At 71.2% G+C, this 115,343-nt stretch carries 96 protein-coding genes, 2 tRNA genes, 2 pseudogenes and 1 riboswitch (2 of these 101 only partly in view); of the genes and pseudogenes, 56 read left to right on the top strand and 44 right to left on the bottom strand.

Features of this window, described 5'->3' with window-relative positions:
* The 4 genes from F9278_RS19270 to F9278_RS19255 all read right to left on the bottom strand — a co-directional run.
* Positions 1-1,080, bottom strand: partial view of a serine hydrolase domain-containing protein gene (locus F9278_RS19270; protein WP_152169471.1) — the 5' portion only. 120 nt of this gene lie to the left of the window's left edge; 1,080 of the gene's 1,200 nt are visible here — the first part of the coding sequence; it begins with the start codon at positions 1,078-1,080; its stop codon lies off the left edge, out of view.
* A 71-nt stretch (positions 1,081-1,151) separates the two neighbouring features.
* Positions 1,152-1,352: a DUF397 domain-containing protein gene (locus F9278_RS19265; protein ID WP_152169470.1), complete on the bottom strand. Its 201-nt coding sequence runs from the start codon at positions 1,350-1,352 to the stop codon at positions 1,152-1,154.
* Positions 1,353-1,392: 40 nt separating this feature from the next.
* Positions 1,393-1,599: a DUF397 domain-containing protein gene (locus F9278_RS19260; protein ID WP_152169469.1), complete on the bottom strand. Its 207-nt coding sequence runs from the start codon at positions 1,597-1,599 to the stop codon at positions 1,393-1,395.
* Between the two features lie 8 nt (positions 1,600-1,607).
* The gene (locus F9278_RS19255) at positions 1,608-2,459 is read right to left on the bottom strand and encodes a helix-turn-helix domain-containing protein (RefSeq protein WP_152169468.1); all 852 of its coding nucleotides are present in this window, start codon (positions 2,457-2,459) and stop codon (positions 1,608-1,610) included.
* 166 nt (positions 2,460-2,625) lie between these two features.
* Between F9278_RS19255 and F9278_RS19250 the strand changes: the two genes are divergently transcribed.
* From F9278_RS19250 to F9278_RS19240, 3 genes are read left to right on the top strand one after another with little or no spacing between them, the layout of a single operon-like run.
* The gene (locus tag F9278_RS19250) at positions 2,626-3,087 is read left to right on the top strand and encodes an ATP-binding protein (protein WP_404818920.1); all 462 of its coding nucleotides are present in this window, start codon (positions 2,626-2,628) and stop codon (positions 3,085-3,087) included.
* Between the two features lie 32 nt (positions 3,088-3,119).
* A complete protein-coding gene (locus F9278_RS19245; RefSeq protein WP_152169466.1) occupies positions 3,120-4,022 on the top strand; it encodes a hypothetical protein in 903 nt (300 codons plus the stop codon).
* Positions 4,006-4,305, top strand: a complete 300-nt coding sequence (locus F9278_RS19240; protein ID WP_152169465.1) for a hypothetical protein — start codon at positions 4,006-4,008, stop codon at positions 4,303-4,305. Before F9278_RS19245 ends, F9278_RS19240 begins: the two co-directional genes overlap by 17 nt.
* Before the next feature lie 89 nt (positions 4,306-4,394).
* On the opposite strand, the gene F9278_RS19235 is transcribed toward F9278_RS19240, so the two are convergent.
* Both F9278_RS19235 and F9278_RS19230 read right to left on the bottom strand, forming a co-directional pair.
* Entirely contained in the window at positions 4,395-4,733 is a 339-nt protein-coding gene (locus tag F9278_RS19235; protein ID WP_152169464.1) for a hypothetical protein, read from the bottom strand.
* Positions 4,734-4,748: 15 nt separating this feature from the next.
* The gene (locus F9278_RS19230; protein ID WP_152169463.1) at positions 4,749-6,446 is read right to left on the bottom strand and encodes a sodium:solute symporter family protein; all 1,698 of its coding nucleotides are present in this window, start codon (positions 6,444-6,446) and stop codon (positions 4,749-4,751) included.
* A 135-nt stretch (positions 6,447-6,581) separates the two neighbouring features.
* Here F9278_RS19230 and galT point away from each other — a divergent pair, with 135 nt between their 5' ends.
* The 5 genes from galT to F9278_RS19205 all read left to right on the top strand — a co-directional run bounded on the left by galT (position 6,582) and on the right by F9278_RS19205 (position 10,430).
* On the top strand, positions 6,582-7,643 hold the full coding sequence (gene galT / locus F9278_RS19225; protein ID WP_152169462.1) for a galactose-1-phosphate uridylyltransferase: 1,062 nt from the start codon (positions 6,582-6,584) through the stop codon (positions 7,641-7,643).
* Positions 7,640-8,638 (top strand): UDP-glucose 4-epimerase GalE, encoded by a 999-nt coding sequence (gene galE, locus F9278_RS19220; RefSeq protein WP_152169461.1) that lies wholly within the window; start codon positions 7,640-7,642, stop codon positions 8,636-8,638. The genes galT and galE overlap by 4 nt, the downstream gene beginning before the upstream one ends.
* Positions 8,639-8,700: 62 nt before the next feature.
* Complete coding sequence (gene galK, locus F9278_RS19215; protein ID WP_152169460.1) at positions 8,701-9,861, top strand: galactokinase; 1,161 nt, start codon at positions 8,701-8,703, stop codon at positions 9,859-9,861.
* A 66-nt stretch (positions 9,862-9,927) separates the two neighbouring features.
* Positions 9,928-10,182 (top strand): type II toxin-antitoxin system Phd/YefM family antitoxin, encoded by a 255-nt coding sequence (locus tag F9278_RS19210; RefSeq protein WP_152169459.1) that lies wholly within the window; start codon positions 9,928-9,930, stop codon positions 10,180-10,182.
* On the top strand, positions 10,179-10,430 hold the full coding sequence (locus F9278_RS19205) for a type II toxin-antitoxin system RelE family toxin (RefSeq protein ID WP_152169458.1): 252 nt from the start codon (positions 10,179-10,181) through the stop codon (positions 10,428-10,430). Before F9278_RS19210 ends, F9278_RS19205 begins: the two co-directional genes overlap by 4 nt.
* A 35-nt stretch (positions 10,431-10,465) precedes the next feature.
* Here the strand turns inward: F9278_RS19205 and F9278_RS19200 are convergent, their stop codons facing one another.
* A complete protein-coding gene (locus F9278_RS19200) occupies positions 10,466-10,909 on the bottom strand; it encodes a GNAT family N-acetyltransferase (RefSeq protein ID WP_193241547.1) in 444 nt (147 codons plus the stop codon).
* 261 nt (positions 10,910-11,170) lie between these two features.
* Between F9278_RS19200 and F9278_RS19195 the strand changes: the two genes are divergently transcribed.
* Complete coding sequence (locus F9278_RS19195) at positions 11,171-11,947, top strand: LuxR C-terminal-related transcriptional regulator (protein WP_152169457.1); 777 nt, start codon at positions 11,171-11,173, stop codon at positions 11,945-11,947.
* On the opposite strand, the gene F9278_RS19190 is transcribed toward F9278_RS19195, so the two are convergent.
* The gene (locus F9278_RS19190) at positions 11,906-12,403 is read right to left on the bottom strand and encodes a MarR family winged helix-turn-helix transcriptional regulator (RefSeq protein WP_037705601.1); all 498 of its coding nucleotides are present in this window, start codon (positions 12,401-12,403) and stop codon (positions 11,906-11,908) included. The genes F9278_RS19195 and F9278_RS19190 overlap by 42 nt on opposite strands.
* Positions 12,404-12,585: 182 nt before the next feature.
* On the opposite strand from F9278_RS19190, the gene F9278_RS19185 reads away from it, so the two are divergent.
* The 4 genes from F9278_RS19185 (at position 12,586) to F9278_RS19170 (ending at position 18,562) form a co-directional block, all read left to right on the top strand.
* Complete coding sequence (locus F9278_RS19185) at positions 12,586-13,404, top strand: trans-aconitate 2-methyltransferase (protein ID WP_152169456.1); 819 nt, start codon at positions 12,586-12,588, stop codon at positions 13,402-13,404.
* Positions 13,405-13,582: 178 nt separating this feature from the next.
* Complete coding sequence (locus tag F9278_RS19180; RefSeq protein ID WP_152169455.1) at positions 13,583-14,947, top strand: MFS transporter; 1,365 nt, start codon at positions 13,583-13,585, stop codon at positions 14,945-14,947.
* Between the two features lie 174 nt (positions 14,948-15,121).
* Positions 15,122-16,000: a PaaX family transcriptional regulator gene (locus tag F9278_RS19175; RefSeq protein ID WP_152169454.1), complete on the top strand. Its 879-nt coding sequence runs from the start codon at positions 15,122-15,124 to the stop codon at positions 15,998-16,000.
* Positions 16,001-16,480: 480 nt separating this feature from the next.
* Positions 16,481-18,562: a glycosyltransferase family 4 protein gene (locus F9278_RS19170; RefSeq protein WP_152169453.1), complete on the top strand. Its 2,082-nt coding sequence runs from the start codon at positions 16,481-16,483 to the stop codon at positions 18,560-18,562.
* A gap of 459 nt (positions 18,563-19,021) precedes the next feature.
* Here the strand turns inward: F9278_RS19170 and F9278_RS19165 are convergent, their stop codons facing one another.
* Positions 19,022-19,699, bottom strand: coding sequence for a TetR/AcrR family transcriptional regulator (locus F9278_RS19165; RefSeq protein WP_020115615.1), 678 nt, complete (start codon positions 19,697-19,699; stop codon positions 19,022-19,024).
* Positions 19,696-20,727, bottom strand: a complete 1,032-nt coding sequence (locus F9278_RS19160) for an acyl-CoA desaturase (protein ID WP_152169452.1) — start codon at positions 20,725-20,727, stop codon at positions 19,696-19,698. The genes F9278_RS19165 and F9278_RS19160 overlap by 4 nt, the downstream gene beginning before the upstream one ends.
* A gap of 386 nt (positions 20,728-21,113) precedes the next feature.
* On the opposite strand from F9278_RS19160, the gene ppc reads away from it, so the two are divergent.
* Entirely contained in the window at positions 21,114-23,846 is a 2,733-nt protein-coding gene (ppc, locus tag F9278_RS19155) for a phosphoenolpyruvate carboxylase (protein WP_152169451.1), read from the top strand.
* 57 nt (positions 23,847-23,903) lie between these two features.
* Here the strand turns inward: ppc and F9278_RS19150 are convergent, their stop codons facing one another.
* From F9278_RS19150 to F9278_RS19125, 6 genes are all read right to left on the bottom strand, one after another.
* A complete protein-coding gene (locus F9278_RS19150; RefSeq protein ID WP_226966811.1) occupies positions 23,904-24,425 on the bottom strand; it encodes a hypothetical protein in 522 nt (173 codons plus the stop codon).
* An 89-nt stretch (positions 24,426-24,514) separates the two neighbouring features.
* Entirely contained in the window at positions 24,515-25,117 is a 603-nt protein-coding gene (pth, locus tag F9278_RS19145; RefSeq protein ID WP_152169449.1) for an aminoacyl-tRNA hydrolase, read from the bottom strand.
* Positions 25,118-25,354: 237 nt separating this feature from the next.
* The gene (locus tag F9278_RS19140; protein ID WP_152169448.1) at positions 25,355-25,945 is read right to left on the bottom strand and encodes a 50S ribosomal protein L25/general stress protein Ctc; all 591 of its coding nucleotides are present in this window, start codon (positions 25,943-25,945) and stop codon (positions 25,355-25,357) included.
* A 189-nt stretch (positions 25,946-26,134) separates the two neighbouring features.
* Positions 26,135-27,109 (bottom strand): ribose-phosphate diphosphokinase, encoded by a 975-nt coding sequence (locus F9278_RS19135; protein WP_086759025.1) that lies wholly within the window; start codon positions 27,107-27,109, stop codon positions 26,135-26,137.
* A gap of 110 nt (positions 27,110-27,219) precedes the next feature.
* Positions 27,220-28,683, bottom strand: a complete 1,464-nt coding sequence (gene glmU, locus F9278_RS19130) for a bifunctional UDP-N-acetylglucosamine diphosphorylase/glucosamine-1-phosphate N-acetyltransferase GlmU (RefSeq protein WP_152169447.1) — start codon at positions 28,681-28,683, stop codon at positions 27,220-27,222.
* Between the two features lie 124 nt (positions 28,684-28,807).
* Positions 28,808-28,879: transfer RNA gene (locus tag F9278_RS19125), tRNA-Gln, on the bottom strand.
* A 206-nt stretch (positions 28,880-29,085) separates the two neighbouring features.
* On the opposite strand from F9278_RS19125, the gene F9278_RS19120 reads away from it, so the two are divergent.
* Positions 29,086-30,435 (top strand): sensor histidine kinase, encoded by a 1,350-nt coding sequence (locus F9278_RS19120; RefSeq protein WP_152169446.1) that lies wholly within the window; start codon positions 29,086-29,088, stop codon positions 30,433-30,435.
* A 180-nt stretch (positions 30,436-30,615) separates the two neighbouring features.
* On the opposite strand, the gene F9278_RS19115 is transcribed toward F9278_RS19120, so the two are convergent.
* Positions 30,616-31,110: an SUKH-3 domain-containing protein gene (locus tag F9278_RS19115; protein WP_152169445.1), complete on the bottom strand. Its 495-nt coding sequence runs from the start codon at positions 31,108-31,110 to the stop codon at positions 30,616-30,618.
* A 101-nt stretch (positions 31,111-31,211) separates the two neighbouring features.
* Positions 31,212-31,712: a YwqJ-related putative deaminase gene (locus tag F9278_RS19110; protein ID WP_152169444.1), complete on the bottom strand. Its 501-nt coding sequence runs from the start codon at positions 31,710-31,712 to the stop codon at positions 31,212-31,214.
* 344 nt (positions 31,713-32,056) lie between these two features.
* On the opposite strand from F9278_RS19110, the gene F9278_RS19105 reads away from it, so the two are divergent.
* From F9278_RS19105 to F9278_RS19095, 3 genes are all read left to right on the top strand, one after another.
* Positions 32,057-33,067: an SMI1/KNR4 family protein gene (locus tag F9278_RS19105; protein WP_152169443.1), complete on the top strand. Its 1,011-nt coding sequence runs from the start codon at positions 32,057-32,059 to the stop codon at positions 33,065-33,067.
* Between the two features lie 7 nt (positions 33,068-33,074).
* Entirely contained in the window at positions 33,075-36,035 is a 2,961-nt protein-coding gene (locus tag F9278_RS19100; protein ID WP_152169442.1) for an SUKH-4 family immunity protein, read from the top strand.
* Between the two features lie 221 nt (positions 36,036-36,256).
* On the top strand, positions 36,257-37,132 hold the full coding sequence (locus F9278_RS19095) for a cellulose-binding protein (RefSeq protein WP_152169441.1): 876 nt from the start codon (positions 36,257-36,259) through the stop codon (positions 37,130-37,132).
* A 199-nt stretch (positions 37,133-37,331) separates the two neighbouring features.
* On the opposite strand, the gene F9278_RS19090 is transcribed toward F9278_RS19095, so the two are convergent.
* The 3 genes from F9278_RS19090 to F9278_RS19080 all read right to left on the bottom strand — a co-directional run bounded on the left by F9278_RS19090 (position 37,332) and on the right by F9278_RS19080 (position 41,166).
* Positions 37,332-38,957 (bottom strand): sodium/solute symporter, encoded by a 1,626-nt coding sequence (locus F9278_RS19090; protein ID WP_152169440.1) that lies wholly within the window; start codon positions 38,955-38,957, stop codon positions 37,332-37,334.
* On the bottom strand, positions 38,954-39,469 hold the full coding sequence (locus F9278_RS19085; protein WP_152169439.1) for a DUF485 domain-containing protein: 516 nt from the start codon (positions 39,467-39,469) through the stop codon (positions 38,954-38,956). Before F9278_RS19085 ends, F9278_RS19090 begins: the two co-directional genes overlap by 4 nt.
* Before the next feature lie 170 nt (positions 39,470-39,639).
* Positions 39,640-41,166: an MFS transporter gene (locus F9278_RS19080; RefSeq protein ID WP_193242008.1), complete on the bottom strand. Its 1,527-nt coding sequence runs from the start codon at positions 41,164-41,166 to the stop codon at positions 39,640-39,642.
* Between the two features lie 443 nt (positions 41,167-41,609).
* Between F9278_RS19080 and F9278_RS19075 the strand changes: the two genes are divergently transcribed.
* On the top strand, positions 41,610-42,398 hold the full coding sequence (locus tag F9278_RS19075; RefSeq protein ID WP_152169438.1) for an ABC transporter ATP-binding protein: 789 nt from the start codon (positions 41,610-41,612) through the stop codon (positions 42,396-42,398).
* Positions 42,395-44,974, top strand: coding sequence for an ABC transporter permease (locus tag F9278_RS19070; RefSeq protein ID WP_152169437.1), 2,580 nt, complete (start codon positions 42,395-42,397; stop codon positions 44,972-44,974). The genes F9278_RS19075 and F9278_RS19070 overlap by 4 nt, the downstream gene beginning before the upstream one ends.
* A gap of 134 nt (positions 44,975-45,108) precedes the next feature.
* On the opposite strand, the gene F9278_RS19065 is transcribed toward F9278_RS19070, so the two are convergent.
* Positions 45,109-46,581 carry a DUF2079 domain-containing protein gene (locus tag F9278_RS19065; protein WP_152169436.1) on the bottom strand — a complete coding sequence of 491 codons (1,473 nt, stop codon included), beginning with the start codon at positions 46,579-46,581 and terminating at the stop codon, positions 45,109-45,111.
* A gap of 338 nt (positions 46,582-46,919) precedes the next feature.
* Here F9278_RS19065 and mfd point away from each other — a divergent pair, with 338 nt between their 5' ends.
* Complete coding sequence (mfd, locus tag F9278_RS19060) at positions 46,920-50,489, top strand: transcription-repair coupling factor (protein WP_152169435.1); 3,570 nt, start codon at positions 46,920-46,922, stop codon at positions 50,487-50,489.
* A gap of 66 nt (positions 50,490-50,555) precedes the next feature.
* On the opposite strand, the gene F9278_RS19055 is transcribed toward mfd, so the two are convergent.
* Positions 50,556-51,221 carry a TetR/AcrR family transcriptional regulator gene (locus F9278_RS19055; protein ID WP_152169434.1) on the bottom strand — a complete coding sequence of 222 codons (666 nt, stop codon included), beginning with the start codon at positions 51,219-51,221 and terminating at the stop codon, positions 50,556-50,558.
* 134 nt (positions 51,222-51,355) lie between these two features.
* On the opposite strand from F9278_RS19055, the gene F9278_RS19050 reads away from it, so the two are divergent.
* The 4 genes and pseudogenes from F9278_RS19050 to F9278_RS19035 all read left to right on the top strand — a co-directional run bounded on the left by F9278_RS19050 (position 51,356) and on the right by F9278_RS19035 (position 54,426).
* Positions 51,356-52,270, top strand: a complete 915-nt coding sequence (locus tag F9278_RS19050; RefSeq protein WP_152169433.1) for an SCO6745 family protein — start codon at positions 51,356-51,358, stop codon at positions 52,268-52,270.
* Between the two features lie 226 nt (positions 52,271-52,496).
* Positions 52,497-52,964: pseudogene (locus F9278_RS19045) on the top strand (HNH endonuclease family protein); the annotation flags it as partial.
* 120 nt (positions 52,965-53,084) lie between these two features.
* Positions 53,085-53,855 carry an HNH endonuclease family protein gene (locus F9278_RS19040; RefSeq protein ID WP_389352883.1) on the top strand — a complete coding sequence of 257 codons (771 nt, stop codon included), beginning with the start codon at positions 53,085-53,087 and terminating at the stop codon, positions 53,853-53,855.
* Between the two features lie 52 nt (positions 53,856-53,907).
* Positions 53,908-54,426 (top strand): NUDIX domain-containing protein, encoded by a 519-nt coding sequence (locus F9278_RS19035; protein ID WP_152169432.1) that lies wholly within the window; start codon positions 53,908-53,910, stop codon positions 54,424-54,426.
* On the opposite strand, the gene F9278_RS19030 is transcribed toward F9278_RS19035, so the two are convergent.
* Genes F9278_RS19030 through F9278_RS19015 form a run of 4 tightly spaced genes read right to left on the bottom strand, consistent with a single transcriptional unit; the run spans position 54,421 to position 60,408 of the window.
* Positions 54,421-54,951, bottom strand: coding sequence for a hypothetical protein (locus F9278_RS19030; protein ID WP_152169431.1), 531 nt, complete (start codon positions 54,949-54,951; stop codon positions 54,421-54,423). The two genes, F9278_RS19035 and F9278_RS19030, sit on opposite strands and share 6 nt — an antisense overlap.
* 2 nt (positions 54,952-54,953) lie before the next feature.
* On the bottom strand, positions 54,954-57,113 hold the full coding sequence (locus tag F9278_RS19025; RefSeq protein WP_226966809.1) for a hypothetical protein: 2,160 nt from the start codon (positions 57,111-57,113) through the stop codon (positions 54,954-54,956).
* The gene (locus tag F9278_RS19020; protein ID WP_152169430.1) at positions 57,110-58,918 is read right to left on the bottom strand and encodes a hypothetical protein; all 1,809 of its coding nucleotides are present in this window, start codon (positions 58,916-58,918) and stop codon (positions 57,110-57,112) included. Before F9278_RS19020 ends, F9278_RS19025 begins: the two co-directional genes overlap by 4 nt.
* Complete coding sequence (locus F9278_RS19015) at positions 58,915-60,408, bottom strand: tyrosine-type recombinase/integrase (RefSeq protein ID WP_226966808.1); 1,494 nt, start codon at positions 60,406-60,408, stop codon at positions 58,915-58,917. Before F9278_RS19015 ends, F9278_RS19020 begins: the two co-directional genes overlap by 4 nt.
* Positions 60,409-60,485: 77 nt before the next feature.
* Between F9278_RS19015 and F9278_RS19010 the strand changes: the two are divergent.
* A pseudogene (locus tag F9278_RS19010) lies at positions 60,486-60,749 on the top strand (HNH endonuclease family protein); the annotation flags it as partial.
* 33 nt (positions 60,750-60,782) lie between these two features.
* Here the strand turns inward: F9278_RS19010 and F9278_RS19005 are convergent.
* A complete protein-coding gene (locus F9278_RS19005) occupies positions 60,783-61,538 on the bottom strand; it encodes a hypothetical protein (protein WP_152169429.1) in 756 nt (251 codons plus the stop codon).
* A 210-nt stretch (positions 61,539-61,748) separates the two neighbouring features.
* On the opposite strand from F9278_RS19005, the gene F9278_RS19000 reads away from it, so the two are divergent.
* The 15 genes from F9278_RS19000 (at position 61,749) to F9278_RS18930 (ending at position 79,885) form a co-directional block, all read left to right on the top strand.
* Positions 61,749-63,776: an N-6 DNA methylase gene (locus F9278_RS19000; RefSeq protein WP_152169428.1), complete on the top strand. Its 2,028-nt coding sequence runs from the start codon at positions 61,749-61,751 to the stop codon at positions 63,774-63,776.
* 208 nt (positions 63,777-63,984) lie between these two features.
* The gene (locus tag F9278_RS18995; protein ID WP_152169427.1) at positions 63,985-64,605 is read left to right on the top strand and encodes a hypothetical protein; all 621 of its coding nucleotides are present in this window, start codon (positions 63,985-63,987) and stop codon (positions 64,603-64,605) included.
* A 44-nt stretch (positions 64,606-64,649) separates the two neighbouring features.
* Positions 64,650-66,143 (top strand): serine/threonine-protein kinase, encoded by a 1,494-nt coding sequence (locus tag F9278_RS18990; RefSeq protein ID WP_264300216.1) that lies wholly within the window; start codon positions 64,650-64,652, stop codon positions 66,141-66,143.
* Positions 66,144-66,466: 323 nt separating this feature from the next.
* A complete protein-coding gene (locus F9278_RS18985; RefSeq protein WP_152169426.1) occupies positions 66,467-67,135 on the top strand; it encodes a SurA N-terminal domain-containing protein in 669 nt (222 codons plus the stop codon).
* Positions 67,136-67,222: 87 nt separating this feature from the next.
* Positions 67,223-68,239 (top strand): nucleoside triphosphate pyrophosphohydrolase, encoded by a 1,017-nt coding sequence (locus tag F9278_RS18980; RefSeq protein WP_152169425.1) that lies wholly within the window; start codon positions 67,223-67,225, stop codon positions 68,237-68,239.
* A 1-nt stretch (position 68,240) separates the two neighbouring features.
* The gene (locus F9278_RS18975; protein ID WP_152169424.1) at positions 68,241-68,786 is read left to right on the top strand and encodes a hypothetical protein; all 546 of its coding nucleotides are present in this window, start codon (positions 68,241-68,243) and stop codon (positions 68,784-68,786) included.
* Complete coding sequence (locus tag F9278_RS18970) at positions 68,783-70,198, top strand: cytochrome P450 family protein (RefSeq protein WP_226966807.1); 1,416 nt, start codon at positions 68,783-68,785, stop codon at positions 70,196-70,198. The genes F9278_RS18975 and F9278_RS18970 overlap by 4 nt, the downstream gene beginning before the upstream one ends.
* Before the next feature lie 126 nt (positions 70,199-70,324).
* The gene (locus F9278_RS18965; protein ID WP_152173954.1) at positions 70,325-71,404 is read left to right on the top strand and encodes a LysM peptidoglycan-binding domain-containing protein; all 1,080 of its coding nucleotides are present in this window, start codon (positions 70,325-70,327) and stop codon (positions 71,402-71,404) included.
* A gap of 182 nt (positions 71,405-71,586) precedes the next feature.
* A riboswitch (cyclic di-AMP (ydaO/yuaA leader) is annotated at positions 71,587-71,767 on the top strand.
* 4 nt (positions 71,768-71,771) lie between these two features.
* Positions 71,772-72,491 (top strand): transglycosylase family protein, encoded by a 720-nt coding sequence (locus F9278_RS18960; protein WP_152169423.1) that lies wholly within the window; start codon positions 71,772-71,774, stop codon positions 72,489-72,491.
* Positions 72,492-72,904: 413 nt separating this feature from the next.
* On the top strand, positions 72,905-74,191 hold the full coding sequence (gene eno, locus F9278_RS18955) for a phosphopyruvate hydratase (protein ID WP_062645226.1): 1,287 nt from the start codon (positions 72,905-72,907) through the stop codon (positions 74,189-74,191).
* A gap of 130 nt (positions 74,192-74,321) precedes the next feature.
* A complete protein-coding gene (locus F9278_RS18950) occupies positions 74,322-74,819 on the top strand; it encodes an FtsB family cell division protein (protein WP_152169422.1) in 498 nt (165 codons plus the stop codon).
* A gap of 56 nt (positions 74,820-74,875) precedes the next feature.
* Entirely contained in the window at positions 74,876-75,427 is a 552-nt protein-coding gene (locus F9278_RS18945; RefSeq protein WP_152169421.1) for a DUF501 domain-containing protein, read from the top strand.
* Positions 75,424-76,365, top strand: coding sequence for a Ppx/GppA phosphatase family protein (locus F9278_RS18940; RefSeq protein ID WP_152169420.1), 942 nt, complete (start codon positions 75,424-75,426; stop codon positions 76,363-76,365). Before F9278_RS18945 ends, F9278_RS18940 begins: the two co-directional genes overlap by 4 nt.
* A gap of 481 nt (positions 76,366-76,846) precedes the next feature.
* Positions 76,847-78,229 (top strand): NAD(P)/FAD-dependent oxidoreductase, encoded by a 1,383-nt coding sequence (locus F9278_RS18935; RefSeq protein WP_152169419.1) that lies wholly within the window; start codon positions 76,847-76,849, stop codon positions 78,227-78,229.
* Positions 78,230-78,583: 354 nt separating this feature from the next.
* On the top strand, positions 78,584-79,885 hold the full coding sequence (locus F9278_RS18930) for an SAM-dependent methyltransferase (RefSeq protein ID WP_152169418.1): 1,302 nt from the start codon (positions 78,584-78,586) through the stop codon (positions 79,883-79,885).
* A 59-nt stretch (positions 79,886-79,944) separates the two neighbouring features.
* Here the strand turns inward: F9278_RS18930 and F9278_RS18925 are convergent, their stop codons facing one another.
* Together F9278_RS18925 and F9278_RS18920 are read right to left on the bottom strand one after the other, a co-directional pair.
* On the bottom strand, positions 79,945-82,485 hold the full coding sequence (locus F9278_RS18925; protein WP_152169417.1) for an ABC transporter permease: 2,541 nt from the start codon (positions 82,483-82,485) through the stop codon (positions 79,945-79,947).
* 56 nt (positions 82,486-82,541) lie between these two features.
* A complete protein-coding gene (locus F9278_RS18920) occupies positions 82,542-83,312 on the bottom strand; it encodes an ABC transporter ATP-binding protein (RefSeq protein WP_152169416.1) in 771 nt (256 codons plus the stop codon).
* Positions 83,313-83,733: 421 nt separating this feature from the next.
* On the opposite strand from F9278_RS18920, the gene F9278_RS18910 reads away from it, so the two are divergent.
* Together F9278_RS18910 and F9278_RS18905 are read left to right on the top strand one after the other, a co-directional pair.
* A tRNA-Leu gene (locus F9278_RS18910) sits at positions 83,734-83,816 on the top strand.
* 233 nt (positions 83,817-84,049) lie between these two features.
* Positions 84,050-84,931, top strand: a complete 882-nt coding sequence (locus F9278_RS18905) for a Bax inhibitor-1/YccA family protein (RefSeq protein WP_152169415.1) — start codon at positions 84,050-84,052, stop codon at positions 84,929-84,931.
* Positions 84,932-85,018: 87 nt separating this feature from the next.
* Here F9278_RS18905 and F9278_RS18900 read toward each other — a convergent pair whose 3' ends face one another.
* Entirely contained in the window at positions 85,019-85,249 is a 231-nt protein-coding gene (locus F9278_RS18900; protein ID WP_152169414.1) for a DUF4287 domain-containing protein, read from the bottom strand.
* A gap of 104 nt (positions 85,250-85,353) precedes the next feature.
* Between F9278_RS18900 and F9278_RS18895 the strand changes: the two genes are divergently transcribed.
* Entirely contained in the window at positions 85,354-85,665 is a 312-nt protein-coding gene (locus F9278_RS18895; RefSeq protein WP_193241545.1) for a hypothetical protein, read from the top strand.
* A gap of 104 nt (positions 85,666-85,769) precedes the next feature.
* Here F9278_RS18895 and F9278_RS18890 read toward each other — a convergent pair whose 3' ends face one another.
* The 3 genes from F9278_RS18890 to F9278_RS18880 form a co-directional block, all read right to left on the bottom strand.
* Positions 85,770-86,555 carry a hypothetical protein gene (locus F9278_RS18890; protein WP_152173952.1) on the bottom strand — a complete coding sequence of 262 codons (786 nt, stop codon included), beginning with the start codon at positions 86,553-86,555 and terminating at the stop codon, positions 85,770-85,772.
* Between the two features lie 250 nt (positions 86,556-86,805).
* Complete coding sequence (locus tag F9278_RS18885; protein WP_152169413.1) at positions 86,806-88,023, bottom strand: acetyl-CoA C-acetyltransferase; 1,218 nt, start codon at positions 88,021-88,023, stop codon at positions 86,806-86,808.
* 333 nt (positions 88,024-88,356) lie between these two features.
* The gene (locus F9278_RS18880) at positions 88,357-89,481 is read right to left on the bottom strand and encodes an SGNH/GDSL hydrolase family protein (RefSeq protein ID WP_193241544.1); all 1,125 of its coding nucleotides are present in this window, start codon (positions 89,479-89,481) and stop codon (positions 88,357-88,359) included.
* A 158-nt stretch (positions 89,482-89,639) separates the two neighbouring features.
* Here F9278_RS18880 and F9278_RS18875 point away from each other — a divergent pair, with 158 nt between their 5' ends.
* On the top strand, positions 89,640-91,034 hold the full coding sequence (locus tag F9278_RS18875) for a cystathionine beta-synthase (protein ID WP_152169412.1): 1,395 nt from the start codon (positions 89,640-89,642) through the stop codon (positions 91,032-91,034).
* Positions 91,035-91,411: 377 nt separating this feature from the next.
* Here the strand turns inward: F9278_RS18875 and F9278_RS18870 are convergent, their stop codons facing one another.
* Complete coding sequence (locus tag F9278_RS18870; protein ID WP_152173950.1) at positions 91,412-91,852, bottom strand: hypothetical protein; 441 nt, start codon at positions 91,850-91,852, stop codon at positions 91,412-91,414.
* Positions 91,853-92,054: 202 nt separating this feature from the next.
* On the opposite strand from F9278_RS18870, the gene F9278_RS18865 reads away from it, so the two are divergent.
* The 3 genes from F9278_RS18865 (at position 92,055) to F9278_RS18855 (ending at position 95,275) form a co-directional block, all read left to right on the top strand.
* Entirely contained in the window at positions 92,055-93,635 is a 1,581-nt protein-coding gene (locus F9278_RS18865; protein ID WP_152169411.1) for an aromatic amino acid ammonia-lyase, read from the top strand.
* On the top strand, positions 93,635-94,495 hold the full coding sequence (locus tag F9278_RS18860; protein WP_152169410.1) for a MurR/RpiR family transcriptional regulator: 861 nt from the start codon (positions 93,635-93,637) through the stop codon (positions 94,493-94,495). The genes F9278_RS18865 and F9278_RS18860 overlap by 1 nt, the downstream gene beginning before the upstream one ends.
* Before the next feature lie 207 nt (positions 94,496-94,702).
* Positions 94,703-95,275, top strand: coding sequence for a hypothetical protein (locus F9278_RS18855; RefSeq protein ID WP_193241543.1), 573 nt, complete (start codon positions 94,703-94,705; stop codon positions 95,273-95,275).
* A 17-nt stretch (positions 95,276-95,292) separates the two neighbouring features.
* Here the strand turns inward: F9278_RS18855 and F9278_RS18850 are convergent, their stop codons facing one another.
* The 7 genes from F9278_RS18850 to F9278_RS18820 form a co-directional block, all read right to left on the bottom strand.
* Positions 95,293-96,654 (bottom strand): APC family permease, encoded by a 1,362-nt coding sequence (locus tag F9278_RS18850; protein WP_152169409.1) that lies wholly within the window; start codon positions 96,652-96,654, stop codon positions 95,293-95,295.
* Positions 96,655-96,885: 231 nt separating this feature from the next.
* Positions 96,886-97,623 carry a lipoprotein gene (locus F9278_RS18845; RefSeq protein ID WP_152169408.1) on the bottom strand — a complete coding sequence of 246 codons (738 nt, stop codon included), beginning with the start codon at positions 97,621-97,623 and terminating at the stop codon, positions 96,886-96,888.
* A 99-nt stretch (positions 97,624-97,722) separates the two neighbouring features.
* On the bottom strand, positions 97,723-98,097 hold the full coding sequence (locus F9278_RS18840) for a roadblock/LC7 domain-containing protein (protein ID WP_152169407.1): 375 nt from the start codon (positions 98,095-98,097) through the stop codon (positions 97,723-97,725).
* Between the two features lie 17 nt (positions 98,098-98,114).
* The gene (locus F9278_RS18835) at positions 98,115-98,717 is read right to left on the bottom strand and encodes a roadblock/LC7 domain-containing protein (protein ID WP_152169406.1); all 603 of its coding nucleotides are present in this window, start codon (positions 98,715-98,717) and stop codon (positions 98,115-98,117) included.
* Positions 98,718-98,754: 37 nt separating this feature from the next.
* Positions 98,755-99,900: a hypothetical protein gene (locus tag F9278_RS18830; RefSeq protein ID WP_152169405.1), complete on the bottom strand. Its 1,146-nt coding sequence runs from the start codon at positions 99,898-99,900 to the stop codon at positions 98,755-98,757.
* Positions 99,897-100,295 carry a hypothetical protein gene (locus tag F9278_RS18825; RefSeq protein ID WP_009327980.1) on the bottom strand — a complete coding sequence of 133 codons (399 nt, stop codon included), beginning with the start codon at positions 100,293-100,295 and terminating at the stop codon, positions 99,897-99,899. Before F9278_RS18825 ends, F9278_RS18830 begins: the two co-directional genes overlap by 4 nt.
* A 406-nt stretch (positions 100,296-100,701) precedes the next feature.
* The gene (locus tag F9278_RS18820; RefSeq protein ID WP_226966806.1) at positions 100,702-102,135 is read right to left on the bottom strand and encodes a type III PLP-dependent enzyme domain-containing protein; all 1,434 of its coding nucleotides are present in this window, start codon (positions 102,133-102,135) and stop codon (positions 100,702-100,704) included.
* Between the two features lie 228 nt (positions 102,136-102,363).
* On the opposite strand from F9278_RS18820, the gene hutU reads away from it, so the two are divergent.
* From hutU to hutI, 4 genes are all read left to right on the top strand, one after another.
* On the top strand, positions 102,364-104,028 hold the full coding sequence (gene hutU / locus F9278_RS18815) for a urocanate hydratase (protein WP_152169404.1): 1,665 nt from the start codon (positions 102,364-102,366) through the stop codon (positions 104,026-104,028).
* 239 nt (positions 104,029-104,267) lie between these two features.
* Entirely contained in the window at positions 104,268-105,473 is a 1,206-nt protein-coding gene (locus F9278_RS18810; RefSeq protein ID WP_152173947.1) for an allantoate amidohydrolase, read from the top strand.
* Positions 105,470-106,846, top strand: coding sequence for a formimidoylglutamate deiminase (locus tag F9278_RS18805; protein WP_152169403.1), 1,377 nt, complete (start codon positions 105,470-105,472; stop codon positions 106,844-106,846). The genes F9278_RS18810 and F9278_RS18805 overlap by 4 nt, the downstream gene beginning before the upstream one ends.
* On the top strand, positions 106,843-108,180 hold the full coding sequence (gene hutI / locus F9278_RS18800; protein WP_152169402.1) for an imidazolonepropionase: 1,338 nt from the start codon (positions 106,843-106,845) through the stop codon (positions 108,178-108,180). Before F9278_RS18805 ends, hutI begins: the two co-directional genes overlap by 4 nt.
* 41 nt (positions 108,181-108,221) lie before the next feature.
* Here the strand turns inward: hutI and F9278_RS48480 are convergent, their stop codons facing one another.
* Positions 108,222-111,092: an RICIN domain-containing protein gene (locus F9278_RS48480; protein ID WP_319023110.1), complete on the bottom strand. Its 2,871-nt coding sequence runs from the start codon at positions 111,090-111,092 to the stop codon at positions 108,222-108,224.
* Positions 111,093-111,364: 272 nt separating this feature from the next.
* Positions 111,365-112,279 carry an RNA polymerase sigma factor SigF gene (locus tag F9278_RS18785; RefSeq protein ID WP_152169401.1) on the bottom strand — a complete coding sequence of 305 codons (915 nt, stop codon included), beginning with the start codon at positions 112,277-112,279 and terminating at the stop codon, positions 111,365-111,367.
* A 235-nt stretch (positions 112,280-112,514) separates the two neighbouring features.
* On the opposite strand from F9278_RS18785, the gene F9278_RS18780 reads away from it, so the two are divergent.
* The 4 genes from F9278_RS18780 to F9278_RS18760 form a co-directional block, all read left to right on the top strand.
* Positions 112,515-112,883: an STAS domain-containing protein gene (locus tag F9278_RS18780; RefSeq protein ID WP_152169400.1), complete on the top strand. Its 369-nt coding sequence runs from the start codon at positions 112,515-112,517 to the stop codon at positions 112,881-112,883.
* Positions 112,884-113,240: 357 nt separating this feature from the next.
* Positions 113,241-113,756: an ATP-binding protein gene (locus tag F9278_RS18775; protein WP_152169399.1), complete on the top strand. Its 516-nt coding sequence runs from the start codon at positions 113,241-113,243 to the stop codon at positions 113,754-113,756.
* Positions 113,757-113,937: 181 nt separating this feature from the next.
* On the top strand, positions 113,938-114,669 hold the full coding sequence (locus F9278_RS18770) for an LPXTG cell wall anchor domain-containing protein (RefSeq protein WP_152169398.1): 732 nt from the start codon (positions 113,938-113,940) through the stop codon (positions 114,667-114,669).
* A 202-nt stretch (positions 114,670-114,871) separates the two neighbouring features.
* Positions 114,872-115,343, top strand: partial view of a hypothetical protein gene (locus F9278_RS18760; RefSeq protein ID WP_226967304.1) — the 5' portion only. It continues 650 nt past the right edge of the window; 472 of the gene's 1,122 nt are visible here — the first part of the coding sequence; its start codon is at positions 114,872-114,874; its stop codon lies off the right edge, out of view.

Here is a 115,343-nt window from a genome sequence, read left to right as displayed (position 1 = left end):
GGCGACGGTGACGGAGGTACGGCCGTCGGGCGTCGTCCCCGGCCACGTCAGAGCCCCGAAGCTGCTGCCGCTGTGGCCCCAGTAGCCGCCGCCGCACGTCAACGGCGTCCACTCCAGCCCGAGTCCGTAGCGCGACCCGGGTACGCCGTCGGGGGCGTCGGGCACGGCGACGGTGCGTCGCATCTCGGCGAGCTGGGCGGGGGCGAGGAGCCGGCCGCCGAGGAGTGCGGCGAAGAAGCGGTTCGTGTCGGCGGCCGTACTGACGATCGACCCGTCGGCGTCCCCGTCGAAGGGGAGGTAGGCGAGGGTGGTGTCGGTCATCGGGGCGTCGTCGCCCGGCTCGAACTGCTGGTAGTTACGGGCGTGGGGGCGGGGGAGCGTCGGATCGTCACCCGGCGCGTACGTCCGCGTGAGCCGCAACGGCCGCAGGATCCGCTTGCGCACCTCCTCCTCCCACCCGCTGCCGGTGACCGCCTCGATCACCATCCCGGCCAGGATGTAGTTGGTGTTGGAGTACTCCCAGCGGGCGCCGGGCTCGAAGACGGGAGGGTGCTTCATGGCGAAGGCGACGCGCTGCCGCGAGGTGTAGGTGGTCGACCGGTGCGCCAGGTACCCGGCGGCACTCAACTCGGGTACGACATCGGCGATGTAGTCGGGCACCCCACTGGTGTGCTGCAGCAACTGCCGCACGGTGATCCGCCGCCCGTCGTTCCCGCTCCCCTCCACCACCCCCGGAAGCCACCGCTCCACACTGTCCTCCAGCGCCAGCCGCCCCTCACCGACGAGCTGCAGGACGACGGTGGCGACGTAGGCCTTCGTCGTGCTCCCGATCCGGATGTACCCGGCGGGTGGTACGGGCGCACCGGTACGGAGATCCCCCACACCACTGCGGGCGGTCTTCGTCCGACGCGGCGTGTCCAGCCGCACGGACACCCCGGTCACCCCGCTGTCCCGCAGGGCGTCGGCGTCGCGTTGCAGGGGGTCCGCTCCGGCTCGGGCGTGGGCCGGTGCGAGACCGGCAAGAAGCGTGAGGGCAAGGGCGACGAGGGCGGTCGGGGCGGTGCGGGGGGTGGTGGTCATGGGACCACCGTAGAAACGCGCGTTCCTGACCTGCCATCCAGCGAACCCCCGTGTGTCGCCGGGGGATTACCTCAGCTTGTCGTACGAAACCCGCGGGTCTTTATGTGGTGGAGGAGAGCGGCGAGGGGGGTGGGGGCGGTGCGGAGGCGGGTGGTCGGGGTGTCGGATTCGCGGAGATGGATCTCGTCCGGGGCCGCGACGAGTTCAAGGCAGGTGTTGCCTTCGCCGCCGCCTGAGAACGATGACTTCTGCCAGGGGCCTGGGACGGTCATGGTTGCCTTGTGCTCCCGTCGTCCGAAGCCGGGGTGGTGATCACGGGCGGCGCTGGGTCAATCTGCCGGTGGCTATCGCGCGCAGGAGATGCGTCATGGGCCCGGTGGTCGTCGTGAGGACGGCAGTCGGGGTGTCGGATTCACGCAGGCTGATCAAGTGGGCAGATGCGACGGTCAGTTCGACGCACGTGTCCCCCTCCCCGCCGTCGGAGAACGTCGACTTCTGCCAGCGCGGGGTGTGGTCCATGGGTCGCCTCACAGCTCCTTCGCCAAGCGGTGGATGAAGTCCCGCGACGCCACCGGTTCCAGCGCCGCCGACTCCACTCTACGAAGGAGTGTTCGGAGCCGGTGCAGCTGCGGTTCCGCATCGATGAACACGACGCCGGTGGGGGCGTCCCTGAAGACGGTGTCCAGCTTCGGCACCGGACCACCCGCGTACACCATTGAGGCTCCGGCACCGGCGAAGCCGTCCTGGTCGACGGGGATGACGCGCACACTGACGTGGCCTTGTTCGATCCGGTCCAGAATCCACCGGAGCTGAGAGGCGGAGGTCTGACGGTCGGCCACTCGGACGCGCAAGGCGAACTCGTGCACGGTCGTCTCGTACGGGGTGGGGGCCTGGCCCTCGATGACCGAACGCCTCTTCAGTCGATACTCGACGCGGGGTGCAAGCTCGCTCTCGGACAGCTCCGGGCGCATGTAGCCGAAGACCGCTCGGGCGTAGTCCGGGGTCTGGAGGAGTCCGGGGACGCGGTTGATGACGACCTCGCGCAGGTACGTCGCATGGTGCTCCGCCTCCGCCACGTCCAGGTTCACCTGGGGCAGGACGTCCCGGTACTTGTTCCACCAGCCGCGTGTGCGATCACCCGCCATCGCCGCGAGCGCGTCGATCAACTCTTCGTCCTCGCAGGCGTAGTGGGCTGCGAGGCGGCGGATGCGCTCCGCGCTGACGGCCGCGATGCCCGACTCGACCTGACTCATCTGGGTCGAGGTGGAGTTCAGGAACGCTGCGACCTCGCGAGCCTTCAGGCCGGCGGCCTCCCGCAGCTTGCGTAGTTCCACTCCCAGGCGTACTTGCCTCGCGGAGGGGTTACTCCTCGCCGCCATGTACTCCCCAACGTCCTTGTCTCCGTGCCACGTTCGGGTGCCAGATTACGACAGTGGGTTGCATGGGCCTAAATTCATGCCTTACTTTCAGTGACGCGCCGCACACTCTGCGAGACGTCGGGACCCCGGAAGCGCACCTCTCCGCCATGCCACGACGGCTGAGGCAATGCCACCGCCCGCCCCCACCGACTCCCCACCCCCCGAACGGAGTTCACACGTGTCCGAAGCGGCAGTCGAACCCTGGGAGTACGTCCTCCACATCCCCCACGACCCCCGAGCCGTCACCGTCTCCCGCCGCACGCTCCGCCTCATCCTCACCGCGCACGGCCTGACCGCCCTCCTCGACCCCGCCGAGCTCCTCGCCACGGAGCTGATCGCCAACGCCGTACTCCACACCAAGGGCCCCGCCGCCCTGCGTGTCCGCTGGTCGGCCCACACCCTGTGGATCGGGGCCTGGGACGCCGACCCAGAACCCCCGGCACCCCCACACCACTTGACGAGGCCCGACACCGAGACCGGCCGCGGCCTCGCCCTCGTCCGCGCCTGCACGGACGTCTGGGGCTGGCAGCCGTCCGCGAGGTTCGGGCACCGGGGCAAATACGTGTGGTGCGAACTGATGGCCGCTTAGCTCGTTGAACACGCCGACAGAAAGGAGATCCGATGGTCAGCTCGCCGCATGAGGCGTTGCATCGCATCTTCCAGAAAGATCCCACGCTGCTCACTCACGCCCTGCAACAGGTGCTGGATGTGCCGTTCCCTGAGCCGCGCGAGATCGCCGCCATGAACATCGACCTCACGGAGATCGAACCGGTCGAGCGGCGCGTGGACACGCTGCTACGGGCGGAGACCGACGAGGGGACGTACCTCCTGGTCGTCGAGTCGCAGGGGAAGAAGGACGAGGGAAAGCGCCGTAGCTGGCCCTACTACCTCAGTTATCTCTACACGAAGTACCACTGCGACCCGGTGCTCATCGTGATCACCCAGAGCGCAGCAACGGCGCGCTGGGCGGCGGAGCCCATCCACCTCGGGGTGCGGGGGCGCCCATCGCTCACGGTACGGCCACTGGTGCTGGGCCCGGACAACGTGCCGGTCATCGCGGACGAACGGTCGGCCAAGCGGGACGTACCCCTCGCGGTGCTCTCGGCGATGACACATGGCAAGGGTCGCAAGGCTGCCGCCATACTGGAATCGCTCGTGGCCGCCCTGCGGACCATCGACGCGGAGAGTGCCGCGGTCTTCGTGCAGTTCGTCGACTCGTGCCTGAAGGACCCCGTGGCACAGCAGATCTGGAGGGACCTCATGACGGATACGCAGTACTTCTGGCGACACCCGCTCGCCGAGCAGACGCGCGAGGAGGGCAGGGAGAAGGGCCGGGAGGAAGGCCGGATCGAGGCTCAGGTCGAGATGATCTTCAAGACTCTTGAGTGGCGCGGCATCCCGCTGCCGGAAACGGTCCGTGAGCGGGTCGCGGCGTGCGCGGACCGAGCGCAGCTCCTGGCCTGGACGGAGCGGGCGTTCCACGCGACCCATGCGGAGGACCTGTTCCGTGACCCAGGAGTCTGAGGTCGAACGGGTTGCCGTATCCGACCAGAGCTTGCGCAAGGTTCCCTTCTCTGAGTGGAGCGAGGAGCAGAAGGAAGCCTGGGTCCACGAGACCGCTCGGCGGCAGCGCGACCTGATGGCGCGTCGACGCGCTGTGGTGCGCATGATGGAGGCGCGTGGAATTCCCGTGACGCTCATGGTTCGTGCGCGGCTCAAGGCGTGCTGCTCGGAGGAACTGCTTCTTACCTGGTTGACACGGGCGTCCACAGCGCATAACTCCGCCGACGTCTTTGTCCCCGAGTAGCGTGCAGGGCTTGAAGCTCATACGGGTTGCGGTCCACGTGTGATCCCCGACCCGTTTGAGTGAGAATGACCACTATGCGGAACCCCGCGCTATGCGGAGCCTCGCTCCCCCTCCTCCCCCGACCGCCCCCCATCCACCGGCGGCACCACCGGCCGCAGCCACAGCCACCCCAGGAAGAACACCCCCAGCCCCAGCATCCCCAACCCCGTCCACAGGTTGATGTTGACCCCCTCCGCCTTGTCGATCTCCGCGTCGGAGGCAGTGATTCCGGCCAGCGTGACGATGACGCCGTAGACGACGAAGAGGCCGCCGATGATCCGGCGGATGTCGAAGAGTTGGGCGGCGGTCGCGGACCTGCCCTGGAGTTCGGTGACCTCGCGCTGGACGTCACGGTCGGAGTAGCCGGAAGAACCGGAGTGGTCGGACATCGTGCTCCTCGGTGCCTAGAACGAGAACGGGATGTAGCAGGCGGCCGCCAGCACGATCGCGCCCCAGCCGAGCAGCGCCGGCCGCCGGTACCACGCGTCGTCGCCCTCCCCGGGCGGCTCGTCCATGCCGGGGGAGCGCGTGCCGTAGACCAGGCCCTGGAGATCCGCGTCCGGCTTCGGGGCCGTGAAGAGGGAGACGGCGACCATGACGACGCCGCCCGCCACGAACCCCGCGATCGCCGAGACGAAGTTCGCGCCCTGGTCGGACGGGATGTCGACGATGTCCTGCTTGTAGAGGACGAAGTAGTTGACCATCGCGGTCGTCGTGCCCGCCAGCAGCCCCCAGAAGCCGGACTTCATCGACGCGCGCCGCCAGAACATGCCGACGATGAAGACGACGAACATCGGCACGTTGAAGAAGGAGAAGAGTGTTTGGAGATAGCTCATGATGTTGGAGAAGGAGGAGGCGAGGAAGGCGGTCCCGATGGACGCCAGGACGCCGACCGCCGTGATGAGGCGGCCGAAGCGCACGTAGTACGCGTCCTCCTCGTGCCGCTTCACGTACTTCGCCCAGATGTCCGTCGTGAACACCGTGTTGAAGGACGACACGTTCGCCGCCATGCCGGCCATGAACGCCGCCAGCAGGCCGGTGACCGCGATGCCGAGGACACCGTTCGGGAGCAGGTCCTCCATCAGGTACGGGATCGCGTCGTTGTATTGCAGATCCGACTCCGCCGTACCGATCTTCGGGACCAGGACCGCCGCCACCAGCCCCGGAATCATCACCAGGAACACGATGAAGATCTTCGGGAACGCGGCGATCAGGGGAGTTCGCTGGGCCGCCGACAGGTTCTTCGCGCTCAGCGCGCGCTGCACCTCCGCGAAGTTCGTCGTCCAGTAACCGAAGGACAACACGAAGCCCAGTCCCAGGACGATCGTCAGCCAGTTCGCGCCCAGCGGGTTGTCGCTGCCGATGCCGGTGCCGCCCCAGGCGGTCACGAAGTCGGCGCCCCGGGTCTCGGTCAGGGAGTCCGACAGACCGTCCCAGCCGCCCACCTTCTTCAGGCCCAGCACGGTGATCGGGATGAGGGCCGCCAGGATCACGAAGAACTGGAGCACCTCGTTGTAGATCGCCGAGGAGAGACCGCCGAGCGTGATGTACGCCAGCACGAAGACACCGGCGACGACGATCGACACCCACTGCGGCCAGCCGAGCAGCGCCTCGACGACGATGGCGAGGGCGTACAGGTTCACCCCGGCGATCAGGATCGCGGCGCACGCGAACAGGATCGAGCTGAGCAGATGCGCGCCCTGGTCGAAGCGCAGCAGCAGGAACTCGGGCACGGACCGGACCTTGCTGCCGTAGTAGAACGGCATCATCACCAGGCCGAGGAAGACCATCGCCGGGATGGCGCCGATCCAGTACCAGTGCGTGGTGTAGACGCCGTACTGCGCGCTGTTCGCCGCCATCCCGAGGATCTCGGTGGCGCCCAGGTTGGCCGCGATGAACGCGAGGCCCGTCACCCAGGCCGGCAGCGAGCGCCCGGAGAGGAAGAAGTCGAGGCTCGTCCTCACCGACCGCCGGGCGGCGAATCCGATGCCGAGGACGACGACGAAGTAGAGGGCCAGGATCGTGTAGTCGAGCCAGTCGACGGGGAGTCGTAGCTCGGCCGCGAGATCGGCGAAGCCGACGGGACCCGCGAGGTTCTCCATGCGCAGCTCACTTCAGTTGGCATTGGCGATCTTTGTTTCTGGTGATCTTTGTTTGTTTGTGATGGTGACGTGCGTGGGAACTTGTGCTTTGATGTGTTTGGTTCTGTTTGATGGGTGGGATGGTGGGAGTCCGGCGTGAAGAAGACCTCGACCCGGCTGGCCGACGGTCGTGAGCTGATCTACTACGACCTGCGCGACGACACCGTGCGCGACGCGGTGGACAAGCGACCCCTGGAGCGCACGGTCACCACTTCGGAGGTACGCAGGGACCCGCTGCTCGGTGACTCGGTCGCGATCGCCTCGCATCGGCAGGGCCGCACCTACCACCCCCCGGCGAACGAATGTCCGCTCTGCCCCTCCGAGGGCGACCGGCTCAGCGAGATCCCCGACTCCTCGTACGACGCCGTCGTGTTCGAGAACCGCTTCCCGTCACTGGCCGGCGACTCCGGCCGCTGCGAGGTCGTCTGCTTCACCTCGGACCACAACGCGTCCTTCGCCGATCTGACCGAGGAGCAGGCCCGGCTCGTCCTGGAGGCGTGGACCGACCGCACGGGGGAGCTGTCGCACCTCCCCTCCGTCGAGCAGGTGTTCTGCTTCGAGAACCGCGGCGCCGAGATCGGGGTGACCCTGGGGCACCCGCACGGGCAGATCTACGCGTACCCCTTCACCACCCCCCGTACGGCGCTGATGCTGCGCTCCCTCGCGGCCCACAAGGACGCCACCGGCGGCGAGAACCTCTTCGACGCCGTCCTGGAGCGGGAGCTGGCGGACGAGCGGATCGTGCTCGAAACCGAACACTGGGCGGCCTTCGTGCCGTACGCGGCGCACTGGCCGTACGAGGTGCACCTGTACCCGAAGCGCCGGGTGCCCGACCTGCTCGCGCTCGACGAGGACGCCCGCTCAGAATTCCCCAAGGTTTATCTGGAACTCTTGAGGCGCTTCGACCGGATCTTCGGCGAGGGTGAGCCTCCGACGCCGTACATCGCCGCCTGGCACCAGGCGCCGTTCGGCACACTGGAGGAGTTCGAGGGCGTCCAGCGCGAGGACTTCGCGCTCCACCTTGAGCTCTTCACCATCCGCCGCACCTCCGGCAAGCTGAAGTTTCTCGCGGGTTCCGAATCCGGCATGAACGTGTTCATCAACGACGTGCCGCCGGAGCGCGCGGCCGAGCGACTGCGAGAGGTAGCGAGTTCATGAGCGGGCAGCAGGACGGGCAGCAGGACGGGAAGCGCCGCGGCAAGTACCTGGTCACCGGTGGCGCGGGGTACGTCGGCAGCGTGGTCGCCCAGCATCTGCTGGAGGCGGGCCACGAGGTCGTCGTCCTCGACAACCTCTCGACCGGCTTCCGCGAGGGCGTGCCCTCGGGCGCGTCCTTCATCGAGGGCGACATCCGCGACGCCGCCAAGTGGCTGGACGACTCCTTCGACGCCGTCCTCCACTTCGCCGCGTTCTCCCAGGTCGGCGAGTCCGTCGTGAAGCCCGAGAAGTACTGGGACAACAACGTCGGCGGCACCATGGCGCTCCTCGCCGCGATGCGCGAGGCGGGCGTCCGCAAGCTGGTCTTCTCCTCCACGGCCGCCACGTACGGCGAGCCCGAGACGACCCCGATCGTCGAGTCCGCGCCGACGAAGCCGACGAACCCGTACGGCGCGTCGAAGCTCGCCGTCGACCACATGATCACGGGTGAGGCCGCCGCGCACGGCCTGGGCGCCGTCTCGCTGCGCTACTTCAACGTGGCCGGCGCGTACGGCACCTGCGGTGAGCGCCACGACCCCGAGTCGCACCTCATCCCGCTGGTCCTCCAGGTCGCGCAGGGCGGCCGGGACGCGATCTCCGTCTTCGGCGACGACTACCCGACCCCGGACGGCACCTGCGTCCGGGACTACATCCACGTCGCCGACCTCGCCGACGCCCACCTCCTGGCGCTGGACGCGGCGGTCGCGGGCGAGCACCTCATCTGCAACCTCGGCAACGGCAACGGCTTCTCGGTGCGCGAGGTGATCGAGACCGTCCGGCAGGTCACCGGCCACCCGATCCCCGAGGTCGTCGCCCCGCGCCGGGCCGGCGACCCGGCCACCCTGGTCGCCTCCGCCGCCACGGCCCGCGAACGCCTCGGCTGGAACCCGTCCCGCGCGGACCTCGCGGAGATCGTCGCCGACGCGTGGGAGTTCGCGCAGGCGCGCGCCAAGTAGCAAGCAGTGTTCCCGGTTCCGGCCGGTTCATCAGGAAAGTACGGAAAGGTCAGGATCACGGCATGAGCGAGGCTGTCGTCGTCGCCGAGCGGTTCGAAGCGCTGTACGGGGCGGAGCCGGAGGGAGTGTGGGCCGCGCCGGGCCGGGTGAACCTCATCGGCGAGCACACCGACTACAACGACGGCTTCGTCATGCCCTTCGCCCTCCCGCACACCACGGTCGCGGCGGTGTCCCGGCGCACGGACGGCGTGCTGCGGCTGCACTCCGACGACGTCGAGGGCGGTGTCGTCGAGCTGACCCTGGACGGGCTCGTCCCCGGCGCCGACCGGTCCTGGACGGCGTACCCGTCCGGCGTGGTCTGGGCCCTGCGCGAGGCCGGCCACACGGCCGTGACCGGCGCCGACATCCACCTGACGTCGACGGTCCCGACCGGCGCGGGCCTGTCCTCCTCGGCGGCCCTGGAAGTGGTCGTGGCCCTGGCCCTCAACGACCTCTTCGGCCTCGGCCTCAAGGGCTGGCGGCTGGCCCGGCTGTGCCAGCGCGCGGAGAACGTCTACGTCGGCGCCCCGACCGGGATCATGGACCAGACGGCCTCCGCGTGCTGCGAGAGCGGCCACGCCCTGTTCCTCGACACCCGCGACCTCTCACAGCGGCAGATCCCCTTCGACCTGGCGGCCGAGGGCATGCAGCTCCTCGTCGTCGACACCCAGGTCAAGCACTCCCACAGCGAGGGCGAGTACGGCAAGCGCCGCGCCGGCTGCGAGAAGGGCGCCGCCCTGCTCGGCGTCGACGCGCTGCGGGACGTCGCGTACGACGAACTGGACGCGGCGCTCGACCGCATCGGCGACGACGAGGAGGTCCGCCGTCTGGTCCGCCACGTGGTGACGGAGGACCAGCGCGTCGAGCGCGTGGTCTCCCTCCTCCGGTCCGGCGAGACCCGCGCGATCGGCCCCGTCCTCGTCGAGGGCCACGCCTCGCTCCGCGACGACTTCCGTATCTCCTGCCCCGAACTGGACCTCGTCGTCGACACCGCCCTCGCCTCCGGCGCCCTCGGCGCCCGCATGACCGGCGGCGGCTTCGGCGGCTCCGCGATCGTCCTCGTCGACGCCACCGACGCGGACGCGGTCACCAAGGCGATCGAGGAGGCCTTCGCGGCAGCCGACTTCACGGCCCCGCGCGTCTTCGTGGCGGTGCCTTCGGCGGGGGCGCGGCGGGTCGTCTGAGCTGAACGACCGCATTGAAGGGTGCATGATGATGTCACAAGGTGCACCTTGTGACATCATCGGCGCATGACCGAGATTGCGATCAGCGCGGCCCGTTCCCAGCTCGGCGACCTCGTCCGCCGTGCCGCTCACGGCCGCGAGACCATCGCCCTCACCGACCACGGGCACGTGGCCGCGCTGCTTGTCTCACCGCAGGTGATAGAGGATCTGGAAGACGCCCTGGCGGTCGCGGACTACCAGCGGCGCAAGGCCGAGGGCACGCTGGAACCTGGCATCCCCATGGCGGAGGTACGCAGGCGGCTGGGGCTCGAACAGCAGTGACCTACGAGATCACCTTCGAGCCACACGCCCTCAACTCCGCAGCCCGATTCCTGGAGGAGGACCCGAGCGGCCTCGCTCTGCTCCTGGACACCATCGACAAGCTGGCCGATGATCCGCGGCCGGCAGGGTCGGTTCCGTACGGGACACCCGACCTTCGCCGTCTGCGTGTCGGCGACTACCGGGTCCTGTACGTCATCGACGACGACATCATCCGCATCCTCGTGACCCACCTGGGGCGCACCCCGTAGCGAGCGGCCTCGGCCGGGGCTTCGTCGCCCTCGGCTCACCCGATCCTCTTCGTCAGCGTGTACTCCGTGATCCCGGGTGGATAGTCCGGGATCACGCACACCACCTCGTAGCCGAGGCGGCGGTAGAAATCCGGGGCCTGGAAGTCCCAGGTCTCCAGGCGGGCCGAGCGGCAGGCGCGGTCGTGGGTGGCCAGGTGTTCGGCCGTCGACAGCAGATGGGAGCCGAGGCCCGCTCCCCGGTGGCGTTCGTCGACCCAGAGAGAGGCGATGTGCAGCCAGCCGGCCCAGGTGTGGCCCACCAGTCCGCCGGCCAGGTCGCCCCCCTCGTCCAGGGCCCACACATGGAGCGGGACCTCGCGTTCGCCGGGAGTTCCCCGTAGCTCGCGAAGAATCGGTGAGGCGGCGGTGTTGCTGGCCCGCAATCGGGAATGAAGCAACTGCCTTCGTTCTTTGTCGACTTCTGTCTCGATACGAAACATGCGGCACACGATAAACGTGCCGGACAACCAGTTCTGCAAATTAGCTTCCGCTCCTGCCCCCCGGCCTTACCCTGATGAACAGCACCGGTGGGGGCCGGTGCTGATCAGGGGGCGAGACAGTCGGGTACGACACCCGGAGTGGGGGTAGCGGTTCAGCACGGCGGCGGCCGTGCGGCTGCGACGCCCCGTCCCAGGTGTAAACCGGGGCACGCTCCGGGCGTCGTACTCGCGCCGGTCGTCCCCCGACCAGTGGGGGTTTCAGTGGTTCGCATCCGAGTCCTGGTCGTCGACGACCACCGCATCTTCGCCGAGTCGCTGGCCGCGGCGCTGGCCGCCGAGCCGGACGTCGACGTGTCCGCGGCCGGCAGCGGCCCGGCCGCGCTGCGCTGCCTGGACCGCGCGGCGGCGGAGGGCCGCAAGTTCGACGTGCTCCTGGTCGACGCCGACCTGGGGGGCCACGCCCATGTCCCCGGCGCGCGTCCGGCCGCCGTACCCGTCTCCGCCAGCGGTGAGGACGGGCTCGTGGACGGCATATCGCTGGTCGCGGGCGTGCGTTCGGGACAGCCGAGCGTACGGACCGTCGTGCTCGCCGAGAAGGACGATCCGCGCCGGGCCGCGCTGGCCCTCCAGGCGGGCGCGTCCGGGTGGGTCGCCAAGGACTGTTCGCTGTCCCGGCTGCTCACCGTCATCCGGGGCGTGCTGCGCGACGAGACGCATCTGCCGCCCGCGCTTCTCACGGGCGTCCTGCGGGAGTTGACCGCCGCGCGCAAGCACCGCACGGAGAGTGAGCGACTCGTCGAGTCCCTCACCCCGCGTGAGCGGGAAGTGCTTCGATGCATGGTGGCGGGGCTGGGGCGCAAGGCCGTCGCCGAGCGCCTGTTCCTCTCCCCGCACACCGTCCGCACGCACATGCAGAACGTCCTCGGAAAGCTGGGTGTGCACAGCACCCTCGCCGCGGTCGCCCTCGCGCGCCGGGCCGGTGTCGGACCCGTGGACCTAGCCGGGGATGTTGTCGAACGGGGCGGTCAACTGGCGTAGCAGGCCCGCCAGATCGCCCCGCTGGGCGCGGGACAGCTCGGCCAGGATCGCGCGTTCCTGGTCGAGGAGCCCGGCGAGCGCCTGGTCCGCCCGGTCCCGGCCCTCGTCCGTCAGCCGGACGAGCACACCCCGGCGGTCACTGGGATCGGGCAGCCGCTCGACCAGGCCCTTCTTCGTCAGCCGGTCGATCCGGTTCGTCATCGTGCCCGAGGTCACCAGCGTCTGCGTCAGCAGTTGACCGGGCGAGAGCTGATACGGGTTCCCCGCGCGCCGCAGGGCGGTCAGCACGTCGAACTCCCATGGCTCCAACTGGTGCTCGGCGAACGCCAGCCGGCGCGCGCGATCCAGGTGCCGGGCGAGCCTGCTCACCCGGCTGAGTACTTCCAGCGGCTCCACGTCGAGGTCGGGGCGCTCCCGGCGCCACGCTGCGACCAGCCGATCGACCTCGTCCTCCATGGCGATCAGTGTAGTGGTTGTGTCGATGTGAAGTCTCTTGAGATCGAGATGATTAGGTCAGAGTATCTTGACTTCGAGATACTTGCGATCGAGGGTGGGGATGTCGGACCGGCGCCGACGAGAGCGCCGACGAGAGCGCCGACGAGAGCGATGACTAGATCGACGACGAGGAGGCCGTCCCCATGTCCGCCACCAGCCCCACCTGGGACCCCCGGCAGTACCTGCGGCACGCGGGCCACCGCGCCCGCGCCTTCGTCGACCTGCTCGCCCATGTCCCCGACCCGCCCGCCGCGCGGCCCCGCGTCGCCGACCTCGGCTGTGGCCCCGGCAATGTCACCCGCCTCCTCGCCGACCGCTGGCCCACCGCGCACATCACCGGGTGGGACAACTCGCCCGAGATGCTCGACCGGGCCCACGTCGACCACGAGGGGCCCACCCCGGGCGGCGGCCGGATCGACTTCGCCGCGGCGGACGTCCGCACCTGGGCGCCCTCCGAGCCGTACGACCTGATCGTCAGCAACGCCACCCTCCAGTGGGTGCCCGGCCACCTCGACCGCTTCCCCGTCTGGATCGACGCGCTCGCCCCCGGCGGCACCTTCGCCTTCCAGGTCCCCGGGAACTTCGGCTCACCCAGCCACCGCCTCATGCGCGAACTGGCCCAGTCCGCCCGCTGGCGGGACCGCCTCGGCGACACCCTCCGCCACGACGACGCGGTCCACGACCCCGCCGACTACCACCGCGCGCTCGCCGACCTCGGCTGCGAGGCCGACGCCTGGGAGACGACGTACGTCCATCTCCTCCAGGGCGAGGACCCGGTGCTCGACTGGGTCAAGGGGACGGGCCTGCGGCCGATCCTCACCGAACTGGGCCCGGACGCCGCTCCGTTCGTCACCGCGTACCGCACCGCCCTGCGCGAGGCCTATCCCCCCACCCCCCACGGCACCCCGTTCCCGTTCCGCCGCGTCTTCGCCACCGCCCGCAAGCCGGCCACACCGCGATGATCACGGTCGCCGTGTCGGCGGTTCTGCCCCGAGGGGCCCGGTGGGGAACCGATGGAGTTCCTGGAGTGGGGCCGAGTCGCCGGCATCGATGTTGTGCAGAATATTGACGGCAGGCAGATGCGCGCCTACCTTCGCGGGTGTTCCTCCCTCGTTCCCCCTTAGCTCCAGGGAGACCCGCATGGCCCCGTCCCCACTTCCCCCCTCCGCCGGGCAGGCCGAAGAGGCGCTGCGTACGAAGCAGTTGCGTCGTGTCGCGTTCTCCGGGCTGCTCGGTACGGCCGTCGAGTTCTACGACTTCCTCGTCTACGGAACGGTCGCCGCCCTCGTCTTCGGCGAACTCTTCTTCCCCGGCGCCGACCCGGCGGTCGGCACCATCGCCGCGTTCGGCACCTTCGCCGCCGGCTACGTCGCCCGTCCCCTCGGCGGGGTCCTCTTCGGCCACTTCGGCGACCGCCTCGGCCGCAAGTCCATGCTCCTGCTCACCATGGGCCTGATGGGCGGCGCGAGCTTCCTCATCGGGCTGCTCCCCACCTACGACACCATCGGCGTCTGGGCGCCCGTCCTCCTCATCACCCTGCGCGTACTGCAGGGCATCGCCATCGGCGGTGAATGGGGCGGCGCCACCCTGATGGTCGTCGAACACGCCGGCGAGAAGCGGCGCGGACTGTGGTCCAGCTTCACGCAGATGGGAGCACCGCTCGGCTCCCTGCTCTCCTCCCTCGTCGTCACCCTCGTCGTCGCCATGCCCAGGGACCAGTTCGCGGCCTGGGGCTGGCGCGTGCCGTTCCTGCTCAGCGTCGTACTGCTGGGAGTCGGGCTGTTCGTCCGGCTGAAGGTCGTCGAGAGCCCGCTCTTCGCCGAGGTCAAGAAGGACCGCGCGGAGTCACGGCTGCCCATCCTCGACGTGCTGCGCCGCCCGCGCCCCCTGCTGCTGGCCTGCGGCGTCGGCATCGGCGCCTTCACCGCCCAGTCCCTGCTGACCAGTTACCTCATCGCCTACGCCACCGGCATCGGATACGCCCGCCCGCAGGTGCTCACCGCGCTCACCGTCTCCGCGGCCGTCGCGCTCGTCGTCCTGCCGTGCGCCTCGGCGCTCTCCGACCGCGTCGGCCGCCGCCCTGTCGTCCTCACCGGGGCCATCGCCTCCGCCGCGCTCGCCTTCCCCGTCCTCGCGCTGGTCGACTCCAGGTCGCCGGGGCTGCTGATCCTCGCGGTCGTCCTGGGGCACGGCTTCGCCCAGTCGATGATGTACGGGCCGCTGGGCGCGCTGCTCACCGAGATGTTCGGGACGAAGGTCCGCTACACCGGGGCCTCCCTCGGCTACCAGGGCGCCACACTCATCGGTGCCGGGTTCTCGCCGATGATCGCGGGCAGCCTGGTGGCGGCCGACGGCGGGTCCAGTACGCCGGTCTCGCTGCTGATCTGCGGGGGCGCGGCGATCACCGCCGTGACCGTGTGGTTCGTCCGGGAGACGCATCGGGAGTCGCTGGGCGGCGTGTCCCTCCGGGAGGGGGCCGCGAAGGAGGAGGTGACCACCTCGTAGCCCGGTCGGCCCGGCTCCGCCCCCGGTGGCCCCGGCTCCGCCCGGGGCGGGGTGCGGCGGGGGCCGCGCGGGGCGTCGTCGTTCGGCCGCGGGCCGGTGGGGCTTCTCGCGTGGTTCCCCGCGCCCCTGCCGGGGCGCGGCCCCGCCCCGGCAGGGGCCCGTACCCTTACCGCTGTGGAGGAGCAGATCCTGGACCCCGCCGATGTCGTCGATGCCGCCGACGCGCCGCAGCCGCGACCGCAGTCGTTGGTGATGTCCTTCTTCGGGAACCATGTGCTGGACCGCGCCGAGGGCGGCCTCGGGGTGTACTCGGGGAGCATCATCGATGTGCTCGGACGGGTCGGCACGGGGGAACAGGCCGTGCGGTCGACGCTGACCCGGATGGTGAACCGGGGCCTGCTGCGGCGCCAGCGCGAGGGCCGGCGGATGTTCTTCGGGCTCACCCCGCACGCGGAGGACATTTTGCGCGACGGCGGACAGCGCATCTGGCGCGACGGCGCGGTGAACGAGGACTGGGACGGCACCTGGACCCTCCTCGGCTTCTCCTTCCCCGAGTCCTGGCAGCGCCAGCGGCACGATCTGCGCTCCCGCCTCACCTGGTCCGGATTCGGCGCCCTCTACAGCGGACTGTGGATCGCGCCGGGACGGGTCGACATACGGGAGATCGTCTCCGAGCTGGGGCTCGACGCCCATGTGAAGGTGTTCCACGCGCGGGCCGACGAGTTCACCGACGTCGGGCTGATGATCCGCGAGAGCTGGGACCTGGAGACCCTCGCCGCGCGCTATGTCGCCTTCGACAAGCGCTGGACCACCGCCGACCTCGCCGCCGCCGACCCGATCGCCACCCGGCTGCGGCTCGTCGCCGAATGGCTGCGCATCATCCGTACCGACCCCCGACTGCCCCTGCGGCATCTGCCCGCCGACTGGCCCGCGCGGCAGGCCCAGGACACGTTCCGGCGCATCGCCGAACAGACGGCGGGCCCGGCCGGACGGATGGCAGCGGAGGTTCTGGAAACGACCCCGCTGCGGCCCGCCGCACCCGAAGGACCGTAGTCGAAACGGAGTTTTATATTCCGTAGACAGCACTCCTGTTGCGGGAGTGGCTGATATTGTTCTTTGGCTTTCCTTTGTGCAGGATATATTCTCGGTTCACTTTTTGTTGCCTCTCGCGCGATGTCCGGGGAAGCGAGAGTTTGGGCTGTGACCAGGGGGGATCTGGGGCCAGTGAGTATCTGTTGAGCTGCCCGGCGCGTATGACGGGGATGATGACGCGCGCCACATAGGCTTTTTGCCGTCCGCTCGGTCCGTTTGGGATTCGCCGCGCCCCCTCTCTTCGTGGCTTTCCCGGCCGGCCGATTTCCGCTGCGCCCATTAATTCGCCACCCATCAGTCGTCACTCGCCGTTCGCCATTCGTTTATCGATTGCCGACCACGTAATAGCCGTGCCCGTACGCGCCTCCCGGCCTGACCACCAGGGGGTGCGCGGGTGCGATGCCGCCCGCGCTCGGGCGGGTCTCACAGGGGGAAACACCTATGAAAATCGCATTCCTGATCAACAACGCCTTCGGTATCGGCGGGACCATCCGCTCGACCACCAACCTGTCGGCCGCGTTCGCCGACCGCCATGACGTCGAGGTCGTCAGCGTGCACCGCTCCCGCGACGAACCGGCCCTCCCGTTCGACCGGCGCGTCCGTCTGACCTCGCTGATCGACCTGCGGGAAGGCGGCCCCGGCTTCGAGGGCGACCACCCGCTCACCGAGCTGCCGGGCACGATGTTCCCGTACAGCGGGGCCACCGGGAACCAGCCCTACACCGCGCTGCAGGACGAACGCATCGGTGGTTTCCTCGACCGCACCGAGGCCGATGTCGTCATCGCCACCCGCCCCGACCTCAACGGCTACCTCGCCCGCGACGGCAGCCGCCGCTATCTCCGCGTCGGCCAGGAGCACCTGAGCCTCGACCAGTACCGCGAGCCACTGCGCACCCACCAGAACGAGGCCATCGCCGGACTCGACGCCTATGTCACCGTCTCCGAGGCCGACGCCGCCCAGTACCGCGCAGCCCTGCCCGACGTCCGCACCACCATCGTCCGCGTCCCCAACGGGGTGCGGGCCCCCGCCGTCGAACGGTCCACCCTGGACTCCCGGACGATCGTCGCCGCCGGCCGGCTCATCCCCATCAAGCGGTACGACCGGCTCGTCGACGCCTTCGCCAAGGTGGCCGCCGAACACCCCGGCTGGACCCTGCGGATCTACGGGCGAGGCCCGCAGAAGGAGAACCTGCGGGAGCAGATCGACCGGCTCGGGCTGCACGACCGGGTGTTCCTGATGGGCGCGGTCTCACCGATCGAGACCGAGTGGGCCAAGGGAGCCGTCGCCGCCGTCTCCTCCGACATGGAGTCCTTCGGCATGACCATCGTCGAGGCCATGCACTGCGGGGTCCCCGTCGTCGCCACCGACTGCCCCCACGGGCCCGGCGAGATCATCACCGACGGCGAGGACGGTATCCTCGTCCCGCTCGACGGGGACGTCGACGCCTACGCCGACGCCCTGAACCGTGTCGTCACCGACGCGGACCTGCGGGAACGGCTCGGCGAGCGGGCACTCGTGACGGCCGGGGCGTACGCGCCCTCCGCCGTCGCCCACCGCTACGAGGCCCTCTTCGAGGAGCTGACCCGGTCCCGGCGCCGGGGTCTGTCCGGTGTCGCCCGGCTGAGACGGTTCGCCGCCCGTGTCGTCGGGCCCCGTCCCGCGAAGGCCGCGCCCGCCGCCGAGGCCGAAGGGAGCGCTCCCACGCCCACCGCGCACGCCCGCGCGACCGCCGACGGCGGTGTCACCGTCCTCCTCGACCCGGCCGAGCTGCCCGCCGGCCCCCTCGACTTCGTCGCCCGGCTCCGCCGCGACCCCGGAAAACGGCAGATCAGAGTGGAGGTCCTGCCGAGCGCCGAGGCCCCGGACACCGTGCTCCGGGCGACCCTCCGCCCGGCCGAACACACCCTCGCCGAGGGCCGCTGGGACTGCTATGTCGCACCGCGCGGCTCGAACGAGCGGGTGCGGCTGGCCGTACGGATGGTCGAACAGGCCGCGCTGGTCGGCCGGGCGCCGGCGGTCGATCAGCGGGGGGTGGGGGCGTGGATCCCGTACGCCACCGCCGACGGGTTCCTCGCGGTACGGACGTGGCTGCGGCCCGCGCACGCGGAGATCGACTCCGTCGAGGTGGGCGAGGGATCGGTGACCGTCACCGTGACGCGTCACGGTGACGGGGCGGGGGTTCCCCTGGAGGACGGGGCCATGGTGCGGGCCGTCTCCCGGGTCGATTCCGCGTACGACTTCTCCGTGGCCGTGCGGGGAGTGGGGGAGCGGGGGGTGCGGTTCACCGTGCCGTACGCGGCGGTCATGGCTCGGCGGAGCGTCGAGCACGACCTGTGGGATCTGCGGCTGGAAGGGGTGCCTGTGGGGCGGATCGGGGGCGACGTGGTGGAACGCCGGAAGACCGATCTCGTGCCTGGGCGGGTGGTGGAGCACGGTGAGCGGGGACTTACTCGAGTGCGGCCGTATTTCACCGTGAACAACGAGCTGGCACTCAGCGCGAAGGATGTGGACGGGGGCGCCTGATGGCTCGGGGGGTTCGGTTCGTTGGCGGGTGCGGGTGCGGGTGCGGGTGCGGGTGCGTGGGGCTGGTCGCGCAGTTCCCCGCGCCCCTGAAAGCCCTGGGCGCGCCCCATGCCGTCAAGGGGCGCGGGGAACTGCGCGAGAAGCCCCCACCGGACCCGCGCTCGGCGACGAGACCGCACCCCCCACTAGGTCCTGTCGTTTGGATCACGCCTGGGCCGCGGGGCGTGGCACGGACTCCCCCACTGTCTTAAAGCAACGGCACTGGTCTTGAGGGCGTGGGGGACCCCCAGCCGCGTTGTCGTCGGTTGCCGACTCCCCCACTCTCGACTTCGCGCGAGCGGGAGGTACCGCCATCGCGTCGACGCCCTCCTCCGCCTCGCGGCCGCACGCACCACGCCCCGCTCACCGGCGGTCACCAGGCACCGTGGCCCGAAGCCGGCGCGATCCGAACGACAGGCCCTAGCTCTTGCGGTGCCCGATCAGCCGCGGCTTCTGGTTGATGCCGTCCAAGCCGTGCCACGCCAGATTCACCAGATGCGCCGCCACCTCCGCCTTCTTCGGCCGGCGCACGTCCAGCCACCACTGCCCGGTGAGCGCGACCATGCCGACCAGCGCCTGCGCGTACAGCGGTGCGAGCTTGGGATCGAAGCCGCGGCTCTTGAACTCGCGGCCGAGGATGTCCTCGACCTGCGTGGCGATGTCGGAGATGAGGGAGGCGAAGGAACCCGTGGACTGCGGGATGGGCGAGTCACGGACCAGGATGCGGAAGCCGTCCGTGTACTCCTCGATGAAGTCGAGCAGCGCGAACGCGGCCTGTTCGAGCAGTTCCCGGGGGTGCCCCGCCGTCAGCGAGCTGGTGACCATGTCCAGCAGCCGGCTCATCTCGCGGTCCACCACCACCGCGTACAGGCCCTCCTTGCCGCCGAAGTGCTCGTACACCACCGGCTTGGACACCCCGGCCTTCGCCGCGATCTCCTCCACCGACGTCGCCTCGAAGCCCTTCGCGGCGAAGAGGGCCCGCCCGACCTCCAGCAGCTGTGCTCGGCGCTCGGCGCCCGTCATCCGGGTGCGGCGCACACGCCGCGGCTTCTCGTTGCTCGGGGTGCTGCTGGAGTCGGTCGCCACGGCGTCAATCATGCCGCCTCGGCGGGCGCCTTCCGGTGCCCGGAGCCGTCCTCACCCGTGTTACGCCTGGAATCGATACGTGAGCGTGACGGCCAGCGGACGTCGTACGCCCAGCCGAACACTTCGAACCAGCGGATGAGCCGCGCGGAGGAGTCCAGCTGGCCGCGCTCCACACCGTGCCGGGCGGAGGTGGGGTCGGCGTGGTGCAGGTTGTGCCAGGACTCGCCGCAGGAGAGGACCGCCAGCCACCACACGTTGCCCGAGCGGTCCCGGGACTTGAAGGGGCGCTTGCCGACCGCGTGGCAGATCGAGTTGATCGACCAGGTGACGTGGTGCAGCAGCGCCACCCGGACCAGCGAGCCCCAGAAGAACGCGGTGAACGCGCCCCACCACGACATCGTCACCAGACCGCCGATCAGGGGCGGGAGGGCGAGGGAGAGCATCGTCCAGAAGATGAACTGGCGGGAGATCGCCCGGAGCGCCGGGTCCTTGACCAGGTCCGGCGCGTACTTCTCCTGCGAGGTCTGCTCCTCGTCGAACATCCAGCCGATGTGGGCCCACCACAGGCCCTTCATCAGCGCGGGGAGCGTCTCGCCGAACCGCCACGGCGAGTGGGGGTCGCCCTCGGCGTCGGAGAACTTGTGGTGCTTGCGGTGGTCGGCCACCCAGCGCACCAGCGGGCCCTCGACGGCCATCGAACCGGCGATCGCCAGCGCGATCTTCAGCGGGCGCCTGGCCTTGAAGGAACCATGGGTGAAGTGCCGGTGGAAGCCGATCGTGATGCCGTGGCAGCCCAGGTAGTAGAAGAACACCAGCAGGCCGAGATCCAGCCAGCTGACGCCCCAGCCCCAGGCCAGCGGTACGGCCGCGAGGAGCGCGAGGAACGGGACGATGATGAAGAGGAGCAGACTGATCTGCTCGATCGAACGCTTCCGCTCGCCGCCCAGCGTGGCCGACGGCGCCGCGGAGTCGGTCGCTGCGGAGCCTGGGGAACCGTTCGCATTCGGTGCGTCTTCGATCACATCGGACCTTGTGCTCATGGGGCGTCCCCTGTGGGGTCGAGGGTGGAGAGAGGGGGGAAGTGCCTGCGGAAACAGCGTGCGGGGGCTACCTGTCGGCTGTCCCTACGGTTCCGTAACCTACGGCATCGTAAGTATGGCAGCGCGGTGCCGGGCGGCAAGAGCCCACCGGTCTGCCCGTCATGGGTGTAGCGGGCGGGCCCGATGGACAGGTGGCACTCAGTGCCGCAAAAGTGGCACCCGTCGCCGGAGGGGTCCGGGCGGCCACCTATCCTGGACTCGGTCGGACAGCGCGGTCCGCTCCGAATCCTGCCCGGATGCCAGGGTCCGCGACAGCGACCCGGACCGCCGGGCCCCCACCCGGGTTCCCCTCCAGACGAGCTTCAACACTGCAAGGAGCCGCACCTGTGAGCAGTGCCGACGACCAGACCACCACGGTCAGCAGCGAGCTGCGCGCCGACATCCGGCGCCTGGGTGACCTGCTGGGCGAGACCCTCGTACGCCAGGAGGGCCCCGAGCTACTGGAGCTGGTCGAGCGCGTCCGCCGCCTGACCCGCGAGGACGGCGAAGCCGCCGCCGACCTGCTGCGCGGCACCGAGCTGGAGACCGCCGCCAAGCTGGTCCGCGCCTTCTCCACCTACTTCCACCTGGCCAACGTCACCGAGCAGGTGCACCGCGGCCGGGAGCTGAGGGCACGCCGTGCCGCCGAGGGCGGACTTCTCGCCCGTACGGCCGATCGCCTGAAGGACGCCGACCCCGAGCACCTGCGCGAGACGGTCGGGAACCTCAATGTCCGCCCCGTCTTCACCGCGCACCCCACCGAGGCCGCGCGCCGGTCGGTGCTCAACAAGCTCCGGCGTATCGCCGCGCTCCTGGAAACCCCCGTCATCGAGTCCGACCGCCGCCGCTACGACACCCGGCTGGCCGAGAACATCGACCTCGTCTGGCAGACCGACGAACTGCGCGTCGTCCGCCCCGAGCCCGCCGACGAGGCCCGCAACGCCATCTACTACCTCGACGAACTGCACGCCGGCGCGGTCGGCGACGTCCTGGAGGATCTGACGGCGGAGCTGGAGCGCGTGGGCGTGAAGCTCCCCGACGCCACACGCCCCCTCACCTTCGGCACCTGGATCGGCGGCGACCGCGACGGCAACCCCAATGTCACCCCTCAGGTGACCTGGGACGTCCTCATCCTGCAGCACGAGCACGGCATCAACGACGCCCTCGAACTCATCGACGAGCTGCGCGGCTTCCTCTCCAACTCCATCCGCTACACGGGCGCCACCGAGGAACTGCTCACCTCGCTGCGGGCCGACCTCGCGGCCCTGCCCGAGATCAGCCCCCGCTACAAGCGCCTCAACGCGGAGGAGCCCTACCGACTCAAGGCCACCTGCGTCCGGCAGAAGCTGGAGAACACCAAGCAGCGCCTGGCCAAGGGCATCCCGCACGAGGACGGCCGCGACTACCTCGGCACCTCCGAGCTGATCGGCGATCTGACGCTGATCCAGACCTCGCTGCGCGAGCACCGCGGCGGCCTCTTCGCCGACGGCCGGATGAACCGCACCATCCGCACGCTCTCCGCCTTCGGCCTCCAGCTCGCCACGATGGACGTCCGCGAGCACGCCGACGCCCACCACCACGCCCTCGGCCAGCTCTTCGACCGCCTCGGCGAGGAGTCCTGGCGGTACGAGGACATGCCCCGCGAGTACCGCCACAAGCTCCTCGCCCGCGAACTGCGGTCCCGGCGTCCGCTGGCTCCCACGCCCGCGCCGCTGGACGCCGCCGGCGCCAGGACCCTCGGCGTGTTCGAGACCGTGAAGAAGGCGCTCGCCGTCTTCGGGCCCGAGGTCATCGAGTCGTACATCATCTCGATGTGCCAGGGCGCCGACGACGTCTTCGCCGCGACCGTCCTCGCCCGTGAGGCCGGGCTCATCGATCTGCACGCCGGCTGGGCCAAGATCGGCATCGTCCCGCTGCTGGAGACGACCGACGAGCTGAAGGCCGCGGACACGATCCTTGAGGAGATGCTCGCCGACCCGTCCTACCGGCGGCTCGTCGCCCTGCGCGGCGACGTCCAGGAGGTCATGCTCGGCTACTCGGACTCGTCGAAGTTCGGCGGCATCACGACATCGCAGTGGGAGATCCACCGGGCACAGCGCCGACTGCGTGACGTGGCGCATCGGTACGGAGTACGACTGCGGCTGTTCCACGGCCGAGGCGGCACGGTCGGCCGTGGTGGCGGCCCGTCCCACGACGCGATCCTCGCGCAGCCGTGGGGCACGCTGGAGGGCGAGATCAAGGTGACCGAGCAGGGCGAGGTCATCTCCGACAAGTACCTCGTGCCGTCCCTGGCCAGGGAGAACCTGGAACTGACGGTCGCCGCCACGCTCCAGGCCTCCGCCCTGCACACCGCGCCCCGCCAGTCGGTGGAGGCGCTGGCCCGCTGGGACGCGGCGATGGACGTCGTCTCGGACGCCGCGCACGACGCCTACCGCAGGCTCGTCGAGGACCCGGACCTGCCGACGTACTTCCTCGCGTCGACGCCGGTGGACCAGCTTGCCGACCTGCACCTCGGCTCACGGCCCTCCCGCCGCCCCGGCTCGGGCGTCTCCCTCGACGGGCTGCGGGCCATCCCGTGGGTCTTCGGCTGGACCCAGTCACGGCAGATCGTGCCCGGCTGGTTCGGCGTCGGCTCCGGCCTGAAGGCGCTGCGCGAAGCGGGACTGGACACCGTGCTCGACGAGATGCACGAGCAGTGGCACTTCTTCCGCAACTTCCTCTCCAACGTCGAGATGACCCTCGCCAAGACGGACCTGCGGATCGCCCAGCACTACGTCGACACGCTCGTCCCCGACGAGCTCAAGCACGTCTTCGCCACGATTCGGGCCGAGCATGAGCTGACGGTGCGTGAGGTGCTGCGCGTGACCGGGGAGGGGCGGCTGCTGGACGCGAACCCTGTCCTTCAGCAGACCTTCTCCATCCGGGACGCCTATCTCGACCCGATCTCGTATCTCCAGGTCGCCCTGCTCAAGCGTCAGCGTGACGCTGCGGCGGCGGGGGAGGCGGCCGATCCGTTGCTGGCGCGGGCGTTGCTGCTCACGGTCAACGGGGTCGCGGCGGGGTTGCGCAACACGGGGTGACTTCGGGGGTTCGTTGTCGGGTGCGGGTCCGGTGGGCCGTCAGTCGAGAACGAACCCTCAGAGCGCCACCCACGCCGCCGTGATCAGCACGACCCCCAGCCCGCCCAGTACCCACGCCGAGCGGACCATCCGCAGGCCGCCGGCCACGACCACCGCCGCCAACAACAGGGCCCCACCGAGCGGCACCCACGCGTGCAGCAGCCCCGCCGGCCCCGTCCGGACGACATCGCTGCTGCCCGGCTTCACGACCACGCTGTACGTCTGTCCCGTCTCCACCGCCACCGACCGCTCGATGTCGACGCGCTCCCGGGCCCGCGACCCCGTGGACACCGGCTCGTACGGCCCCCAGCAGGTCTCGTCCTCGCACCGGGACACCGTGATCGTGCCCTGCTCGCGCCCCTTGCTGAGCATCACGTGCTGCGCGCAGCCCCAGGAACCCCACACCCCGGCGATCAGGATCAGCAGCGCGATCGCGCCCATGGCCCCCAGCCGCCCGTACCGCAGCGCGGTCGACGCACCGCCGCCGCTCGGGCGCGCACGGCGCCGCGAACGGGGAGCGGGGGCTTTGCTGGCAGGCATGGCGGGGATCATTGGCCATGGCACAGCGGTCGGTCAACTCCCGCAGGCCAGCGCGGGGAACGAGCAAATCAGGACTTATGTGTATCGGGTCAGGAGTTGTACGTGCCCTGCGCCCGCTCCAGCCCCTCGATCACCAGACACTCCACCGCGTCCGCCGCACGGTCCACGAAGTAGTCCAACTCCTTGCGCTCGGTGGCGGAGAAGTCCTTCAGCACGAAGTCCGCGACCTGCATCCGGCCCGGCGGACGACCGATCCCGAACCGCACCCGGTGGTAGTCCGCGCCCATCGCCTTCGTCATCGACTTCAGCCCGTTGTGACCGTTGTCACCACCGCCGAACTTCAGCCGCAGTGTGCCGTAGTCGATGTCCAGCTCGTCATGGATCGCGACGATGTTCGCCACCGGCACCTTGTAGAAGTCCCGCAGCGCCGTCACCGGCCCGCCCGAGAGATTCATGTACGACATCGGCTTGGCCAGGATCACCCGGCGGTTGGCCGGCCCCGGCGGCCCGATCCGCCCCTCGATGATCTGCGCCTGCGCCTTTCCGGCCCGCTTGAACCTCCCCCCGATCCGCTCGGCCAGCAGATCGGCCACCATGAACCCCACGTTGTGCCGGTTCGCCGCGTACTCGGGCCCGGGGTTGCCGAGCCCGGCGATCAGCCAGGGGGCGTTGGCGGGGGTGGTCACGTCCATCTCGCTTCCTGTGTACGGCGCGTAGCGCCGCGGTACCTTCCTGTAATCACCAAAGGGATCGGTTCGGGCTGGACCGCGGCCTTCGGGTTGGAAGCCCGCCGCTTCAGCGGTGGGCGGAGTCACGTCTCCTTGATACGCGCAGCGAGCGAGGAGAGCGAGCGCGCGTACAGCGCGCTCCCGCTGTACGTCAGCCGCTGCCCCTCGCGGGAACAGCGGCTGACGAAGCGACGGCGAGGCTCAGGCCTCCGCGGCCGCGTCGCCCTCGGCGGACTCCTCCGACGGCTCCTCCGCCTGGGCGGCCAGCACCTGGAGGACGACGGCGTCCTCGTCCGTCGCCAGCGTCGTGCCCTTCGGCAGCGGGATGTCCTTCGCCAGGATGGAGGCACCGGCCTCCAGGCCCTCGATGGAGACGGTGACCGACTCGGGGATGTGCGTGGCCTCGGCCTCGACGTTCAGCGTGCTGAGCACGTGCTCGAGCAGGTACGCACCCGGAGCCAGGTCGCCCTCGGTGTGGACGTAGACCTCGACGTTGACCTTCTCGCCACGCTTCACCAGGAGCAGGTCGACGTGGTCGAGGAAGCCCTTGATCGCGTCGCGCTGCACGGCCTTCGGGATCGCCAGCTGGGTCTTGCCCTCGATGTCCAGGCTGATCAGGACGTTCGGGGTACGCAGCGCGAGCGACAGCTCGTGGCCCGGCAGCGTGATGTGCACCGGGTCGGCACCGTGACCGTAGACCACGGCGGGAACCTTGCTGGCCCGACGGATACGGCGGGCGGCGCCCTTGCCGAACTCGGTGCGGGTCTCGGCTGCGAGCTTGACCTCGGCCATGTTCACTCCTCGTAGAACTGGGGAAAGGTGGTCACCCGGCCAAACCATCGGCCTGCTACGAAGAGCGCGTCGATAACGGACCGCCGTACCCGCGGGTACGGCCTCCCTCGCCGAGCAACTGTGACAGCTTACGCAGCGGGAAGGCCGTACAAGAAATCGATCTAGAGGAACCGTCCGGACACGGACCCGTCAGTGCTCGTCGAACAGGCTCGTCACCGAGCCGTCCTCGAACACCTCACGGACCGCGCTCGCGATGGTCGGCGCGATCGACAGCACCGTGATCTTGTCCAGCTCCAGCTCGCCCGGAGTGGGGAGGGAGTCCGTGAAGACGAACTCGCTCACCTTCGAGTTCTTCAGGCGGTCGGCGGCCGGGCCGGACAGCACACCGTGCGTCGCCGTCACGATGACGTCCTCCGCGCCGTGCGCGAACAGCGCGTCCGCCGCGGCGCAGATGGTGCCACCGGTGTCGATCATGTCGTCGACCAGGACACACACCCGGCCCTCGACCTCGCCGACGACCTCATGGACGGTGACCTGGTTCGCCACGTCCTTGTCACGCCGCTTGTGCACGATGGCGAGGGGCGCGCCGAGACGGTCGCACCAGCGGTCCGCCACCCGGACACGGCCCGCGTCCGGCGAGACCACCGTCAGCTTGTTCCGGTCCACCTTCGCGCCCACGTAGTCCGCCAGCAGCGGCAGCGCGAACAGATGATCGACGGGGCCGTCGAAGAAGCCCTGGATCTGGTCCGTGTGCAGGTCGACCGCGAGAATCCGGTCCGCGCCCGCCGTCTTCATCAGGTCCGCCACCAGACGCGCCGAGATCGGTTCACGCCCGCGGTGCTTCTTGTCCTGTCGCGCGTAACCGTAGAACGGCACGATGACGGTGATCGAGCGGGCCGACGCGCGCTTCAGCGCGTCGATCATGATCAGTTGCTCCATGACCCACTTGTTGATCGGAGCCGTGTGGCTCTGGATCAGGAAGCAGTCCGCACCGCGCGCCGACTCCTCGTAGCGGACATAGATCTCGCCGTTCGCGAAGTCGAAGGCCTTCGTCGGGACGACCCCGACACCCAACTGCTGGGCGATCTCCTCGGCAAGCTCGGGGTGGGCGCGGCCGGAGAAGAACATCATCTTCTTCTCGCCGGTCGTCTTGATCCCGGTCACAGCACTGTCTCCTCAGAGGTTCTCAGCCAGGCAGGCGGAAGCCGCTCGCTCAGCTGGGGTGCGGGTGTGCACTTATCACGGTACGACGTCCTTGGCGCACCTGTTTCCGGTCAGCTTTCGCTTTCGTCCTCCCGGGCAGCGGTCTCGGCGGCCTTGGCCGCCGCGCTCCCCGGGCGCTTACGAGCCACCCAACCCTCGATATTCCGCTGCTGGCCACGGGCCACGGCCAGCGAACCGGGCGGTACATCCTTCGTGATCACGGACCCGGCGGCGGTGTACGCGCCGTCCCCGACCGTGACAGGCGCCACAAACATGTTGTCCGAACCCGTCTTGCAGTGCGACCCGACGGTGGTGTGGTGCTTGCTCTCCCCGTCGTAGTTCACGAACACGCTCGCCGCGCCGATGTTGGTGTACTCACCGATGGTGGCATCACCGACGTACGACAGATGCGGGACCTTCGTCCCCTCGCCGATGTGCGCGTTCTTGGTCTCGACATACGTACCGATCTTGGACTTCAGACCGAGACGGGTGCCGGGGCGCAGATACGCGTACGGTCCGACGGTCGCCTGCGGGCCCACCTCGGCGCCGTCCGCGACGGTGTTGTCCAGGCGTGCGCCGGCGCCGACCCTGGTGTCCTTCAGCCGGGAGTTGGGCCCGACCTCCGCGCCCTCGGCGAGGTGCGTGGCGCCGAGCAGCTGGGTGCCCGGGTGGACGACGGCGTCCTGCTCGAAGGTCACGGTGACGTCGACCCAGGTGGTGGCGGGGTCGATCACGGTCACCCCGGCGAGCATGGCCTCGGTGAGCAGCCGGTCGTTGAGGACGCGGCGGGCCTCGGAGAGCTGCACCCGGTTGTTGATCCCGGCGATCTCCCGGTGGTCACCGGCGACGGAGGCACCGACCCGGTGCCCGGCCTCGCGGAGGATCCCGAGCACGTCGGTGAGGTACTCCTCGCCCTGGCTGTTGTCGGTCCTGACCTTGCCGAGGGCGTCGGAGAGCAACTGGCCGTCGAACGCGAAGACACCCGAGTTGATCTCACGGATCGCGCGCTGCGACTCCGTCGCGTCCTTGTGCTCCACGATGGCGGTGACGGCCCCCGAGGCGCCGTCCCGCACGATCCGGCCGTAACCGGTGGCGTCCGGGACCTCGGCGGTCAGCACGGTCACGGCGTTGCCGTCGGCGGAGTGGGTGGCGGCGAGGGCCCGGAGGGTCGCCCCGGTGAGCAGCGGGGTGTCGCCGCAGACGACGACCACGGTCCCGTCGACCACGGTCCCGTCGACCACGCCGCCCAGCTCCTCCAGCCCCATGCGCACGGCGTGCCCGGTGCCGTTCTGCTCCGCCTGGACGGCCGTACGTACGCCGGGGTCGGCCTCGGCCAGGTGCGCGGTGACCTTCTCGCGGGCGTGCCCCACGACGACGACCAGGTTCTCGGGGTCCAACTCGCGCGCCGCGGCGAGTACATGGCCGACCAGCGAACGGCCGCAGATGCTGTGCAGGACCTTCGGTGTGGCCGACTTCATACGGGTGCCCTCACCCGCTGCGAGTACGACGACGGCTGCCGGGCGGGTTGCGCTCACGGGGATGCCCTTCGGCTGTGGATGGGGAGGGGGTTGTCATCCGCAGGATACCGGGGCGTTGCGAGGGGGAAATGTGAGTTGGGCCCTGACCTGGTTCATGGGGTAAGGGCCCAACTGGACACAGCTCCCCCGCCAGGACTCGAACCCGGACAAATGGCACCAAAAGCCACGGTGCTGCCAATTACACCACGGGGGACTGATTCGACAGATCGGACAATTGGCCGGATCGTCGAGCGGCGCCTCCTACTATGCCGTACCAGGTGCCTTCCGTGCGACGGTACAAGGTCGCGCTCCCGGCGGCGCGGACGGGGATTCGCTTCCGTTTCGGCGGGGCGGGGTGGTGTGGACCGGTACGGGAAACTCGCCGGAAAAGCGGGGGCGCTCGAACGTAGGCTTGGGTGTATGACCACGACGGGGGAAGACCGCACCGGGGCCGGGACGGGGGACAGGGTCGGGCCGTGGTGGTGGGAGCGGTGGCGGGGGGCCCTGCTCGACGGTGGGCTGGCGTTGGTGTCGGCAGTCGAGTGCGCGGTGGAGGGCGTGGACTTCGCCCGGAACGCGGCGCTGCCGGAGGGCGTGGGGGTCGTCTTCGGGGCGCTCGCGGGGTCCGTGCTGCTGGTGCGACGGATGTGGCCCGTGGCCGTGGTGCTCGTCTTCATCGCTGTCGCGCCCGCTCAGATGGGGTATCTGATGGGTCTCGTCGGGCTGTACACGCTGGCGGCGTCCGAGGCGCCGCGGCGGATCATCGCGGCGCTGTCGGGGATGGCGTTCGCCGGTGTGTTCATCGTGTGGTTCGTGCAGGCGACGCAGAGCGACATGCGGGGGGACGGGGCGGTCGGCGGCGGCGACGCGTTCGCGACGTTCCTGGCGTTGACGATGGCGATCGGGCTGACCGCGCCGCCCGTGCTGCTGGGGCTCTACGTCGGGGCGCGGCGGCGGCTGATGGAGAGTCTGCGGGAGCGGGCCGATTCCCTGGAGCGGGAGCTGCAGTTGCTCGCGGAGCGGGCGGAGGAGCGGGCGGAGTGGGCCCGGGGGGAGGAGCGGACCCGGATCGCCCGCGAGATGCATGACGTCGTCGCGCACCGGGTGAGCCTGATGGTCGTGCACGCGGCGGCCCTTCAGGCCGTGGCGCGGAAGGACCCGGAGAAGGCCGTGAAGAACGCGGCGCTCGTGGGGGACATGGGGCGGCAGGCGCTGACCGAACTGCGGGAGATGCTCGGGGTGCTGCGGTCGGGGGAGGGGTTCTCCTCGATGGCGCGGGTGGACTCGGTGTCGGGGCCGGCGCCGGTGCCGCTGGCGGCGGTGGGGGCCGCTGCCGCGGCGGCGGCCTCGCGGGCCGAGGACGAGGCCGGGGAGGGGCCTCGGCTGGCCGAGCTGGAGGTGCTGGTGGGGCAGTCGGCGGCGGCGGGGATGGTCGTCGAGCTGTCGGTGGAGGGGGAGGTGCGGGTGTACGCGGCCGAGGTGGAGCAGACGGCGTACCGGGTGGTGCAGGAGGCGTTGACGAACGTCCACAAGCACGCGGCGGGGGCCAAGACGCAGGTGCGGCTCGCGCATCGGGCGGCGGAGATCGCGATGCAGGTGGAGAACGGGGCGCCGCCGGAGCCGGGGGCGGCGGGGGCCGCGCGGTTGCCCAGCGGGGGGAACGGGTTGCTCGGGATGAAGGAGCGGGTGGCCGAGCTGGGGGGCGTTTTCGTGTCCGGGCCCACGGATGCCGGGGGGTTCCGGGTGTCTGCGGTGATTCCGGCGGCGTAGGGCGGTGTGCGCGGCCGGGGTGCGGGGGTGGGCCCAGCCGCTCGGCGGTTACGAGGCGCCGCCTGCGCCACCCTCCCCCACGCTCGGCTTCGCTCGCGCGGGAGGTGCCCCCATCGCCCCTAGCGGCACGATTGCCCGCAGTCGGGGGGCGGGGTGACGGCCCGGCTGGTGCCCGGCGGATCAGTTCGCCGTCAGGCGGGTTGGGGTCGTGCCGGCGAGGAGGGTGGTGAGGGCCGTGTCGATGTTGGGGCCCAGGTACCAGTCGCCGGTGTGGTCGAGGGCGTAGGCGCGGCCCTCGGAGTCGATGGCGACGAGGGAGCCGGTGGCGGTCTCGTGGCCGAGGGGGCAGACCTCGGTGTCGAGGGCGCGGCCGAGGTCGCCGAGCGTACGGGCCATGTGGAGGCCGTGCAGCGGGTCCAGGTGGAGGTCGGCGGGGGCGAGCCGGCGGCCGGGGCCCTGGGCGGTGAGGCGGAGGCCGCCGAACTCGGCCCAGGCCTCGACCGCGGCCGGGAAGACCGCGTGGCGGTGGCCGGCCGGGGAGATGTGCCCGCGCAGGGTGTCGGCCCAGATCTCGGCCTGCTTTATGTCCCAGCGGCCCGGCAGCCACCCGGCGGCGCGCAGGGCGGCGTCGACCGGGACGGAGAAGCGCGTGGTGGAGGTGCGGTCGGTGTGCATCTGCCCCTTGTTCGTCGGTGGTTCGTGGGTCGTTCGAACGCGGGTCGGGTTCGAGTCCGGTTCGGGGTGTGTCCTGTGGTGGGACGCGTTCCGTGCCCCGCTCAGTTCTGCTGGGTCGGGTCCACCACGCGGACGCCGAAGTGGGCGCTGAGGGCCGCGCAGGAGCGGCAGGGCGGGGCGAACGCGCCGTGGAGGGGGTCGCCGTCCTCGCGGATGTGGCGGGTCGTGAGCTTGGCCTGCTTGAGGACCTTGCGCGCCTCGCCGTTGGACATGGGTCTGCGGGCGGCGCGCTTGCTGCGGCCGGCGTCCGCGCTCGTGATGTGCCGGGAGATCAGGATGGCCTCGGCGCAGCGGCCCGTGAAGCGGTCGCGCTGCGCGGTGGCGAGGGAGTCCAGGAACTCCTGCACCAGTGGGTGCAGCGGCGGCGCGTGGTCGCCGCGCGCGGCCGTGCCGGTGAGGGTCTCGCCGCGTACCGAGAGGGCGGCGGCCACGGTCGGCAGGATGCCGTCGCGGCGGTGGAGGAGGGCGGGAGCGTGCGGCTGTTCCGCGGTGCTCCAGCCGATGCGAGGGTCGCCCGAAGGTCCCGCCTGCGTCGCGCTCATGGTCGTGATCCCCTCCTATTACATCCCCCGCCAGCGGACACAGAGTGCCAAACGGCGTGGCCCGTGCGGAAGCTGGGGCAGTACGACACGCCCGTTCTTCGGCGTTCCGTAAGGGTGGTGTGACGGCTGGTCACGGAAGCGGAGGCCCGGTGACCGGTGCCGCCGTACCGCATAGGCTGTCGACGACCGCGATCCGTTCGGTCTTGCGATCGAGGGCGGACAGAACAGGCCGTAACGGGGCTTTTTCTGCTGCCGGAGAGCGGTGCGACACAGCGACAACGCAGCCAGAAGCAGCCAGAAGCAGCCAGTAGAGGTCTCACAGAACGCCGCAGGGGGCTACCGCCATGACGACAGGTCGGCTCGGGCAGCAAGCCGCGCCGCCGAACGCGGCCTACGCCGGGCAGGTCGTGCAGTTTCCGGACCCGGTCCGGGCCGCGCGTCATCCGAGGGGTGTCCGTGTTGACGCGCACGGCTTTCCGGACTTCTCGCCCTACGCGCGCGCCGCGGCGGAGATCGCCGATCCCCCGGAGGGCTTCGGGGTCGATGAGCTGCGGTTGACGGACTACGTGTCCGCGAACGCGGCGCTGGCGGCGACCGGACACGAGTTGTGGGACACGATCCCGCCGGTGGCGACGCCGCACGGCTGGACGTGGCATCACGCGCCGGGCGGCCGTCGGCTGGAGCTGGTGCCGGTCGAGGTGAAGGCGCTGCTGCGGCACCACGGCGGTATCGCGACGGCGCGCGTGGACCAGCACAAGCGGGGCACGCGGCCGTTGCAGGAGACCCGGCCGGCGCACTTCGGGCTGCCGAAGTCGTCGGCGGTGGCGGTGACCGAGGCGCAGGTGCAGGGCGTCGAGGAGGACCTCGGGTACCGGCTGCCGGGCGCCTACCGGTCGTTCCTGAAGGCGGCGGGCGGCTGCGCCCCCGTCGGGGCGGCGCTGGACGCCGAGTTGGGGCTGCTGGTCGACCAGCCGTTCTTCACGGTGCGCGACGAGGCCGCGGTCAACGACCTCGTGTACGTCAACAAGTGCCTGCGTGACCATCTCACCAAGGACTATCTGGCCGTCGCGTTCGCGCAGGGCGGGATCCTCGCGGTGAAGGCGAAGGGCGACCGGATCGGATCGGTCTGGTTCTGCGCGTACGACGACGCCCGTGACGTCGATCCGTCGTGGCCGCCGGCCGAGCGGGTGGAGCGGCTGCTGCTGCCCGCCGGTGAGGACTTCGACGCGTTCCTGTCCCGGCTGGCGGGCAATCCGCCGGAACTGGAGACGGTGGCCAACCTGATGGTGGACGGTGGCTTCGCACGTGCCGTGCCGGTCGCCGAGGGCGCCGCCGCGTCCACGGTGGGGGAGTGAGTTTTCGATGGTGACGTTCGCTCAGGCGCAGGAGCGCGCCGAGGAGTGGATCAACGGGGATCTTCCGGCCTATCAGCACCGTGAGGTGCGGGTACGGGAGTTCGATCTCGGGTTCGTGGTGTGGGCCGAGGACCGGGTGGACGGCCCGCGTTCCGACGGTGGCGCGCAGCGGCTGGTCATCGCCCGGGACAGCGGGGAGGCCACGCTGTGGCCGTCGCTGCCGGTGGGCGAGGTGATCCGCCGGTTCGAGGAGGAGTACGGCCGCGTGGACGAGGCTCCGGCCGCCGCGCCGGCGCCTCCGGCCCGGGTGGATCTGAACCAGACGTCGTTCCTGCTGACTCCGCCGGAGTGGTTGCAGGACGCGGCGGACAAGCTGGGGATTCCGGACCACCGCGCGAGCGCGCGAACCGGGTCCGGCTCCGGTGCCGGTGCGTCCGACGGGTCCGGCCTCGTGGGCGCCGACGGGGCGTCCGGGGGCGGTGGTCCGCTGCCCGAGACGCTGGCCGGGCCGGTGGGGCAGTCGCCCTCGGCCGGTCAGGGGGCGCCCGCCACACCGGCCGACGCCACGCCGTGGCCGGCCGCCGCGTCGGCGGAGGACGAGGTGCGCGACGCGGTGCCGCCGAGGGCCGCCGACCCACAGGACGCGGTGCCGGCGGGGGCGACCCCGTGGGCCGGTACGGACACCAACGCCGATGCCGAGGACGACCGTTCGGTGCCGCTGCCGGAGACCGTGTTCGCCCCGCAGCTGTCCGAGGTGCGCGAGGAGGACGACACCCCGCCGCACAGCTCCCTGCCGGAGGCCAGGACCGCGCTGATCTCCGGCGGCAGCCAGCTCCCGCGTACGACGGTGGCCCCGGCCCTGGGCGGCCCCGGCCCCGGCTCGGGCACACCGGGCGGCCCTGCGCAGCCGGGACAGCAACCGCCGCCCCCGGGTCCGGGCACCCCGCCGCCGGGCGGGCCGCAGTCGTACGGGTATCCGCAGGGTCCCGGTGGTCCGCAGGGGCCCGGCACCCCGCCGCCCGGTGCGCCGTCCTACGGCTATCCGCAGGGTCCCGGTGGTCCGCAGGGTCCGGGCACCCCGCCGCCGGGCGGGCCGCAGTCGTACGGGTATCCGCAGGGTCCCGGGGGTCCCCAGGGCCCCGGCACCCCGCCGCCGGGTCGGCCGCTGCCGCCGCACGCCGGTGACATCGCCGACGCCGCCACCAGCAAGGCCGCACCGCCTCCGCGCCGGGGCGGTGGGCAGGGCGCGCCGCCGCCTCCGGCTCCGCCGGGCACCCCGGGGACACCGGGCGCCCGGCCGGGCGCCACGCCCCCGCCGCCGTCCGGGCCCGGCGCGCCGGGCACCCCGGCGGGCGGGTACGTGCCGACCCAACTGGTCTCCTCCCTCGGCCCGAACGGGCCGGAGGGCTTCCCGGGCACGCCCGGCGCCCCTGGCCGGCCCGGCGCTCCCGGTCAGCCTGGCGCGCCCGGTGCGCCCGGTGCTCCTGGCGCCCCTGGTGCGCCGAATCCGCCGGGGGGTACGCCGGCGGGTGGTGTGCACCATGCGGCGACGATGCTGGCCGGGCCCGCGGTCGGCGGTCCGGGTGCGCCGCTGCCGCCCGGCCCTCCCGGGGCTCCGGGTCAGCCCGGTCAGCCCGGCGCGCCCGGTGCTCCTGGCGCCCCTGGTGCGCCGAATCCGCCGGGGGGTACGCCGGCGGGTGGTGTGCACCATGCGGCGACGATGCTCGCCGGGCCCGCGGTCGGCGGTCCGGTCGCTCCGGGTGCGCCCGGCGCTCCGGGGCAGCCGCCGGGTGCCCCCGGTCCCGTGCACCACGCCGAGACGATGCTGGCCGGGCCGCCGGTCGGTGGTCCGGGCGGGCCCGGTGTGCCGCCCGGTCCGCACGGGATGCCGCCGGGGACTCCGCACGGCATGCCCGGACAGCCGATGCCCGGTCAGCCGGGGCCGCCGATGGGGGCTCCGCCGGCGTACGGCTATCCGCAGCCGCCCGCCGGGCAGCCGACCGTCGGCCCCGGCTACCAGGCCGTGCTGCGGTTCCGGGCACCGGACGGCTCCGAGCAGCAGGTGATCCGGCGTTCGCAGCCGGGCACGCCGCACCCCGAGTGGCAGATCTTCCATGAGCTGCGCGGGATGAACATCCCGCCGGAGGCCGTGCTGGAGCTGCACACCGAGCTGGAGTCGTGCGAGCTGCCGGGTGCCTACTGCGCCCGGATGATCCGCGAGCAGTGGCCGAACGCGCGCATCACCTCCATCGCCCCCTACGGCAAGGACCACGCGAGCCGGCAGCAGGGCATGGCTCAACTCATCGCGCACCAGGGCGAGTTGCACCAGGTCGCGGACGGTCCGGCCCGGCTCGCGCCGGTGCGGGCTCCGCTGCACCCGGTGCAGCCGACGCCGCCGATCCCGCCGGAGGCGATCGGGCAGGAGCTGGCGGCGGCGTTCGGACCGGGGGTGTTCCGGTTCGACCAGCAGGCGGTGTCGCGGCAGGGCGTCCCGCCGATCGTGGCGCACACGCTCGTCGTCGCCGGACTGCCCGTCGACATGGGCCCGTTCTTCTGGGCGCAGGCCCAGCCGGGCCGCCCGGTGCCGACGCTGGCGGAGCTGGCCCAGGAGCGCGGGGTGCAGCCGGCGGCCGACGCGGGCTCGTACCTGGTGATGGGCAGCGACTTCGGCAAGGCGCTGTGTGTGCAGTACGGCACGGCGAACATCGTGGCCGTACCGGTGGAGGCGGGACCGGGCGGTGCTCCCGTGCCGCCGCAGTTCGTGAACACCGGGCTGCCGGAGTTCGCGCGCTGCCTCGCCCTCCTCGGCCGTATGTGGCGGCTCCGCTTCGGCCTCAACCAGGAGCAGGCGGGCCGCTGGACCGTCGACTTCCAGGCCCAGCTCGCCGCCCTCGACCCGGCGGCGCTCGCCTCGCCGGAGAGCTGGTGGTCGGTGCTGCTGGAGCAGATGTGGGACGGACTGCTGTGATCCGCCGCGGCTGACGGCCGCGTCGCCGCAGGGGCCCGGCCCGGTCTCGTACGAGACCGGGCCGGGCCCCTGCGGCGTACCCGTCGCGCCCCCTTTTCGTACGGGTGCCGCCGCCTCCCGTGACCCCCGCACGGAGTGTCGCGTTATGAACACTTCTGCCCGATACATCAAGATATGCGCGAAATCATCATTTCGTGTGCGTCCGGCGGAGAGGGCCCAGCATGAGCAGCGCACCGACGGCACCCCATGACTTCGAGTTCGACCTCGTACGGCGTGGATACCGCCCCGACCAGGTCGACAGCCACGCGGCGGCGCTCTCCGGGGACCGGGACGCCGCGTGGGAGCGGGCCGCCCGGCTGACCGTGCTGGCCCGCGAGATGGGCGCGGACCTCGACCGGCTGCGCGAGACGGTCGCCGGACTGACCCCCCAGACGTACGAGGCGCTCGGCGAGAGCGCGAGGCATCTGTTCGCCCTCGGTGTCGAGGAGGCCGCGGCCGTCCGGGAGGGCGGGCGCGACGATGCCCGGCGGATCACCGAGGAGGGGGAGGAGAGCGGGCAGCGGCTGCGGGACGCGGCGCGGGCGTACGCCGACGGGTTGCGCGACGAGGCCGAGGAGCGGGCCCGGCAGCTGCTGCTGGCCGCCCAGGCCGAGGCCGACGAGCTGCGGATCGAGGCCCGGCGCGGGGTGAAGGAGGGGCGGGGCGAGGCGCTGGCCGCGCTGCGGGAGGTGCGGGAGCGGACCGAGGGGATGCTCGCCGAACTCGCCAAGGAGTACGACGAGCGGGTGGCCGGGATCGAGCGGGAGGTCGCGGAGCGGGAGGCCGCGTTCGACGCGGGGCAGGCCGACCGGGTGGCTCGGGCGGAGGCCGCCCTCGCCGAGGCGGAGCGGGAGTTCGCGGCGGCGGAGGCGGACGCGGCGCGGATGCGGGACGACGCGGAGGAGCGGGCGGAGGAGGCGTTGGCCGAGGCGCGGCGGCGGGAGGAGTGGGTGGCTCGGGAGACGGAGAGGGTGTTGCGGGAGCACGGGGAGAGCTGGGACGGGGTGCGGGCGCAGATGGACTGCATCCGGGACAGCTTGTCGGCGCTGACGGATTAGGTGGGGGGTGCGGTGCGGGTGCGTCGTCGGGCGCGGGCCCGGTGGGGCTTCTCGCGCAGTTCCCCGCGCCCCTGAAAAGCAGGGGCTGCGCCCCATGCTTTTCAGGCCCGCAGGGGCCTGGTCTTTTAGGGGCGCGGGGAACTGCGCGACCAGCCCCCACCGGACCCGCAGTCGCCCACGCACCCGCACCCCCACCCCATCAGGCGCCCCCATTCCCCCGCGCCACCCCCGCCAGGATCCGGCCCTCCACAGCCTCGTACCGCCGCCGCTGCTCCGTGGCCTCGGTGCGGCCGGAGGCGAGCGTGCCGAGCCAGCCGGCGAGGAAGCCGAGGGGGATGGAGACGAGGCCGGTCGTGGTGAAGGGGAACCAGTTGAAGTCGGCCCGGGGGAAGGCGGCGTGGGGCGAGCCGGAGACGAGGTTGGTGCCGGTCATCAGGACGAGTACGGCGAGGCCGCCGCCGATGAGCGTGCACATCAGCCCCGTACGGGTGTAGCGGCGCCAGAAGAGGCCGTAGACCAGCGCGGGGGCGATCGCGGAGGCGCCGAGGCAGAAGGAGAGGGTCACCAGGGGCTGGAGGTTGCGGTGCTGGACCAGCGTCGCGAGGACGATCGCGGTGACGCCGACCGCGCCCGCCGACAGCCGGGCGAGGGCCATCTCGCGGCGGGGGGTGAGGGGTTGGGTGGCGAGCGCCGCGAAGACGTCGTGGGCCAGGGAGTTGGCGCAGGCGAGGATCATTCCGGCCACGGAGGCGAGCAGGGTCAGGAAGACCGCCGTGGTGACCGTGGTGAGGAGCAGGGTCTCCGTCGTGGACACCTCCGCACCGAACGCGGCCATCGAGCCCAGCAGATAGGCCGTGTTGCCCTGCGGGTCCGCCCCCGCGATCACCTCGCGGCCGATCAGGGCCGTCGCGCCGAAGCCGATCACCGAGATGATCAGCACGAAGAAGGCGACGGAGGGGACCGCCCAGGACAGTGAACGGCGTACCTGACGGGCGCTGTTGGCCGTGTACACGCGCATGGTGACATGGGGGAGGCAGGCGCCGCCGAGGACGACCGTCAACTGGGCGCTGATCATGTCGAGTTCGGGGTACGGGCCGCCCGAGAACTGGAGCCCCGACCGGAGGTGGCCCGCGCCGATCCCGCTCCGGTCGGCCGCCGCGCCGAGCAGTGCGCCGGGGTTCCAGTCGAACTTGTTCAGGATCAGTACGGCGACCAGCGCGCCGGAGCCGAGCAGCATCACGATCTTGATGATCTGGATGAGGGCGGTGCCCTTCATCCCGCCGATGGCCGCGTAGCCGATCATCAGCGCGCCGACGACGACCACGACACCGGTCTTCAGGCTGTCGCCGGAGAAGCCGAGGACGAACGCCAGCAGATCGCCGGTGCCCGCGAGTTGGACCAGCATCATCGGCATCAGCGCGGCGATCGTGACGACGCAGGCGGTGATGCGGACGCAGCGGCCGGGCATCCGCCGGGTCAGCGCGTCGCCCATCGTGAACCGGCCCGCGTTCCGCAGGGGTTCGGCCAGCAGGAACATCAACAGCATCAGGGACAGGGCCGTGCTGAGGGCGAGGACGACACCGTCGTAGCCGAAGAGGGCGATCACCCCGCCGGTGCCGAGCACCGTGGCCGCGGAGATGTAGTCGCCCGCGATGGCGAGGCCGTTGCGCATGGGGGAGAGCGAGCTGTAGCCGGTGTAGAACTCGTCGAGGTCGTCCCGGTCCGGGCCCGTCATCACACACAGGAGGAGGGTGATCGTGGCGACCGCCGTGAAACCGACGAGCGACATGGCCTGCGCCGACCCGCTGAACTCGGCGGGGTTCATCGCACGGCCCCCCGTCCCGCGTCCCGCCGGGTGTTCCGCCGCGCGTCCACCGCCGCCAGTTCGCGTATGCGGTCGGCCAGTGGGTCGACCCGGTGGCGCGCGGTGTACTCGTACAACCAGATGGCCAGGCACATCACCGGTAGCTGGAGCAGACCGAGCAGCAGGCCCGTGGAGAGTCCGCCGGTGACCTCGCTCGTCATGAACGACGGGGCGAACGCCGACAGCGGCAGGAACAGCACGAAGTAGCCGAGGGCCGTCAGTGTCGCCACCCGCCGCTGCCGGCGGTAGGCGCTGCGCAGGACCCGGAGGTCGCTGTGATGGCCGAGCGGGGTGTCGCGGGGGCCGGGCGGGTCCGGGTCCGGGTCCGGGTCCTGGGGCACCCAGGGGTAGGTCCGGTACGAGGGCGAGGAGGTGTGCGGGGGATACGGGGACGAGGTGCGCGGTGGGTACGGCGGCTGACGCGGTGGTGGGTACGGCCGTCGGTGCGGGGGTGACGAGAACGCGTCGGTCATCCCTTTGTCTCCTTGCGCGGCTCGGGTCCGGTGCGGACCACGGGGAGCGGGGGGCGGGCGTGAACGCTACTCGTGGGTTCGGCGGTAAGCGAGCCTTTCGACAAACTGATCGGTCGGTATGCGCTTGCTTGGAGGATCCGGCCCTGACCTCGGGTGTTACCCGGATTGACTCAGGTTTTTGAACGAGGGTCAGCGGAACCGCCCGGGGCGAGCACCGGAAATCTCCGGGGCGCCACCAGCAGCAGCACCACGAACGCGACCGCCGCCGCGCAGGCCGCGCCGAGGTACACGGCGTGCACCGCGTCGGCGACCGCGCGGCGGACGGGTTCGGCGGCGGTACCGGTGTCGAGGGAGTGGGTGACGGCGTCGAGGTCGCCCGCGCCGCCGAGACGGGAGGCGAGGACACCGTTGGCGACCGCGCCGAAGACCGCCGCGCCCAGGGTCTGCCCGGTCTGGCGGCAGAAGAGGATGGAGGCCGTGGCGGTACCGCGCTCCTCCCACTCCACCGACGACTGGACACCGATGATCAGCGGGAGCTGGAAGAGACCCAGCGCGGCGCCGAGGAGGAGCATCAGCAGCATCGGCTGCCACGCCTCACCCGGGTAGGGCAGGAACGGGAAGGCGAAGAGGAGGGCCGCCGCCGCGCCGATGCCGATCAGCGCGGTGTTCCGGAAGCCGATGCGGCGGTAGACGTGCTGGCTCAGGGCCGCCGACACCGGCCAGCTCAGCGTCCAGATGGAGACCACGAAACCGGCCGCCACCGGCGCCAGGCCCAGCACCGACTGGGCATAGGTCGCCAGGAACACCGTGGGCGCGACCATCAGCAGGCCGAGCGCGCCGAGTGCCAGGTTCACCGCGGCGATCGTGCGGCGGCGCCACACCCAGCCGGGGATGATCGGCTCGGCGGCCCTGCGCTCGATCAGCACCAGTACGGCGATCAGGGCGACTCCCGTACCGAGCAGGGTGACCGAGGGCCAGGAGAACCAGTCCCAGGCCACCCCGCCCTGCACCAGCGCCATCAGCAGGGCACCGCCACTGGCGAAGATCGTCAGCGCGCCCGCCCAGTCGATCCGGGGCCGGCCCGTCGACTCGCGCGCGGGCTCGTGCAGATGACGGACCAGCAGCCACAACGCCGCCGCGCCCAGCGGGAGGTTGATGAGGAAGATCCACCGCCAGTCCGCGTACGCGGCCAGCGCGCCGCCCACCCCCGGGCCCGCCACCGCCGACACCGCCCACACCGTGGACAGCTTGGACTGGATCTTGGGGCGCTCCTTGAGGGGGTAGAGATCGGCGGCCAGGGTCTGGACCGTGCCCTGGAGCGCTCCGCCGCCCAGCCCCTGGACGATACGGAAGGCGATCAGCGAGCCCATGTCCCAGGCCAGCGCGCACAGCAGCGAGCCGAGCAGGAACAGGGCCGCGCCCACCACGAGGACCGGCTTGCGGCCGAAGGTGTCGGAGAGCTTGCCGTAGACGGGGAGGGTGACGGTGACGGCGAGCAGATAGCCCGAGAAGAGCCAGGAGAAGACGGAGAAGCCGCCGAGGTCGGCGACGATCTGCGGTACGGCGGTGGAGATGATCGTGGAGTCCAGCGCGGACAGGCCCATGGCCAGCATCAGCGCGGCGGTGACGGCTCTTCGGCTGCCGGTCCCGTCGGCGGGCCGTACCGCGTCGCGGGTCGCGGGCCGTATGCCGCCCACCTGATCGCCGCCCACTTGCTCGCCGTCCACCGAATGCCTTCCCCTTGCACCTATCTGCCGCCGACCACCATGCCATTGACCCTCACGCCACGGCAGGGTGCAGGGTGGTCGCACCGCGGGCCGGAGGTCAACCCCGAGACGGTCTCCTCCCAGGGGGCGAGATCCCTTAGGGGTACCTCCGTACTACGGCTAAGGGCGGCTTCGTACCGCCGGAGGACGAGACGGGACACCTGCCGTCCTTAACCTGGCTTTACGCCGCTGGGGGGTGGCGTACCGGACCCGCGGGGGTGGGGTTTTCCCCCGCAGAAGACTGCGCTGGGCACCAGCGCGCCGGACCCCTCACGGGGGCCAGACTCATCAGCACATCGCTCGGCACACCACCTCGCACGACTCGGCACCTCGCTTCGTGCGGCTCGTTCACCCACCGACATAGGAGAAATACCGTGACATCGGCTGTGACCATCACCAGGCACGGGGGTACTGGAGGGACTACGGCCGTTGCCGCGCGGGCGCGGCAGGTCGTGAAGGCGTACGGGTCCGGTGAGACCCGTGTCGTCGCCCTCGACCATGTGGATGTGGACATCGCGCGGGGCCAGTTCACCGCGATCATGGGCCCCTCGGGGTCCGGCAAGTCCACCCTCATGCACTGCCTCGCCGGACTCGACAACGTGACCTCGGGTCAGATCCACCTCGACGACACCGAGATCACCGGGCTCAAGGACAAGAAGCTCACGCAGCTGCGCCGGGACCGGATCGGGTTCATCTTCCAGGCGTTCAACCTGCTGCCCACGCTGAACGCGATAGAGAACATCACGCTCCCGATGGACATCGCGGGGCGCAAGCCGAACAAGGAGTGGCTGGGGCGGGTCGTCGACACCGTCGGGCTCTCGGACCGGCTGAAGCACCGGCCCAACCAGCTCTCCGGCGGCCAGCAGCAGCGCGTCGCCGTGGCCCGCGCCCTGGCCGCCCGGCCGGAGATCATCTTCGGTGACGAGCCCACCGGCAACCTGGACTCCCGGGCCGGCGCCGAGGTGCTGGGCTTCCTGCGCAGGTCCGTCGACGAGCTGGGCCAGACCATCGTGATGGTCACCCACGACCCGGTGGCCGCCTCGTACGCGGACCGGGTGCTGTATCTGGCCGACGGCCGCATCGTCGACGAGATGTTCAAGCCGACCGCCGACGCCGTGCTGGACCGCATGAAGGACTTCGACGCCCGGGGGCGTACGTCATGACTGTCATGAAGACCTCGATGCGCAACTTCTTCGCGCACAAGGGGCGGATGGCGCTGTCGGCCATCGCGGTCATGCTGTCCGTGGCGTTCGTGACGGGGACCCTGGTCTTCACCGACACGATGGGCACCACGTTCGACAAGCTGTTCGCGGCCACCTCCTCCGATGTCACGGTCAGCGCCAAGGGCGCCTCGGACAGCGGTGAGACGCAGTCCGACAACGGCAAGCCGCCGGTCATGCCCGCGTCGGTGGTGGACGAGGTGGCCGGCACGGACGGGGTGAAGTCGGCCGAGGGCACCGTCTTCTCGACCTCCGTGACGGTCGTCGACGCCGACAAGGACAGCCTCTCGCCCACCAGCGGCGCCCCGACCATCGTCGGCAACTGGAACGCCAACGACGCCCGCACCATGGAGATCTCGTCCGGCGACGCGCCGCGCGGCCCCGACCAGATCGTGGTCGACGCGGACACCGCCGACAAGCACGACCTGAGGCTCGGTGACGAGATCGGTGTGATCAGCGCCGTCGGCACGCACGAGGCGAAGGTCTCCGGCATCGCCGAGTTCCAGGTCACCAACCCGGGCGCCGCGATCTTCTACCTCGACACCGCCACCGCGCAGCAGGCGCTCGTCGGCGAGACCGGCGTGTACACCAACGTCAACATCACCGCGGACACCGGCTTCACGGACGCGCAGGTGAAGAAGAACGTCTCCGCCGAACTGGGCGGCGCCTACAAGGTGCAGACCGCCAAGGAGATCGCGGACGCCAACGCCAAGGACGTCGGCGAGTTCATGAGCGTGATGAAGTACGCCATGCTCGGCTTCGCCGGGATCGCCTTCCTGGTCGGCATCTTCCTGATCATCAACACCTTCTCGATGCTGGTCGCCCAGCGGACCCGGGAGATCGGCCTCATGCGGGCCATCGGCTCCAGCCGGGGCCAGGTCAACCGGTCGGTCCTCGTCGAGGCGCTGCTCCTGGGCGTGTTCGGCTCGATCCTCGGTGTCGCCGGTGGTGTCGGCCTCGCCATCGGGCTGATGAAGCTGATGAGCGCCACCGGCATGAACCTGTCCACCGACGACCTCACCGTCGCCTGGACCACCCCTGCGGTCGGTCTGCTCCTCGGCATCGTCGTCACCGTCCTCGCCGCGTACGTCCCGGCCCGGCGCGCCGGCAAGGTCTCCCCGATGGCCGCCCTGCGCGACGCCGGCGCCCCGCTGGACGCCAGGGCCGGCATCGTCCGGGCCGTGATCGGCCTGCTCCTGACCGGCGCCGGCGGCTACTGCCTGTACCTGGCGTCCGCCGCCGACAAGGCGAGCGAGGGCTCGATGTGGCTGGGCGGCGGGGTCGTCCTCTCCCTCATCGGCTTCGTCGTCATCGGCCCGCTGCTCGCCGGCGCGGTGGTGCGGGTGCTCGGCGCGGTCGTCCTGCGGGCCTTCGGCCCCGTCGGGCGGATGGCCGAACGCAACGCGCTGCGCAACCCACGCCGTACGGGCGCCACCGGCGCCGCCCTGATGATCGGTCTCGCCCTGGTCGCCTGTCTGTCGGTCGTCGGCTCCTCGATGGTCGCCTCGGCCACCGAGCAGCTCGACAAGACGGTCGGCACGGACTTCATCATCCAGTCCGACACCGGACAGCTGATCACCCCGCAGGCCGTGAAGGCCGCGAAGTCCGCCGAGGGCGTCGCGAACGTCACCGAGTACAAGTGGACCGAGGCCGACTTCACCACCCCCGACGGCAAGACGCTCAAGAAGACGGCCATCACCGCCGCCGACCCGAGCTACGCCACCGACCTCGCCACCGAGGTCGTCGCGGGCAGGCTGGCCGACGCCTACAAGCCCGACTCGATGTCCGTCCACGAGAAGTTCGCCAAGGACCACGACATCGAGCTCGGCTCCAAGATCGCCGTCGACTTCAAGGACGGCTCCACGGCCGACCTCACCGTCCGCGCGATCACCAGCAGCGACGTCGTCATCGACGCCGGGGCCATGTACACCTCCATCGACACGATGGCCAAGTACGTCCCCGCCGACAGGATGCCTCTCGACCAGCTGCTCTTCGCCTCGGCGAAGGAGGGCCGGGACGCGGCGGCGTACAAGTCCCTCAAGGACGCGCTGCACGACTATCCGCAGTACGAGGTCCGAGACCAGACCGACTACAAGGAAGCGCTGAAGGGCCAGATCGACCAGCTCCTGAACATGATCTACGGCCTGCTCGCCCTCGCGATCATCGTCGCGATCCTGGGCGTCGTGAACACGCTGGCCCTGTCGGTCGTCGAGCGGACCCGGGAGATCGGCCTGATGCGGGCGATCGGTCTCTCCCGCCGCCAGCTGCGCCGCATGATCCGTCTGGAGTCGGTCGTCATCGCCCTCTTCGGCGCGCTCCTCGGCCTGGGACTGGGCATGGGCTGGGGCGCCACCGCGCAGCAGCTCCTCGCCCTGGAGGGCCTGAACGTCCTCGACATCCCCTGGCCGACCATCATCGGCGTCTTCGTCGGCTCGGCCTTCGTGGGCCTGTTCGCCGCGCTGGTCCCGGCGTTCCGGGCGGGCCGGATGAACGTACTGAACGCGATCGCGACCGAGTAGCCACAGGCCACCGAGCACGGGGGAACGGGGACACGGAGGAACGGGGGAGCACGGGGGAACGGGGGAGCACGGGGGAACGGGGGAGAGCCCGGCGTCGGGAAGCGGAGGCTTCCGGGCGCCGGGCTCCACCCGTGTCAGCGGCCCGGCGGCGTGGTGGCGCGCTCGGGAGACGTCCGCTTCAGCAGCACATACCCCTGGATGACACCCCGCAGCGTGTACGTGTCCCGGGGATGCAGCTGCCGCGCGAACCCGGGGACGTCCTTCACCCAGCGCGAGTTGTTGTTGAAGACGATGTAGTCGGGCGCGAGGCCCTTGGTCCGGCCGATCCAGAAGACCCGGCAGCGGGAGGTCAGCCGGGCGATCGGGCCGATGTTGGCCTCGACGGTCGCCCCGTCGGGGATCGTGGCGATCAGCCTCTCCACGGCCCTGACGCTCTCCGGCACCCGATAGGCGTCCGCCTCGGTCAGCTTGCCCAGCGGCAGCGCGGTCGTCAGCGCGAGCGAGGCCGCGAGCACGGCGGCGGGCAGCTGCGTCGCGTACGAGCGCAGCCGGGGGCGGGCGCTGTGCCGGGCGGCCGGGAGCACATCGACGAGCGCGAGCGTGACGATCGGCATCAGGACGGCGCTGTAGTGCCAGGCCGTGCCCCAGTAGTTGTCGTCGGAGGAGACGAACCGCCAGCCCAGGGTCGGCAGCACGGCGAGCACGACCGGGGAGCGCAGGGCGAGCAGTCCGCTGGTCGGGATCAGCAGCCACAGGACGGTACGGATCTTGATGTCCATGCCGGAGAGGGGGCCGCCCCCGCCGACCTTGGACAGATAGTCCGAGGTCCCGGTGGTGTTGAAGGCCGGGACGACCAGGGTGAAGGTGAGCAGCGTGGCGACCGCGCCGAACGCCGCGACCGCGAGGGCGTACGGCACGACCCGGGAGTCGCCGTCCCGCCGGGCCCGGAGCGCGACGACCACGGCGATCGCCGCCAGCGTCAGCCCCTGGTCCTCCTTCACCAGCACCAGCGGCAGCCCCCAGAACAGCGCCGCGCGCCACCGCCGCCGGAGCAGCGCCTCCAGCGAGAACGCGATCAGCGGCACCGCGAAACAGATCTCGTGGAAGTCGAAGTCCACGGCGTTCTGCAGCCCCCACGACAGCCCGTACGCCACGCCCAGTGCGAGCCCCCGCGCCCGCCCCAGCGCCCGGACCGCCGCCCTGGTCACCGGCACCGCCGACAGCGCGAACAGCGCGGCCTGGGCCACGAGCAGTGTCACGGGCGACGGGAACACCCGGTAGAACGGCCCGAACAGCATGGTCACCGGGCTGAAGTGATCCCCGAGCACGTTGTACCCCGGCCCCTTCAGCTCGACGATCGGCGCCTGGAAGTGCGCGTACGCCCGCACCGCCTGCTCGTAGATGCCCAGGTCGTAGGACCGGGTCCCCATCCGCAGATACCGCCCGATCGACACCACCGCGTACGCCACGAACAGCCCGGCGGCGAGCAGACACGGCTCCCGGCCCGCGAGGGAGATCCGCCGGCCGGGGCGCCCGGCCGAGCCGGACGCCGCGACCGGCGCGGGTATGAGCGCCGACGACTGCACGGACGGTGCGCTCGGGACCATGGGGGCTCACGTTCGGGTAGGGGCGGGGGTGCCCTAAGAGGGTAGGCGGCCGGTGGATCGCAGGGGCGCGGCCCCTGCTTCCAAGGGGCGCGGGGAACTGCGCGAGATCCCCCACCGGACGCGCATACCCACCCACCCCGCGCGGAGCGCGAAGGGGGTCGAAGGGGCGCGGCCCCTGGAGGACGGGACGGGTAGGGGCGGCGGGGGCGAGAAAAAGTCACCCACGACCCCCACACCGCTCGTCGTACCCTGGACACCCCCGGCCGTTCACACGAGTCCGGGCGTTCGTGTTGCCCCAGTAACCCCCATCGTGCCCACCCGGACGGGAAACGCCCCGAATGAGCCTCCACGGCCTGCTAGACGCCGTAGTCCAGGACGCCCCCCTCGCGGAAGCGATCAGGGCGGCATCCGACGGCCACCGCACCCACATCGACCTGGTGGGCCCCCCGGCGGCCCGCCCCTTCGCCGTGGCCGCCCTCGCCCGGGACGCCGGCCGCCCCGTACTCGCCGTCACGGCGACGGGCCGCGAGGCCGAGGACCTGGCCGCGGCCCTGCGCTCGCTGCTCCCCCCGGACGGCGTCGTGGAGTACCCGGCCTGGGAGACCCTCCCGCACGAGCGGCTCAGCCCGCGCAGCGACACCGTCGGCCGCCGCCTCGCCGTCCTGCGCCGCCTGGCCCACCCGCGCCCCGACGACCCGGAGACCGGCCCGGTCTCGGTGGTCGTCGCCCCCGTCCGCTCGGTCCTCCAGCCCCAGGTCAAGGGCCTGGGCGACCTGGAACCGGTCGCCCTGCGCTCGGGCGGGACGGCCGACCTGAACCGTACGGTCGAGGCGCTGGCGGCAGCGGCGTACTCCCGGGTGGAGCTGGTCGAGAAGCGCGGCGAGTTCGCCGTACGCGGCGGCATCCTGGACGTCTTCCCGCCGACCGAGGAGCACCCCCTCCGGGTGGAGTTCTGGGGCGACGACGTCGAGGAGATCCGGTACTTCAAGGTCGCCGACCAGAGATCGCTGGAGGTCGCCGAGCACGGGCTGTGGGCGCCGCCCTGCCGTGAACTGCTCCTCACGGACGACGTACGCGCCCGCGCGCGCGCCCTCGCCGAGCGCCACCCGGAGCTGGGCGAGCTTCTCAACAAGATCGCCGAGGGCATCGCCGTCGAGGGCATGGAGTCCCTCGCGCCGGTCCTCGTCGACGACATGGAACTGCTGATCGACGTCCTGCCGAAGGGCGCGATGGCGATCGTCTGCGACCCGGAGCGGGTGCGGACGCGCGCGGCGGACCTGGTGGCGACCTCGCAGGAGTTCCTCCAGGCGTCCTGGGCGGCCACGGCCGGGGGCGGCGAGGCGCCCATCGACGTCGGCGCGGCCTCCCTGCGGGGCATCGCGGACGTTCGCGACCGGGCCCGTGAGCTGGACATGATGTGGTGGTCGGTGTCGCCGTTCGCGGTCGACGAGGAGCTGACGGAGAGCTACGCCGCAGACGCGGCCGGGGACACTCTCAAGCTGGGCATGCACGCCCCCGAGACCTACCGGGGCGACACCGCGAAGGCGCTCGCCGACACCAAGGGCTGGCTCGCCGACGGCTGGCGCACGGTGTTCGTGACCGAGGCCCACGGCCCGGCCGCCCGCACGGTCGAGGTGCTCGGCGGCGAGGGCATCGCGGCCCGCCTGGAGGCCGAGCTGGGGCAGATCTCCGCCTCGGTCGTGCATGTGGCCTGCGGCTCGATCGACTACGGCTTCATCGACCCGGCGCTCAAGCTCGCGGTGCTCACCGAGACCGACCTCACCGGCCAGAAGGCGGCCGGCAAGGACGGCGCCCGGATGCCGGCCCGCCGCCGCAAGACCATCGACCCGCTCACCCTGGAGGCGGGCGACTACATCGTCCACGAGCAGCACGGCGTCGGCCGCTACATCGAGATGGTCCAGCGGACCGTGCAGGGCGCGACCCGCGAGTACCTGGTCGTCGAGTACGCCCCCGCCAAGCGCGGCCAGCCCGGCGACCGCCTCTACATCCCGACCGACCAGCTCGAACAGATCACCAAGTACGTCGGCGGCGAGGCCCCCACCCTGCACCGGCTGGGCGGCGCCGACTGGACCAAGACCAAGGCGCGGGCGAAGAAGGCGGTCAAGGAGATCGCCGCCGACCTCATCAGGCTGTACTCCGCCCGGATGGCGGCCCCCGGTCACGCGTTCGGTTCGGACACGCCCTGGCAGCGCGAGCTGGAGGACGCCTTCCCGTACGCGGAGACGCCCGACCAGCTGACGACGATCGCCGAGGTCAAGGAGGACATGGAGAAGACGGTCCCGATGGACCGTCTGATCTGCGGCGACGTCGGCTACGGCAAGACGGAGATCGCGGTCCGGGCCGCCTTCAAGGCCGTCCAGGACGGCAAGCAGGTGGCCGTGCTGGTGCCGACGACCCTGCTGGTGCAGCAGCACTTCGGCACGTTCAGCGAGCGGTACTCGCAGTTCCCGGTCAACGTCCGGGCCCTGTCCCGCTTCCAGACCGACACCGAGGCCAAGGGCACGCTGGAGGGGCTGCGTGAGGGCGCGGTCGACATCGTCATCGGCACCCACCGGCTGTTCTCCTCCGAGACCAAGTTCAAGGACCTGGGGCTCGTCATCGTCGACGAGGAGCAGCGGTTCGGCGTCGAGCACAAGGAGCAACTGAAGAAGCTGCGCGCGAACGTGGACGTCCTGACGATGTCAGCGACCCCGATCCCGCGCACCCTGGAGATGGCGGTGACCGGCATCCGCGAGATGTCCACGATCACCACCCCGCCGGAGGAGCGGCACCCGGTCCTGACCTTCGTCGGCCCGTACGAGGAGAAGCAGATCGGCGCGGCCATCCGCCGTGAACTCCTGCGCGAGGGCCAGGTCTTCTACATCCACAACCGGGTCGAGTCCATCGACCGGGCGGCGGCCCGGCTGCGTGAGATCGTCCCCGAGGCACGGATCGCGACCGCCCACGGCCAGATGTCCGAACAGGCCCTGGAACAGGTCGTCGTCGACTTCTGGGAGAAGAAGTTCGACGTCCTCGTCTCCACGACGATCGTGGAATCGGGCATCGACATCTCCAACGCGAACACGCTGATCGTGGAGCGCGGCGACACCTTCGGCCTCTCGCAACTGCACCAGCTGCGGGGGCGCGTGGGCCGGGGCCGGGAGCGGGGTTACGCGTACTTCCTCTACCCGCCGGAGAAGCCGCTGACGGAGACCGCCCACGAGCGGCTGGCCACCATCGCCCAGCACACGGAGATGGGCGCGGGCATGTATGTGGCGATGAAGGACCTGGAGATCCGGGGCGCGGGCAACCTGCTCGGCGGCGAACAGTCCGGCCACATCGCGGGCGTCGGCTTCGACCTGTACGTCCGGATGGTCGGCGAGGCGGTCGCGGACTATCGGCGTCAGCTGGAGACAGGGGAGCCTTCGGCGGGAGGATGGGAGGAGCCGCCGCTCGAAGTGAAGATCGAGCTGCCGGTCGACGCGCACGTCCCGCACGACTACGCGCCGGGCGAGCGGCTGCGGTTGCAGGCCTACCGGGCCATCGCCTCCGTCAACACCGAGGCCGACATCGCCGCCGTACGCGAGGAACTCGTCGACCGGTACGGCAAGTTGCCCGAGCCGGTGGAGAACCTGCTGCTGGTGGCCGGGCTGCGGATGCTCGCCCGTGCCTGCGGGGTCGGCGAGATCGTCCTCCAGGGCACCAACATCCGCTTCGCCCCGGTGGAGTTGCGCGAGTCGCAGGAGCTGCGGCTCAAGCGGCTCTACCCGGGGACGGTCATCAAACCGGCCGTCCACCAGGTGCTGGTGCCCCGCCCGAAGACGGCGAAGGTCGGCGGGAAGCCGCTGGTCGGGCGCGATCTGCTGGGGTGGACCGGGGAGTTCCTCGCCTCCATTCTGGGGTCGTAGTCGGGGCCGCGTCCGTGGTGGGGGCGGCGTTCGTGGTCGGGGCCGGGGTTCTGGTGGGGGCTCGGGTCAGGGGGCGGGTGGCGCGGTCGGGAACAGCAGGTCCGTGGCCGTGCGGAACACCTCCTCGGGGTCCTGGTCGCCCACGACCCCGGCGAGGTTGCCGCTGAGCAGCAGCGTGGCGAAGCCGTGGGAGAGGGACCAGGCGGCGATACCGGCCAGCCGGGGGTCGGTGTCGCGGGCGTCCACGGCGTCCAGGGTCCCGGGGCGGGCGTGGGTGACGGCGGTGCGCAGTTGCTCGCGTGACAGGGCGCGGGCGGTGGTCAGTTCGAGGTCGTCCTCGCGCAGCAGCTCCGGCCGGAACATCACCTGGAAGTGCGCGGGGTGCTCGCGCGCGAAGCGGACGTAACGCACGCCCGCGTCCTTCAGGTCCCCGGCCTCCGCGAGCGTGGCCGCCAGCAGCCCGTGCCCCTCCGCCGCGATGGCGGTCAGCAGGCCCGTGCGGTCCTTGAAGTGATGGGCCGGCGCGGCATGGGAGACCCCCGCGCGGCGGGCCAGATCCCGCAGGCTCAGCGTGGAGGGCCCGTCGGCGGCGATGGCGTCGAGCGCGGCGCGCAGGATCGCGCGGCGGAGGTCGCCGTGGTGGTAGGGGCGGTCGGGCCGCGAGGCCGGTGAGGGCTGTGCGGCCTGTGCGGCCTGGTCCGGCTGGTGATCGGCCGTGGTGTCGCGAGGCATGGACACAGCGTAGGTCCCTTGCGGCCCTTCAATCTAGTCGTTGACAAGTTCGACGGTGATCGGGCAATCTAGTCAATGTCAAGTTCTGGCCCGGTCGCCGCTGCGGCCGGAGAGAGCGGCAGGGAGGATGCGCCATGCCCGAGACCGAGACCGAGTGCGGCAGTGGAAGCGAAGTCGAGCGCGACACCGTGGACCTGGGCGAGGTGCGCCGTATGTGGCACCTGCTGGAGCCCCTGCACGCCGTGCTCTACTACGCGCCGGAGGCCTTCGAGGAGGCGGCGTCGCTGGGGTACGCCGTGGTGGAGCGATGGCCGAGCTACTTCCCGTACCGGGCGGCACCCCTGGGCGCCGTCGGGGCCGAGCGGACGGCCTCCGCCTTCTACGGCGTCAGTCCCCGCAGGGTCGAGGAGCACATCGAGCCGGCCTGGAACACGGCGACACCGGACGCCGTCCTGGAGGCCCGGGACCGGGCGATCGACCGTGTCTACCGCGCGATACTCGGCGACCGTGTCCACAGCGCCGAACTCGCCGAGGCCGCCGCGCCGGCCCGCCGCGCCGCCGGGTTCGCGAACACCGCGGGCCGCCCCCTCGCCGCGGCCAACGCCGAGCTGCCCTGGCCCGGACCCGCGCACCTCCAGCTCTGGCGGGCGGCCACGATCCTGCGGGAGCACCGGGGCGACGGCCATCTCGCCGCGCTGCTGACCGCGGGCCTCGACCCCACCGAGTCCCTCGTCTCCTTCGCCGCGACAGGCGCCGCCCCGGTGGAGCGTTTCGACAGCCGGGGCTGGAGCCCGGAGGAATGGACGGCCGCCCTCGCCCGCCTCACGGCACGCGGTCTGACCCTTCCGGACGGTACGGCCACGGAGGCCGGCCGGAGCCTGCGCCGACAGGTCGAGCAGCGCACCGACCGCCTGGCCGCCGCGCCCTGGCAGTTCCTCGGCGCCACCGACACCGCCCGACTCGCCGATCTGCTGGGCGAGTTCTGGGTCGCCGTCATCGGCTCGGGCCTCCTGCCGTCGGAGACGACCCTGGGGATAGGCAAGGTGTGAACGGCTTCTGACGGGCCGGAGGGCTCGCTCCGGTCGGGGGACCCCGTCCAGCCGCTCACCTGACTGCCCCCGCACCCCCGGGATACGCCCGGCGCGCACCCGTTGACCTTCGAGGGCCGCCGGGTGCCGGTACGCCGGTGGCCGACGGCGGTTACGGTGTTGAGCAGCTATGACGGGGAACCCGCGCGGGACCGCGTGAGAGCACGGACAACGAAAGGGGTGTCGCGTGGCGCGTCTGAGGGGTGGGGTCGCCGTCGTCGCTCTGGTGCTGGTCACCGCGACCGGTTGTGAACTGGACAGCACGGGAGGCTCGGCCGGACCGCAGGAGAACCCCCGCGGCGGGGGCGGCGGCGCCGCGCTGGCCGCGGCGGAGGCGCTGACCGTGAAGGGGAGGGCGCCCAAGACCGGTTACGACCGCGACGAGTTCGGCAGCCCCTGGGCCGACACGGACTCCAACAGCTGCGACACCCGCGACGACATACTCAAACGCGACCTGGACGACGTGAGGTTCAAGGACGGCGACTGCACGGTGGTCTCGGGCGTGCTCGACCCGGACCCGTACACGGGCGGGGACGTGTCGTACGTCCGGGGCCGCAGCAAGGTCGACGTGGACCACATCGTGGCCCTCTCGGACGCCTGGCAGAAGGGCGCCCAGAAGTGGGACGACAGCAAGCGGATAGCGCTGGCCAACGACCTTATGTTGGCGGTGTAGATGTCTCACGGTGATGTGTCTCAGGTGCGGGGCGGCCGAGTTCTTGGGCGGTGTCTCACGCGCGGCGCTCTCTCGCCGGACGGCCGCCGGAGGGGGTATGACGTGACGGAACGACCGTTCCGGGCTTCTCGTGGCCGTGCTGTCGGCGTCGCACTGACTCTCGGGGTGGCCTTGGCAGGCTGTACGGGAAGCGGCTTGCCCGCCGAGAGCGGCCCGTCGGGCGAGGGCACGTCCAGCGGGTGGGGAATCAGCCCTTTGGCCAATCCGGACGGTACGAGGCCAGGGCTGGCAGCGATCTCAGCCGATGAAGACAAGGTGGCGGCACGTGAGTTGATCTCCAAGCTGTCCACCAAGGGGCGGGGACCGAAGACGGGGTACGCCCGCGACGAGTTCGGCTACGCCTGGATGGACACGGCGGACGGTGTGCCGCTGGCCCGGAACGGCTGCGATACCCGGAACGACTTGCTGAAACTCAATGGCCGGGAAGTCGAGTTCCGTACCGGCTCGGACTGCGTGGTCGTGTCGATGACGCTGCACGATCCTTACACCGGCAAGGACATCGCCTGGAAGAAGGCGAAAGCCACCGAGGTGCAGATAGATCACGTGGTGCCACTCTCGTACGCCTGGCAGATGGGCGCGGCCCGCTGGGACAAGCAGAAGCGGCAGCGCCTGGCCAACGACGTGCTCAATCTTCTGCCGGTGTCGGGCTCCACGAACTCCGCCAAGCGGGACTCGGGGCCGGCGTCCTGGCTGCCGCCCAGCAAGACGATTCGATGCTCATACGCGGTTCGCTTCGCGCAGGTCGCGGAGAAGTACGAGCTTTCCGTGACGGCGGCGGACAAGAGCATGATGCTCAAGCAGTGTGGCGGTTGAGCGGCAGGCTGCTCAGTAGGCACTGTCAGAGCCGTGTGGAACTGTGTGCGCCATGGGTGAACTGGTGGAGCAGGTCGACGATCAGGATCGAGTACTGAGAGTTGTCGAGCGTGGTGAGGCCATCAGGAGTGGGTGGCTGCACCGCGTTGCGACGACCGTCTGTCGCCGCCCCGACGGCAGGATCCTGGTGCATCGACGGCCGCAGACCATGTCCCGGTTCCCCGGCCAGTACAACTGGCTCGTGGGCGGGGCCGTGGACGTCGGCGAGTCTTACGAGGAGGCGGCTGCGCGGGAGCTCGCCGAGGAGTTGGGTGTCAGTGCCTCACCGCAGTTCGTCTTCAAGTACCTGTGCCGGGGTGCTATCAGTCCCTATTGGATGGGGATCCATGAAGTGGTGATCGAGGGAGAGGTCGTTGTCGACCCGTCGGAGATCGCCTGGCACGAATGGCTCACTCCTCAGGAGTTCCTGGAGGCGAGACAGCAATGGAACTTCGTGGAGGACGGTGTCGAGGCCTTGAGGCTCTACCTCCGGCGGCACAAGGTACGGCCGGGATGGTCTGATGAATCATGACTGGGCCGACCGCGACCCGGCGGATGTCGGGGATTTCCGCAGCTGCTTCACCACTCCGTGCTGGTCCTCGGCGAGTTGGGCTCGCAGCTGGTGTGCGTCCGCTTCCAGCTCGGCGTTCCTGAGCGTGAGGATCTGGATCTGGTTCGCGTACGCCGTGACGGTGGCACGCAACTCCCGGATCTCGGCGCCCTTCTCCCGGCGGAGTTCCCGCTCGGACTGTTTCAGGCGCGCGACTTCCTGCCTGAGCTCGTCGGACTCAGGACGCCTGGCCTCGGGCGAGCTGAGAATCCCCTTGATGACTGCCGCGACGGGAGAGCGGTAGTACGAGGCTCGGGAGACGCCTGCCTCGGCGGCGATGTTCACTGCCGAGGTACGGCCGTCAGTGATCTCGGGACGGCCGAGCATGAGCCGCTCGAAGGCACGCATGATCTGTTGGTCGATGTCGGTCAGGCCGGTGTTTTCCCGGGCCAGGCGGGCGAAGGCGGTGCGGACGGCTTGAAGGGTTTCGTCCATGGAGTTGGGCATCGTCAGGTGTCCTCGTGGTCGATCTCGGCGATCAGGCGGGTGAGCGTGGCCAGGTGCTCGGCGATGGCCAGTTGCTGGAACTGCGGGAGGCCGGCGGCCTCGCCGAGTTCGGCCCGAGCCATGTCGTGTGCTCGTTCCAGGCGGGGCAGGTGGACGGCGGAGCGGCGTGAGTTGGGGCAGTTCATGCACATGTCGAGCATGGGGACGGGGCGTCCCAGCGGCTTGGCTCGCTTGCGACACACAGCCGTCTCCGACTGGTAGAAGCAGTCGTTCAGCACACCTAAGTGCAGGGTCTTCGTCAGGTGGTGCAGCAGCGTCCTCAGCCGGGAGGGGCTGGCCACCACACCTGGCAGGTCGCCGAGTTCGCTGCGGATGCGGTCGAACTCGGCCTCGATGCGCCGGGCGGCGCCGCCCGCTGAGGCGCCGCCGTCGTTCCAGTCGTGGTAAAGGTCCTCGACATAGTCGAGTTTGGCCACGGCCTCCTCGGCGGCGACCTCGTCGGCGAAGCCGGAGGCGGAAGTTCCCGCGTATCCCTCGAACATGGTGATCGCGGCGTGCTTGTACTGGCGGGCGCCCGCGACCACGCCGAAGGGCTGGTGGGCGATGTGCCAGGCGAGGGTCCGGCGGAACTGCCGGGTGTCGAAGGCCCATGGAAGAGCTGTGGACTCTGCCACCGCTGCCTCTACCGCAGTGTCGTTTGGAACCGCGTCGTCGGTGATCGGGTCGGCACCGGGCGGTGGCGCTGCCGTGATCGTGGGTACGTAGAGCCCCTCCGGTGTGCTGAACAGCTCGTTGAGATGGTCACGGAAAGCCCGGATGCGGCGCGGCATGTTGCTGAGTAGCACGTACCCGTTGTGGCCGCCGCCGTGGTAGCCGAAGAGGTGGCCGGGGTCGTTGTTGATCTCGCGGAGTACGGCGACGGCCTGGTGGACGACATCCAGCACGACCCATTCGGCTTCCTCCCCGCTGAGTTCGCGCCCCTTGCCCTTGTAGACCCGGCCCCGGAGTTTGTACCGGGTCCGTCCGTCGGCTCCGCGCTTGGTGAGGGCGCAGTCCCGGCCCAGCTCACGCACCTCCATATCCCGCATCCCCGACAAGTAGGCGATGACGATCCAGCAGGCCGTGCGCAAGAAGGACAGCTCGTTGGCCAGGGTGAAGGGGCTGAACCTCGGCCGCCAGGGGCCACCCGAGCCGGGCCACGGCGACATCGGTGTCTTGAGCCCGCCCTCCTCGTAGCCGATTTCTTTCCCGGCCTCGACCACGAGCGCAAGCACGTGTGACGTCTTGGCGACACCGGCGAGGAGGGACACGAGTCGGTGGTTGGGCGCTTGGGGCACGCCGTCGACGACGACGGCGCCGGGCACGGTGTGGGCTGTCCCGAGCGGTACTGCGGGGATGCCCCGCCCGGCCTCGCGCCGTTCTGTGATGAAGGACAGCACGCGTTCCCGTGCCTGGCCCTGCACCAGACGGCGGCCGTTGCGCGCCGCTTCGAGTGCGGCGATCTCCTTCTGGGTGGCGAGGATGTCCCCGCTCGCCGTCTCCACGTAGAAGATTGCCGCTCGCAGCAGGGGAGCGAGGACCTCCTCAGGGATGCGGGGCGTGGTGTTCTCGCCCTTCACGCGCTGGAGTCCGACGACACCGTAGGCGCTCCGGCCGTTCCACGGCAGGACGCCCAGCCTGTCCTCGGACAGGAACGGTCCGTGGGCCGACAAGTGCTTCAGGAAGGTCACGTTGCGAACCGCGGTGTGTGGGCTGCTCTTCCACCTCTTCAGCGCGGCGTCCAGGTGGGTGTGGTCCACGTCGGGTAGCCGTGGGGCGCCCACTGCCTGCAGATCGTCCATGACGACGATGAACGTGCGCAGCTCGGTGGCTGCCGTCGTCGCCTTGAGCGGCCCCAGGCCCAGCGAACCCCGGCTCAGACGGGAGGCGATGTACTCCTTCGCCGCGCGTCGCGTCACAGAATCGACGATCTGCGTGAAGTCGAGCCGCCACGTCCGCCAGGTGCGGGGGAGTACGCACCGTAGGTCCCAGATGTCCTCGGCCAGGCGCGGGCCACGGTTCGGTAGCCCGCCCGTGAGGCGCTTGGGGAGCACGAACTCCGCGGAGTCCCCGGACGGAGCCAGGTCCTGCTGCTCCGACCTGGGGTGGGGGACGCCAGTCACGAGATGACCTCCAGAAAGGACGAAGGCAGGAGCAAGCGATCACCATCGGCCTCGGTGATGGCCTGGGCCGTGGCGATCTGTCGCGCACTGAAGCGGGCACGGACACCATGGACGATGCGATCCCATGCGAGGCCGAACCGTGCGTCCCACTCGGCGGTGGGGTATTCCTCGCGCTGCCGCTCCAGGAAGTCCAGGAAGGACAGCAGGCTCGGCAGGTGACGGCTGGTGAACACCGCGTTCGGGCACTCCAGACAGCCCCAGGCCGGGACCGGGCAGGCGGCTCCCGGCTTTCGGGCGAACGGGGAGGCGAAGAAGTCGCGGCAGGAGGCAAGCCACACGTCCTGCTCACCGGAGAGTGCCGACTCGATCTCCTGCGCGCTCAGCGCGGCCTCACCGTCGTCGAGTCGACCACCGGCGTCCGAGAGCACCACCGGCGGGGCCAGAGCCGCGCCGAGCGCCTGTTCAAGACCTGCCTCCACCGCCTGCTCGTGCGTCTCCTTGTGGGCATCGATGTCGGCGTAGTGCTTCGCCGCGACCGGCCGGGTGTGACCGGATGCGAAGTCCTCCAGCACCCCGCCGGCCCGCAGGTACTGCCGGGACTTGACGGTCTTGCGTACCCGGCGCAGGTCAAGGGCGACGGGTTTGCCGTTGCTGTCGGTGAGGCGGTCGAGCCCCCGCCTGGACATCCACTCCCGGGTCGCGCCCGACCATGGGGTCAGCCCGTCAAAGGGTGCGCGTGCTTGTCCGTGGCTGCTGACGTCGCACCAGAGCGCGTCGGTGCCGACCAGATCACGTGTCCCCTTCGTGAGACGCAAGGCCAGCCGGATCACGCCGCCGGGAAAGCGCAGCGAGCCGCCGTCGGAGACCCTGATCGTCTTGTGCGTCGAGCCCGGGGCACGCTTCTTGACGTAGGTGACGCTGACGAAGCCGCGTGCCGGGCTGACCAGGCAGTCTGAGCGCAACTGCCGGAGGCTCTCGGGTTCCATACCCGTCTGGCAGGCCAGCAGGAGCAGGAAAGGCACCAGGTCCCGTGCAGTGAGGTGGAGACGACTGTTGAGCTCCGGCCTGCCGCCCAAGGGGCGCAGGATCTTGTACGAGACGTCGTCGGCGGTCAACGGCCCGTGGCGGGCGATGTACCAGAGGACGTTCTCCACTCGGTCCCAGCCGTGCTGACGTGGGTCACGGCCGGTGGCTGCCAGCTTCTCGCCCTCCAGGATCCGGTCGCGGATGCGGGCGATGTCGTCCCGGGCGGCACTCTCCAGCGCGTCCAGCACCGGGAAGGGATACGCGTCGAGCGGGTTCGTCGCCCGGTGGGCCGAGGCCGATGTGAATCCCAGCCGCGCATGAAAGGCCGCGTCGAAGGCGTCGGGGTGCGCCTCGTGCACCAGCTTCAGCAGCCGCACGAGGTACGTCATGGTGAGGTAAGGCTCCTTGCTCCGCTCTCCGTATTGGACGATCAGCTTCTGCTCGAACGTGTCCAGGAGGTCGGGGGGCAGGTCACTGAGGTGCAGGTCAGCGGCAGCCGCAGGCAATGCTGCGGCGGTGAACTCGACGAACTCACGGATGCGCCTGACGACGTAGCGGACGCCGTTGCGGTCACGCATGGTGCCGGGGCTGCTGATGACATCGGCGAGGGCACCGGCCAGGGCGCGGGTGAGACGCGGACATGGAAGCTCCGACAGATCGATGTGCTCGGGAGTTCCGTCCAGATCCACGGCGAAGACCACGGGGCCGATCGACGGTACGGGGTCCGTGGACGCAAGGGCGCTGACCTCGGCGGGGAAGCGGACGCGGCGCGGACTCACCGGGACTCCTCCGTTTCCGGGCGGACCTGTTCGAAGGCGGCGGCCTGTTCGTCCCAGTCGTCGAGAGCCGCAAGGACGATCTCCTGGGCCTCGTCCAGCACGTCCAGGTAGGTGTAGACCGTCGCCTCGTGACGGTGGCCGAGCAGCAACTGGAGCCTGCGCAGGGGGTTGCCGATGAGCAGGCGCTTCACCTCGGCGTGCGTGAACCGCCGGTCCTCCCGCATGCCGAGCGCCCGGACGGTCTGCCGCAGCAGAAGCCCCAGCATGTGGACGGCGAAGGAATGCCGCAGGGTGTGCGGGTGGACATCGAAGTCAAGGCCGAGAGCTGAGCACCGCTCGTTCGCCCTCCGGAACACCGACTGCCAGGTGCTGCCGCGCAACGGCAGCCCGTTCTCCCCCAGCCACAGCCACAGGGGTCCGCTCGCGCGGCCGTGGCTGTCGACCTGCAGGAGCCGTGCCCGGTCCGCCGTGCCGATCCGCGAGTACGACCAGCTTGTGCCGGACTCGAGCGCCAGGGCGTGCCGGTTCGCCCGGCGCACCGGAAGCCGATCCGCGCACGCCTCGTACACCCCCTCGACGCGCCGCCGCTGCATGAGCTCGTCCCTCTCGATGACGACGTAGTGGTGCAGGTCGCGGGCGACCCGGGGGCGGACATACACCGTCCGTGCCCTGTTGCGCTTGGCCACGGCGGCCGAGACAGTGATGTCGCCGAGCACACGTCTTCCGGTGACCGGCGGCAGTTCCGCCGTCAGCAGGCTCGTGGCTTCGCCCAGGCGCATGCCGGTACAGATCAGCAAGTCGGCGAAGAGGGCGTTGCGTTCGCCGTTGCGTCCCCGCCAGGCGGGATCGGGGGAGCCGTCCGGTAGCAGCCCCCGCAGGCCGATGTCCCGCCAGAGCATGAAGTCCTCGTGCGACAGGAACCTGATCGGCTGCCGGGGCACCTCGGGCTCAGCGGCGGCGTTGACCCGAACCCGCTTCGGCCCCTGCGGCGACACCACGGTCTTGTCGACGTACCGGAACGGCTCGGCCGACAGCAGTTCCTCGTAAAGCGACCACTGCACCCACTTGTCGAGGGTGGCGATCGAGCGGTTCCAGGTCGCCACCGACACGCTGCCGGGTCCGCTGGCGTGCAGCCTTACGGCCTTGTACGCGCGCAGGTCCGCGCCGTCCGAGTCCCAGATGGATTTGCCGCCCCGGGACTCGTGGAGAAACCGGCAGTAGAGCATGACGTCAGTGCTGTAGGCGATCCGACTGTTCTCCGACCGCACACCCCAGTTCTCCAGGTCGCGCAGGAAGCGGTTCAGGTGGAGATCGTAGCTGCCGTCGGGGCCGAGGATGAAGGGCCTGCCGTCGTTGGCGCCGACTCGCTGAAGTACGGAGTCTCCGTCGAAGGGAACTGGGTCAGTGGGTGATCCGCCGAGGGTCGTCCGATGCAGCAGCACCGTCGTCTCGGGATCATTGTCAGCTTCATCCGCGTCTGCCGTGTGCAAGTCGCCCTCCCCGTATGAGACATGTTGTACGCGCACATAACGGGACGAGCAGTGAGACAGTTACGGGTGCCGACATAAACGACCCGCTGAACCTGCTCGCGGTCGACTCCGGCACCAACCGCGGCAAGGGCGACGGCGACACGGCCACCTGGCTCCCGCCCGACAAGGGGTACCGCTGCACCTATGTGGCCGCCCAGGTCGCGGTGAAGACGAAGTACGGCCTGTGGGTGACCTCCGCCGAACAGGCCGCCATGAAGCGAGTCCTGACCACCTGCCCCGAGCAGGAACTGCCGACGGGCGGCAACCCGACCGAGGCCCCGGCCCGCTTCCACGCGGACTGAGTCGGTCGCGGTGCCGCCCGGCGGGGGAGCGCGTCAGCTGAAGTCCTCGTCCAGGTCGATGACCTTGCCCTTGGGGGCCTCGGCCGGGACCGGCTCGTTGTAGTCGGTGAAGGCGAGGTCGCCGGGCTCCTTCGCGGACTTGCTGACGACCCGCAGGAGGTACGGCTTGCCCTCGGTCGCGACGTACAGGGTGTAGCGGTCCTTGCCGTCCTTCTCGTCGAGGACGATCGCGGGAGTGCCGCCGGTCTCGGTGGTCTTGCCGCGGGTGGCGTCGGAGTTGACGTCCTCGAAGTCGGCGAGGACGGTGTCGAGGTCGCAGAAGGACGCGAGGTCCTTGGAGTCCTCGGCGGTCGCGGACGTCTTGGCCCACTTGTCGGCGAGCATGTCGACCACCATGTCGGCCTCCTCCTTGGAGGAGCCCTTCGACTGGGCGCGCAGGAACGCCTCGTCGTACTTCATGTAGATGGTGTCGCCGACCTTGATCAGTTCGGCCTCGCCCTCGCCGTTCATGCTCAGCGTGCCGGCGCAGTCGCCCTTCCTGTTCATCGCCATGTCCATCTGGACCTTGCCGCCGGCGGACTCGTCCTGGATCTCGCCCTTCATCCGGAGCGAGTCGGCGCCGGAGGTGGCCTTCATGGCCTTGTCGGAGATCTCCCCGCCGGTCAGCCCGGCGAACGGCCCCTCGGGCTTGTCCTCACCCGGCAGACAACCGGTCAGCGAGAAGGCGGCCGTGGCGGCGACACAGAGAGCGGCGAGTGCGGTGCGACGGGTGCGACGGGTGCGACGCATGGAAGTTCCCCCCTGGGAATGTGACAACGCGGCAGACGTGTGACCACTCGGAGCGGGCGGTCCGTCGTTCGATGGGTCAATGACAGCAGAGGCTGTGAACCGAGTCAACACGGTTCGCAAGGCTGGATGTGTACACGATGTGTATGGGTAGATCTTGCGTGCGTCGGTATGCTCGACGTCACACCACCAGGTACGAGGGGAGCCGGGCGCGTGCAGGGGAACGGGACAGAGGTCACCGCCGCGGATATCGCGCGGCTCGCCGGAGTGGGTCGCGCCGCCGTCAGCAACTGGCGCCGCAGGCATGCCGACTTCCCCAAACCGGTCGGCGGCACCGAGACCAGCCCGGCCTTCGCGCTCGGTGAGGTCGAGGAGTGGCTGCGCGGCCAGGGCAAGCTCGCCGAGGTGCCCCTGAAGGAGCGCGTCTGGCAGCAGGTCGCCGGCCACCCGGAGGGCCCCGTCACCGCCCTGGTGCACGCGGGCTGCGCCCTCCTCCACCTCCACGACCGGCCCCTGGTCTGGCTGGAGTTGAGCGCCGCCACCGACGACGAGGGGCTGTCCCGGACCCTCCCCGAGGCGCTCGGGGCCGTCCTCGCCCCACGCTTCGGCCCGGCTCACGAACCCGCCGTGCCGCGGTTCACGGCCGCCGAGCTGCTGCCCTCGATCCCGCTGCTGCGCGCCGCCACCGAACTCGCCGCCGACCTGGGGGCGAAGCAGACCTTCGAGTTCCTGCTCGCCCGGCACCTCGACGCCAACCCCCGCCAGTACACGCTGACTCCGGGCGAACTGGCCGAGCTGATGGCCGAACTCGCCGGACCCGCCCGCTCGGTGCTCGACCCGGCCTGCGGCACCGGCGCCCTGCTGCGCGCCGTCGCCACCCGCCCCGGCCAGGAGCTGTACGGACAGGACAGCTCCCGCGAACTGGCCGCCCTCACCGCGCTCCGCCTCGCCCTGCGCTCCACGAGCACCATCCGCACGGCCCCCGGGGACAGCCTCCGCGCCGACGCCCACGCACACCTCAGGGCCGAGGCCGTGCTGTGCCACCCACCGTTCAACGAGCGCAACTGGGGCCATGACGAACTCGCCTACGACCCCCGCTGGGAGTACGGCTTCCCGGCCCGTACCGAGTCCGAACTCGCCTGGGTGCAGCACGCGCTGGCCCGTCTGGAGGACGGCGGCACGGCCGTCCTGCTGATGCCGCCGGCCGCCGCGAGCCGCCGCTCGGGGCGCCGTATCCGCGCCGACCTGCTGCGCCGGGGCGCCCTGCGCGCGGTCATCGCCCTGCCGGTCGGCGCGGCACCCCCGTACAACATCCCGCTGCTCCTGTGGGTGCTGCGCCGGCCCGGCAAGGCGTCCGTGCCGCCCGAGTTGCTGCTCGTCGACAGCGGGCGGCTGATGCCCGAGGGACGGAGCGGGTTCGACTGGGCGGCGGTGCGCGCCGCCGTGCTCGACGCCTGGCGGCCGTTCGACCGGACGGGCCGGGTGACGGAACGGCCGGGGCTCAGCCGTTCGCTGCCGGTCATCGAACTGCTGGACGACGACGTGGACCTGGCCCCCGCCCGGCATCTGCCGCCCCCGGCCGCGGGCGGCGGCGCCGACGAACTGGCCGCCGTACGCGAACGCCTGGGCGAGACCCTCCGGTTGACCGCCGACCTGACACCCCCGCTCACCCAGGAGGAGCAGCCCGCGCGCTGGCCGCTCACCACGGTCGGTGAACTCGCGCGCGGGGGAGCCCTGGTGCTGCGCACGGGCGGAACCGGCCCCCACGCGCGCGTGCTCACCGATCACGACGTCCTGTCCGGCACGGCACCCTCGGGAACACTGCCGGAGACCGGCGAGCCCCCCGTGTTCGTGGAACAGGGCGATGTCGTGGTCCCCGTTCTCGGCGGTGGCGGGGTCGCGCGCGTGATCGACGAGGAGACCGCGGGCGCCGCCCTCGGCCGCAACCTCACCCTGCTGCGCCCCGACGGGGACGCGCTCGACGCGTGGTTCGTCGCCGGGTTCCTGCGCGGCACCGCCAACAGCCGCCAGGCCAGCAGCTATGCCTCCACCGCGACCCGCCTCGACGTGCGCCGCCTCCAACTGCCCCGGCTCCCGCTGGACCAGCAGCGGCGCTACGGCGAACGGTTCCGCGCCCTCGCCGCCTTCGAGGACGCCCTCCGCCAGGCCGGCCGCCTCGGCGAACGCCTGGTGCGCGGTATGTACGACGGTCTGACGGACGGTTCGGTCGCCCCGGACTGAGCGGCGGCCGGGCGGGCGCACGGCGGCCCGGCACCACCGACTCCCCCTACGATCACCGCTACCGGACGGAACCGCTCCGCCCGCGGCGGCGTGACCAGCACTGCGGTACTACAACGGTTGTCCACAACCCTGGACCTCATGTCGTGGTCGACCGATACCCTCGGGACGACATCGCACATTCGCTCTCACCAGGCCCTCAGGAGCAGCCATGCAAGGCCACGGCTATGCGCCGACACCGCCCCCCGGCCCCGACCAGGGGGGCCAGGTCACACTCCGTGTGATCTTCGTGGTGGTCGCGGTCATGAGCTGTGGCCTGCTCGCCTGGGCCTGTCTGCTGCGCCTCGCCTCGGTGACCCGCAGGCCGCGCGACTGGTGGCTGTTCGCCCTGGCGCTGCTCCACATCGTCGTGACGCTGTACATCATCGGCACGGACCCGGGCGAGGAGGAGTTCACCACCTGGCGCGGTGACGTCGGCATGTCGCTGCTCTTCGGGGGCCTCGCGGCGATCGTCGCGTACTACCTGTACGCGGACATACGTCACTTCAGCCGCCGGACGGTCCCGCCGTCGCCGTACGCCCGGACCACCGCGTACTCGCAGCAGACCGGGTACAACTCCCAGCAGACCGGGTACAGCTACCCGCCGGTCCAGGTCCCGCAGCCCTACACCCCGGCCCCGCCGGTCCAGCAACCGCCCGTCCAGCACCAGCCCCCGCCGCCGCAGCAGCAGGCGCCCGAGCCGCAGCGCCCCGGTCCGGCCCGTATCGACCAGGTGCGCGCCGAGCTGGACGAGCTGAGCGACTATCTCCGTAAGCACGAAGGAGACCGGTGATCCAGGGGAAGGGCACCGGACGCCTGATCACCGGCCGGTACGAACTGTCCACGCTCATCGGCCAGGGCGGCATGGGGCAGGTGTGGACGGCGTACGACCAGCGTCTGGACCGGCGCGTGGCGGTCAAGCTGCTGCGCCCGGACAAGGTCGCGGGCCAGGAGGCCGACGAGCTGCGCCGCCGCTTCGTGCGCGAGTGCCGGGTCACGGCCCAGGTCGACCACCCCGGACTGGTCACCGTGCACGACGCGGGCAGCGAGGGCGAGGAGCTGTTCCTCGTCATGCAGTACGTCGACGGGGCGGACCTCGCCGACCATCTCGCCGAGCACGACCCGTACCCGTGGCAGTGGACGGTCTCGGTCGCCGCCCAGCTGTGCGCGGTGCTGTCCGCCGTGCACGCGGTGCCGATCATCCACCGCGACCTCAAGCCGCGGAACGTCATGGTGAAACAGGACGGCACGGTCACCGTCCTCGACCTCGGTGTCGCCTCCGTGATGGACACCGACACCACCCGTCTCACGCACACCGGTTCACCCATCGGCAGCCCCGCCTACATGGCCCCCGAACAGGCCATGGGCGGCGCGGTCGGCCCGTACACCGACCTGTACGCGCTCGGTGTGCTGATCCATGAACTGCTCAGCGGGAACGTCCCGTTCACGGGCTCCACCGCCCTCGGCGTCCTCCACCGCCACCTCTACGAGCCGCCGGTCCCCGTCCGCCGACTGCGTCCCGAGGTCCCCGAGAGCCTGGAGGCGCTGGTCCTGAGGCTGCTCTCCAAGGACCCGCAGCACCGCCCGTCCTCCGCGCAGGAGACGTACGAACAGCTCCTTCCGCTGCTCCCCGCGCGCGGGATGCCCACCGGCTCCCCGCTCGACCCCACGCGCCCCTTCCTGCGTCCGCACGCCCCCTGGCCGGACCGCGCCCGCATACCCGCCCCGCAGCCGTCCGCCGCTCCCGACCCCGCGCCCGCCGCCGACAAGCCCGATGTGGCCGGCGCCGTCGACGAGGTCAAGCGGCTCCTCGGAGAGGGCCGTATCACCCAGGCCGTCGACATCCTCGGCGCGATCCTCCCGGCCGCCGCCGCCCAGCACGGCGAGCACTCGCCCGTCGTCCGCACCCTGCGCAAGCAGTACGCGGCCACGCTCATGGACGACGGGCAGTACCGCCGCGCCCTGCCCGAGCTGCGCCGCCTCGCCGACGAGCGCGCCACCGAGGCCGGCCAGGCCGACCCCCAGGCGCTGCGCTTCCGCTACGACTCCGCCCAGTGCCTCGAACAGCTCGGCGAACCGGCGGCGGCCCTCGCCGAGTACCGCTCCCTGCTGCCGTACTTCGAGAACCAGTACGTCGGCGGCGACCCGGAGTTGTCCCTCGACGTCCGCCGCCGCATAGGCCACCTGCTCCTCGCCCTGGGCGACCGCGGCGCCGCCCACGAGACCCTTGGCCGGCTGCTGCTCGACGTGGAGCGGCTGCGCGGGCCGGGCCATCCGCTGGCCGGCGAGGTCCGGCGCACGCTCCAGTGGCTGGGGCAGGTGCGGGGCTGAGCTCGGGCCCTGTCGTCGCATTCCCGTCTGCCTTGCGACGCCATGCACGCACTCTCGACGCACCGGGCCCTGACCCGAGTACATCCAGTACGCGGGACAGGGCCCGGCACGCTGAGAGCACGCACCTGACGCAAGGCCGCCCTCCGGGCGACGACGGGAATGCGACGACAGGGCCCGGGGCGCCGCGCCGGACGTGTGGGGAGGCGGTGCCCGAAGTCCGCGTGAATCGTTGGTCGAATGGCTGGCCGAGAGCTGGGCCACTGCCTAACATCGATCACCGCAAGACTTTGTGCACCGCCGCACAATCTCCTCGGGAGGCCAACTTGCACCGCCGCCGTCGCACCGCGCTCCTCCTCTCCGTCGCGATCACCGCCGCGGCCCCTCTCCTCACCGCCTGCGGAAGCGACGCGCATCCCGGCGCGGCGGCCGTTGTCGGCGACGACCGGATCACGGTCGCGCAGCTGGAGAACCGGGTGAACGAGGTGCGCACCGCCCAGCGCGCCGCGAGCACGGACGAGAGCCAGTACCAGCAGGTCGTCGCCCAGAGCAGCGCCCTCACCCGCAACACCCTGAACAGCATGGTCCTGGAGAAGGTCCTCGACCAGGCGCTCACGGACGCCGACGTGACCGTCACCCGCAAGGAGGTCCAGGGGTACCGCTCGGACCTGGAGGCGCAGGCCGGTGGGGCCGAGGCCCTGGAGACGGCCTATCTGCAGCGCTACAGCGTCGCCCCCGAACAGCTGGACGAGAGCCTCCGCAGCGATGTCGAGGTCCAGAAGCTCTCCGCCGCCCTCGGCGCCGACCTGAACACACAGGAGGGCGGCGTCGCCTTCTGGAAGGCCCTCTCCGAGGCCTCCAAGAAACTCGACGTGGACCTCAACCCCCGCTACGGCAGCTGGGGCGTCGACCCGACGTCCGGCAGGGTCGGCCTGCTGGACGCGAAGACGCCGTGGCTGAAGGAGGTCACCGGGACGGGCTCGCGGTCGGCGTAGCGGACTCAGCGGACTGTTCGAACTGTCCTCGACCCCGGCCTGTGGACAACTTCGGGGGTCGTCCGTGACGTGGGTTACGTTCGTGGGGTGAACGCACACCGCCCCGACGGCGCCCCCGCCCCCACGGCCCCCGAGACCCCGTCCCCCTCGCCCGGCCGAGTCGTCCTGCTCACCACCAGCCACCGGGTCGCGCCCGGCCTGCTGTCCTGGCCGGCCTGGCAGGCACTGCACGGGGCGGACCGCGTCCTCTGCGCGGACGAGGCACATCCCCAGCTCCCCTACCTCCGGGAGGCGGGCATAGCGGTGGAGCGGGCGACCCCGACGGCCGAGGAACTGGTCGACGCCTGCGCCGGCGACCGCACCGTGGTCGTCGTGGCCACCGCCGAGGGCGAACCCGGCCTCACCGACGGCCTCGCCCGCCTCGCCGGCTCCGGCCGCGTCCGGATGCCGTCCCTGGAGCTGCTCCCCGCCTCCTACGACCTCCCCGGCGCCCGCCTCCTCGACCTCGTCCAGGTCATGGACCGCATCCGCGCCGAATGCCCCTGGTCCTCCCGGCAGACCCATGACGGCCTCGCCAAGTACGGCATCGAGGAGGCGTACGAGCTCGTCGAGGCCATCGAGGAGGGCGACCGCGACGAACTCCGCGAGGAGCTGGGCGACGTCCTCCTCCAGGTCGTCTTCCACGCCCGTATCGCCGAGGACGACCCCGACACCCCCTTCTCCATCGACGACGTGGCCGCCGGTATCGTCACCAAGCTCATCCACCGCCACCCGCACGTCTTCGGCGACGCCACGGCCACGACCCCGGAGGAGGTCAAGGCGCACTGGCTCCGCACCAAGGCCGTGGAGAAGCGCCGCGAGTCGGTGACGGACGGCATCCCCCTGGGCCAGCCCGCCCTGGCCCTCGCCACCAAACTCTCCTCCCGAGCCCGCACCGCCGGCCTCACCGTCCCCCCACCCCCCGGCGACGACATCGGCTACGAACTCCTCACCCTCGCCGCCCAGGCCGAATCCAAGGGCCTCGACCCAGAAACAGCCCTCCGAGCAGCCGCCCGCACCTACCGCGACGCGATCCGGGCGGCGGAGGGGCTGGGCACGCGCTGACATGTATCGGAGCCACGGGACTCCTGACCTGGTGTGGGACGAGGTGAAGGAGAAGTTCGACCCCGACTCGATGGGCGCACTGCCGGACCTCCATGTCCCGGACACCACGGCGGACGACTGGCAGGCTCTCCTCGACCTCGTCGTGGAGAGTGGCTGGCAGCACGAGTACAGCGAAGGAGGCACGACTCTCGCGGTGCCGAGCGCCGCCCACGTCCTGGCCCGACCGCACGACGCCGAATGCCCCCAGCTGAGGGTCCGGCCGACGCAGGACATGTTGGCGATCTTCCGCTTCCACGCGGACGAGGAGATCGACTTCGACATGGACCTGCGGGAGATCCAGGGTCAGGACCGACTCGACGCGTTCTGCGGGTTCCTCCGATCCATCGGCCGCCACCTCGGCAAGCCGGTCCTGATGTGTCCGGAGGGCGTGGACGACAGTCCGGTCCTGGGCTTCGATCCCACGCTCGGCCGGGTCGTGGTCCTCCCCGACCGGGCGGTGGGGAGCGGGGGAGGGGCGCCGGGGCAGGCGGATACCGTCGGTGGGTGACCAAGCAGACCGCATCCTCCTCCACCGGCACGTCGCCCGGCGTCCCCGCGGGCGTCCCCGCGGGCACCTCCGGGGGTGCCCCCGGCGGGACCGGCGGGCCCGAGCTCTTCACCTGGGAGTTCGCGACCGATCCGTATCCGGCGTACGCCTGGCTCCGTGAGCACGCGCCCGTGCACCGGACGCGGCTGCCCAGTGGGGTGGAGGCGTGGCTGGTCACCCGGTACGGGGACGCGAAGCAGGCGCTCGCCGACGGGCGGCTGTCCAAGAATCCGGCGCATCACGACGAGCCCGCGCACGCCAAGGGGAAGACCGGTATCCCCGGTGAGCGCAAGGCCGAGTTGATGACGCATCTGCTGAACATCGATCCGCCGGACCACACCCGGCTCCGCCGGCTCGTCTCCAAGGCGTTCACTCCCCGCCGGGTCGCCGAGTTCGCCTCCCGCGTCCAGGAGTTGACCGATCAGCTCATCGACCGGTTCGCGGAGAAGGGCGAGGCCGACCTCATCCACGAGTTCGCGTTCCCCCTCCCCATCTACGCGATCTGCGACATGCTCGGCGTCCCCCGCGAGGACCAGGACGACTTCCGGGACTGGGCGGGCATGATGATCCGGCACGGCGGCGGGCCGAGGGGCGGTGTCGCCCGGTCGGTCAAGAAGATGCGCGGCTATCTCGCCGACCTCATCCACCGCAAGCGGGAAGCGCTCACCGAGCACCCCGCCCCCGGCGAGGACCTCATCTCCGCGCTCATCCGCGCCTCCGACCACGGTGAGCACCTCACCGAGAACGAGGCCGCGGCGATGGCGTTCATCCTGCTGTTCGCCGGGTTCGAGACCACCGTCAACCTCATCGGCAACGGCACCTACGCCCTCCTCACCCACCCCGAGCAACGCGCCCGCCTCCAGGCCTCCCTGGCCGCCGGGGAGACCGAACTCCTCGAAACCGGCGTCGAGGAACTCCTCCGCTACGACGGCCCCGTGGAACTCGCCACCTGGCGCTTCGCCACCCAGCCCCTCACCATCGGCGGCCAGGACATCGCCCCCGGCGACCCCGTCCTCGTCGTCCTCGCCGCGGCCGACCGCGACCCGGCCCGTTTCGACGACCCCGACACCCTCGACCTCTCCCGCCGTGACAACCAGCACCTCGGCTACGGCCACGGCATCCACTACTGCCTCGGCGCCCCCCTCGCCCGCCTCGAAGGCCAGACCGCGCTGGCGACGCTCCTCACCCGTCTCCCCGACCTTCGACTCGCGGTGGATTCCGCCGATCTGAGATGGCGAGGAGGGCTCATCATGCGGGGATTGCGTACGCTTCCGGTCGAATTCACCCCGCGGAAGCGGTCCGTGAGCGGACCCGGGCAGCCCGTAGCACTACCTCATTCCGCGGCGGGAAGTGACACTCCCTCAAGTCTGTGATCTTCACGTGATCTACGCTGCATTAACTTGTGACAACTGATCGACTGCGGCTACGTTCACACGTCAGTGCGAAGGGGTCACCACATCCTTCACACCGGTCACTGCTGTCGTGTGAAAGGCAACCGCATGCTCTCCGGGAACGGTCGTCACCGTCGCCCCCGCCAGGCTCCGGCCCTCCTCGTCGCCGCCGGAGTGACCGGCTCGGTCATCGCGATCCCGCTCCTCGGCGCCACCGGCGCGAGCGCGGCCGACGGAACCACCTGGGACCAGGTGGCGGACTGCGAGAGCGGCGGTTCGTGGAGCGCGGACACCGGGAACGGGCGCTACGGCGGCCTCCAGTTGACCCAGGAGAACTGGAACGACTACGGCGGCCTCGACTACGCGACGACCGCCGACCAGGCCAGCCGTTCGCAGCAGATCGCGGTAGCCGAGAAGGTCCTCGCCGACCAGGGCGTCGGCGTCTGGTCCACCTGCGGACTGCTCCACAACCTCGGCGGCGACTCCGGTTCCGCCGACGTGGACACGGGCGTCACGGACGACTCGACGAATTCACGCGATTCATCCAGTTCGTCTGATTCCTCCGGTTCATCCAAATCATCCGGTTCGGCCGATGGGGGCGACTCAAGCGGATCGAGCGGCTCAAGCGGCTCGGGCAACTCGAACGATTCGGCGAAGTCGGGTGATTCGGATGATTCCGCCGAACCCGGTACGTCGAGCGACTCGCCCTCCGAGGACTTCGACGGTTCCGCGAAGGCCGAGACCGGCACCGGCTCGGACGGCTCCACGGACTCCGAGAGCACCGAATCGGACAAGTCGCCACAGTCCGACAGCTCTTCGGTCGCCGAGGGCGGCGAGGACGGCGAGGACGGCGAAGGCGGCACCGGCCGTCACCGCGGCGCCAGCGCCGACGAGAGCGCCGGCGCCGAGGCCGGTGCCGGCGAGGGCGCGGCCGACGACTCCCGCGCCACCGACTCCGCGCCCTCCGGCCGTCACGCCTCCCGTGGCGGCGACACGGCGCGCGAGGGCGCGGACGGCGCGTACACCGTCCAGGTCGGCGACAGCCTGACGGGCATCGTGAACTCGCTCGGCCTGGACGGCGGGTGGCGCGGGCTGTACGCGGAGAACCGGGACACGGTCGGAACTGACCCGGACCTTATCCTTCCCGGTCAGACCCTCGAAGTCGGTGCCGAAACGGGCGAAAAGTAGCGGCAGTTCGGGTCATGGTTCGCCCTTGAATGCCCGTTTTGATCTATGTGGGAGATGAATCACAGACCCCCTGATCGTCTTTGAAATCCGGCGAATCACATGCCTACGGTCGTGACCGCTCGCCACAGCGGGCCCCTGCGGTCGGTACGCCGAATCCTGCCAACGGCCGCAAGGAACAGTCGTCGCGTCAAGCGCCGTAGGCAGGAGCGGGGGACCCAAGGTAAGTGCCGCGCCCAGCGATTCACGCTGGACCGGCTCGGGGTGAAGCCGCGTGACGTGAGCCGAGAGGTGAGCGTGCGCGGCCGGGCAACTCAACCGGCCCGAACCCGACAGCTCACCTCGCAGGCGTCGGTGAGGGGATCACTCCATGCTGTTTTCCAGCAAGGGCAAGCACCGTCGCCCGTCCAAGGCCGCTCGCGCCATCGCCGTCGCCGGTGTCACCGGCGCCGCCGCCATCGCCGCCCCGCTGATGGTCGCCGGCAGCGCCTCCGCCGCCACCGCCTCCGAGTGGGACACCGTCGCCCAGTGCGAGTCCGGCGGCAACTGGTCCATCAACACCGGCAACGGCTACTACGGCGGCCTGCAGTTCTCCGCCTCCACGTGGGCCGCCTACGGCGGTACGCAGTACGCCTCCACCGCCGACCAGGCGAGCAAGGCCCAGCAGATCGCGATAGCCGAGAAGGTCCTCGCGGGCCAGGGCAAGGGTGCCTGGCCGGTCTGCGGCACCGGCCTGTCCAGCGCCTCGTACGACGGCGCCGCCGCCTCCAGCGGCAACTCGGACTCCGGCTCCTCCGCGCAGCAGAACACCCAGCAGAACACCCAGCAGAACTCGCGGGAGAGCACCAAGAAGAGCACCGAGGACACTCGCGCCTCCCGCTCCTCCGAGCGCGCCACCGTCGAGACCCCGACCGGCAAGAAGGTCAAGAAGGGCGACGGCGAGTACAAGGTCGTCAAGGGCGACACCCTCAGCGCCATCGCCGAGAAGAAGAACGTCAAGGGTGGCTGGGAGAAGCTCTTCGAGCTGAACAAGGACATCATCGACGACGCCGACTTCATCTACCCGGGCCAGCAGCTCCACCTGAGCTGACCCGTCGTGGCCCGTGAGGGGGGGGCCGGCAGGGCCGAAAAATCTGGCCGCTCCCCAGCTGAACCACAGCCCGCTCACATCCGTGTCCTCCATAGTGAAGACCTCGTGAGGGCCGTCCCCCCGTCCCCACGGGCTCCCCGCCCCGGTGCGCATTCCCCCGTACGCACCGGGGCGGGGCTTTTTCCTGCCCGCCTCCCGGGCCTCTCCCTCTCCCTCTCCCTCTCCCTCTTTCTGCCCTCTCCCTCTTTCTGTTCACTTTCTCGCCCACCCCCCTTTGTTCCGAGCTGAAACAATAGGTACCGTCTGTCTGTCCACGGGACGGTCGGTCGGCTGCCGACGGCCCGGGGGCGGTTAGGCTCTAGTCGCAAGGCCCAAGCGGCCCCGCACAACCAGCGTCACATCCCATGAAGGAGATGCTCGTGCCGTCCATCGACGTCGTCGTAGCCCGGGAAATCCTCGACTCGCGAGGCAACCCCACCGTCGAGGTCGAGGTCGGCCTCGACGACGGCAGCACGGGTCGTGCCGCCGTTCCGTCCGGCGCCTCCACCGGCGCCTTCGAGGCCATCGAGCTGCGCGACGGTGACCCCAACCGCTACCTCGGCAAGGGTGTCGAGAAGGCCGTCCTCGCCGTCATCGAGCAGATCGGCCCGGAGCTGGTCGGCTACGACGCCACCGAGCAGCGCCTCATCGACCAGGCCATGTTCGACCTGGACGCCACCGACAACAAGGGCTCCCTCGGCGCCAACGCCATCCTCGGCGTCTCCCTCGCCGTCGCCCACGCCGCCTCCGAGGCGTCCGACCTGCCGCTGTTCCGCTACCTCGGTGGCCCGAACGCGCACCTGCTGCCCGTCCCGATGATGAACATCCTCAACGGCGGATCCCACGCGGACTCCAACGTCGACATCCAGGAGTTCATGATCGCCCCGATCGGCGCGGAGTCCTTCTCCGAGGCCCTGCGCTGGGGCGCCGAGGTCTACCACACCCTCAAGAAGGTGCTGAAGACCAAGGGCCTGTCCACCGGCCTCGGCGACGAGGGCGGCTTCGCCCCGAACCTGGAGTCCAACCGCGCCGCGCTCGACCTCATCATCGAGGCCATCAAGCAGGCCGGTTACGTCCCCGGTGAGCAGATCGCGCTCGCGCTCGACGTCGCCGCGTCCGAGTTCTACAAGGACGGCAAGTACGAGTTCGAGGGCAAGTCCCGCTCGGCCGCCGAGATGACGGAGTACTACGAGGAGCTGGTCTCCGCGTACCCGCTCGTCTCCATCGAGGACCCGCTGTACGAGGACGACTGGGCCGGCTGGAACGTCATCACCCAGAAGCTGGGCGACAAGGTCCAGATCGTCGGCGACGACCTCTTCGTCACCAACCCCGAGCGCCTCGCCCGCGGCATCGAGGAGGGCTCGGCCAACGCCCTGCTCGTCAAGGTCAACCAGATCGGCTCGCTGACCGAGACCCTGGACGCCGTCGAGATGGCCCAGCGCAACGGCTTCAAGTGCATGATGTCCCACCGCTCCGGCGAGACCGAGGACGTCACCATCGCCGACCTCGCCGTCGCCGTGAACTGCGGCCAGATCAAGACCGGCGCCCCGGCCCGCTCGGACCGCGTCGCCAAGTACAACCAGCTGCTGCGCATCGAGGAGATCCTCGACGACGCCGCGGTCTACGCCGGCCGCTCCGCCTTCCCCCGCTTCAAGGGCTGACACCGGCAGAACGGCAAGTAGGAAGCGTCGTACGTACGTCCCCGTACTCGGTCCCGTACCGTGTGCGGGGACGTTGCAATGCGCGCGCGTATGACTTTCGCCGGACGCACAGGAGAAGGGGAAGCGGGACATGGCCGTGAAGGACCGGGACCGGGACCGTTTCTCCACCGCGACCCGGCTGAAGGTGCTCGGTGAGCAGACGGCCGCCCGGGTCTACCGCTCCCAGACCAAGCGCCAGGCCCGCCGCTCCCGGCTGACCGGCCGGGCCGCGCTGCTCGCCCTCGTCCTCTGCTCGATGATCGTGGCGCTCGCCTATCCCATAAGGCAGTACGTCTCCCAGCGCGCCGAGATCGCCGACACGCAGCGGCAGCGGCAGGAGGCGCGCGAGCGGGTCGAGGAGTTGCGCGACCTCAAGGCGCGCTGGAAGGACGACGCGTACGCCGAGCAGCGCATCCGGGAGCGGCTGCACTATGTGATGCCGGGCGAGACCGGCTACACCATGATCGACCCGGACGCGGCGAAGCAGTCCCGTACGACACAGGGGGCGGCCGACCGTCCCTGGTACACCAATGTCTGGGACGGGGTCGACAAGGCCGACGCCGCCGACAGCCGAACGGGCACCCCGTGATCGTCGCCCCGTGACCGTGAACCGATGAGCCACACCGAGGACTTGAGTAGCAGGTTATGCAGACCCCTCCGCCGCCCACCCCGCGCACCGAGCCGACCGACGCCGATGTCGAGGCCTTCCAGCAGCAGTTGGGCCGTCCGCCGCGCGGGCTGCGCGCGATCGCGCACCGCTGTCCCTGCGGTCAGCCGGACGTCGTCGAGACGGCGCCGCGCCTGCCGGACGGTACGCCCTTTCCCACGACGTACTACCTGACGTGCCCGCGCGCGGCCTCCGCGATCGGCACGCTGGAGGCGAACGGCGTGATGAAGGAGATGACGGAACGCCTGGCGACCGACCCCGAACTGGCCGCCGCCTACCGGGCCGCGCACGAGGACTACCTCGCCCGCCGCGACGAGATCGAGGTCCTGGAGGGCTTCCCGAGCGCGGGCGGCATGCCGGACCGGGTGAAGTGCCTGCACGTCCTCGTCGGGCACTCGCTGGCCGCCGGGCCGGGCGTCAACCCGCTGGGCGACGAGGCGATCGAGATGCTGCCGGAGTGGTGGGCGAAGGGCCCCTGCGTGGTGCCGGCGTCGTCGCCCGAGAAGACCGGGCAGGAGGACGCCCGGTGACCCGGGTCGCCGCCGTCGACTGCGGTACGAACTCCATCCGCCTCCTGGTCGCCGACGCTGACCCTGCCACCGGCGAACTCGTCGAGCTGGACCGGCGGATGACCATCGTCCGGCTCGGCCAGGGCGTCGACCGTACGGGGCGGCTGGCCCCCGAGGCGCTGGAGCGGACCTTCGCGGCCTGCCGGGAGTACGCGGCCGTCATCAAGGAACTGGGCGCCGAGCGGGTCCGCTTCGTGGCCACCTCCGCCTCCCGCGACGCCGAGAACCGGGACGACTTCGTCCGCGGGGTGTCCGACATCCTGGGCGTCGAGCCCGAGGTGATCTCCGGCGACCGGGAGGCCGAGTTCTCCTTCACCGGCGCCACCAGGGAACTGACCGGCCGCACCGACCTCACCCGGCCGTATCTGGTGGTGGACATCGGCGGCGGCTCCACCGAGTTCGTCGTCGGCGACGACCATGTGCGCGGCGCCCGCTCCGTGGACATCGGCTGCGTCCGGCTGACCGAGCGGCACCTCGTACGGGACGGCGAGGTCGTCGACCCGCCCGCGCCGGAGCAGATCGCCGCGATCCGCGCCGACATCGAGGCCGCGCTCGACCTCGCCGAGCGGAGCGTGCCGCTGCGCGAGGCGCACACCCTGGTCGGGCTGGCCGGATCGGTCACCACCCTCTCCTCGATCGCCCAGGACCTGCCCGCGTACGACTCGGCGGCCATCCACCACTCCCGGATCCCCTACGACCGGGTCCGCGAGATCACCGAGTGGCTGCTGCGGTCCACGCACGCCGAGCGGGCCGCGGTCCCCTCGATGCATCCGGGCCGGGTGGACGTCATCGCGGCCGGCGCCCTCGTCCTCCTCTCGATCATGGAGCGGATCGGGGCGGCGGAGGTCGTGGTGAGCGAACACGACATTCTGGACGGAATCGCCTGGTCCGTGGCGTGAGAGCCGGGCGGGTTTCGCGGCTTTCCCCGTGGCCCGCCCGCGCTTGTGGGCAAGTGTTCACTGCTTGCCGGTAGCCTCGCTTGAGCTGTGTGGATAACGCATGAGCGCGTCCGAGGGGTGCTTCGGTACCCGTCGGCGACCCTCCGCCGAGAAACTTCGTGAAGTTCTTCACAAGAGAATCGCCCCAGTTGAGCGATGTTTTGAGGCTCCACAGAGCGTTCCGGGGCTCCAGGGGGTCAACAGGGCGTCCCCGAAGGGTTTTCGCGGGGGTCTCGTCCGTGTGAAGCCGAAGGGTGGTCCAGGGTCCCCGAGAGGCCGGAACGGCAGTTCACGCGGCCTTGACAACGGTCAAACCCCCTGGCTGGTCCCCTGGTGGACCGAGGACCCGGCCAGAGGGGCCGCGCAGTGTAGCAGAGGGCGTGAAGAAGCTTGTGAAGGGGCGCACGAGCGACCCCCGTATGGCGGGTACATACTCGATGGCATGAGCACCACGGAGCGTCCCAGGATCCTCGTAGTAGGCGGTGGGTACGTAGGCCTGTACGCAGCTCGGCGCATCCTCAAGAAGATGCGCTACGGAGAGGCGACCGTCACGGTCGTCGACCCCCGGTCGTACATGACCTACCAGCCCTTCCTCCCCGAAGCCGCCGCCGGCAGCATCTCCCCCCGGCATGTCGTCGTCCCGCTGCGACGCGTGCTCCCCAAGGCGGAGGTCCTCACCGGCCGGGTCACCACCATCGACCAGGACCGCAAGGTCGCCACGATCGCCCCGCTGGTCGGCGAGGCGTACGAGCTGCCCTTCGACTACCTGGTGATCGCGCTCGGCGCGGTCTCCCGCACCTTCCCGATCCCCGGCCTCGCCGAACAGGGCATCGGTATGAAGGGCATCGAGGAGGCCATCGGCCTGCGCAACCACGTGCTGGAGCAGCTCGACAAGGCCGACTCCACGACCGACGAGGACGTCCGCCGCAAGGCGCTGACCTTCGTCTTCGTGGGCGGTGGCTTCGCCGGCGCGGAGACCATCGGCGAGGTCGAGGACATGGCCCGCGACGCCGCGAAGTACTACAAGAACGTGTCCCGCGAGGACATGCGCTTCGTGCTCGTCGACGCCGCCGACAAGATCCTCCCCGAGGTCGGCCCGAAGCTCGGCCTGTACGGCAAGGAGCACCTGGAGGGCCGTGGGGTCGAGGTCTACCTCAACACCTCCATGGATTCCTGCGTCGACGGCCATGTCGTGCTGAAGAACGGCCTGGAGGTCGACTCCAACACGATCGTCTGGACCGCCGGCGTCAAGCCGAACCCGGTCCTCTCCCGCTACGGCCTCCCGCTCGGCCCCCGCGGTCACGTGGACGCCTCGCCGACCCTCCAGGTCACCGGCACCGACTACATCTGGGCCGCGGGCGACAACGCGCAGGTCCCGGACGTCGCCGCCCGCAAGGCCGGCGTCGAGAACGCATGGTGCCCGCCGAACGCGCAGCACGCGCTGCGGCAGGCCAAGGTCCTCGGCGACAACGTGGTCTCCGGTATGCGGGGCTTCCCGCAGAAGGAGTACGCGCACTCCAACAAGGGTGCGGTGGCGGGCCTCGGCCTCCACAAGGGCGTCGCGATGATCGTCATGGGCAAGCTGAAGATCAAGCTGCGCGGCCGGCTGGCGTGGTACATGCACCGTGGCTACCACGGTCTGGCGATGCCGACCTGGAACCGCAAGATCCGGGTCTTCGCCGACTGGACGCTCGCGATGTTCCTCAAGCGCGAGGTCGTCTCCCTCGGCGCGATCGAGACTCCTCGCGAGGAGTTCTACGAGGCGGCGAAGCCGGCGCCGGTCGCTGCCGCGAGCTCGGCCGGGGAAAAGGCCAAGGCCTCCTGACCCGCTGAACCATCCGAAGGGTCCTCCGCCATCCGTGGTGCGGGGGGCCCTTCGGCGTGCGCGGGAGGGGGTGGGGGGTTCGGTTCGTCGGCGGGTGCGGGTGCGTGGGGCTTCTCGCGCAGTTCCCCGCGCCCCTGAAAGGCAGGGGCTGCGCCCGCTGCTTTTCAGGCCCGCAGCCCCGTGGTCTTTCAGGGGCGCGGGGCCTGGGCTTTCAGGGGCGCGGGGAACTGCGCGACCAGCCCCCGTCCACCCGCAGCCGAAAACACACCTCGCCACCAGGACTGCGGCGGAGCGCCCCCGTGTTTACGTTTGGCGTTGGACATTCCGGGATCTCTTGTCACGGAGGTGTGCGCCATGCAGGACGCCGCGTCGCGGCTGAAGACCCTGTTCGAGCAGGTTTCGGGAGCCCCGCTCCCGGTCCGGCTGCGGGCCTGGGACGGATCGACGGCCGGTCCGCCGGAGGCCCCCGCACTGGTGGTACGGAACCGCAGGGCCCTGCGCCGGTTGCTCTGGAAGCCCGGCGAGCTGGGTCTCGCCCGTGCCTGGGTCGCCGGTGACCTGGGTGTCGAGGGGGACCTGTACGCCGTACTGGACCTGATGGCCGGACATGTGTGGGAGCGGGACGAGGACGCCCGGAGCCTCACCGACGCCCTGCGCGACCCGGAGGTCCGGGCGGCGGTCCGGGACCTGCTGAAGCTGGCCGGTCCCGCCGTCCTCGTGCCGCCCGAACCGCCCCGCGAGGAGGTCCGCGCCCGGCACCGGCACACCCGGCGCACCGACAGACGGGCCGTCAGCCACCACTACGACGTGGGCAACGACTTCTACGAGCTCGTCCTCGGCCCGTCGATGGTGTACTCCTGCGCCTACTGGCCGGCCGCCGACGGCACCGCCACGCTCGAAGCCGCCCAGCACGACAAGCTCGACCTCGTCTGCCGCAAGCTCGGCCTGACCCCGGGCGCGCGGCTCCTGGACGTCGGCTGCGGCTGGGGCTCGATGGCCGTGCACGCCGCCCGTGAGTACGGCGTACGCGTCGTCGGCGTCACCCTCTCCCAGGAGCAGGCCGCGTACGCCCGTAAACGCGTCGCCGAGGAGGGCCTGACCGATCGCGTCGAGATCCGTGTCCAGGACTACCGCGATGTCACCGACGGGCCCTACGACGCGATCTCCTCCATCGGAATGGCCGAACACGTCGGCGCCGACAAGTACTTGGCGTACGCCGAGGACCTGTACCGGCTGCTCGCCCCCGGCGGACGGCTGCTCAACCACCAGATCTCCCGGCGCCCGCAGCGCGACGAGCGCACGTACTCCGTCGACGGCTTCATCGACGCGTACGTCTTCCCGGACGGCGAGCTGGCCCCGATCGGCATCACGGTCACCCAGCTCGAACGCGCCGGGTTCGAGGTTCGCGACGTGGAGTCCCTGCGCGAGCACTACGCCCTCACCCTGCGCGCCTGGGTCGCCCACCTGGAAGCCCGGTGGGCGCGGGCCGCCGCCCTGGCCGGACCCGGCCGTGCCCGCGTCTGGCGCCTCTACATGGCCGCCTCCGCCCTCGGCTTCGAACGCAACCGCCTCGGCGTCAACCAGGTGCTGGCCGTACGGCCCCCGGAAGGGGGTGCGTCGGGCCTCCCGCTGCGGGCCCGGACCTGGGGGGCCTGAACGCGCGTACGGGGGCGTGTGCGGCCATGCACACGCCCCCGTACGTACACCTCCGCCGGCTACTCCGACTTGATCGCGGCGAGCATGTTGAGCTTCGCGGCGCGGCGGGCCGGCCACAGGGCGGCCAGGATGCCGACCGTGGCGGCCAGGAGCAGGAAGACGGCCATCCGGGCCCAGGGGACGACCAGTTCGTACGTCGGCATCCGGCTGGCGATGAGTTCACCGGCGGCCCAGCCGAAGAAGACGCCGAGGCCGATGCCGAGGACTCCGCCGAAGAGCGAGATGACGAGGGACTCCAGACGGACCATCCGCTTGATGCCCCGCCGGTCGAGACCGATCGCGCGGAGCATGCCGATCTCCTGCGAGCGTTCGAACACCGACATGGCCAGGGTGTTGATGACGCCGAGGACGGCGACGATCACGGCCATGGCCAGCAGGCCGTAGAGCATGTTCAGCATCAGTGTGAACATCCGTGCGATGTCGGCGGAGAGGTCCTGTCCGCTCTGGACCTTGATCGCCGGGTTCTCGCCGAGGGCCTTCTCCAGCCGGTCCTTGGTGGCGTCGGAGGCCCCGGCCGAGGTCTTGACCATGACCATCATGTCGGCCGGGTCGGCGGCGGCCGGCAGCCGCTCGGTCAGGGTCGCGTTGTCCAGGAGGATGCCCCGGATCAGCTCGTTGCTCTCGTAGACCCCGGCGACCGTCAGCCGCTGCTTCTCGCCGCCTTGGAAGGCGGCGGTGAACTCCGAGCCGGCCTTCCAGCCGCGCCGGTCGGCGGTGTCCGCGTCCACGACGACGTCCGAGCCGCCGATCTTGAACGTGCCGTCGTCGATGGGGAAGTCGGTGAGTTTGCCGATGGCCGAGCCGTTGACGCCCGTGAGGTACTCGGTCTCGTCGCCGATCCGGGACTCGGCGTTGCGCAGCGGCGAGACGGCGGTGACGCCCTCGGTGCCGGCGAGCTTCTTCTCCACGTCGGGGGAGAGCATGTTGCCGTTGGCCATCGAGACGACGTAGTCCGCCTTGATCGCGTCGGCGGCCATCCTGGCGATGGACTGCTGCAGACTGCCCGCCATCACCGTCATACCGGTGATCAGCGTCAGACCGATCATCAGCGCCGAGGCGGTCGCGGCGGTACGGCGCGGATTGCGCACCGAGTTCTGCCGGGCGAGCTTGCCGGAGATCCCGAAGACGCGCATGAGGGGCGCCGCCGCCGCGATCAGGGGGCGGGAGAGCAGCGGGGTGAGGACGAAGACGCCGACGATCAGCAGGACCGCGCCGAAGCCCATCGGGGCCTGGCCGTCCGAGCCGTCCATCGTGGTGGCGTACAGGACGGTGGCGACGCCCGCGCCGGAGAACAGCGCGCCGATCGTGTTCCGTACGACGAGCGACTTGGTCGTGGCCTGCGCGTGGACGCTGCTCATCGCGGCGACCGGCGGGATCCGCGCCGCGCGGCGGCCCGGCAGCCAGGCGGCCACCATCGTGATCAGCACACCGACGAGCAGGGCGGTGGCGACCGTGCCGGGGGAGACCACCAGCGGGCCCTCGGGGACGGTCTCGCCGAGGGTGCCGATCAGGGCCCGCATCCCGGCGCCGATACCGACACCGGCGGCCAGCCCGGTGACCGCGGCGACCATGCCCACCACGAACGCCTCGATCAGCACGGACCGTGTCACCTGACGGCGGGAGGCGCCGACCGCGCGCAGCAGCGCCAGCTCCTTGGTGCGCTGGGCGACCAGCATGGTGAAGGTGTTGGCGATGATGAACGTGCCCACGAACAGGGCGATCCCGGCGAACACCAGCAGCGCGTTCTTCAGACCGCTCATCTCGGCGGCGATCTGCGTGGCCTGCTCGTCGGCGAGCTGCCGGCCGGTGGTGGTGACGGCGGTGTCCTCGGGCAGGATCCGGTCGATCGCCTTCCGCAACTGGGTCTGGCTGGTGCCGGCCGCCGCCGTCACGGCGATCTCGTCGTACTCGCCCTCGGTGTGGAAGAGCTTCTGCGCGGTCGCCGTGTCGAACAGGGCGAGGCTGCCGCCGGCCGCGACATTGCCGTCGTCCGTGGTGAAGATCCCGGTGACGGTGGGGGTGAGGACCGGGCCGTCCACGGACATCCGGACGGTGTCGCCGACCTTGTACCCGGCGCGCTTCGCGGTCTGCGAGTCGATGGCGATCTCGTTCTCGCCCCGGGGCGCGCGTCCGCCGTCCCGGATCGGGTACCGGGGGTCGTCCTTGCCCCAGAAGTTCCCGCCCTGCGACTGGAAGCCGCCGCCGATCAGCTTGCCGTTCCTGTCGGCGAGGGCGGTGAACCCGCTCACCACCCCGATCGCCGACTCGGCGCCGGGCGCCGACTCGACCTTCTTCAGCACCTCGGGCGTCAACTTCGGCTGCTCCGTGACGCTTTCGCCCTCGTTCGGGCGGTACCCCGGCCCGATCGAGACGTCCACGTGGTCGAAGCCCTTGGCCGAACTCTTCTGCAGCGCCTGGGAGATGGTGTTGGTGAAGACCAGCGTGCCCGACACGAAGGCGACGCCGAGCATCACCGCGAGCACGGTCATGAGAAGCCTGGCCTTGTGCGAGAGCACGTTGCGCAGGGCGGTACGGAACATGAAGGGATCCCTGTTTCGGGGTCGGAGTGGGTGAGGGCGGGCGGGGGCGAACCCCGCTAGCTGGTGCGCCCCTTGGTGTCGAACCGCTTCATCCGGTCCAGCACCAGATCCGCCGTCGGCTCGTGCATCTCGTCCACGATCCGTCCGTCGGCGAGGAAGACGACCCGGTCCGCGTACGCCGCGGCCACCGGGTCGTGCGTCACCATCACCACGGTCTGCCCCAACTCTCGTACGGAGTTGCGCAGGAAGCCCAGCACCTCGGCGCCCGAACGCGAGTCCAGGTTTCCGGTGGGCTCGTCGCCGAAGATGATGTCGGGCCGGGAGGCGAGCGCCCGCGCCACGGCCACGCGCTGCTGCTGGCCGCCGGAGAGCTGGGCGGGCCGGTGGCTCAGCCGGTCGGCGAGACCCACCATCCCGATCACCGTGTCCAGCCACTGCCTGTCCGGCTTACGGCCCGCGATGTCCATCGGGAGGGTGATGTTCTCCAGCGCCGTGAGGGTCGGCAGCAGATTGAACGCCTGGAAGATGAAGCCGATCTTGTCGCGGCGGAGCTTGGTGAGCTGCTTGTCCTTCAGCGAGCCCAACTCGGTGTCGCCGATGCGGACGGAGCCGGCGGAGAAGGTGTCCAGGCCCGCGACGCAGTGCATCAGCGTGGACTTGCCGGAGCCCGAGGGGCCCATGATCGCGGTGAACTGGGCCTGCCGGAAGTCGACGGAGACCTGGTCCAGCGCGACCACCCGGGTCTCGCCCTGTCCGTAGACCTTCGACAGTTCCGTGGCGCGGGCGGCCACGGCGGTGGCCCGGTCGGCGAGGGGAGTGGTGGTCACGGGTGGGAACTCCTTGCGGGGCGACGGCGTTCGGTATGCCTCCATCGTCGCGACGCGGGACCGCCGTGTAGTCAGCCGCTGTTCCGGTTCCGGGGGCAGACTTCTGACGGACCGGCGGGTGCCGCGTCATACCTGGGGATGACGGCGGGCTCCGACCCGGTGCGGGGTGCCATGACCGACACGAGTCACCGCGGCACCGTGTGCGCATCCGGTGGGGGCGCTCGTTCGGGCGGTGAAATTCCGTCATTCCGCATACACCCGGTCGTGCCGTCCGAAAGGCTACTGGCAAGTGCGGATGGCGTGTTCCGTGGGCTGATGCACCCTCAGACGTCAATAAAATAAGACAACATCGGTCCGCTGATCGACTGTTCGGGGGAAGCGCCCCGATAGGCTCGGAACCTCATTGCGGAGCCCATGGCCTGCCCGGATGGTGGAATGCAGACACGGCGAGCTTAAACCTCGCTGCCCCTCGCGGGCGTACCGGTTCAAGTCCGGTTCCGGGCACCTCCGACCAAACCCGCACATTTCTCCCCATCACCACACATGTCGCCCTCCGGTGATCACGGGCTTGTACCGGGTTGGTCATGGGTTGAGGGGGATGGGGCGGGGAATCACGCAGACGCGTAGCGTGTTCGGTGACAAGGCAGGGAAAGATCCTCCCCAAGCACTAGAGTCAATCCTTTGCCTACCTATTACTCTTGAGCCAAGGCCGCGCAGGGTGGCCATGGAGGAGTGAAATGAGGAGCAGCAACCCGGTCTTCTCGCGACGGGGGTTCAGCCGCGACAACGGCCACGCGGGCTTCAACACCGCGCCGCAGGCCGGGGGAGCAGCTGTCGGCACCCAGGGCAACCCCTACGCCCAGCAGGGCGGCAACCCGTACGCGACGAACCCTTACGCCCAGCAGGACGCGCAGCACGGCGTCCCGCCGCAGGCTCCGGCCCGCACGGGCGCCATGACCATGGACGACGTCGTCATGCGCTCGGCCATGACGCTCGGCACGGTCGTCGTCGGCGCGGTCCTCGCCTGGGCCCTCCTGCCGGTGTCACCCACGAGCTACGGCCTCGCCATCGGCGCCGCGCTCATCGCCTTCGTCCTGGCGATGGTGCAGTCCTTCAAGCGCAAGGCCTCGCCCGCGCTGATCCTGACGTACGCCGCCTTCGAGGGTGTCTTCCTCGGTGTGCTCAGCGAGATGTTCAATTCTCAGTGGAGCGGCGCGCCCTTCCAGGCGGTGCTCGGCACCATGGCCGTCTCCGGCGCCACCCTCCTGGTCTACAAGGCGGGCTGGATCCGGGTCACCGCGCGGTACGCCCGCATCGGTATGACCATCGCCATCGCCTTCATCCTCGTGATGGCGGTCAACCTGCTCCTCGTCGTCTTCGGGCTCGCCCCCGACGGCGGACTGCGCAGCATGGGCCCGCTCGGCGCGATCGTCGGCATCCTCGCGATCCTGCTCGGCGCGTTCTTCCTGACCCTCGACTTCAAGCAGATCGAGGACGGCATCGCCTACGGCGCCCCGCGCGACGAGGCCTGGCTGGCCGCGTTCGGTCTGACCATGACCCTCGTGTGGATCTACGTCGAGATGCTCCGCCTGGTCGCCATCTTCAGCGGCGACGACTAGAACGAGCAGGATCACGAGCACGACCGGCAGTGATGAAGGGCCCCCGAACCTCGCGGTTCGGGGGCCCTTCGTAGGTTCTCGGCGGCTTCAGCGGAGCTTCCGCGCGGCCCTCCTCAGGTCGTACTCGTGAATGATCGCTTTGGCGTGTCCGTACGCGAGGTCGTACTCGTGCCGGAGCCAGCTGACCTTCTCCTCGAAGTTGAAGAGAGCGGGGCCTTCGTCGACTTTGCGGAGCCAGTCGGAGACTTCACGACCGGTGCAATGGGGGATGCGGGCGAGCAGGTTGCGATGGGTCTCCTCGGAGAAGACTTGGGACATCGGCGCCTCCGGACGAAAGGGGAATGTAAGCCGGTCCTTCAGGTCACGTTGCCTGAGTGGCGGCCTGTTGGCAACAGTCCGGTGCGGGCGCGTACTCTCGCGGCGTGCTTGATACGACACCGTTGACCCGTGCCGTGGACCATTTCGCCGACCGGTTGCGGGCCGCGCCGCAGAGCCGGCTGCAGCGGGGTGCCGCCGCCGAGGCGCTGGGGCTGGCCAGGGAGATGGCACTGCGTGCCCAGCTTCTGGAGGCGCCGGACGCCGCCGCTCGGGAGATGCCGGACGCGGGGATGTTCGCCGCGGCGGACCAGGTGACCGTCGCCGGGAACGATCTCGCGCTGGTGTTGGTGGATGAGGCCGCGTTGGCCGAGGCGGTGGCCTTGGTGGAGGAGGCCCAGCGGCGGGCCGGGGTGTGAGGTCGGGCGCCCAGTGGCTCGGGGGCGCCCGGTCTGGTGGCGGGTGCGGGCCGGTGGGGCTTCTCGCGCTGTTCCCCGCGCCCCTTCGGGGCGCTGTGCGCTCCCTACAGTGACGCGATGACCCGGTCCGCCAGGATGTAGACCATGTCGTCGCCGCACTCGAAGGTGAGGGTGTAGGCGCCGGAGATGCCCGAGCCGCCCAGGAGGACCGGGACGTCGCCGGTCTGGAGGGCCGTGGCGAGGCGTTCGGCGGTCTCCCGGTGGCCGGGGGTCATGCAGAGCGTGGTGCCGTCGGCGAAGACATAGACGTCGAGGGTGCCGAGGGGGCCCGGCCGGACGTCGGCCAGCTCGGTGCGGGACGCGGCGAGGTCCTCCAGGCAGGCGACCGTGCGCTCGTGGTCGTTGGTGACAGGTGACTGCACCGGCACGAAGTCGGGGTGCGAGGGGTGGCGGCGGCGGGCCGCGGCCAGCTCCGCGGAGTCCCCGGCGAACTCGTCGCCCTCGAGACTCGGCTCGATCACCGGTTCCAGGTGCTCCAGACCCGCGAAATCGGACTGCCGGGGCAGGAACAGGTCGTTCTCGGGCAGGCCCAGCAGGGAGGGCGCGTCGGAGGAGACGTCACGCGACTCCTGCGCGGCCCAGAAGGCGCGTGCCTCGGCCAGCTCACGTTCCCGCTCCTCGGCCAGCGCCTCGGCGACGGCGGCGCGTATCTCCTCGGTGTCGGCGGCCGGACGGGCGGCCGGTACCGGTGCGCGCACTCCGGCGGCCCGGCTCTCGGCAAGCTCGGTGCGCAAGGCAGCTACCTGCCGGCGCAGCCCCGTGAGGGTGCGCAGGACGGCGACGCCCACGGCGGCGGTGGCGGCCGTGGTGAGCAGCAAGGCGATCGGCATAGCGCTCACTGACGTACTCCCGGTTCAAAGTCGACCCCCGACTTCCTACATCAGCTTGAAGGGCGGACTAACCAGCTGTCAGTGCGTAACGTCACGAATCGGGCAGTTTTTTTGCCCCGATGTTTGGTGCTGAAACGGCCCTGACCTGCGTAAATCGCTCTCCGGAGGGAGATAGGTCACATCCTGGGGGAGATTGGATCACAAAACGGCCCGGAGCCCCGTGGAATCGGGGACCCCGGGCCGCCTCCCGTCAGCTGAGGCGCTCGACGACCATCGCCATGCCCTGGCCGCCGCCGACGCACATCGTCTCCAGGCCGAACTGCTTGTCGTGGAACTGGAGGGAGTTGATCAGCGTGCCGGTGATGCGGGCGCCGGTCATGCCGAAGGGGTGGCCGACGGCGATGGCGCCGCCGTTCACGTTCAGCTTGTCCAGCGGGATGTCCAGATCGCGGTAGGAGGGGATCACCTGGGCGGCGAAGGCCTCGTTGATCTCGAACAGGTCGATGTCGTCGACGGTGAGGCCCGCGCGCGACAGGGCCTGCTTCGACGCCTCCACGGGGCCGTAGCCCATGATCTCGGGGGAGAGGCCGGAGACACCGGTGGAGACGATCCGGGCGAGCGGGGTGAGCCCGAGGTCCCGCGCCTTGGTGTCGGACATGATGACCAGGGCGGCGGCGCCGTCGTTCAGCGGGCAGCAGTTGCCGGCGGTGACGAGGCCGTCCTCGCGGAAGACCGGCTTCAGGCCCTGCACGGCCTCCAGGGTGACGCCCGCGCGCGGGCCGTCGTCCTTGGCGACGACCGTGCCGTCGGGCAGCGTCACCGGGGTGATCTCCCGCTCCCAGAAGCCCTTCTTGATGGCTTCCTCGGCGAGGTTCTGCGAGCGGACACCGAACTCGTCCATGTCCTCGCGGGTCACGCCCCACTGGCGGGCCAGGTTCTCGGCGGTCTGCCCCATCGCGATGTACGGGTCGGGGAGCAGGCCGTCCTCGCGCGGGTCGTGCCAGGAGGCGCCGACCGACTTGGAGACGGTCTCCGTGCGGGCCTGGGCCTCGGTGAAGAGGGGGTTGCGGGCGGTGGGGATGTCGCTCGTGCCGCGCGCGGTGCTGCTGACGACCTCCACGCCGGCCGAGATGAAGACATCGCCCTCGCCCGCCTTGATGGCGTGCAGGGCCATGCGGGAGGTCTGGAGCGAGGAGGAACAGTAACGGGTGACCGTGCAGCCCGGCAGGTGGTCCATGCCCAGCTGTACGGCGACGATCCGGCCCAGGTTGTGGCCCTGCTCGCCGCCGGGGAGGCCGCAGCCGAGCATCAGGTCGTCGATGTCCTTCGGGTCCAGCTCCGGGACCTTCGCGAGGGCGGCGGCGACGATGGTGGCGGTCAGGTCGTCGGGGCGCAGGTCCTTCAGCGAGCCCTTGAAAGCGCGGCCGATGGGGGAGCGGGCGGCTGAGACGATCACGGCTTCGGGCATCACGGCTCCATTGGCATGCGTACGGAAAGCAGGGCTGTGGGGGAAGTTACCCGTACGTATGGGCCGGGTCACGGGATGGTGGGTGTGACTCCGGCCGCACTTTTCTAAGCGCTTGCTTTGTCGGGTGCCCAATGGCTCGGGGGCGCGGGTTCGTCCGCGACCGCGGGCCCGGTGGGGGCTGGTCGCGCAGTTCCCCGCGCCCCTGAAAAAGCAGGGGCTGCGCCCCGCGCCTTTTCGGCCCGAAAGGGCCGTAGGCCCTCAAGGGGCGCGGGGAACCGCGCGAGAAGCCCCACCGGACCCGCACCCGCCAACGAAGCAGGCGCCCCCGAGCTATCAGGCGCCCGGCTGCGCCTCCGCCGCCGCGTTGGGGGCCGGGTCCGACACCGGCACCCGCCGCCGGCGGCGCCGCTTGAGCAGGGCCCAGGGACCACGCGGCCCCGTAGGCATCGCGGCCGTCACCTCGGTGCCGGCCTCCGACGCCGCCTCCGCGGCGGCGCGGGCCACCGGCAGGAACCCCTCGCGGCGGCTGACGTCCGGCCGCTCCTCCTCCGCCGGCCACAGGCCCAGCGCCGCGCAGACGGTCGGCAGGACGGCCATCGCCGCCGTCGCGTACCCCTCGGCGGAGGGGTGGTAGTTGTCGGGGCCGAACAGCTCCCGGGGGTTCTGTTCGAACTCGGGTCCCAGAAGGTCGCCCAGCGACACGGTACGGCCGCCCTGTTCGACGGTCCCGATCGTCTGGGCGGCGGCCAGCTGCCGTGAGGCCCGGCGGGCGAGCCAGCGCAACGGCTGCTGCACGGGCTCGATCGTGCCCAGGTCCGGACAGGTGCCGACCACCACCTCGGCCCCGGCGGTCCGCAGCCGCCGTACGGCCGCGGAGAGGTGGCGCACCGAGCGGGTCGGCGGCATCCGGTGGGTCACGTCGTTCGCGCCGATCATGATCACGCAGACGTCGGGCACCAGGGACGGGTCCTCCAGGACCAGGGCCACCTGTCGGTCGAGGTCGTCCGACTGGGCGCCCGGCAGCGCGACGTTGCGCAGCCGCACCGGGCGCTCGGCGACCGCCGCGAGCCCCGAGGCGATGAGGGCGCCCGGGGTCTGCCGGGCCCGGTGGACACCCTGGCCGGCCGCGGTGGAGTCGCCGAGCATGACCAGCCGGAGCGGGGGATCGACGGGGGTGCCGTAGGCGTCGCCGTACGCGCCGCCGTACGCACGGTCGTACTGACCGCCGTACCCACTGCCGTACCCACTGCCGTACCGGCTGCCGTACGCGCGGCCGTAGAGGCCCTCGGCGCTCGGCGGATGCGGGCTGTGACCGTTGCCCACGACCCGCTTGGCCATCCGGACCTCCGCCAGCAGCACGCCCACGGCCGCCGCACCGACCAGCCCGATGCCACCACCGCCGTACGCCGCACCCGCCGCGATGCGCCGCGCCACCCTCGCCCTGGACATGCTCGACATAGGCCGCCGCCACCTCCTTCTAGCCGTACACCCACTCCTTGCCCCGTACCGGCCCTCGGCCAATCCCGGTGGCGGGCGAACAGGGGGGAGAAGGGTGAGGGCGGGGCTTAGGCTGGCGGGACGTTACGACCATCCCTTTTGCGGCTCCGGAGACAACGGTGCAATTTCACGACTCGATGATCAGCCTCGTCGGCAACACCCCGCTGCTGCGGCTCAACAGCGTGACCGAGGGTATCCAGGCGACCGTCCTGGCCAAGGTCGAGTACTTCAACCCCGGCGGCTCCGTGAAGGACCGCATCGCGCTGCGCATGATCGAGGCGGCGGAGAAGAGCGGCGAGCTGCTGCCCGGCGGCACGATCGTCGAGCCCACCAGCGGGAACACGGGCGTCGGGCTCGCCATCGTCGCCCAGCAGAAGGGCTACAAGTGCATCTTCGTGTGCCCCGACAAGGTGAGCACCGACAAGATCAACGTGCTCCGGGCGTACGGGGCGGAGGTCGTGGTCTGCCCGACCGCCGTCGACCCCGAGCACCCCGACTCGTACTACAACGTGTCCGACCGGCTGGTCCGCGAGACGCCCGGCGCCTGGAAGCCGGACCAGTACTCCAACCCCCACAACCCGCTCTCGCACTACCACTCGACCGGCCCTGAGCTGTGGGAGCAGACGGAGGGGCGGATCACCCACTTCGTGGCCGGCGTGGGCACCGGCGGGACCATCTCCGGCACCGGGCGGTACCTCAAGGACGCCAGTGACGGCCGTGTCCAGGTGATCGGCGCCGACCCCGAGGGGTCCGTGTACTCCGGCGGGTCCGGGCGGCCTTATCTCGTCGAGGGCGTCGGCGAGGACTTCTGGCCGACCGCGTACGACCGGACCGTCGCCGACGAGATCGTCGCCGTGTCCGACAAGGACTCCTTCCAGATGACCCGGCGCCTCGCCAAGGAGGAGGGCCTGCTCGTGGGCGGCTCCTGCGGCATGGCCGTCGTGGCCGCGCTGGAGGTCGCCGGGCGGCTCGGCCCGGACGACGTCGTGGTCGTCCTGCTGCCCGACAGCGGGCGTGGATACCTTAGTAAAATCTTCAACGACGAATGGATGGCGGACTACGGCTTCCTGGAGGACGAGGGGCCGAGCGCGCGGGTCGCCGACGTCCTCAGCCACAAGGAGCACGGCGCCATCCCCTCCCTCGTCCATATGCACCCGGACGAGACGGTCGGTCAGGCGATCGAGGTGCTGCGCGAGTACGGCGTCTCGCAGATGCCGATCGTGAAGCCGGGCGCCGGGCACCCGGACGTGATGGCCGCCGAGGTGGTCGGGTCCGTCGTCGAACGGGAGCTGCTGGGCGCCCTGTTCACCCAGCAGGCCTCGCTCGACGACCCGCTGGAGAAGCACATGTCGTCCCCGCTGCCGCAGGTCGGCTCCGGTGAGCCGGTCGGCGACCTGATGACCGTGCTCGGCTCGGCGGACGCGGCGATCGTGCTGGTCGAGGGCAAGCCGACCGGTGTCGTCAGCCGCCAGGACCTGCTGGCGTTCCTCGCCAAGGGCGGGGTGAAGCAGTAGGAGCGCCGCCGACGGGGGCCAAATGCCCGCAAAGGGCTCTCTCCGTCGAAAATTTGCCCGGGGTGCGCGTTTGACTTCGCAGAAGTGGTACGAGCGCGTCACGTCCGCGCAGCACCCGCTTAACACGGGTCCGGCACATTAGTGGGTGTCGGCAGGGGCGGGAGCGGCTCCCCGCTCGGGCCGACAACCGAACGGCGCCAAGGACCTCCGGAGCGGCTCCCGGACCTCCATGGACGCCAAGGACGCGCCAGCCCGGTCCTGACCCGGCCCGCGTCCCTCGCGGGGACCGCCGTCGTCCCGCCCCCCGTCACACGGGGGTGCGGCGGTCCCCGCGCATATCTTTTCCGGACCCCAGGGGTCCGGACCCCTCGCGGGCGTCACTCCTCCCAGCCCGAGTCCCCGTCCTTGCCCCGGCGGCGGCCCAGGGTCGGTGAATTGCGCAGCGCCCAGGCCAGGTTCACGCCCACGATGCCCGCCCAGGTCACGAAGAGGCCGGGGAGTTCGGCGACCCCGCCGCCGATGCCGGAGAGCGGGATGGCGACGACCAGGGAGACGACGCCGAAGCCGTACCGTTCGCCCCAGGTGTCGGTTGACCTGTCGGGGGAGCGGCTGCCACGGGCCACCACCATCTGCTGCTCGGCGACCTGGCGCCGGACCCGGCGGTCCACCGCGCCGTCGATGCGCTGATCGACCTTCTCCAGGAACGAGTCGACGAGCGCGGACTCGTAGTCCTCGCCCAACTCCCTGCGGGCGTGCAGGGTGGCGGCGAGTTCCTTCTTGAGCTCGGTGTCCCCGAGCCCCGCGTCACGGGCATCCATACCGGTCATGCCGTTCACGGTAGGGAGCCGGGGGCCGCTTGGCACTGGGGTTAGCCCCCCTGTTCCCCCCCCTGTTCCCCGGCCGGTTCGCCGGCCGGTTCGCAGTCGTCCCTTGCCCGGCCTGTATAACCTCATGCAGAGTTCTCGGTGTCTGAATATTCGGAGTCCCTTCGGAGTCGGCTCGGGGTTGGAGGCTGGTGGTATGTCCTCTCGGATCATGGGCGCGTCGGACGCCCCCGCCGTCGCGGTGGCGGCCGTTCCGGCCGGCCTCGTCGTCCTGGACGGGCACGCGCTCGGGGTCGCCGACGTCGTCCGGCTGGCCGACGGGAGCGCGCGGCCCGTGCCCGGCAGCGAGGCGATGCGGCGGGTCGAGGCGTCCTGGGACGCGGCCCGGCGGATCGCCGCCACCGGACGGGTGTACGGCCGTTCCACCGGCGTCGGTGCCAACCGCACCGAGGACGTGCCCACCGAGGCCGCCGCCGAGCACGGACTGCGGCTGCTGCGCAGCCACGCCGGGGCCATCGGGGCCGAACTGCCCGCCCGGGAGGTCCGGGCCATGCTCGCCGTCCGCGCCAACCAGCTGCTCGCGGGCGGCGCCGGGCTCCGGCCCACCGTGGTCACGGCGCTCTGCGAGGCGCTGGAGAGCGGGGTGTACCCCGTGGTGAACGAGTTCGGGTCGGTCGGGACGGGCGACATCGCCGCGCTGGCCCAGATGGGGCTGGCCCTCGCGGGGGAGCACCCGTGGCGGGGGCCCGGCGGCGAGGGGCCGTCCACCGTCGGCCTCGGTGTCCCCGAGGCACAGCCGCTCGACAACAACGACGCCCTCGCGCTGATCAGCAGCAACGCGCTCACCCTCGGACAGGCCGCACTCGCCCTGCACGAGCTGCGGGGGCTGATCGCCGCCACCCAGGTCGTCGCCGCGCTGTCGCTGCTCGCCGTGGACGGCTCGCACGAGGCGTACGCGGCGCCCGTGCACCTCGCGCGCGCCCACCGGGGGTCGCGCGAAGTGGCCCGGCGCATGCGGGTGCTGATCGGGTCCGCCGACCGGCCCACGCCCCCGCTGGGGCGCATCCAGGACCCGTACGGCTTCCGGTGCCTGCCGCAGATCCACGGGCCCGCGCTGGACGCGGCCGACGCGCTGGAGGGCGTCCTGGAGGTGGAGGTCAACGCGGCGGCGGAGAACCCGCTGATCATCCCGGAGGACATGGCCGCCTACCACCACGGCGGCTTCTACCAGGCCCAACTCGCCCTCGCCCTGGACCACTTCAGGCTCGCCGTGACCCAGGTGGCACGGCTGTCGACCTCCCGGCTCTCCTCCCTCAACGAGCCCGCGTACACCCGCCTCAAGCCCTTCCTCGCCGATCAGGAAGCCGCCTCGTCGGGGGTGATGATCCTGGAGTACGCCGCCGGGGCCGCCCTCGGTGACCTGCGGGCCTTCTCCGCGCCCGCGTCGCTCGGCCACGCTGTACTCTCCCGGGGCGTCGAGGAACAGGCCAGCTTCGCCTCGCTCGCCGCCCGGCAGACGCTGCGGGCGTGCGGCGCGTACCGGCTCGTCGTCGGCTGCGAACTCGTCGCCGCGGTGCGGGCGTTGCGCCAGCGGGACCTGCGGCCGGATCCGGAGCTGCCCGTCGGGCGGGCGCTGGAGCTGGCGGAGGCCGTGCTCGACCCGGACCCGGCCGACCGGCCGCTGACGGCGGACGTGGGCGCGGCGACCGTACTGCTCGATCGGTTCACCGAGATCTGGACGGATGTCCAGGACGACCTGCGGAGGGGGAGCGTGTGATGAGCGCGGACCAGGGCACGGGCGTGACGGACAGTCCCGCCGCGCGGCTGCAGACGCTCTTCGAGGGGCATCGGCTGACGCCCACCCAGCGGCGTATCGCCCACAGCATGGTGCGGCGGGCGGCCGACGTGCCGTTCCTGTCGAGCGTGGAACTGGCGGAGCTGGCGGGGGTCAGCCAGCCGTCCGTGACCCGGTTCGCGGTCGCGCTCGGCTTCGACGGCTACCCGGCGCTGCGCCGGCATCTGCGGGACGTGGCACCCGCCGACCCGGCGCCGGACACCACCGCGTACAACGAGTACCAGCAGGCCGTCGAGGCCGAGATCGAGAATCTGAGGCATCTGGCCGAGGTGCTCGCCGACCCCGCCCCGGTGGCCCGCGCCGGACGGCTGCTGGCCGCGTCCCGCCCGCTCCCGGTGCTCGGACTGCGCGCCGCCGCATCCCAGGCGTACGGCTTCGCCTACTTCGCCGCCAAGGTGCACCCCGACGTACGGGCGCTGCACGAGGGCGGCAGCATGCTCCACGACCGTATCGACTCCGCCGTACGGGCCGGGGCGACCGCCCTGCTCTGCTTCGCGCTGCCCCGGCATCCCCGCGAGGTCGTCGAGACCCTCGCGTACGCCAAGGAGGCCGGCCTCTTCGTCGTCACGGTCGCCGACTCCGCGTTCGCGCCCGTCGCCAAGGTCTCCGACCTGCTGCTGCCCGCGGCCGTCGGCACCGGGCTGGCCTTCGACACCGCCTGCGCCCCGATGCTGCTGGGCCGGGTGCTCCTGGAGGCCATGTGCGACGACCTGCCCGAGGCGCAGGCCCGCCTTGAGGAGTTCGACGCGAAGGCGGCGAACAGGGGCTTGTTCGTCGAGTAGTCCTGCGGGAGGCTCTCCGGGCCCAGGAAGGTCCGCGATTCTCAGGCGCGTTTCACGTTCGCTGGTTACCGTGCCCGCGACTGTCGGACGACCTTGGGATGTCGCACGACTTCGGGACGTCGTACGGCCTTGGGATGTCGTACGGCCTTGGGATGTCGTACGGCCTTGGGATGTCGTACGGCCTTGGGATTACGGGAGGCGGGGAGCGTGGCGCGCGGAGGGCAGGGGCTTGCTCGGGTGGCCGTCGTGGTGCGGGCCGGGGCGGGGCCGTTGTGGTGGCTGGGAGTGGTCGCGGCGGGGGTCGGTGTGCTGCCGTCGGGGCTGACCGGGCGGCGGATCGGGGTGCTGGCGGGGGCCGTGCTCTTCCTCGTCGTGGCGGGTGCGGTGGCGTGGGCGGGGCGCAAGCGATATCTCGCGCCGGTGCGCGGCGCCGTGCGCGCCGGTAAGCACGATGTCCTCCAGGACCGTGCCGTGACCCTGCGCAACTGGCGGCGGGGTCACCTCTGGTGGCTGCTGCTCGGCTTCGGCGCCGCCCTGGGCTCGTCCTTCGCGCTCCCGGCGGCGGGTGGTCTGCTCCTCGCCGGACTCGGCACCGGCCTCCGCCTCAAGGCGATCTGGGTCGGCCGCCGCGAACTCGCCGCGGGACAGCTCTTCTGGGTCCGCGTGGACTGGTTGTCCGGGCGGGGCGGCCGGCCGACGGGCAAGCGGGTCGCCGGGTACCGCGTCACCGGTATCGAGGCGGGGGACGCGGCACCCGGGGGCGGGCGGCGGCGGTCGTAGGGGCGCGCGGGGGCGTGTCACTCGCCCCGGGCCCGTAGGACCAGCTTGTTCACCGCCCACAGGGCGATGCCGATGGCCAGGAGCACGCCCGCGCGGATGTACACGTCGGCCGGGCGGTCGGCCAGCGGGCCGGCCAGGATCAGCGCGGTCAGGGCGCCCAGGACCGGGAGGGCCGTCGGGGTCCGGAAGTGCGCGTGGTCGACCGGGTCGCGGCGCAGGACGAGAACCGCGATGTTGACGACCGCGAAGACACAGAGCAGGAGGAACGCCGTGGTGTCGCCCAGGCCCTCGATCTCGCCGGTGGAGACCAGGCCGATGGCGAGGAGGGTGACGAAGACGATGCCCACGACGGGGGTGCGGCGGCGGGGCAGGACGCGGGCCATGCCGCGCGGCAGGATGCGTTCGTTGGCCATGCCGTAGCAGAGGCGGGAGGCCATCATGATGTTGATCAGCGCGGAGTTGGTGACCGCGAACAGGGCGATCAGGGCGAAGAGCTTGTGCGGGAAGTCGACCCCGCCGGCCTTCACCACCTCCAGGAGCGGCCCGCTGGAGCCCGCCAGGGTCCCGGAGTCCACCAGCAGCGACGAGACCAGGGCCACCAGGACGTAGATGGTGCCCGTGACCGCCACCCCGATGAAGATCGCCCGGGGGAAGGTCCTGGTCGGGTCCTTCGTCTCCTCCGCCATGTTCACCGAGTCCTCGAATCCCACGAAGGCGAAGAAACCGAGGGCGGTGGCGCCGAGGACGCCGGTGAGCAGGGCGTATCCGGTGCCGCTCGACTCGAACTCGGTGAGCCGGGAGGGTTCGCCGGCACCGCTCAGCACCGCCCAGGCGCCGATCGCGAGGATGATCACCAGACCGGTCAGCTCGACCAGGGTCAGCACGACGTTCGTCTTCACCGACTCGGAGACGCCCCGCAGGTTCAGCGCGGCCAGCAGCACGATGAAGGTGATGGCGACCAGGGTGGGCGGCAGCGCGCCGTTCGTCAGCTCGTCCAGATAGTCCCCGCTGAAGGCACGGGCGGCGGCGCTCGCGGACGACAGGCCCGAGCACATCACCATGAAGGCGACGATGAACGTCAGGAAGGGCAGCTTGAAGGCCTTCTGCGTGTAGAGGGCCGCCCCGGCCGCCTTCGGGTACTTGCCGACGAGCTCGACGTACGAGGCCGCCGTCAGGATCGCCACCACGAAACCGATGACGAAGGGGAGCCTGAGGGCTCCGCCGACCTTTCCGGCGACCTTGCCCGTGGTCGCGTAGATGCCGGTGCCGAGGATGTCGCCGACCACGAAGAGGATCAGCAGTCTCGGGCCGAGCACCCGCTTGAGGCCGCCCTCCTCGGCGGGTGCCGGTGTCGCGGCGGTGCTTTCGGTGGTGGACAAAGAACCTCCCCCGGTCGGTTGTCCGACGGTGGCCCGACGGTTGTCCGACGGTGATCTGTCCGGGGGAGTCCTGCCCGGTCGCGGACGATGGATGCGTTCGCAACCGGTTCTCGGAGCTATCGGATGGGGGTCGAGCGGTGCACGGGGCGGTCGGCGGTTCGGTGCTCCGGTGGTGTCCGGGCGCGGCTCCGGTGGTGTTCGGGCGCGGCTCCGGCGGTGTTCGGGCGGGGCTCAGCCGGTCTTCAGGGTCCGCTTGGCCAGCTCGTACGCCGGGAGCATCTGCTCGTGTTCCTCGGTGTCGAGGCCGCCGAGGTGGACGACCACGGGCCCGTCCGGGGTGACCGTGACGAAGGCCCGCTCCTTCTTGGTCTCGTCCAGGGCCTCGCTGGTGTAGAGGTACGCGACCTCGCTGCCGGAGACATCGGAGTCCGAGGTGAACGCGCTGTACTTCGCCTCGCTGGTGCCGCCCTCGGCCGCCACGAACTCCTTCAGCAGCGCCTGCGCGTCGTCGGCCTTCGCACCGGCCTCGCCGGTCCAGACACGGAGGAAGCCGATGTTCCCGGCCGGCTTGGCGTCGATCTCGCACGCGGCGGTGAACGGGCCCTGGCGGAGCAGCCCTTCGGCCAGCTCGGCGGCGAGGTCGTCCTCCTCGGACCCGCCGCTGCCGCCGGGCGCCTCGGTCTCGACGGCCTCCGGCCGCCACTTCTCGGCCGTGTCGAAGGTGACCGGGAGTTCGCAGGCGGAACCGGCCGCGCCGACGCTGCCACCGCTCCGGGCCGCGTCCTTCCCGCCGTCCTTCGCTTCGGTCGTCGCTTCGGTCGTCGCGTCGGTCCCCGCCCCCTCCGCGGCGCTCGCCGACGGCTTCGCGCCGCCGTCCTCCGCCGGCTCCGAGCACCCCGTCAGCACCCCGGCCAGCAGAGCCAGCAGAGCCAGCTGCGCCAGTACCGTCCCCCGTACCGCTCTTCCCACCGTCACCCTCGTCTCTCGGTTCAGGGCGGACACGGTAGCGGAGGGCTCCGGCGGCGCTCCCCGGGTGGGGTGTGCCGCCGGAGCCCGGTGCCGGGTGGGTCAGACCTCCAGCTCCGCCTCGATCCGCCTCAACTGGTGCCTGGCCATCGCCAGGTTGGCCCGTTTGGCGTCGAGGACCAGATAGATGAAGAGGCCGTTGCCGCCGCGGCCGGTGAGCAGCCGGATCAGGTGGTACGCGTCGGACAGGGTGATCAGGATGTCCTCGATCTCGCCCTTGAGGCCGAGGTGTTCCATGGTGCGCAGCTTGGCTCGGACGACGTCGGTGTTTCCGGCGGCGGCGACATTGAGGTCGAACCCCTTGCTGCCGCCGATCGTGCCCAGTGCCATGCCGCTGGTGTAGTCGACCAGGGCGGCGCCGGTCGCGCCCTCGATGGACGCGAGGGCCTCTTTCAACGCGGTCTCGGTGTTGGCCATGGTGATGCGGTGTCCTTTCAACTCTCACTGGTGGTAGGTGCGTTGGGAGTGGTACGGGGGGTGGGGCGCGGGGTGGTGGCGCGGGGTGTCCGGCGCGGCATGGTCGACCTGACCGTGGTCTTGGCCGGTGGCTGGGCCGGGGTGACGGTCGTCGCCGGGGTGGTGGCCGTGTTCGCGGTCCTCGCCACCGACCGGGCCGGGTTCCTGGTGGCCGCCCTGGCGCCCGCGGCGGCCGGGTCCTCCGGCCGGGGCAGGGCGTCCATCAGCTCGCCGATCCGGCCGCCGGCGCGCCGGCCCTCCAGATGCAGCCGGCCCACGTTGACCCGGTCCTGGGCCAGCAGCGTCAGCACGGCGGAGGAGCCGGCCGCGTAGGTCGCCACATAGCCGTGGTCGCCGCGCAGCAGCAGTTCGCGCAGCTCGCCCCGGCCTGCGGCGTCCGTCATCCGTACGGCGACACCGAGCGCGGCGGCGGTGAGTGCCGCCAGGCCCTCCGGTTCCACACCGGGGGTGTCGTGGGCGAGGACCAGCCCGTCCACACTGGCCGCGAGCGCGCCGGTCAACTGGGGTACACGGGCCCTCAACCGGTGCAGTTCGTCGAGGACTTCGGCCTCCGCGGCCATGAGCTGTCTCCTCTCGGCGGGACGCTCCCGCTGCCGCTCAAAGGGCCTCCAGCGCATCCCTGAGCCTTTGCAGTAGAGCCACGTCGGGGTCTGAGGTGGTGAGCGGCCAAGGTGGGGTGAGGGGTGGTGCCTCGGGTGGGGTGAGGGGTGGTGCCTCGGGTGGGGTGAGGGGTGGTGCCTCGCCGTCGGCCGGGACTCCGGCCGACGGATCGCGGCCTGGGGCGGCCTGCGGAACATGGGCCGGGGCGACCGGCGGGACGGGGCCCGGGGCGCCCGACGACGGGGTGGGGCCCAGGTCGCCCGACGACGGGGTGGGGCTCAGGTCGCCCGACGGGGAGTGGCCGGGGGCGGCGGCCGGTGGGGCGTGGCCGGGGAGCGCCGGTGGGGCGTGGCCCAGGGGGGGGACAGGGGCGGGGCCGTGGTGGTGGGCGGGGGTGTGGTCCGGGCCGGGCGGGAGCGGGGGTGTTCTCGACGGGCCGGGCTGGGCCGTGGATATGAGGCCCGCCGCCGCCAGTCTTCGGACGTCCACCAGGGTGTGGAAGGCCGGGCGCCCCAGGGTCACCGAGATCTCGGCGGCCGTGCGGAAGCCGTTCACCTGGCCGAGCACGGCCCCCTGGCGGGCCGGGACCGGCGGCGCGTCCAGGCCGACGGCCCTGATCAGCGGGGCGTCGTCCGTCGCCGGGTCGGGCCATATCCGGTGCAGCAGGTCGCGGCGGCGCCGGGCCTCCCGCTCCACGGCCGCCACCGGCACCGGGCGGATCGGCCCCAGCCAGTGCGCGGCCCCGTAACGGAAGCTGGCCGGCGCGCTGCTCGGGCCGAGGACGAAGTACGCCGCGTCGAAGAGCGCCCCCGCGTGGCACAGCTCCAGCGCGCCCCGGGCGACCCGGCCGCTGTCCACGAGGAACCGCCCGACCCGCAGCCCGGCCCCGGCCGTGTCGACCGCCTCCCGCCAGCCGTCGGTGTCCAGCATGCCGCCGGTGGTGAGCAGCACGTCGAGGCCGGGGGACCGGGGGCTCTCGGCGTGCACGACCTCGCCCTCCGCCAGATACAGCGAGCCGCTCTCCCGCAGCAGGACGCCGGTGGCCCGCTCGGCGGCGAGCCGGCTCAGCATCGGGGAGACGGCCTGCCGGAAGTGCTCGCCGCGCACGGGCAGCGGGGGCGCCGGGGTGGTGATCACGCTCATGCCAGCACCAGCCGTCCCGCCATCTCACCGAGCCTGATCCGGGCCAGCGCGAGATTGCCGTCCGTACGGGCCAGCCACAGATGCAGGAACACGCTGCTGTCGAACGTCGTCCGCACGAACCGCAGCACGTGGTACGTGTCCCGGTTGCTGACGATCAGGTCCTCGACCGGCAGATCCGCCCCGGACCAGTCGGAACCCTCCTCCGGCGCGAACGCCCGGTGCTCCGCCGCGAGCCGCGCCAGCTCCGCCGCCTCCGCCGCGGTCGTCTCGTGGTCACCGCCGGGTGCCTCCCCGACCGTGCCCAGGGCCAGTCCGCTGGTCCAGTCGACCACCGCGGCGCCCAGGGCACCGGGCAGCCTCATGGCCTCCACCAGACACTCGTCGATTCCGGGCACCGTGGCTCCCCTCCTGCCTGCGGTTCGGCTGAGTGACGCAGACGCTACGCAACGTGTGCGCGAGGAGTGAGCGATCTGGCATTTTCCAGCGGAACATGCGGACAGGCGACTAAGGTGGGTCGACTTGCCTGGTTTTCACCGCTGTTGGGGTCCGGGCGGCGTGCCGACGCGCTGAGGTGGGCCTATGCGGCTGCCCCGCATGCAGGGCGCGGAGGAGCCGCCGGGCACCCATCATTCTGGGGGTGGTGAGGGGCGTAGGAGCGGGAGCAGTTGTCACCGCCGGGCGCCCCCGGGCAACCCGGGGCGCGGGGCAGCGACATGTGCGGCTCCGCCGCGTGGGCGCGATCAGCCACGGACAACCCGCAGCCGCCATCCCACAGTTCCCACCCGAATGCGAAGGCGGCCGTCAAAGCCCCAACAGCCCCGCCCGCTCAACTCCCCCCGCCTCGGCCACGATCTCCTCCACACTCTGCGCCCGCCGCACCACCGCGAACCGCATCCCGCCCTCCCCCGGCGCGTACCCGTAAATACCTGGCCGAGGAAGGGAGATGTACGCGTAGTGGTGCGCGAAGTAGTACGCCCCGGTGTCCAACGCGCCCGCGTAGTCCCCGGGTTCGAACAACGGCAGCGACCGCCCCTCGGCCAGCAGATCCCCCGCGAAACAGGCGGGCCCGGCCACGTCCTGCACCACCCCCGGCCCCTCCTTCACCCGCCCCTTCGCGTCGTACGCGGCGATCCGCAGCGGCCAGGACCCGGGCGCGTACACCGTCCGCGTCGCCACCTGCACCCCGGCGTGCGTGACCGCGATGGCCCGCCCGCCCGCGCTCTTGGTGTACTCCACCCGCGCGACTACCGTCCCGTGCTTCGCCAGCAGCGACCGCCCGAACTCGGTCACCAGCCCGTACCGCCCGTCGAACAGCCCCGGCACCGCCTCCGCCAGCAGCCGCGCGTACTGCTCGTACGTCGGTGTCGCCGCCTCCGACGCGAAGTTCACCGGCAGCCCGCCGCCGATGTCGATGGTGTCGATCTGCCGCCGCCCGATCCGCCGGTTGATCTCCTCCGCCAGCTCGTACGTCTCCGTGATCCCCCGGGTCATCAGCGACAGGGGCATCCCCTGCGACCCGGTGTGCGCGTGCAGCCGGCTCAGCCAGGGCCGGTCCAGATACGCCTGGACGACCCACTCCCGGGCGCCCTCGTCCCGGAGTGCCACCCCGAACTTCGAGGTGGCCGTCGCCGTGGACAGCGCGTCGATCGCCCCGGCTCCCACCTGCGGATTCACCCGGATGCCGATCGGCGAGCGAGTGGTCGCCGACCGGACGAGGGCGTCGATACGGTCCAGCTCCTGCGGATTGTCCGCGTTGACCGCGATGCCCAGCGCCAGAGCCTCCCGCAGCTCCGCCGGGGTCTTGGCGGGCGAGTCCAGCACGGTCCGCCCGGGTGACACCCCGGCCGCCCGCGCCAGGGCCAGCTCCCCGGCGCTCGCCACCTCCGCGCCGATCCCGGCCTCGCGCAGCAGCCGCAGCACCGGCACCAGCGGTGTCGCCTTCACCGCGAACGCGTGCAGCACCGGTGTCCCCGGCGCCGTCACCGCGTCGAACGCCCTGCGCAGCGCCCCCGCCGAGGCCCGGATCCCGGTGACGTCCAGCAGCGCGACGACCGGGGTGCCGGGGCCGAGCAACCCCCGCTCCACCGCCGCCCGCACGGCCTCGTCCCGCCGGGCCGCCCGCTCGCCGTCGGTGTCGAACAGCCGCAGCGTGCGCTCGGCGTCTGCCTCGTCCTGCGGGTGGGCCCGGCCCCCGGCCGGCCCCTCCCCAGCGATCCCGTTCGTCACGTCTCCCATCTCTTCCCCCGCTGTCATGTCGTCCGCCGCGTCATCTGCCGTCTGCCGTCTGCCGTCTGCAGCGCTGTCCGTCGTGCCGTCTTCGCTGTCGTCGTCCTGGCCCGGATGAGGGCCGATGTGTCCAGCCAAACATCCGAGGCGCGTCGGCGCTGGCCCTACGGCCGTATTGACTAGCTCTATTCATCAAATCAGGATGTGAATAGTTGCTGTAAAGCGAGGAGGCAGACCGTGTCAGGACCCCGCCCCGTCCGAGCGCCGCGAGGCACGGAACTCAGCACCCTGGGCTGGCAGCAGGAAGCCGCCCTGCGCATGCTGCAGAACAACCTCGACCCCGAGGTCGCCGAGCACCCCGACAAGCTCGTCGTCTACGGCGGCACGGGCAAGGCCGCCCGTGACTGGCGCTCCTTCGACGCCATGGTCCGCACGCTGCGCACCCTCAAGCAGGACGAGACCATGCTCGTCCAGTCCGGCCGCCCCGTCGGTGTCATGCAGACCCACGAGTGGGCCCCCCGCGTCCTCATCGCCAACTCCAACCTCGTCGGCGACTGGGCCAACTGGGAGGAGTTCCGCCGACTGGAACAGCTCGGGCTGACCATGTACGGCCAGATGACCGCCGGCTCCTGGATCTACATCGGCACCCAGGGCATCCTCCAGGGCACCTACGAGACCTTCGCCGCCGTCGCCGCCAAGAAGTTCGGCGGCACCCTCGCCGGGACGATCACCCTGACCGCCGGCCTCGGCGGCATGGGCGGCGCCCAGCCCCTCGCCGTGACCATGAACGACGGCGTCGCGATCTGTATCGACGTCGACCCGCGCGCGATCGAGCGCCGCATCAAGCACCGCTACCTCGATGTCAGGGCCGACAGCCTGGAACACGCCCTCCGGCTCGCGGTCGAGGCCCGGGACGCCCGCCGCCCGCTCTCCATCGGCCTGCTGGGCAACGCCGCCGAGCTGCTGCCGCGCATGCTCGCCGAGGGCGCCCCCGTCGACATCGTCACCGACCAGACCTCCGCGCACGACCCGCTGGCCTACCTCCCGGTGGGCGTGGACTTCGACGACATGGCGTCCGCCGCCGCCAAGGACCCGGCCGGCTTCACCACCCGGGCCCGCGAGTCCATGGCGCGGCACGTCGAGGCCATGGTCGGCTTCATGGACGCCGGAGCCGAGGTCTTCGACTACGGCAACTCCATCCGCGGCGAGGCCCAACTCGCCGGATACGAGCGGGCGTTCGCCTTCCCCGGCTTCGTCCCCGCCTACATCCGGCCGCTGTTCTGCGAGGGCAAGGGCCCCTTCCGGTGGGCGGCCCTCTCCGGCGACCCCGCCGACATCTCCAGGACCGACAGGGCGATCCTCGACCTCTTCCCCGAGAACGAGTCCCTCCACCGCTGGATCAAGATGGCCGGCGAGCGCGTCCACTTCCAGGGCCTCCCGGCACGCATCTGCTGGCTCGGCTACGGCGAGCGGGACAAGGCGGGCGAGCGCTTCAACGACATGGTCGCCTCCGGTGAACTGGCCGCGCCGCTCGCGATCGGCCGCGACCACCTCGACTGCGGCTCCGTCGCCTCCCCCTACCGCGAGACCGAGGCCATGCTCGACGGGTCCGACGCGATCGCCGACTGGCCGCTGCTCAACGCGATGGTCAACGTGGCCTCCGGGGCGTCCTGGGTGTCCCTGCACCACGGTGGTGGCGTGGGCATGGGGCGGTCCATCCACGCCGGCCAGGTGACGGTCGCCGACGGTACGAAGCTCGGCGGCGAGAAGATCCGCCGGGTGCTGACCAACGACCCCGGCATGGGTGTCATCCGGCACGTCGACGCGGGCTACGACATCGCGGAGTCGGTCGCCGATGAGCGGGGAGTGCGGGTGCCGATGCGCGAGGGTGGCGACGCGTGACCCGAAGCGAGGGCGGACGAAGCGGAGACTCCCCGGTGGGGGTCGATGCCTCGTCGCCGACCGCGGGCCCGGCTGTGCCCATCCGTTCCGCCCTGCGGAACGACTGCCCACAGCCTGTACGGGGAAGTGACCGGTCCGACGGGGTGCGGCCTGAGGTGGCCGACGGCGGCCACCGGCCCGCGGCTGTGCCCGGTGGCGGTGGTGCGCAGCCCGTCGCCGGCGGTGCCTCCTTCCACGAGATGTGGCGGGAGCTTCGGCCCATCGGGCGGGACTCCGGGTCCGGTGGGTATCGGCGGTTCGCGTGGACCGGGGCCGACGCCGAGTGCCGGGAGTGGTTCGAGGGGCAGGCCCGGGGGCGGGGGCTGGAGTACGAGGTCGACCGGAACGGGAACCAGTGGGCCTGGCTCGGGGACCCCGCCGCCGGGGACGCCGTCGTCACCGGGTCGCATCTGGACTCCGTGCCCGACGGCGGCGCCTTCGACGGCCCCCTTGGTGTCGTCTCGTCCTTCGCCGCGCTCGACGAACTGCGGGCCAGGGGCACACGGTTCGACAAGCCCTTCGGGATCGTCAACTTCGGTGACGAGGAAGGCGCCCGGTTCGGGCTGGCCTGCGTCGGGTCCCGGCTGGCCGCCGGGCAGCTGACCGTCGAACAGGCGGGGCGGCTGACCGACGGGGACGGGATCACGCTGCCGCGGGCGATGGAGGCCGCCGGGTACGACCCGGAGCGCATCGGACCGGACCCCGAGCGGCTCGCGCGGATCGGCGCGTTCGTCGAGTTGCATGTCGAGCAGGGGCGGGCCCTGGACCTGTCCGGGGACGCCGTCGGCATCGCCAGCGCCATCTGGCCGCACGGCCGGTGGCGGTTCGATTTCCGGGGCGAGGCCAACCACGCCGGGACGACCCGGCTCGTCGACCGCCGCGACCCCATGCTGTCGTACGCGGAGACCGTGCTCGCCGCCCGCCGCGAGGCACGGCTCGCCGGGGCCGTGGCCACCTTCGGCAAGATCTCCGTCGAACCGAACGGCGTCAACGCCATCCCCTCCCTCGTACGCGGCTGGCTCGACTCCCGCGCCGAGGACCAGGCGACCCTGGACACGGTCGTCGGCGCGATCGAGGAGGCGGCCCGCGACTACGCCCGCGAGCACGGCATCGAGCTGGACATCGTGCGCGAGTCCTTCACCCCCGTCGTCGAGTTCGAGCACGCGCTGCGGGACGAGATCGCGCGCATCCTGGGCCGGGACACGGCCGATCTGAAGGTGCCGGTGCTCGGCACCGGTGCCGGACACGACGCCGGGATCCTCTCCGGGACCGTCCCGACCGCCATGCTGTTCGTGCGCAACCCGACAGGCGTCTCGCACTCCCCGGCCGAGCACGCGGCCGAGGACGACTGCCTGGCCGGGGTGACCGCGCTCGCCGACGTACTGGAAGGGCTGGTCCGCAGGTGACGGAGACGACCTACTGGCTCGAACACGCCTGGCTCGGCACGAACGTCGAGCCCGGCGTGACCCTCACGGTGACCACCGACGGCTCGGGCGGCATCGACGGCTCGGGCGGCGGCGACGGCCGTATCACCGCCGTCCGCACCGAGACACCCACCCCGCCGCCGGGCGCGGTCGTCCTGCGCGGCCTCACCCTGCCCGGCCTCGCCAACGCCCACAGCCACGCCTTCCACCGGGCCCTGCGCGGCACGGTTCAGGTCGGCTCGGGGACTTTCTGGACCTGGCGCGAGGTCATGTACCGGGTGGCGGACCGGCTGACCCCGGACACCTACCACGCGCTCGCGCGGGCGGTGTACGCGGAGATGGCGCTGGCCGGAATCACGGCGGTGGGCGAGTTCCACTACGTCCACCACGCCCCGGGCGGCACCCCCTACGCCGACCCGAACGCCATGGGCGAGGCACTCATCGAGGCCGCCGCCGAGGCGGGCATCCGGATCACCCTCCTCGACACCGCCTACCTCTCCGCCGGCTTCGGCAAGGCACCCGACCGCCACCAGCTCCGCTTCTCCGACGGCACGGCGGAGGCCTGGGCGGAACGCTGTTCAGTTCTCAAGGACCGGGATCACGCGCGGATCGGTGCGGCCGTGCACTCCGTACGGGCCGTGCCGGCCGGGCAGTTGGCGACCGTGGCGCGATGGGCCGAGGAGCGGCGGGCCCCGCTGCATGTGCACCTGTCGGAGCAGACGGCGGAGAACGACGCCTGCCAGGAGGCCCACGGCCGCACGCCCACCCAGCTCCTCGCCGAACACGGCGTGCTGGGGCCCCGCACGACCGGCGTCCACAACACCCACCTCACCGACGAGGACATCGCCCTCCTCGGCGACAGCGGCACCGGCACCTGTATGTGCCCCACGACCGAACGGGACCTCGCCGACGGCATCGGACCGGCCGCCGCCCTGCAACGCGCGGGCTCCCCGCTCTCCCTCGGCTCCGACAGCCACGCCGTCATCGATCTGCTCGAAGAGGCGCGCGCGATGGAGCTGAACGAGCGGCTGCGCACCCGTACGCGCGGTCACTGGACGGCGGCGGCCCTCCTGCGGGCTGTCTCGGCCGACGGCCACGCGGCGCTCGGCTGGGACGAGGCGGGAGCCCTGGAGACGGGCGCGCTCGCCGACTTCACGACGATCGCGCTCGACTCGGTCAGGACAGCGGGGCCGCTTCCACGGCTCGGCGCGGAGACCGCGGTATTCGCCGCGTCGGCAGCGGACGTGTCGCACACGGTGGTGGGAGGTCGGCACGTCGTACGGGACGGGGCGCACGCGCTCGTACCGGATGTGCCGCGAGCTCTCGCGGACGCCGTCGCGGCGCTGCGCGGATGATCCCGGCCGGGCCGCTCCCGCGCCCGGCCCCTTCCCCGGCCCTCGATTCCGACCCGACCGCCGACCAAGCAACCAAGGACGCCATGAGCAGCCCGACGACCGTCAGCCCCGCCGACTCGGCGAGCACCGCGAGTACGCTCATCACCAACATCGCTGCCCTGGTCACCAACGACCCCTCCCTCGGATGGGGGTCCCCCCGCTCGAGCAAATTCGAGAGTGGGGGAGGTTCGCCCCTCGGACTGATCCAGGACGCGGCCGTCGTCATCGACGGTGAACGCATCGCGTGGACCGGTGATCAAAGCAAAGCACCCGCCACTGACAATCGGGTCGACGCCGGTGGCCGGGCGGTGCTCCCGGGCTTCGTGGACTCCCACTCCCACCTCGTCTTCGCGGGCGACCGCACGGCCGAGTTCAACGCCCGGATGTCCGGCCGGGCCTACAGCGCGGGCGGCATCCGTACGACCGTCGCCGCCACCCGCGCCGCCACCGACGAGGAACTGGAGGCCAACCTCACCCGTTACCTCCGCGAGGCCCTCCGCCAGGGCACGACCACCTTCGAGACGAAGTCCGGCTACGGCCTGACCGTCGAGGACGAGGCACGGGCGCTGCGCATCGCCGCCCGGCACACGGACGAGGTGACCTACCTCGGCGCCCACATCGTCTCCCCGGACCACGCCGAGGACCCCGCGGCGTACGTCGCCCTCGTCACCGGCGAGATGCTCGACGCCTGCGCCCCGTACGCCCGTTGGATCGACGTCTTCTGCGAGAAGGGCGCCTTCGACGGCGACCAGGCCCGCGCGATCCTCACGGCGGGCCGGGCCAAGGGCCTGCACCCGCGCATCCACGCCAACCAACTGTCGTACGGCCCCGGCGTCCAACTCGCCGTCGAACTGGACGCGGCCAGCGCGGACCACTGCACCCACCTCACCGACGCGGACGTGGACGCCCTGGCGAACAGCCGTACGGTCGCCACGCTCCTCCCCGGCGCCGAGTTCTCCACCCGCGCCCGGTGGCCGGACGCCCGCCGTCTTCTCGACGCGGGCGTGACCGTGGCCCTCTCCACGGACTGCAACCCGGGGTCGTCCTTCACCTCCTCCGTCCCCTTCTGCGTCGCGCTCGCCGTGCGGGACATGGGGATGACACCGGACGAGGCGGTCTGGTCGGCCACGGCCGGGGGCGCGCGGGCGCTCCGCCGCGAGGACATCGGCCGCCTCACGCCGGGCGCGTACGCCGACCTCGCGCTGCTGGACGCGCCCAGCCACGTCCATCTCGCCTACCGGCCGGGAGTGCCCCTGGTCACGGGCGTGTGGCGCAGGGGCGTACGGGTGGTCTGACCGGCGGTCCGGACGGTGTCGGTTGTCCCGGTACGGCGGCCTCAGGTGTGGACCGGGCCGGCGCCCGCCCGCCACCGCTGGCCGTCGCGTCCCGAGGCCTCGGCGAAGCTGACGGAACCGAGCGCGTCCGGGGTGACGGCGTGCCCCTGCGCGATCGCCGGGCGGATCATTCCCCGGGAGTCGACCTCGAACCTGAGGTTGTCGCCGTTGTCCCCCTCCAGCGAGTCGCAGTCCCAGATGCCCACGCCGTCGTCGGTCGCCCCTCGGCTGTCGAGGCACAGATCGGGGTCGGCGAACGACTGGAGGGCGTCCCGGCCGGAATCGACGCGCCAGCGCTGGGTGGCACGCGAGGAGCAGGTGGCCGTGACGACGTCGGTGCCCTTCTCCAACTCGCCCCGGATGTCCAGGCACAGCCCCGAGCCGACGTTCACCACCTGGGTGTAGGCACCGTTCAGCGGCGGCCCGTACGGCAGTTGGGGCGTCGGCGGGCCCGACTTCGACGGGGTCGGACCCGGGCTCCTCGTCGGCTTCTCCTGCTCCGGCGGCTCCGAGGGGCTCTCGCTCTCCGACGGGGTCGGGGACGGCGTCGGGCTCGACGGGACGGTCGGGGTCGCCGGTCCGGAGGGTGGGGCGGCGGGCGTCCCCACGGAACCGGCGTTGTCGTCGGACGACGACGAACCGACCGTGCCCGAGAACACGAGGAACGCCAGCAGCGGGGCCAAGGCCACGCCCAGGGCGACCGAGGTGAGCACGAGCCGCCGCGCCGGCGACCAACCGCCCCCGGGCTTCGGCCCGGCCGCCCTGTCGTCATCCCCGGCCGCCGCCCAGCCCCCGGCGCCCTCACCCACACCGACAGCCGCCCCGGCTGCGGCCCTGGCCGCCCTCTTGGACCTGGCCTTGCGCCCAGGCGTGTCCGCCGAGTCGGCGACGGTACCGACCGCCGCCTCCGCCCCGGCTCCGACACCGGCGGCCATGCCGACCGGGGCCCCGGCGCCGGGACCTTCCCACGCCTCTGCCCCGGTCCCGGGACCTCCCCATGCTTCAGCCCCGGCGAAGACATCACCCCCGGGCTTGGCCCTCGCCCCATCCGCCGGTCGGTCCCAGCCGGAGGCATCGGAGCCGGGCCCACGCTCACGGTTTTGGCCGCGCCCGGATTCGAAGCCGACGCCGACGCGGGAACCGCCACCGAAGTCGGCGCCGCCGCGGAAGTTGGGGCCGCCGTCGAAGCTGGGGCCACTGCCTGGGTTGGAATCGAAGCCGGAGTCGGAGCCGAAGCCGACATCGGGGCCGGCCCCGGGGCCCGTGCCGCTGACGCCGAAGTTGATGTCTGCGCCGGTACCAGAGCCGGTTCCCGAACCGGGGCCTAGACCAGAGCCGGAACCGGCTCCGCCGCCGAACCCGGAACCGATGCCGGTGCCGGTGCGAGCGCCGGAATCGGTGCCCGTGCCAAGCCCGGTGCCAGGGCTGGAACCAGAGCCGCTGCCAGAGCCAGAACCAACGCCTGAGCCGGCGCTGACGCCCGCGCCCGCGCCGGAGCCGGAGCCGGAGCCGGAGCCGGAGTCGACACCCGCACCAGAGCCGCCGCCTGCGCCTGCGCCTGCGCCAGAGCCGGAATCGGCACCCGCACCGGACTTGCCACCAGCACCGGAGTCGGCACCGGCACCGAAGCCGTCACCTGCGCCGCCCCCAGCCCCGCCATCACTACCCGCGCCGGCCCCCGCACCGGAGCCGACGCCGGCCCCGCCCCCGAGGCCCGATTCCGCCCATGCCTCGGCCGCGGCGGCGGTCGCTGCCGCCGCTCCCGCCCAACCGCCCGCTCTGGAACCCGCCCACGGTCGCCCCGGCTGGGGGCGCCCCGGCCCGGTGCCGGACTCCGGCTCGGCGCAGTCCTCCGAAGCGCCCGCGCCCGCACCCGCACCGGCCACGCCGCCACCGTGCCCGCCGGCTCCGCCGTACCGTCCGCCGTCCCACGCCCCCGTACCGTCAGAGGCCGCCCCCGCGCCGTCCCGCGTGCCGCCGCGGTCCCACGCGGTCGCACCGCTGCGCGCCGCGCTCACGCCCCGCGTGTACGCCGTACCGCCCCACGGCAGCAGCCCCTCCGCGAGGGTCGTACGCGGGCTGTCGCGCAGGGCGCACAGCTCCTCGTACGCGCCGGCGCAGTGCACGCAGTGCTCCATGTGGGCCCGCAGATCGGTGCTGTGGCGCGGGTTGTCCGGGCGTACCGACTCCTCGATCAGCCGGCGGAAGTCCTGGCAGCGCGGGTCGTCGGAGGCGGCGAGGCGCGCTCTGAGACAGGCCTGGCGCAGGGCGTGCACCGCCGCCTCCCGCTTGTACGTCACGTCGTCGGCGGTGAGACCGAGCAGCACGGCCGTACGGTCGTCCGGTTCCTCCTCCACGGCGCCGTACCAGACGAGGCCCTGCGGACGCGGCGGCAGGGACTGGAACGCCGCGAGCATCGGTGGGACGGGGCCGTCGGGGCCCGCCGCGTCCAGCACGGGCCGCAGGGCGGCGGCGAGGCCGGTCGCGTGCCCGTCGGTCGTCCAGGTGGCGGCCACCCGGACGGTCAGCAGAAGCAGCTGGTGGCGCCAGGGGACGGTCGGCTCGACGCCGCGTGCCGTCTCCTTGGTGGCCATGGTGAACGCCTGCGTCGCCAGCTCCCGTGCCGAGGACTCGCTCGCGCCGCACAGCCGGGCGTAGGCGAGGACCGAGGGGCGGTGGCGTTCGCGCAACTCGCGCAGGGCGGTGTACGCGACGGGCGTATCGGCGCGTAACAGCGTGGTGAGCCGTGCGTCGGACGCGTTCGCGTGCCGGTGCTCGGCCCCCTCGTCGGGGCGTGCGCCCGGCGCGCCGGTGTCCTGCTGGGCCTCATGGCTGTCGTCGCCACCGGGGCGCTCGTCCCGAGCCCGAGTCATCCTCGTGCCTCCTCGCACCCCCGTGTCCGCCCGTCGGCTTCTGGCATACCGAACAGTCTGGCGCGTGACCATAGTGACGGAAGGTGAACCGGAGGGAAGGGGTTTCTTGCGGTAAGGGGGCGAGATGCGTGGCGGGCCGGGAACAGTTCGGCCGGGTACGTCAGGAGTGTCGCAACTCCCGCCGCACCCGGCCGACTTCTCGCAGGTCTTCTCGCAGGTTTTCTCGCACGCGTTCGTTCACGTCCCGCGCGCCGCCCGGAGCGCGCCCGCGCTCACTCCTCCAGCGTCAGCCCCTTGCGCAGCCGTACCAGCGTGCGGGACAGCAGCCGGGAGACATGCATCTGGGAGATGCCCAGTTCGTCCCCGATCTCGGACTGCGTCATATTGGCCACGAACCGCAGGGACAGGATCTGCCGGTCGCGCGGCGGCAGTTCGGCGATCAGCGGCTTCAGGGACTCGACGTACTCGATGCCTTCGAGCCCGTGGTCCTCGTAGCCGATCCGGTCCGCCAGCGCGCCCTCGGAGTCGTCCTCCTCGGGCTGGGCGTCCAGCGACGAGGCGGTGTACGCGTTCGACGCCGCCATGCCCTCGACGACCTCGTCGTTCGTCAGCCCGAGGCGCTCCGCCAGCTCTCCCACCGTGGGCGCGCGGTCGAACTTCTGCGCGAGTTCGTCACCGGCCTTGGCCAGATCGAGCCGCAGCTCCTGAAGCCGGCGCGGCACCCGCACGGACCAGCTCGTGTCACGGAAGAAACGCTTGATCTCCCCGACGATGGTCGGCATCGCGAACGTGGGGAACTCGACGCCCCGGCTCAGTTCGAAGCGGTCGATCGCCTTGATCAGGCCGATCGTGCCGACCTGGATGATGTCCTCCATGGGTTCGCTGCGCGAGCGGAACCGGGAGGCGGCGAACTTCACCAGGGCCAGGTTGAGTTCGACCAAGGTGTTGCGGACGTACGAGTACTCGTACGTGCCTTCCTCAAGGGACTCCAGCCGCTCGAAGAGCGTCTTGGACAGCGCCCGAGCGTCCACCGGTCCCACCTCGTCGAAGGGGGGGATCTCCGGCAGGTCGGCGAGCGCGTCGCCCGGATCGTGGGCGAGGTCGTCCTGCGTCTCTTCCGGGGCGGATGCCGACGTCGCCCTCTGGGGATGCGATGCGTCGAGCCGGGGTGACATGATGTCCTCCATCGTTCTCGGCATATGGCCGCCGATGCCAATACGTGCACTGCGGTGTGCGGCGCCTCCGAGGCCGGCCGTGTCGATTGGTGTCAGTACTAGCCCTACCCGGTTTCACGACGTCGTCGCAAGTGCGTACTGTGGCGAAATGTCCCTTTTTGAGGGGTTGTTCGGGTGTCGGGGAGTGTGGAGAAGGCGTAGTGTTCGAGGGCGAGTCAGCAGCCACGACGGTCGGGAGAGAGACGGCATGGACCGTGGAACGGTCGGCAGCGCACAGTCGGGCCGACTACGGGTCGAGGTGCGGGAAGAGGGCTCCAGCGCCGTCGTGACCCCGGCGGGTGAGCTCGATCACCACACCGCCGATCTGTTGCGTGAGCCACTCGAAAGCTGTCTGGACAAGGGGTTCATCCGCCTGGTGGTGGACTGCTCGGGCCTGGAGTTCTGCGACTCCACCGGGCTGAACGTCCTGCTGGGCGTCCGGCTCGGGGCGGAGGCGGCGGGCGGCGGCGTCCATCTCGCGGGAATGCTCCCGGCGGTGGCGCGGGTCTTCGAGATCACCGGCGCCGACGCGGTGTTCACCGTCCACGACACCCTTGACGCGGCCCTGGGCGACTAGGGCCGCCGGCCGGGGTGCCGTCGGCCCGGGGCGTCGGGCCGGTTCCCCGCGTTCGAGGGCCGTCCCGGTCGTACCGTCCCGACCGGCGGGTTCTTCGCGTCACAACTTCTGTGCCGAAAACGTGGGTGTTCTGACGGTTCGCTCGGGCAGGAGACATCCTGAACGTGTCGGGGACGGGGACGTGTCGGCGGTGACCCGGAGACGGTTCGGCAGCGGCTCGGCAGCACGGCGAGGTGTGACGGAAGTACGGATGGCGCAACGGATGACAGCTGAAAACGGTACGTACCGCGGGCCTTCGTCCCGCACCCTTGATGAGTCCTGAATCGTGAACCGGTGAATCGGTGAGGTGAAGCGCTGATGAGCACCACCCGGCCTTTCTCGCCGGGCGACCGCGGCCCGGAACCGGGTGCCGGCGGCGCTTCCGGGGTGCCCGGCGGAGACCCGCCCGAGGCCCCCGCCGCGAGCCGTCGGTCCCGACGCCTCGGCTTCGACGGCGAGAGCGGGGTGGTGCCGCTCGCCCGCGACTTCACCCGTCAGGCGCTGTACGACTGGGGGTGGCTGCCCGCCGCCACCGCCGACCGGCGCGCGGCGGCCGAGGACGTACTGCTGGTGGTGTCCGAGCTGGTCACCAACGCGTGTCTGCACGCCGGGGGCCCCGCCGAGCTGCGGATCGGCTGCGACAACAAGGTGCTGCGGATCGAGGTGTCCGACCGGGGGACCGGCAATCCGGCGCCCCGGACGCCGCATCGGGCCGGGCGCCCGGGTGGGCACGGCATGTTCATCGTGCAACGGCTGTGCCTGGACTGGGGGGTCGTACGGGCTCCCGGGGCGGCCGGGAAGACGGTGTGGGCCGAGCTGGGGGCACCTGCCTGAGCACCGTGGGGGCACCTGCCTGAGCACCGTGGGGGCACCGCACGTCGGCGGCCACGGGACCGTGACGGCCGCCGCCCGAGAGGCGAGCCTCGTTCATCGACACACATCCGACACTTGCGTGTGTCTTCCTTCTCCAAGGGCCCCGGCGTACCTTGAGCCGCCGATCTGATGTTCCGTCAGAATGTGGGGTGCCGAGGTGTCGTACCGGACGTACCAGAAACGAACCGCCGCGCTCGCGTCCCTCGCGGCCCTGGCCGGCTCGGCGGTGCTGATGGCCGCCCCGGTGGCCCATGCCGAGGTCGTGGACGTCGAGTACAACTGCAAGACCCCGATCGGGGACAAGTCCGCCGTGTCGCCGATCGACATCAAGGGCGTCGAGAGCGGCGACAACTACAGGATCACGATGTCCTGGCAGAAGGGCGTCTCGTCGAGCCCGGTCGAACTGGGCAAGGGCGCGATGACGCCGAGCGCCACCATCGAGCTGGGCGGGGCCGACAGCGGCACGCTCAAGGTGACGGGGTCGGCCAACGAAGAGGCGATCCCGGCCAACACACCGATCAAGATCAATGACCTGAGCGGCATCTACAGCCCGAAGAAGACCGGCAAGGTCGACTTCACCGCGGGCGTCCTCACCATCGAGGCCCTCGGCACGGTGACGACCTGCACACCGGGCAACGACCCCGGCCCGTCGCTGACGCTCGACGTCACCGCCGCGGGCGGCAGTTCCGGCGGTACGGGGGGCGGGTCGGACTCCGGCGGCACGGGCGGTACGGGCGGTACGGGCGGGGAGCTGCCGCAGACCGGGCCCCTGGACTCGGCGGTCGCGCTCGGCACGCTCGGTGGCACGGTGCTGCTCGCGGGGACGGCCGGGGTGCTGTGGGTGACACGCAGGAACCAGGCGGTACGTCGCTGACGGGAGCCGGGACGTGATCAAGGGGCGGCGGATTCCGGTGTCGTACACGCGGCGGGCGCCGCGGAGGCCGTGGGGGCGGTGGCGGAGGCGGTGGTGGCCGTGGAAGCCGGCGCCGCTGCTCGCTCGCCTCGCTGGCGTCGCCCGCGTCGTGCCCGGCGCGCTCGTCGTATTCGCCGTGCTCGGCGTGTGCGTCGCGGCGCCGGTGGGGCCCTTCGAAGGCGGGCGCGCGCAGGCGTACGCCCCGGCGCGGGCGGCGGCGGACGGGCCGACCGTGAAGCTGTCCGCGCGGGAGGCGGGGACCGGTGGTTCGGTCACCGTGACCGGGGACGGCTGGCGCCCGAAGGCGATCCTGATGGTGCTGATCTGCGGTCAGGCCGATCCGGCGCGGGGTGTGCCCGGCGGCACCGACACCTGCGCCAACGCCGACGGGCGGGCCGTGACCGCCGACGAAGAGGGCGGCTTCCGGCGGGAGTTGCCGGTGGCGGAGCCGCCGGTGCCGTGTCCGTGCGTCGTGCACGTCTCCACCATCACGGGCCCGAAGGCGGCGGCGGACGCGGCCTTCGAGGTGGCCGGGCACTCGGTGGAGCCGTTGCCGAGGGACGCGTCCGGCGGACGGCTGTCCCTCCTGACGGACGGCCGGCTGACCGGCTCCAGCGGGCTGTTGACCTGGTTCG

Origin of the sequence: Streptomyces phaeolivaceus, assembly GCF_009184865.1 — a bacterium.
GTDB lineage: Bacteria > Actinomycetota > Actinomycetes > Streptomycetales > Streptomycetaceae > Streptomyces > Streptomyces phaeolivaceus.
Note: the sequence above shows the minus strand (reverse complement) of the source record. Positions and strands in the feature narration are given on the sequence as shown.

Coding starts and splice junctions, on each gene's coding strand:
- F9278_RS19055 (WP_152169434.1), bottom strand. CDS start 51,221: ATGCCTCGCGACACCACGGCCGATCACCAGCCGGACCAGGCCGCACAG.
- galE (WP_152169461.1), top strand. CDS start 7,640: ATGAGCGGGCAGCAGGACGGGCAGCAGGACGGGAAGCGCCGCGGCAAG.
- F9278_RS19210 (WP_152169459.1), top strand. CDS start 9,928: ATGACCGAGATTGCGATCAGCGCGGCCCGTTCCCAGCTCGGCGACCTC.
- F9278_RS18995 (WP_152169427.1), top strand. CDS start 63,985: ATGCAAGGCCACGGCTATGCGCCGACACCGCCCCCCGGCCCCGACCAG.
- F9278_RS19185 (WP_152169456.1), top strand. CDS start 12,586: ATGTCCGCCACCAGCCCCACCTGGGACCCCCGGCAGTACCTGCGGCAC.
- F9278_RS19150 (WP_226966811.1), bottom strand. CDS start 24,425: ATGCCTGCCAGCAAAGCCCCCGCTCCCCGTTCGCGGCGCCGTGCGCGC.
- F9278_RS18820 (WP_226966806.1), bottom strand. CDS start 102,135: ATGGGAGACGTGACGAACGGGATCGCTGGGGAGGGGCCGGCCGGGGGC.
- pth (WP_152169449.1), bottom strand. CDS start 25,117: ATGGACGTGACCACCCCCGCCAACGCCCCCTGGCTGATCGCCGGGCTC.
- F9278_RS18860 (WP_152169410.1), top strand. CDS start 93,635: ATGAGCGCGGACCAGGGCACGGGCGTGACGGACAGTCCCGCCGCGCGG.
- F9278_RS18905 (WP_152169415.1), top strand. CDS start 84,050: ATGAGGAGCAGCAACCCGGTCTTCTCGCGACGGGGGTTCAGCCGCGAC.
- F9278_RS19035 (WP_152169432.1), top strand. CDS start 53,908: ATGGGTGAACTGGTGGAGCAGGTCGACGATCAGGATCGAGTACTGAGA.
- F9278_RS19160 (WP_152169452.1), bottom strand. CDS start 20,727: ATGAGCACAAGGTCCGATGTGATCGAAGACGCACCGAATGCGAACGGT.
- F9278_RS19110 (WP_152169444.1), bottom strand. CDS start 31,712: ATGAGCGCGACGCAGGCGGGACCTTCGGGCGACCCTCGCATCGGCTGG.
- F9278_RS19165 (WP_020115615.1), bottom strand. CDS start 19,699: ATGATTGACGCCGTGGCGACCGACTCCAGCAGCACCCCGAGCAACGAG.
- F9278_RS18950 (WP_152169422.1), top strand. CDS start 74,322: ATGGCCGTGAAGGACCGGGACCGGGACCGTTTCTCCACCGCGACCCGG.
- F9278_RS18785 (WP_152169401.1), bottom strand. CDS start 112,279: ATGGAGGACATCATGTCACCCCGGCTCGACGCATCGCATCCCCAGAGG.
- hutI (WP_152169402.1), top strand. CDS start 106,843: ATGATCCCGGCCGGGCCGCTCCCGCGCCCGGCCCCTTCCCCGGCCCTC.
- F9278_RS19115 (WP_152169445.1), bottom strand. CDS start 31,110: ATGCACACCGACCGCACCTCCACCACGCGCTTCTCCGTCCCGGTCGAC.
- F9278_RS18810 (WP_152173947.1), top strand. CDS start 104,268: ATGTGGCGGGAGCTTCGGCCCATCGGGCGGGACTCCGGGTCCGGTGGG.
- F9278_RS19180 (WP_152169455.1), top strand. CDS start 13,583: ATGGCCCCGTCCCCACTTCCCCCCTCCGCCGGGCAGGCCGAAGAGGCG.
- F9278_RS18965 (WP_152173954.1), top strand. CDS start 70,325: ATGCTCTCCGGGAACGGTCGTCACCGTCGCCCCCGCCAGGCTCCGGCC.
- F9278_RS19170 (WP_152169453.1), top strand. CDS start 16,481: ATGAAAATCGCATTCCTGATCAACAACGCCTTCGGTATCGGCGGGACC.
- F9278_RS18870 (WP_152173950.1), bottom strand. CDS start 91,852: ATGGATGCCCGTGACGCGGGGCTCGGGGACACCGAGCTCAAGAAGGAA.
- F9278_RS19140 (WP_152169448.1), bottom strand. CDS start 25,945: ATGGCCGAGGTCAAGCTCGCAGCCGAGACCCGCACCGAGTTCGGCAAG.
- F9278_RS18960 (WP_152169423.1), top strand. CDS start 71,772: ATGCTGTTTTCCAGCAAGGGCAAGCACCGTCGCCCGTCCAAGGCCGCT.
- F9278_RS19120 (WP_152169446.1), top strand. CDS start 29,086: ATGACCACGACGGGGGAAGACCGCACCGGGGCCGGGACGGGGGACAGG.
- F9278_RS19085 (WP_152169439.1), bottom strand. CDS start 39,469: ATGACCGACGCGTTCTCGTCACCCCCGCACCGACGGCCGTACCCACCA.
- F9278_RS19255 (WP_152169468.1), bottom strand. CDS start 2,459: ATGGCGGCGAGGAGTAACCCCTCCGCGAGGCAAGTACGCCTGGGAGTG.
- F9278_RS18880 (WP_193241544.1), bottom strand. CDS start 89,481: ATGTCGAGCATGTCCAGGGCGAGGGTGGCGCGGCGCATCGCGGCGGGT.
- mfd (WP_152169435.1), top strand. CDS start 46,920: ATGAGCCTCCACGGCCTGCTAGACGCCGTAGTCCAGGACGCCCCCCTC.
- F9278_RS18770 (WP_152169398.1), top strand. CDS start 113,938: ATGTGGGGTGCCGAGGTGTCGTACCGGACGTACCAGAAACGAACCGCC.
- F9278_RS18890 (WP_152173952.1), bottom strand. CDS start 86,555: ATGCCGATCGCCTTGCTGCTCACCACGGCCGCCACCGCCGCCGTGGGC.
- F9278_RS18900 (WP_152169414.1), bottom strand. CDS start 85,249: ATGTCCCAAGTCTTCTCCGAGGAGACCCATCGCAACCTGCTCGCCCGC.
- F9278_RS18865 (WP_152169411.1), top strand. CDS start 92,055: ATGTCCTCTCGGATCATGGGCGCGTCGGACGCCCCCGCCGTCGCGGTG.
- F9278_RS19265 (WP_152169470.1), bottom strand. CDS start 1,352: ATGACCGTCCCAGGCCCCTGGCAGAAGTCATCGTTCTCAGGCGGCGGC.
- F9278_RS19070 (WP_152169437.1), top strand. CDS start 42,395: ATGACTGTCATGAAGACCTCGATGCGCAACTTCTTCGCGCACAAGGGG.
- galK (WP_152169460.1), top strand. CDS start 8,701: ATGAGCGAGGCTGTCGTCGTCGCCGAGCGGTTCGAAGCGCTGTACGGG.
- F9278_RS18780 (WP_152169400.1), top strand. CDS start 112,515: ATGGACCGTGGAACGGTCGGCAGCGCACAGTCGGGCCGACTACGGGTC.
- eno (WP_062645226.1), top strand. CDS start 72,905: ATGCTCGTGCCGTCCATCGACGTCGTCGTAGCCCGGGAAATCCTCGAC.
- F9278_RS19065 (WP_152169436.1), bottom strand. CDS start 46,581: ATGGTCCCGAGCGCACCGTCCGTGCAGTCGTCGGCGCTCATACCCGCG.
- F9278_RS18930 (WP_152169418.1), top strand. CDS start 78,584: ATGCAGGACGCCGCGTCGCGGCTGAAGACCCTGTTCGAGCAGGTTTCG.
- F9278_RS19050 (WP_152169433.1), top strand. CDS start 51,356: ATGCCCGAGACCGAGACCGAGTGCGGCAGTGGAAGCGAAGTCGAGCGC.
- F9278_RS18830 (WP_152169405.1), bottom strand. CDS start 99,900: ATGAGCGTGATCACCACCCCGGCGCCCCCGCTGCCCGTGCGCGGCGAG.
- F9278_RS18945 (WP_152169421.1), top strand. CDS start 74,876: ATGCAGACCCCTCCGCCGCCCACCCCGCGCACCGAGCCGACCGACGCC.
- F9278_RS18835 (WP_152169406.1), bottom strand. CDS start 98,717: ATGGCCGCGGAGGCCGAAGTCCTCGACGAACTGCACCGGTTGAGGGCC.
- F9278_RS19005 (WP_152169429.1), bottom strand. CDS start 61,538: ATGCGTCGCACCCGTCGCACCCGTCGCACCGCACTCGCCGCTCTCTGT.
- F9278_RS19105 (WP_152169443.1), top strand. CDS start 32,057: ATGACGACAGGTCGGCTCGGGCAGCAAGCCGCGCCGCCGAACGCGGCC.
- F9278_RS18925 (WP_152169417.1), bottom strand. CDS start 82,485: ATGTTCCGTACCGCCCTGCGCAACGTGCTCTCGCACAAGGCCAGGCTT.
- F9278_RS48480 (WP_319023110.1), bottom strand. CDS start 111,092: ATGACTCGGGCTCGGGACGAGCGCCCCGGTGGCGACGACAGCCATGAG.
- F9278_RS19250 (WP_404818920.1), top strand. CDS start 2,626: ATGCCACCGCCCGCCCCCACCGACTCCCCACCCCCCGAACGGAGTTCA.
- F9278_RS18840 (WP_152169407.1), bottom strand. CDS start 98,097: ATGGCCAACACCGAGACCGCGTTGAAAGAGGCCCTCGCGTCCATCGAG.
- F9278_RS19190 (WP_037705601.1), bottom strand. CDS start 12,403: ATGGAGGACGAGGTCGATCGGCTGGTCGCAGCGTGGCGCCGGGAGCGC.
- F9278_RS19030 (WP_152169431.1), bottom strand. CDS start 54,951: ATGCCCAACTCCATGGACGAAACCCTTCAAGCCGTCCGCACCGCCTTC.
- F9278_RS19260 (WP_152169469.1), bottom strand. CDS start 1,599: ATGGACCACACCCCGCGCTGGCAGAAGTCGACGTTCTCCGACGGCGGG.
- F9278_RS18975 (WP_152169424.1), top strand. CDS start 68,241: ATGTATCGGAGCCACGGGACTCCTGACCTGGTGTGGGACGAGGTGAAG.
- F9278_RS19100 (WP_152169442.1), top strand. CDS start 33,075: ATGGTGACGTTCGCTCAGGCGCAGGAGCGCGCCGAGGAGTGGATCAAC.
- F9278_RS19245 (WP_152169466.1), top strand. CDS start 3,120: ATGGTCAGCTCGCCGCATGAGGCGTTGCATCGCATCTTCCAGAAAGAT.
- F9278_RS19230 (WP_152169463.1), bottom strand. CDS start 6,446: ATGGAGAACCTCGCGGGTCCCGTCGGCTTCGCCGATCTCGCGGCCGAG.
- F9278_RS18935 (WP_152169419.1), top strand. CDS start 76,847: ATGAGCACCACGGAGCGTCCCAGGATCCTCGTAGTAGGCGGTGGGTAC.
- F9278_RS18885 (WP_152169413.1), bottom strand. CDS start 88,023: ATGCCCGAAGCCGTGATCGTCTCAGCCGCCCGCTCCCCCATCGGCCGC.
- F9278_RS18775 (WP_152169399.1), top strand. CDS start 113,241: ATGAGCACCACCCGGCCTTTCTCGCCGGGCGACCGCGGCCCGGAACCG.
- F9278_RS19235 (WP_152169464.1), bottom strand. CDS start 4,733: ATGTCCGACCACTCCGGTTCTTCCGGCTACTCCGACCGTGACGTCCAG.
- F9278_RS19095 (WP_152169441.1), top strand. CDS start 36,257: ATGAGCAGCGCACCGACGGCACCCCATGACTTCGAGTTCGACCTCGTA.
- F9278_RS19090 (WP_152169440.1), bottom strand. CDS start 38,957: ATGAACCCCGCCGAGTTCAGCGGGTCGGCGCAGGCCATGTCGCTCGTC.
- F9278_RS19200 (WP_193241547.1), bottom strand. CDS start 10,909: ATGTTTCGTATCGAGACAGAAGTCGACAAAGAACGAAGGCAGTTGCTT.